This is a genomic window from Gracilibacillus salinarum, from assembly GCF_022919575.1.
Lineage (GTDB): Bacteria > Bacillota > Bacilli > Bacillales > Amphibacillaceae > Gracilibacillus > Gracilibacillus salinarum.
Genome location: NZ_CP095071.1, coordinates 173,015 through 288,357, shown reverse-complemented (window position 1 = coordinate 288,357; position 115,343 = coordinate 173,015). Strand labels below are relative to the sequence as shown.

Below are 115,343 nucleotides of genomic sequence, written 5' to 3'. Positions count from 1 at the left end.
TGTCAATACCGTCGAGATCATCTTCATCAATACCAGGACTCATTGCTAAATAATGATCCAGAAGCAATTCTCCTCTAGTTACTTCATTTCCTTTAATTTTCAAACGGTATTCATTTGGATTTAACTGAATATTATCCCTTATTCGAACAACCGGAATGACAAGACCTAATTCAATTGCTAGCTGACGGCGGATCATAACAACCCGGTCTAATAAATCACCGCCTTGATTTGAATCAGCTAATGGAATGAGCCCATAACCGAACTCAAATTCAATCGGATCCATATTGATCAAACCAACGACATTCTCTGGTGAACGCATTTCCTCTGAATCGGACTCATCGATTTGTTCTTGAGTTGGTTCTGCTTCTTCCTGCGATTTCCTTGACAATGTATACGCACTAACTATCAATACAGCAGCTATCACTGTCGTTAACAGAAAGTTTATCGGGGTCAAACCTAATAAAAAGATTGTCCCCCCTGCAATATAAAGTAAGGTTGGATAACGTAATAACTGTTTGCTGACATCTGCACTTAAATTACCATCTGAAGCAACCCTTGTCACGACAATACCTGTCGCAGTAGATATTAAAAGGGCTGGTATTTGACTTACAAGTCCATCCCCTACTGTCAATCGCATATAGACATCAATTGCTTCATTGAAACTTAACCCTAGTTGCGCCACTCCAATAATTAAGCCAAATATAATGTTAATTAACACAATAATAATTCCCGCAATAGCGTCCCCTTTTACAAACTTACTGGCACCGTCCATGGCCCCATAAAAATCAGCTTCATGCTCAATTTTCTCTCTTCGCTCTTTCGCCTGCTGTTCATTAATCATACCTGCATTCAAATCTGCATCAATACTCATTTGTTTCCCTGGCATTGCGTCTAATGTAAAGCGGGCTGCGACTTCAGATACACGTTCACTACCTTTGGTAATAACCAGAAATTGAATGATAATTAAAATAACAAACACTACAAAACCGACAAGCGGATTATTACCAATGACGAACGTCCCGAAAGTTTCCACTACCCCACCTGCATTAGCTTCTGACAAAATCGACCTCGTAGTCGAGACGTTCAAACCAAGCCTAAACAACGTAAGCAGCAGTAATAATGAAGGAAATACGGAAAATTGCAATGGCTCTGTCGTATTCATCGAAACTAGTATCACGATTAATGCTAGAGATATATTGATAAGAATTAAGATACTTAATAACCACCCTGGAAGTGGAATGACTAACATGATAATAATAGAAATAACGCCGAGTAAAACAGAGAAATCTCTAGCCTTCATCTTGACAACTCCTTTTAAGAAAAACTAAAAAAATCCGATCCTTACTTGCTAATTAGATGGACATATACGGATTAAGTCAACTAACTGCTTAGAATAAAACAAAATTAACACATAGTCATAGAGATTTAGTTGACATACTCCGTATTATAAGAAGCCTTACTAACACTTTATTTTGGTGATGCTGTTCATTTATTTTCTGGCTTATAAATAACACGAGCCAATGATTGTTATACTTTTTTCTGGATACGATAGACATAGGCTAAGATTTCGGCTACTGCCTGGAAGAATTCTTCTCCGATTATTTCACCGATCTCGACTTGATCATATAATGCTCTTGCTAAAGGTCGATTTTCTACTGTGACTACATCATGATGCCGCGCGATATCTTTGATTCGTTGGGCGACGAAATCGACTCCTTTCGCAACAACATATGGAGCATCTGCTTTTGCCTCATCATACTTAATAACAATCGCATAATGGGTTGGGTTCGTAATCACAACGTCTGCATTCGGCACTTCGCTCATCATTCTCTGCATCGCCATCTGACGCTGCCTTTCTTTCATTTTCGATTTAATGAGAGGATCCCCTTCGATGTTTTTGTACTCATCTTTGATATCGTTTTTGGACATTTTGTTTTGTTTTTCAAAGTCATATCTCTGATAAGCATAATCAATGACCGAAATGATCAGAAGGCCTATTGCCGCTGCGATCCCCATTTCAATCGTCATTTCACCAAAAAACACTAACGAATTATTAATTTCTTTATCCGCAAGCATCATCATTTCGTCACGATTCATCCAAATGATCGAAAAGGTAATGACACCGACCACTACAATTTTCAATAGTGATTTAACCAATTCAACTAACGCCCTGGCTGAAAAAATCCGTTTTGCACCTTGAATCGGATCAATTTTATTTAATTTCATTTTCAATGGTTCTGTTGTAAACAAAAAGCCAAATTGCAAAAAATTCGATGCTAAGCCAGCCACTATTGCAATTAGCATAATGGGCGCAATTGCCAGACTGATTTCCATTAATACATCTTGCAGCATACTGAATACTTCCACCTCTGTGACTTCATGATGAATGTATTCGTTAAAGAATTTCTCATACATACCAGTCATTGATTCTTTAAGACTGCTTCCTGTAACAAATAGAATAATGAATACAAAAAAGAGTAAAATGGCAGTATTCACATCTTGACTCTTTGCCACCTGCCCTTTTTTTCTTGCATCCTGCCTTTTTTTCGGAGTCGCTTTTTCTGTTTTTTCACCGGCGAAATATTGCAGATCCAACCGTAATTTCATTAATTAAGCACCTCCGAACATCTGTATAAGACTTTGCATGGTTTGTAATGTAAACTGAAATAATTGTTTACAAATTGCAATATAGAAAGGGATAAAAACGAACAGTGCTGCAAAGGACACGAGTATTTTCAGTGGCAGGCCGACAACAAACACATTTAACTGTGGTACGGTTCTCGCAATGATCCCGAGCGCAACATCTACTAAAAACAGACAGCCTACTATCGGCAACGCTAATTGAAAGGCCATAAGAAACATTTTACTAAACGTCTGTAAAATCAATTCAATATTGCCGAACTGCATCATCTGATCCAGTGGTAACTCTTCATAGCTGTACATGAGGCCATTTAATAGTAAATGATGTCCATTCACAGTCAACAAAAATAATATCGCGATTGTATAGAAATATTGACCAATTAGCGGGCTTTGTGCACCAGTTTGCGGATCAACGACATTGGCGATAGCAAATCCCATTTGGAAATCGATAAATCCACCCGCTATCTGAATCGCCGACATAATGATATATGCCAATAATCCCATCAGCAATCCAACAATTGCTTCTTTCATCACCAACAGCAAAAAAACCCCATCAAAGCTTAAGTCAGGAATGTCCAATGTATAAAACATCATCCAGGCAATAAAAAAGCCGATTCCAATTTTGAACTGTGTCGGTATATTCCGGTACGAAAAAATCGGAATTGTTGATAGAAACGTCAAAACTCTTACTAAAATTAAAATAAATGCCGGAAAACGATTAATATCTATTAATTCAAACATAACTTATCCTATAAATTGATTGATATTTTGAAATAAATTTGCTGTATACTCGACCATCGTAGCTAGCATCCATGGACCAAAAACCAGAATCCCAAGCAATACAGCAACAATCTTAGGGATAAAAGCCAAGGTTTGTTCCTGAATTTGCGTGGTTGCCTGGAATATACTTACAAGCAGCCCAACAACAAGGGCCAATATCAGCAGTGGTCCTGTTACCATTAGAATCGTATAAATCCCCTGTTTCGCCAGTGAAATGACAAATTCTCCGCTCATTAAGCCTTTCTCCTCTCTCCTAGGATGGAATATAGCCATCCAATAATGCATGTGTGATCAAGTACCATCCATCCACCAGTACAAACAATAATATTTTAAATGGTAAAGATATCATCACGGGAGGTAACATCATCATCCCCATCGACATCAAAACACTGGCAACGGCCATATCGATCACCAGGAAAGGGACAAATATCATAAATCCCATTTGAAAAGCAGTTTTCAGTTCACTGATCGCAAATGCAGGTACCAACGATGTTAATGGAATGTCCTCAATCGATTCCGGTCTTTCGATTTCCGCATAATTCATAAACAACGCTAAGTCCTTCTCTCTAGTGTACTTTGCCATAAACTCTTTAAATGGCACACTAGCTGTAGTGTATGCCTCTTCCAATGTTATTTCTTCTTCAAATAGTGGCTGCAATGCTTCCTCGTTTACTTCTTGGAACGTCGGTGCCATAATAAAAAACGACATAAACAACGCAAGGCCGATCAACACTTGGTTAGGAGGCATCTGCTGGGTGGCCAGTGATGTCCGCACGAAAGAAAGTACGATTAAAATTCTGGTGAAACAGGTCATTAAAATTAAAATACTCGGAGCTAAAGACAGAACTGTTAACAGCAATAATAATCGTACGGAAGTCGAAATACTTTCGGAATCCGCACCAGAAAAAACATCAATCAGCTGAATCGTCATTATTCTTTTTTCCTTCTTTAAGTTTGTGCAATAATTTCTGTCTGCCTTCTTTCATCGTGTTTAGCTCCTTATGAAACATAGAAGAAAAGGTTTGATCCGTTGACGTTTCCTTCTTTGCTTCTGGTGATTTGTTTCTCCACTTTAATGCCATGCTTTTTAAAGAATCTGTCATCTCGTCTTGCTGTGTTTCTAGTTGTGCAATCGTGGCATCATCGGTAATTTCCATCAACAGCTCGATATTATCTGCTACCCCTATCACATAATAACGATTGCCTATTTTTACCGTTTGGATCGATTTATTGGCTCCTACTGTAATTCCACCATAATTTTCAATTACATTATGTTTCTTTAGAAATCCTTTTTTCTTCTGGATAAATTTTGAGATAAAGATGATTAGTCCAACTACAAGCGCTAAAGCTAACAGCAACTGTACAAAACTTCCAAATAAGCTCGGCGCCTCTACTTCAGAACTTCCACTCTCTTGTGCTTTTTCACTGCTGTTATCTTGCTGTTCTTGCGATTGATCTCCCTGTTGTTCAAACAAGTCATCCACCATCGTATCTGCCTCTATTGATACCGGTAAACTACTAAAAAAGATGCATATACAAAAGATGCTAACGAGCCATTTAAGGTTAATGCCAATCACCCCATTAACCTAGCACTTTAGAAATTGCTTCGATTACTCGATCAGCCTGAAATGGTTTAACGATAAAGTCTTTCGCTCCAGCCTGAATAGCATCAATAACCATTGCTTGCTGTCCCATAGCGGAACACATAATAATTTTTGCATCTTCGTCACTGGCTCTAATTTCTTTAAGCGCTGCAATACCATCCATTTCTGGCATCGTAATGTCCATCGTGACCAGATTTGGCTTTAATTCTTTATATTTCTCTACAGCTTCTTGGCCATCCTGTGCTTCTCCTACTACGTCATAACCGTTTTTCGTTAATATATCTTTAATCATCATTCGCATAAATGCTGCATCATCTACTATTAATACTGAGTGAGCCATTATGTTCATCCTTCCATTTGTCTATTTTAGTTGTTTTAGTCTATCTTTCTTGCTTACAATATCTGTCACACGCACACCAAAGTTTTCATCTATGACAACTACTTCGCCTTTGGCAATCAATTTCTGGTTAACTAAAATATCTACCGGTTCTCCTGCCAATTTATCTAATTCGACGATAGAACCTGAAGATAGTTCAAGTATTTCTTTCACTGTTCGTTTGGTTCTGCCTAGTTCCACCGTTACTTGTAAAGGGATATCCATTAACAGATCCAAATTTCGTTGTTCCGTAGCCTGAAGCGGTGTGTCATCAAAATTAGAAAACGATGCAGATTGCACTTCACTGTGACTGCTAGTTGTTTGTCCGCCTAATTGTCGCGGCTGATGCTGATACTGCTGCGGTTGTTGTTGACGCTCCACCTCATGTTGATTCGGTGCTGATTGCTGGTACTGATTACTTTCTTCTTGTCCAGAGTTCACTTCTGACGGAGCTGATGTCACTGTCTCCGCTTCATTCGGTGTGTTAAATAGTTGATCTACCAAATCTTTCGCAAATGTTACAGGTAATAATTGCATTATTTTAGAATCGATTAAATTTCCTACTTTTAGCTGAAAAGAAACTTTAATGAGAATATCATCATCAGGTGTTAATGATTTCGTTTCTTCTGCAGTAACATCCATAATAGACGTAGTTGGCGGGGAGATATCAATTTTTTTATTAAATACGGTAGACATACTCGTTGCAGCTGTTCCCATCATTTGATTCATTGCTTCCTGGACAGCACTTAAATGAATATCGTTAAGTTCAGTCGTCTCTGGATTTCCTGAACCCCCTAACATAAGATCTGCAATCACTGCAGCATCCTTAGATTCTAAAACAAATAAATTAGCACCAGTAAATCCTTCGGTATATTTCACTTCCACCCCGACGTACGGTCTGGGAAATTCTTCTCTTAAGTCTCCTTTATCAATTACACTGATCGTCGGAGTTGTAATTTCTACTTTTTGATTCAGTATCGTGGATAATGTGGTTGCTGAACTGCCAAACGAAATATTTCCAATTTCACCCAAAGCATCTTCTTCAATTGATGATAAATAGTCACCAGCAGAAGTACTAGTTATTTGGCTTTCCGCCTCTGTATCGTTTGATCCGTTGAGTAATGCATCAATCTCATCTTGAGATAACATGCCATCATTCATCATCCGAATCCCCTCCCTTAATGTCGTCTAAAACTTGTACGGCTAATTTATGCTTTCGTTTACCAGGCTGAACATGGAATTTCGGTTCCTGATCAACGTGTAATTGCAGTGGCTGATCAATAGAATTATTGAGCACAATGGTATCATCGTGATCAAGGAACAAAAACTCTTCCAAAGTAATCGATGTCTCACCTAATACGACCGATAAATCCAAGCTAGTTTGTTTAATATTATGTGAAATAGATTCATATTCTTCTGGCTTACGTTCTTTGGACGTTTCATTTTGCATCCAATAATGAACCGATAATTTCGGAATGATAGGCTCCAGAACAACATGAGGGATACAAATATTAATCATGCCACTGCTGTCACCAATGGTCGTATCCAACGAAACGACAACGACGGTTTCATTAGGTGAAACCAGTTGTAGAAATTGTGGGTTCACCTCGAAATCTTCGAGAATCGGATCAATATCCGCCACACTGCCCCACGCCTCTTGTAAATTGTCTAATGCTTTCTCAAACAATTGTGACATGAGTGTTGTTTCAATCTCTGTTAAACTATCAATTTTGTTAATGCTTCTTCCTCTTCCACCTAGCATTCTGTCTAGCATTGCATAGGCAATATTAGGATTAAATTCAAAAATAATTCTGCCATCCAACGGCTCCACACTGTACACATTTAAAATCGTCTTGGTTGGAATAGATCGAATGAATTCTTCATAGGGAATTTGATCAACAGACGCCACAGCGATATGTACATATGTCCTTAACTGTGCTGAGAAATAAGTAGATAACAACCGTGCAAAATTATCATGAATTCTAGATATACTTCTTATCTGATCTTTCGAAAAACGAAGTGCCCGTTTAAAATCATACACTTTTACTTTTTTGTCTTTTTCTTCTTCTTTTAGCTGATTTGCGTCCATCTCACCCGAAGACAAAGCGGATAATAATGCGTCAATTTCATTTTGTGAAAGAACTTCATCTGCCATAACTTCACCTCCATTTCGGAGTTACGATTACTGAATTACTTTACTAACAATCAATACATCAATGATTTGACCTTGAGTCATTTGATCATTCATTGCATTTTTCATATTATCTTCTAACCCCGTCAAGTTCTCTTTAAAATCATTTGCAGTCAGGTCTACTGACAATTTAATAAATTGATTTTTGATCTGAAATTCTCTTTTTTGGACCTCCTCTAGTGCATCAGAGCTGTTGGTGATAAATTGGAATTGAATAAGAACAAAATTTCCATCATCCAGGTCGGTACGAATCTCTTCCGTTGTATAGGAGTATTTCACCATGTCATCGATTGACATTTCTTCACCTTCTGCGGTAGATTGATTCATCAGAAAGTAAAGAACACCTGCACCGATAACGGTAATGACTACTAGGATGGAGACAAGAATTCTTATTAATCTAGGATTCATTTTGTTGTTCACCTACTTCTCGTTGCAGTTGATATAAACCAATCTGCTTATAAAATTCTGTGATTTTTTGTTTCACCACAATTTCCTGTTCTTTCACAAATAATTTCTTCTGATTAATTAGGGTGATCGTTGTATCAGGAAATGATTCCACTCGTTCGACGAACACCGCATTGACGGTTATCTGATCACCATTTAGTTTTGTTAATGTAATCATAGATGAAGAGAGTTAAGGGTTACATGCTGCCTTAACTCTCAGCCTCCCTTTTTATCGTTTTAGATTTACTAATTCTTGTAATATTTCATCAGAAGTCGTAATAATTCGAGTATTTGCCTGAAAACCACGCTGTGCAGTAATCATTTCAGTAAATTCTTCTGACAAATCCACGTTAGACATTTCCAGCGCACCAGATACGATGGAGGCTGTACCGTCAGATTCCGGTTCAAAAAGGAAATTCCCTTCAGCATCTTCCATTCTTCCAGCGTTCACCGAATTTTGGAACATGTTAGAACCTGATTTATTTAAACCGCCTGGGTTAGAAAACTTTGCAACAAGAATTTGACCAGCCTCTTGTGTCTCACCATTCTCAATGTAGTTGACTACACCGTTACTTTGAATACTGAAGCTCTCTGCCGTATCAGGAATTTTGATTCTGGAGTTACCTTCAATCGGATTACCATCTGCATCTGTTCCATTTTGACCTAGTAAATATTGACCATTTGCATTTACGATGTAACCTTCGTTATCAAGATATAGATTTCCGGCTCTTGAATAACTAATATCCATTTCCTCTGTGTTAGCACCATCCACGTTCTCACCGGTTGCAAAAACGAACATTCCGTCACCTTCAAGCTGTAAATCTAATGGACGGCCCGTTGTCTGGCGGTTACCTTGTGTATGCACATTGTCAATTGACCCTAGCTGCACCCCTGTCCCTACTTGGGATGGGTTGATCCCACCTCTTATATTTGTCGGACCGCTTGCACCTGATACCGATTGACTCATCATATCCTGAAACGTAACACGACCTTTCTTATAACCAGTTGTGTTCACATTCGCGATGTTATTACCGATAACATCCAGTTTTGTTTGGAAACCTTTTAAACCTGAAATGCCTGAATACATTGATCTTAGCATGATAAAACTCCTTTTTAATGTTTAGTTGACGTCACTTCTGTCGGTCCGCGACGATTAAGCCTCTCTTCATTGAGTCCAGCTTATTCCATTATGATCGTGCCGTTTATATTCGTAAAAATCTTGCTTTTCAACTCTGCTTTTTCCATAGCAGTGATCACTGTCTTGTTACTCGCATTGACTACAAAAGCTGCCTCATCCGTGATGACGAGCGATTCTTTTACACCTTTTTGGTTTGCTTCTTGTAACTTACTTTCGATTTTGGTCCATTGTTCATTTGAGACTTCAATATTTCGTGCGTGCATGCGATCACGAGCATGCTTGCTAATTTGCATCGAATGCTGTTGGGACAAAACATCCTTAAATGAAACCGTTGCAGGTGTGGTTGGCGTATTTTTCTTACTTCCAGGTAAAATCGTGGGATGAAATGCATGAATCCTGTTGACCATAGAATCCCTCCCTACACTTCGGTCTGATCAGTATCGGTTTCATCTTCTGTATCAGTATCAGTTTCCGTATCACTGTCATTTTCTGTGCCAGCCTGTGAAATACGTAGAATTTCATCTGTATAAATTTTCTGGCCATTATCAAGCTCTATTACGGCAAAACCTTGTTGTTCTGAAATTGCCACGACTTGACTAGTTACGATTTCTTTCGGCTCTGCTATTTCTCCTGTTTCTTCATCTATACGGTAATACTCCACTTCTTCTCCAATTAAATGGCTATATTGAATCACAGGTGAAACAGATTGATTTATCACCAAAGACTCTATTGCACTAGACATATTCATCATTTGCTCCAACGAAGAAAAAGTAGCCATTTGCGATATAAACTCCTTATCTTCCATTGGATTTAGCGGATCCTGATTTTGCAGCTGTGTCATTAAAATTCTCAAGAATTCATCTTTTCCCAAACTGGAACTCGTGGTTCGTGTTTGTGTCTGGTTAGATAAATAATAATTGGAATCAATATTTGTCATTTTTTCACCTACACTTTCGCATCCATTAATAAATCCTTAAAATTGAGTGAATCTCGTTCATCATTTTCATGGGACTCCTGATTCTGACTGTTAGTATCTTGCTCTTGACCATCTTCATTTGACTGTTCCTGTTCTTGTGACCATGTAGACTCAGTGCTTGATGTCACCGTATCCTGTCGTTCGATGACAACCTGATTAGGTGAAAACATGTGACGCAATTGGTGCAAGTTCCCTTCAAGCAAGTCTTTGGCACTTTGAGACGCTACGATCATTTTGACTACCATTTCACCATTTACTTGTGTGAGTCGAACCGTTACATCCCCCAATGATTCAGGTTGCAGTCTCAGCATCAATTGATTCGTACCATTGGGCAGTTTCATAAAATTACTTTTCTGAATAGCTTGCTGAAATTGATCGAGTAATTGCTTCTGTGCTACTTGCTGATCATCACCTGTTTGCTGCACATGAATGACATATTGCTGTACCTTGGAACTAACCATTGGAGATGAAGCTTGCAAATCCACTCTGGTTGTTGACACTTCTTGTTTCATTGTGCCTTCATACTGCTCGATTGCATTTTGTATCCATTTCGCAAGATCATGCTGTGTCACCTGTTGAACTTGCCCATAATGTTTGTTTATCCCTTGACGATTCTGAAAATTTTTCAACAGTTTGTCCCAAACTTGAACAGACTCGCTCGATTCGTCTTTTTTTAGCATGGCTGTCAGGTTACTTTGGGTCGATTGATCCTGATTTGACCATTGTTTTAACAAATCGCTTAGCTGTCTATAATCTTGACTTGTTAATGATTGTTTTTGTAATTGAGCCAACATTTGTTCGGTAGATTTTACAATACTCTCTAAGCGCGCTTGGTGATCTGGGCTTTGCAGCAACTGAGAAACCGAATATGGTATGGATGTTTCTGCTGTTCCCGTCATTTTCCCTTCAGATGGCATCGATTGAATCAGCTGCTCCATTGTTTGCAAGAGTGCTAGATTTTCTGTTGCAACTTCCCCTTTATCGATTTGTTGCATGAGTTTATTCAACAGTTCTTCCAGCTCAGCCTGATCGAATGTCGACGGATTGTCTACATCATCCAAAAGATTATCTGGTAATACTTCTTGATCGTTTAATTGTTGAAGTAAATCCAGTAATGGTTGATTGAGATTTTGTCCCGTCTCTGACAATGATTCCGAATCATACTGAGCACCGGTTAGTAACTTTCGAAAATCCCCTGATTCCTGCAGCTTGTTTGTGGCGGGGGCTGATACAACAGTTTGTTGCAATGGAGCCTTTAGAATTTGCGAGACATTCAATTTTTCACCTCCCTTCAATTCGATCCGGAGAAATTACTGTGCAAGAAGTTCCGCTGAGTAAGCTGCTGCCGTCTCAGCTTCCATTTCAGAAAGTATTTCCGCTCGAACTTCCGCATCTAGCTGCTCCAATATCGGAATAACAGTTGCTTGCTCCATATTTGCTAAAATGTCAGCTGCATTCTTCGATTTCATTTCCTCAAACGTGACGGACATTTCCTGGAAAGCTTGATTATCATTATCTTCTGTTTCATTTTCATCGCTTGTTTGACTGAGCTGTTCATTTAACGAACTAACGGTTGCTTCTAACTCCTCTATCGTATCCGTCTTTGTCTGGACCTCTGCTTCAAGCCCTTCCATCTGTTCTTCTAACTGGGTGATGGTATCATCTTTAGCCGATAGTTGATTTTGGTGTAGCTCTTCTTGATCTGTAGTTACGGTGTCTTCCATGAAAGGAATTTTATTGACTGTATCTTTCGTGAATTTTGCGACGTTGACATCCATCGCGAACAGAATGACGAAAGTAACGATTACAGCAAAAAGTAAGGATACTACAATGACAATTAACCATTGAAACAGCCCTGGTTTTTTTTCTTTCGTTTTCATTGGATTAGTGGCCATCTTTTCACCTGCCCCTACTTTCTGTATACTGACGGATGGAGATTTCATCCATCATCATTGCTTCCTTGTGCTGTTCGAATTGTTGAAATTCCAATTGCTTATGCTCGATCAAATGATCCATCTTTTTCACTTCCATGTAGCGTACAGTTACTTGCTCCTGCTGTTCATTCATTTCCTTTCTCGCCTTATCCACCTTACGTTGCACCGATAAAATATTAGGAGCTAAAAAGTCCAGGTATTGCTGATAAGATTGTAACTGATCAATTTGAGATCGATCTGAGAGTGATGTTACGTATTGTGCTTCGATTCTTTCTTTCTTCTGTAATAATTCATATAATAGTTCTGCTTGTTTTTCGAAAGCTGCGACCGCTTCTTGTAATTTCTTCTGAGCTTCTTGTTTCTCGTTTTCTCTCAGCATTTTTATCTTTTCGTAACCCACATGTTGTTTCATTAGGAATGGCTCCTTCTGGCAATCTCTTCTAATTGCGTAATAGCAGTCTCATCATCACATTTATCATCCATATCCTGTTTCAATATGTTTAATATGCTAGGTTGTAACTGAATCGCTTGATCGACAACCGGATTCGATCCCCTTTTGTAGGCACCAATCTGAATCAGCTCTTCGTTGTCTTCATACCTGGCAAGAAGTGTGCGAATTTTTTGGACTACATCCAGTCTTTCTTTGGGAATGATTTGCGGCATGACTCTGCTGACAGATTTAAGTACATTGATCGCAGGGAATTGCCCTTTTTCAGCTAGACTTCGATCCAGTATAAAGTGACCGTCTAAAATCCCTCTCGTCGTATCTGCGATTGGTTCATTAAAATCATCTCCGTCTACCAGCACGGTATAAAAAGCTGTAATAGACCCGTTCATACTCGTACCTGTGCGTTCTAATAATGAAGGTAACATAGCAAATACCGAGGGTGTGTATCCTTTTGTGGTAGGCGGTTCACCAATCGCCAGTCCAATCTCTCGTTGAGCCATGGCTACCCTTGTTACCGAATCCATCATTAAATTCACTTCATAGCCTAAATCACGAAAATATTCACTAATAGCAGTTGCCGTATAAGCTCCTTTAATTCGCATTAGTGCCGATTGATCAGAGGTGGCCACAACTACTATCGATTTTTTTAAACCCTCTGGACCTAAATCTCGCTCAATAAATTCTTTCACTTCTCTCCCACGTTCACCGATCAGCGCAATTACATTAATATCTGCACTACTGTTACGGGCAATCATACCGAGCAATGTACTCTTTCCAACGCCACTTCCTGCGAAAATGCCGACCCGTTGTCCTTTGCCGACAGTCAACATGGCATCAATTGCTTTGACCCCAATTTGTAACGGAGATTTGATTCTCGGACGTTGAAGGGGATTGGGCGGCGCTTGTTCCGTCGGGAATAATTTCAACCCTTTGGGCAGATGCGACCCATCTAACATATGACCAGTTGAATCAAGAACTTTGCCAATCAGACCTCTGCCTATTTTAATCTGCAATGCATTTTTCGTTGCTTCTACCAAACAGCCTGCACCAATATTGTGAAGGGATGAATAAGGCATTAGCAAAACCTTCTCATCGTAGAATCCAATAACCTCTGCCTTAATTTTTTCGTCTTTTTTCTTGGTATGGATATAGCATACTTCACCAATTCTTGCTTCTGGACCTTTCGATTCGATAAGGAGTCCAACCACACGATCGACTTTTCCATATCGTTTATACGGATCCAAATGTTGAATTTCATTCAATATCATTTGTGTATTCACGTGTGATCTCCTCCACAACATACGAAAGCTGATTTCTTATTTCTTCCAGTTGGGTATCTACAGAAGCGTCTATTTTGCCGAAAGGTGTCTCAATCATGATTTGTTCACCAGCTAATATAGAAGATGGATAAATCATAAACTCGATATCTTTAATCAAAATAGCATTTAATTCTTCTTTGTATTCTTGTATGACAGGATAATATTGTGCAGAGACAAATAATGTCACAGCAGGATGCTCTTTGACCTGATCCATTAGCGACTTTGCGATTCCAACGAATTTCGCACGGTCTTCTTCCAGAGATTGTTGAATCACTTTCTCTGCTACTGCCAGCGACAAATGCAAAATGGTCTCATCACTTTCTGCAACAATTTTATGATATTCCTTATTAGCAGTCCGCAATACATCTTCCGCCTGATTAATTAGGGACTGAAATTGCGTCGTACTATCCTGTTTTCCTTGCTGAAACCCTTGTTGATACCCTTCTTGTTGCGCCTGTTCTATGTACTGTTGACGTTCTTCTTCCCAGTCGTTTCGGAGTTTGTCGATTTCTTGCTGTGCTGTCAGCTTTAGCCGTTCCGTGTGCTGTAATGTATCATTCAACTGGTGTTTTGCATCTGCTATTTGTTGAGTGATCGTTTCTTTTTCAGTCATAACCTCTTTTTGTTCTGAACGTGCAGCTGGTGACTCGACTTTACGCAGCTGGATTTGTCTCTTCGGCAAAGAATAATTAGACAATAATATCATCTCCTCCACCTCTGGCAATGACAATTTCGCCAACTTCCTCCAGTCGTCTGATCACTGCAACAATTCGTGATTGTGCTTCTTCTACATCACGTAATCGTACAGGTCCCATGAATTCCATCTCTTCTTTAAACGTCTCTACCATTCGAGTGGACATATTATTAAAGACAATTTCTTTCACTTCGTCACTTGCCACTTTAAGCGATAATCGCAGATCATCATTCTCGACTTCCCGGATAACCCGCTGAATCGCTCTGTTATCTAATGTCACGATATCTTCAAATACAAACATCCGTTTCTTAATCTCATCTGCTAACTCAGGATCATCAATTTCCAACGTATCCAGGATTGTTCGTTCAGTACTTCGATCGACACCATTCAGTACTTCCACTACAGATTGAATACCACCAGTCTGTGTATAATCCTGTGATACAGTAGTAGACAGCTTTCGTTCCAATATCTGTTCGACTTCTGCTATAATTTCGGGCGAGGTTGAGTCCATAACTGCAATTCGTTTTGCAATATCTGCCTGCATCTCTTGCGGTAATTCTGATAAAATTTGTGCAGATTGTTCCGAATCCAGATAAGATAAGACAAGCGCAATCGTTTGCGGGTGCTCGTTTTGAATAAAATTAATGATTTGTCCTGGCTCAGCTTTTCTGGCAAAATCAAATGGTTTCACTTGCAAGGAAGAGGTTAATCGCTTAATAATATCATCTGCTTTTTCCTCTCCTAATGCTTTTTCTAAAACAGTCTTTGCGTAACTGATTCCTCCTTGAGAAATATAATCCTGCGCCATTGCGATTTCGTGAAATTGTTCGAGTATTTCTTCCTTTTGATTGCCATCCACTTTCTTTACAGACGAAATTTCCAACGTTAACTTTTCAATTTCTTCCGGCGTCAGATGTTTATATACTTGAGCAGAAACATCAGGACCTAGAGAGATTAATAAAATAGCTGCTTTCTGTTTACCTGTTAATATTTGTCTTTTTGCCATTGTTACTAACCCCCTTTAATCCTCTGAAATCCAACTGCGCAACAGTTTGGCAAATTCTTCAGGTTTATCTGCTGCGTATTTCTCTAATTGCTTCCGTCTTACGGTATTATCGGAATCCTCAGCTTGCATAATTGGCGGGATCTCCTGCTCTTCATAACTCGTCGTTTCCATTTCTTCTATAATATCCTCTTCTGTTCGATTTCTTCGAAGCATCCAAATAAGTACGATAATCGCTAAGATTAACAAACCACCCACTATGTACACCCACATCGGTATTGCTGGCGTAACAGCAGGAGTGGAAATCGTATCCGTTCCCTCAAATGGTTGAAAAACGATAGAGACTTTTTCATTTGGCGTTACTTCACCATAAGATTTATCTATCGAAGTTGCGATAATAGAATCCAATATAGAAGCGACACTTTCTTCAACGTTCGCCTGCTCCTGTGCAGAAAGCAATTCTGTTTCACCATTTTCATTCAGCCTTGAATTATCGATCGCTACTTGAATACCTAGATCTCTAACTTTATAAGGACTTTCAACGATATCTTTCTTAATCCGGTTAAATTCATTATTTACTGATTCCTTCACCAATTCATAATCGCCGACATTTCCTTCTGTATCAGCTGGATAATTGGCAATTTCACCATCTTCTACACCAGCAGCACTGTCTTCAGGCTGTGCACCAGTGAACGATTCCGTAATCGTTTCGACACTGACAGGTAAGGAGTCATTTTCTTCATCAACTGGTTCCACAATTTCTTCTACTCTTTGCTCTTGTGTGAAATCAATATCCGTCGTAACAGATATAGCTACTTTGTTCATTCCGATCATCGATCCGAGCATTTTCTTTACATTACGCTCAATATCCGATTCAATATTTGTTTTGATTTGCTGTTGCGATGTATATGTATTGCTATTATCAAATGAATTTTCATTATTTAAATCAAAATACTCAAAATGTTGGTTCATAATGACGATATTATCATTAGAGAGATTCGGTACTGATTTTGATACTAAATTATATAATGCATTAATCTCACTTGGTTCGAATTGATAGCCAGCAGCTGTCTGTATGACAATAGATGCAGAAGAAGCCTCTTGTTGATCGCTGATAAACACCGGATCTTCCGGAATGTTCAACTTCACTTCTGCCCCATCTATTCCTTCTATCTGTGTGATTAAATTAGCTAATTCCGTTTGCATAGCGTCAAGTTTCATTACTTCGAATTCATTATCCGTCACACCGAACGAACTATTTTCTGCAAAAAATGAATAGTCTATGCTGCCACTATCAGGTATTCCTTGAGCAGCAAGGTCCACTAGCAGTGAATCTGCTGCAGACTCAGGCACTTTCACACCTGTTCCGGATTCTGTAATCTCGTAATTTACACTACGCGCATCCAATTCTTCGGTAATTTGACCGACTTCTTGCAGTGACAAATCACTGTATAACGATACCATGCCATTTTGAGAAGAAGTCCAGAACGTTGCTAATATGACAGCCGCTAACAACAAACCGATTACACCAAAAAGTAGCCCTTTTTGTTTTTTGGATATGGAACTGTAAAAGCTAACCGCTTTTTCCTTGTATTGTTTCAATTTCTCGTTCATTTTTTGCCCCCAAAAATCATTACTTGCATACTACTTCTTGTTACACTTGCATTCTCATCACTTCGTTGTATGCATCGACTACTTTTTTCTGAACTTGCACACCTGTTTGCAACATAATACTTGCTTTTTGTGCTGTAATCATTACATCATGCAAATCATCAATTTCACCACTTGCCAGCGCTTGTGTCTTTTCGTCAGATTCTACCTGTGCCTGATTAATACTTTCGACTGCTTGTTTTAAATTATCTGCAAAATTTTGATGTGACTGACCAACTGTTTGCGTTGACTGTTTTGATGTTTGAATAGCGTTAGATTGGATATTTTCTAATGAATAGATATTCAAGCGATTTCACTCCTACACGATATTATTTACCTATTTCCAGTGCCTTCATCAGCATCGTTTTGGATGCATTAAGTGCTGTGACATTAGCTTCATAGGACCTGGTTGCACTCATCATATCAACCATTTCCTGCAAAGGATCCACATTAGGCACTTCAACGTAGCCATCATCATTCGCATCAGGATGATTCGGATTATACACTAGCTGAAAAGGCTCATCATCTTCTTCAATGTCTGATACTTTCACCCCACTACCCGTGTTACTCGAACCTGCCGTAGCCTGGTTGAGGACAGAAGAAAAGCTTTGCCCTTTGGAACTAAAGACCGTCATCTTTCTTCGATATGGTTCATATTCACCATTCTCATTTACGGTAGCTCGTGTTGTATCTGCGTTAGCAATATTAGAGGAAATCGTGTCCATTCGAAGACGTTGGGCTGTTAAACCACTGCCACTTGTATTAATCGCATTAAAAATTGACATCGTTAATTTCCTCCTCTAATAACACTTTGTAAACTGGAAAATTTTCCATTAATCCGATCAACTAGTGCCTGATAGTAAATTTGATTCTTAGCCAAGTCTGTCATCTCTTTATCTACATCAACATTGTTGCCATTGTGGTTATATGTGGAACCCGTATTTGTTGTGACACGAACAGCTGATGATTCTGTCGAAAAATCAAGGTGTCTCGCATCCGTCCTGGTCGTTTTAAACCCTTTAGACAACTCTTCGTTAAGTACATTGTTGAATTGTACACTTTTAGCTTTATAGTTTGGAGTATCGACGTTAGCGATATTATTGGCTATCGTCTGGTTTTTGACTGAAGCATATTGCAACGAATTCTCTAATGATTGGATAGTTCCTCCAAATAAAGACATAAAAAAATCCTCCACTTTTTTAATATAAACCGTCATAAAAATGAATTTCCTATCGAATATTGTAAAATAATTTAGGTGAAGTGTCTATGACTTATCGTCATATTCTGACTAAAGTAGTGTAATATTTTTTCAAAAATAGTTCAAAAGAATCACTTTTATTTTGATTCCACAGTATAATAATCACCAATCGTGACTATCGAATTATTGGTTATTAGTAATAAAATAACAGAAAATTCACATAAAAAAAGTTCCTCACAATCAAATGTGAGGAACTTTTTACTTATTAATTTACATAGAATTAACATAGATCTCCTAAATTGATTACAAAAGAACTACATCTTCTTACATTTATCACCAATAATGGATTTAGCTTAGATATGATAATGCTTTAACTCACGTAAGAATTTATCATTCAATACCTTAATATAAGTACCCTTCATCCCTAACGATCTTGATTCAATTACACCAGCACTCTCCAGCTTCCGAAGTGCGTTGACAATAACAGATCGTGTAATACCGACTCTGTCCGCGATCTTACTAGCCACAAGTAGTCCTTCGATACCATTTAACTCTTCAAAGATATGCTCAATTGCTTCTAATTCACTATATGAAAGCGAGCTGATTGCCATTTGTACGACAGCTTTACTACGGGCCTCTTCTTCAATTTCTTCTGTTTTTTCATGAAGGATTTCCATGCCGACTACCGTTGCACCATATTCTGCTAAAATCAAATCATCATCATTGAAACTATCTGACAAGCGACTTAGGATCAATGTACCTAAACGTTGTCCGCCACCGATGATTGGCACAATCGTTGTTAAACCACTCTGAAATAACTCATAGTTCTCTACTGGAAATGCGGTGTATTCACTTTCGATATCCAGATTTGTAGTTGTAGCGGTGATATTAAATAAATTATCGGTATATGTTTCCGGAAATTGCCGTTCTTCCAGCATTTTCTTCATTCGTTCATTTTCGATTTGCTGATTAATCGCAAATCCTAATAATTTCCCTTTTCTGCTGACAATAAAAATATTGGCTCCGATCACGTCACGTAATGTTTTGGACATGTCAGTAAAGTCAACGGATTTCCCCTTTGTCTTTTGGAGCATGGCATTAATTTTTCTTGTTTTATCTAATAGTTCCATCTTTATTTCACCATCCATTTGTTATAGAATAAATTGACTTAAGTCTTTGTTCGTCGCAATCGATTTTAATTTCTCATTTACATAGTTTTCTGTAATTTCTACATTTCCTATTCCTATGTCTGAGGCTTCGTAGGATAATTCCTCTAATAGCTTCTCTAAAATAGTGTGTAATCTCCTCGCACCGATATTATCCGTTTCCTGATTAACCTGATAAGCTATTTCTGCTAACCGGTTGATTGCTTCCTCTGTGAAGGTAATCGAAATGCCTTCTGTCTCGAGCAATGCTTTATATTGCTTGATTAAAGCATTGGACGGTTCTTCCAATATTCGTTTGAAATCTGCTACAGTCAATTTATCGAATTCAACCCGAATGGGGAAACGTCCCTGTAACTCCGGAATCAAATCAGAAGGCTTTGCCATGTGAAAAGCACCTGCTGCAATGAAAAGCATATGATCAGTTTTGACCGGACCGTACTTGGTCACAATCGATGAACCTTCTACGATTGGCAGAATGTCACGTTGTACCCCTTCGCGTGAGACATTGGCTGATTGCTCTTGCTTCACTGCAATCTTGTCCATTTCATCGATGAATATAATACCAGTTTGTTCCGCTCGTTCGACTGCTTGCTGTGTGACGTAATCCATATCTATTAATTTCTGTGCTTCTTGTTGTGTTAGTACTTTTCTAGCATCTTTTACTGCCAATGTACGTTTCTTCTTCTTTTTCGGAAATAGCTGTCCAAAAGCATCTTGCATGTTCATGCCCATTTGTTCCATTCCTGAACCTTGAAGCATATCAAACATATTAGCCGATTGTTCTTCGACTTCAATGGTTACCATGCGATCTTCTAATTCTCCTAATTCCAGCATTTTTTTCGTTTGTTGCCGTTGTTGCCTAATACTGTCGGATTCCGAGTAGCTATCACTTGCTTCTTGTTGCTCTTCATTTTGATTCGCATTCATAAAGAAGTCAAATGGATTTTTTGAATTATTTGATTTCTTTTTCGACGGAACCAGCAATTCTACTATTCGTTTATTAGCTTGTTTTTCCGCTTTATCCTGCACCTCTGCCATTGCTTCTTCCTTTACCATTCGAACAGCCGTTTCAACAAGATCCCGTACCATTGATTCGACATCACGACCAACGTAACCGACCTCTGTATATTTCGTAGCTTCAATTTTAATAAAAGGGGCACCAACTAATTTAGCTAACCTCCTGGCAACCTCTGTCTTCCCAACTCCAGTTGGACCAATCATCAAAATATTTTTCGGTACAATTTCATGACGTAATGCCTCCGGAAGCTGCATTCGTCGATATCGATTCCGCAAAGCGACTGCTACTGCTTTTTTGGCATCTGTCTGACCAATTATGTATTCATTTAATTTTTCTACAATTTGTTTTGGTGTAAAGTCGATAGACATGTCCTTCACCCTTCCTTATACAAGTTCTTCGAGAATTAACTGATCGTTGGTAAACACACAAATCTCACCTGCAATTTCCAAAGATGCTCTTGCAATATCTTTCGCTTCCATTTCTGAGGCATGGCGTTTCAAAGCTCTTCCGGCACTAAGTGCATAATGTCCGCCCGAACCAATCGCAAGGATTCCATCGTCAGGTTCGATGACTTCACCTGTACCTGATACTAGTAATAATTCATCCTTATTCATTACTATCAGCATCGCTTCTAACTTCCGTAAGTATTTATCATTTCGCCAGTCTTTCGCCAATTCTACGGCTGCTCTTGATAAATTTCCATCATGTGTTTCTAATTTGGTCTCGAAGCTCTCAAAAAGCGTAAATGCGTCAGCAACTGATCCAGCAAAACCTGCTAATACCTGGTCACGATATAACCGTCTTACTTTCTTTGCTGTGTGCTTCATAACTACCTGATTGCCGAATGTCACCTGACCGTCACCACACATCGCAGACTTACCATTGTGCTGTATAGCAAATATCGTTGTTGCATGAAAAGTACTCATTCTCATTCCTCCTATCGTTTTGCTCGTGGATGGGTACCCCTGTATACGTGATTTAAGCGGTCCTTTGAGACGTGTGTATAGATTTGCGTAGAAGATAGGTGAGCATGTCCTAACAGCTCTTGTACCGCCCTTAAATCCGCTCCATTATCAAGTAAATGAGTAGCGAAGCTATGTCTCAACTTATGGGGGTGAATATGTAACGTCATGGCGGAGTCTTCCACCAGGCTATTTATAATCATCCGGATACCTCTTGTTGTTAACGGATTACCACGCGCATTTAGAAAAAGATAATTTCCCGACTGACTCTTTTGTGATATAAGTTGATGTCGACTTTCTAATAAGTAGGTTTGAATAGCTCGTATCGCGAAACCTCCTAAAGGAACATATCTTTCCTTATTCCCTTTTCCTTGTACAAAAATCGTCTGTAATTCAAAATCAATATCTTCTACCCTAATCTTTACACATTCACTGACTCGGATACCTGTACCGTATAGCAATTCCAGGATCGCCATATTCCGTTGTCCTAACGCAGTCGATGTATCGATCGATTCAAACAAAACATCGATTTCTTCGAGATACATAAACTCAGGAATAGTATAGTCACCTTTAGGTAATTGTAAATGTACAAATGGATTCTCCTTAACGATATGCTCTCTTACTAAAAATTTATAAAAGGAGCGCAAGGAAGAAATATACCTGTTAACTGACCTTTTTGATAAATCACGTGAGTATAATGTAGTTAAAAAAGTACGAATCACACCATAATCTACATCAAGCAAAGAACTAAGACTTTGTTCTTTTAAAAATGTAAAAAAGACGGATATATCCTGTTCATAAGCTTCTATCGTTAATTTTGTTGCATTTTTTTCGATTTTTAAATAATCAACATACAATAACCAGCTTTTATAAAAATTCATAGATCACCTCTAAATGCGTTAAAATATTAACACAATAGCATAGAGTCTGCAATTATGTTTGCAAAATTGTCACTACTTTCTTCAATATTACATTGTTTCCCTTGTTGACAGTGCTTTAAACCATCCCATAGTGACCCTTTCTTTCATCTTAACATTAATTGCTTCCTTATAGAAAAGAAAAAGTGAAGCCTACTGTGTTTCAAGCAAGCTCCACTCCTGTCAGCCTTGTTCTTCTTCTTTATAATCACATGATGAACATTGGACCTGAACCTTTTTCTTCGATCTCTTCTCGACTAGCATTTGATCACATTTTGGACAACTTCTGCCTACTGGCTTATCCCAAGAAAGAAAGTCACAATCGGGATAGTTATCACAGCCATAGAAGATTCTTCTTTTCTTTGATTTTCTTTCAACGATGTTTCCATCTTTACATTTCGGACAATTAACACCAATTTCTTTTAAGATTGGCTTCGTATTACGGCAGTCAGGAAAGTTCGAGCAAGCAAGGAATTTTCCGTATCTTCCCATTTTATAAACCATTTCATGACCACATTTCTCGCAATCAATTCCCGCTGGTTCATCACGAATCTCGACTTTTTCCATTTCTTCATCCGCTGTTTCAAGGCGTTTTTTAAAGCCTTGATAAAATTGATCGATGATGTTTACCCATTTAGTTTTTCCATCTTCGATCGCATCCAAATCGCCTTCCATCTTCACCGTAAATGCTACATCAATAATCTCAGGGAAGAACTCTTCCATAATCGTATTGACCATCTCACCAAGTTCAGTCGGAACAAAGCGTCGGCTATCCAAAGCTACATAACCGCGTCGTTGTATCGTATCCAATGTCGGGGCATAAGTTGATGGACGACCAATACCTTCCTCTTCCATTGTTTTGACCAATCTTGCTTCTGTATAACGGGGTGGCGGCTGGGTAAAATGCTGTTGCGGCTTCATTTCTTCAGAATTAACTGTTTCGCCTTCTTTTAATTCGGGCAGCCATTTATCCTTTTGCTTATTAGGATCATCAGAGCTCTCCGTATATACTTTCATAAACCCTTTAAATTTTATTTTTGAGCCATTTGCTCTGAACTCCACTCCCTGGTTGGTTAAATGGACAGTCATGGTATCCATTACAGCAGGTGCCATTTGGCTTGCTATAAATCGTTCCCAGATTAATTTATAGAGCTTAAATTGATCCCTTGACAGAATGGTTTTCAAGGATTCCGGATCACGCATTGCATTGGTTGGGCGAATTGCTTCATGGGCATCCTGTGCTCCTTCTGCATTTTTAGATTTAGCGCTGTATCCATTAAATTCCTTCCCATAATTACTGGTAATAAAATCCTTGGCCTGGGCTTTTGCCGTATCCGAAATTCGCGTCGAATCTGTACGCATATAGGTAATTAAACCGGTAATACCGCCTTCACGTTTACCCAAGTCAATTCCTTCATATAATTGCTGAGCAACCATCATTGTCTTTCGAGCTCTAAAATTTAATTTTCTTGCAGCTTCCTGCTGTAAACTGGAAGTAGTAAATGACGGAGATGGATTCCGTTTTCTTTCTCGTTTATTTACTTTATCAACAAGAAAATCTTTTCCCTTCATCGTATTTAAAATCGCATCGACATCTTCTCTCGAATGCAGTGCTTGCTTTTTGCCACCTTGGCCATAAAAGCTGCCTTCGAATTTTTGTCTGCCTTTTTTAAAGCTAGATTCAATACTCCAATACTCTTCAGGCTTAAAGTTTTTAATTTCGTTCTCGCGGTCAATGATCATTTTAACAGCCACAGACTGCACACGACCCGCACTTAAACCTTTTTTGACTTTTTGCCATAATAACGGACTAATATTATAACCAACTAATCTATCTAAAATTCTTCTCGCTTGTTGCGCATCTACCAAATCCATGTTTATGGTTCTCGGATGCTTAAATGAATCTTTTACTGCATCTTTAGTGATTTCATTAAATACTACGCGGCATTTGGAGTCCAGTTCAATGTTTAAACTATGTGCTAAATGCCAGGCAATCGCTTCCCCTTCGCGATCCGGATCGGCTGCCAGAAATACTTGATCTGCTTTTTTGGCAGCTGTTTTTAATTCTTTTAAGACGGGACCTTTCCCTCTAATTGTAATGTATTTGGGTTCAAAGTTATCTTCCTCATGTACGCCCATTTGACTTTTAGGTAAATCACGAACATGGCCCATTGATGCTCTTACTTTATATTTTTTTCCCAGATATCTTTCTATAGTTTTGGCTTTTGCCGGTGATTCAACGATTACTAGATATTGTGCCATTATTGTTACACCCTCCCGAGAGGCAAAATCAATTCAAATTATTTCATTCAATATTTTTTCTTTATAGAGCGTGTTCAAAAAGCGCATTATCCAAAACTCCACGTCATTTGCATGTATACGTATAAAAGAAACAGCATGCTTTGTGGAAGCTCAAGGACATTATTCCCGCATTTTTTGAACATCGTCTTTCAGATATGATAAATCTTCCCTATTATTAAATACTTTGTTAGGGTTTGTCAATCAAAGCAGTAGAAAAAATGTATAAATTTAGTTTATTTATGTCTGAACAGCGAGTTGATTAGCATGCCATTCCTCTAGAATATCTTCACTTTTTTGAACTAATTTGGCGCCGTCTTTGATCAGCTGATGGCAGCCTGCACTTGTGTCAGAAAGAATATTTCCCGGAACAGCAAACACCTCTTTTCCTTGTTCTAATGCCTGATCGACTGTTATCAGACTTCCACTCTTTTCTTTTGCTTCGATTACTAGCGTTCCGAAACTAAGCCCGCTAATAATGCGGTTCCGTTCTGGAAAATGATATTTTTTTGGCGGTTTGTCTGGCGGATATTCCGTCATTACTAGGTTATCTTGAATAATTTGTTGATATAAATGTTGATGTTGAGATGGATATATGTGATAAAATCCACTTCCTAATACCGCAATGGTTCGACAACGATTTGCCAAGGCGATTTCATGTGCATAGCCATCTATACCTAGTGCCATACCGCTTGTAAATAGGAAATTTTCTTGTAACAGTGGGGGCAAAATAGTGTTCATTACCGATCGGGCTGTTTGGGAAGGAAAACGTGTACCTATGACACTGAGATTGGGGGAATAACTTAAAATATCTAGATTTCCTTGTAAGTACAAGACAAATGGAGGATCAGGAATCTTTAATAAATGAGCAGGATAACGTTCGTTTAAAATGGTCAGGATATGATATTCCTCTGAAAATTGGACAATCTTTCGCTTCACAGCTTCAAGATGCAATGAATCGACAATAATTGAAGCTTTTTTATCGGTTAGATTGAATAAAGATTTCCAATCTTGTTTGTCCCAATCATAGAGTTGTGTTAATTCAGGATCATGCTGCATCACGCGTGCAAGGAGCCTCCGGTTCGAACCGACGATATAGTGCAAATGAATCAGGCGCCATTCTTTTTTATCCATATACATCCATCCTTTAGATAGTAAATAAGCTGAGACTTACATCTCAGCTTATTTAACTTATTTAGTGTGTTTTACATTTGTCATATAGACCTTTATCTGTTAAAACTTTAATTAACGTTTCACCCATAACAGATGGTGTCTCCGCCACTTCAATACCACATGCATTCAATGTTTTGATTTTTTCTTCTGCTGTCCCTTTTCCACCAGAAATAATCGCACCGGCATGGCCCATACGTTTTCCTGGAGGTGCAGTTGCACCGCCAATAAAGCCTACAACAGGTTTCGTCATATTTGCTTTTACCCATTCAGCAGCTTCTTCTTCCGCAGTACCACCGATTTCACCAATCATCATAACAGCTTCTGTATCCGGATCTTCGTTAAACGCTTTTAACGAATCAATGAAATTCGTTCCGTTAACTGGGTCACCACCAATACCAACTGCTGTAGATTGGCCAAAACCTTTTTCAGACAACTGATGAACAGCTTCATATGTTAAGGTACCAGAGCGGGAAACAACACCAATATGACCTTTCTTATGAATGTAACCTGGCATAATACCAATCTTACATTCTTCTGGAGTAATAACACCTGGACAGTTCGGTCCTACTAATCTTGTTTTCTTACCTTCCATATAACGTTTTACTTTTACCATATCCATTACAGGAATATGCTCTGTGATACAAATTACAAGGTCCAACTCAGCATCTACTGCTTCGAAGATTGCATCTGCAGCAAATGGAGCAGGTACATAAATGACGGATGCATTCGCACCTGTCTGATCAACAGCTTCTGCAACTGTATTAAATACAGGTACACCTTCCACTTCTGTACCGCCTTTTTTCGGTGTTACCCCACCAACAATTTTTGTACCATATTCAATCATTTGTTTCGTATGGAAAAGTGCTGTTGAACCAGTAATACCTTGAACAAGCACTTTTGTATCTTTATTGATAAAAACACTCATGTGAATGGATCCTCCCTTTTCCGCTAGATTTAAAGTTACCCTTTATTAACGAGTGCAACAATTTTCTCGGCACCATCTGCCATTGACTCTGCTGGTGTAATATTCAGTCCGGAATCCGCTAAGATTCGCTTACCAGCATCAACGTTCGTACCTTCTAAACGTACAACTAAAGGAATGGTTAAACCAACTTCCTTCGTCGCTGTCACGACACCTTCTGCAATAACATCACATTTCATGATTCCACCGAAAATGTTGACAAAAATACCTTTTACATTCTGATCGGATAAAATAATTTTGAATGCTTCTGTTACTTTTTCAGCTGTTGCACCGCCCCCAACATCAAGGAAGTTTGCGGGATCACCATTGTAATGTTTAATGATATCCATGGTTGCCATCGCAAGACCTGCACCATTAACCATACAGCCAATGTTGCCGTCTAAGGCAATATAACTTAAATCATATTTAGATGCTTCAATTTCTTTCTCATCTTCTTCATCTAAATCACGAAACTCTACAATATCTTTCTGACGGAACAGTGCATTATCATCGAAGTTTAACTTCGCATCTAATGCTAATACATCTCCGTCTCCAGTTGTTACTAACGGATTAATTTCAGCAATCGAACAATCTTTTTCGACAAATACCTGATATAATCCCATCATAAATTTAACCGCTTTCGACAAATACTCTGCTGGAATATTAATATTGAAAGCTAGTCTTCTTGCTTGATAAGGTAATAGCCCACTTACAGGGTCAATCACTTCTTTAAAGATTTTTTCAGGTGTTTCAGCGGCTACTTCTTCAATCTCTGTACCGCCTTCCTCAGAAGCCATCATCGTTACACATGAAGTTGCTCTGTCCAGTACAAGACCGATATAATATTCTTTTTTAATATCGCATCCTTCTTCAATCAGTAAACGCTTTACTTCTTTACCTTCTGGACCTGTTTGATGTGTTACTAATGTTTTACCTAGAATTTCATCAGCATATGTACGGACTTCTTCGATATTCTTCGCTACTTTCACGCCGCCTGCTTTTCCTCTTCCCCCAGCGTGAATTTGCGCTTTCACTACCGAAACTGCTGAACCAAGTTCTTCCGCAGCCTTCACAGCTTCATCTACTGAATATGCTACTTTACCATTTGGTACAGCAACACCGTAACTACGCAATATCTCTTTGCCTTGATACTCGTGAATATTCATCTTTCATCCTCCCATCAATTAATCACTGCATTCTCATTGTATAAAACATTGCCTTTGATTGTCTAGAAAATACTATGAATTCGTCTATCTTTTTTCTATGAATCTAGAAAAACCGCGAATAAATCGCCCGGTCCTAATAGAAATAAACTATATACAATACCTATAATATGGATTATGTTAACACAAAAGCTGTATGGCTGAATGGTGATTTTGAGGTAATTTATCTTCTTCGCAAAGCTCCGGAAATTGGCTCAGGGAAGTGCTACAATGTATGATTACACTGTAACTGCACTTTTTCTTTGCTTACTGGAAAAATGATAAGCAGGAAGTGATTATTTGGCTTTTTGCGAGGGGGGTTGCTGGTTGATGAAACCTTTTATTCCTAACAACTAAGCCTATATCCTTACAGACTAGGTAAATACAACTTAGTCGTAATTATGAAATGAATCATGTACTACGACATTGTGCAGACTCTGGCTGAATTCTTTTCCCACAGGACTTGGAGCATATTATTGTAATTTGGCTATACACAACAGAATTGTCTAAATTACCACATCACATCCAGAGTTAACATAACCCGTATTATCAGCAGTCAGACTACTGTTTCTATCTTATGTGGCTGAAGAAATGTTAGTTGCTGCCTGCCTTTTTATCTACCTGGTATATGTATGCGAAAACTTCTGCTACGACGTGATATAATTCTTCTGGAATTTGCTCATTAATATTTAATTCTGACAGCAGCGCGACTAGGGACGGGTCTGATTGTACAGGAATGTTGTTCGCTCTTGCCCGTTCAATAATTTCTTCTGCTACATATCCTTTTCCTGATGCTGTTAATTTTGGTGCCTGATCACTGTTACTGTCATATTGTAAGGCAGCTGCTCTTTTGCGATAGTTTTCATTGGATGTCATATACGAAAATCAATCCCTTCTGATACTGGCTGTGCTGTATTAGTGATAGCATGTCTCACGCTTTTTTCTTGAATATGTTCCTCTGTGAGGCTTTTTTGACTTACAGAAGATAGCTGGTAATCCAGATCTGCTAACTTTTGCTTTAGAGCAGGTTTCATCCCTTCGAGCAACGGCTTCACCATTTCTCGATCAGTATAGACCGTAAGATTGATGACCCTTTTTTGGATAGACATTGTTATTAACGTTTCACCCAGTGTATGTAAATCTAGGTGAAATAAGATCCTGCAATAATCCGGGTCAATTTCGTCACTGTTTTGTTTCTTTTTTCCTTCAAATTGCAAACGGATATCTTCTGCTAAACCGAATCGTTCTCCTGGAATTTGAAAACTTTGCTGAAGGATGGATGGGTCCTGCTGTATCATATTGAGCTGCATCCCTGTTAAAGTCTGTAGCAATCGCTGAATGCGTTCTGCGCCAGTCGTTAGATCTCCTTGCTGATTCGCAATCTGCAAATTCTGTTTGATGGACAAATCACTATCTCTTGAAAATTGCTGATTTTGCGAACTTGTTAACTCTTGTGCCAGCATTGCTTCATCCTGTAGTCCACTAGTTAGTATAAACTGTTTCAACAAATGGAAAAATTGATCTTTGACCGATAACGCTGATTGGTCAGCATTTGTAAGCTGTAAGAGCAGAGATCGTGCCAGGTTTTGTTCAGGCTGCGTTAATTGCTGGTCATATACGTGTTGATATACCGACCTCACCTGCTGCTTCAACGATATGGATGGCATCGGGTCCTGCAACCAGCTTTGGACTACTTGTTGTGCTTGATTTGGCGCTTGCTGGATCATTTTCTGCAAGACAGGCTGTTGCTCGACGATTGTTTTGATATGGCCGGAAGAACCTTGAATGGTACTGTTTTGCGATAAACGTTGCAGAAATGCTTGGATCAGCTGGTGATCATTCGGCTTGATCATCACCTGCTGATTCATCAGCCTTTGCAGACCAGTCACAAATGATTGCACCGCGGCAGCAGGAGGTGTCTTACCATTCGCTATCTGAGTAATAATTTCGGATGAATCAAATAAGCTAGGCGTCTGCGCTTGTCCACCGCTTGTTGCTGCGACCTTACTTAACAACTGATCAACCATAGCAGCATTCTTTGTTAGAATTCGCGCGAGGGACTGTCCTCCTGCTATATCCGCAGTAAATGCACGTAGCTGTTGCTGTAAATCTTGTATTACCTGGGTATTCTGGGTATTCCCCTTCACAGCCAATAGTTGAAGCAATGGGTTGATTTGTTCCCCTAGTGACGTTGATTGAAATGTTCGAACACTGGAAAAAACTTGCTCCGTCAAAGGTAAGTTTTGCTGCATCATAGTATGTAATACATTGCGATTTGTTTGATTTGCCCCGAATTGGTCGAATAATTGGGCGAGTACATGTACATTTTTCGCTGTAAACGGGATTTGCCGCTGTATCAGTTCAGTCAGCAATGCTTTTAATTCCTTTTGGTTCGCCACTCCTAACTGTTGCAGCAGTTGGTCGCTGATCATATTTCTGTGTTGTGTTGGTGTTTCCGTTATTTTTTTTAGTTGGGTCAACTGCCCCACGGCTGTAACTTGAAAAAGGTAACTCTGTTTTGAAGATAGCGAAGTTTCTAACTGTGCAATTATTTGTTTTCCACCTAACTGAATGGCAGCCCGTTGGCCAGGATATAATTCAAGTACTTTACCATTCAGAATTTGACCTGTTCTTAATGGATGCTGCTTAGATATGGCCCCACTCGCCATTGTATTCTCAATCAGCTTTGCGGAAATATTCACCATCTCCTTCACCTCCTGTTACCGTGATTTTAAGAAACTTCTGCGATGGATCGGAGTCATACCAAATTGGTCTAACGCATGCAGATGATCCTTTGTTCCGTAACCACTATTTCGGTTAAATGCATATGCCGGATACTCGTTATGTAAATCATCCATCAACTGATCACGAGTAACCTTAGCAATGATACTTGCCGCTGCAATCGAAATACTTTTCTGATCCCCTTTAATAATAGCTTCTTGTGGAATTGATAAATTCTCCAGCATCACCGCATCAATTAAGGCATAATCTACCTGATTTAATTGCTCTATTGCTTGTGACATCGCATGTTTGGATGCCTGCAGTATATTAATCCGATCAATCTCATCTGCTTCAACAATTCCAATCTTGTAATCAATCGCATGCTTGGTAATATATTGATAAAATAATTCTCTTTGTTTTTTTGACAGCTTCTTGGAATCGTTTATACCGAGTAATTGAAAGTCTTCCGGCAATATGACCGCGGCAGCAACAACCGGACCTGCTAACGGACCACGCCCGACTTCATCGACTCCAGCGATATAACGATACTTATTTTGCCATAACGACTGTTCAAACTTACTCATCATAACAAATTGGTCTTTTTCTTGCTGCTCTTTAACTTGTTTATTCTCGTGCTGTTTTAATAGCGTCTGAACCCCTTTACGTTCATCCTGATAGAATGATCGCATCACTTCTTCAGAAGGCTTTTCATTCAGTAAATATTCTTTAATCTGTCGAATTGTCCATTTCTCTTTCATTTCAAAAAACCTCATTTCTTACCATATCGGTTATTTCTCAAAAAAGTAAAGGAGCTGGCCTCAAAAGTCAGCTCCTTTACACTCAATTGTTATTCTCTTCCATTTCTGGCTGTTCCAACGTGATTGGGCCAAATCTTGCCGAACGAAGATCCTGCAATATGATATCTGCTGTCTTCTCGAAATTGACCCGTCCTCCAGATTCTAAACAGCCACGCTGCCTGCCGATATGTTCAAATATTTCACTCATGTCTTCCTGATCCGGTTCAAGACGAAATCTTTCCTGTAAGACTGCAGGATAGTTTTGTTTTAAATAGTTCATCACAAACGCCGCGACATCCTCAATTGGTAACAGTTGATCTTTTATCGTACCTACCGCAGCCAAGCGATAACCGATAATCTCTTCTTCGAATTTTGGCCAAAGAATTCCCGGTGTATCAAGCAGTTCAAATTCTTTTTTTACTTTGATCCATTGTTGGCTCTTGGTTACACCGGGTTTGTCCCCTGTTTTTGCAATTTTCTTATTGACTAACCGGTTTATCAAAGTGGATTTTCCAACATTCGGAATACCTACTATCATCGCTCTTGCCGGTCTCGGGCGAACGCCTTTCTTACGTAACCGTTCCATCTTGTCACTAGCCATATCTTTCGCTGTCTGTACGACATGCTGAATATCTTTACGTTCATTAACATCTACTGCAATAGCAACATGATCCTGGGCTCTAAAGTAATCAATCCATTTCGCAGTTATTGCAGTGTCTGCCAAGTCTTTCTTCATTAATACTATCATTTTTGGTTTTTGATTCAAAACTTCGTGTAAAAGTGGATTTTGAGACGAGAGAGGGGCTCTTGCATCTACCAGTTCAATTACAAAGTCAACTAATTTCAGCTTCTCCTGTACCTCTCTTTTTGCTTTTGCCATATGTCCTGGAAACCATTGTATTGTCATGTTTGCATACCTCTTTCTTTGACGCTAGTTGACCTTACCGAATTCATTCAACGGCCAGTATGTCCAACTCGCAATGCCAACTATATCATCGATCGGAATGACACCTAAATGTCTGCTGTCGGTAGAATTGGGACGATTATCGCCTAATACAAATACATGTCCTTCTGGTACAGTTTCCATATTTCCCGGAATATCTTCTAAGGAGAAATTAGTGGTGTACTTCGATTCGTCATTAGCGATTTGTTCATCGATAAACGATTCGGCTACAGCCTTTCCATTCACGTATAATTGATCATCTTTGTAAGCAATCTTATCACCCGGCAAACCGATCACCCTTTTTATGTAATCCCTTTTGGCGGTGGCATGGAAAACAACGACATCAAAACGGTCTGGTTCACCAATCAATAAACGGAATTTATTAACGATCAAACGATCATTGTTCTCAAGTGTTGGGAGCATGGACGGACCATCTACGACGATCGGTACCGCAATAAACAAACGGATGAAGATGACGATCAAGACAGTAATTATTATTGTTTTTAGCCAATCCACCCAGTCCTTCTTTTTTTCTTTCATGTAAAAGATCCCTTCCCTACAACATCACGAGTCCTTTTTCTATTATTATATAGAAGAAAAAGGAGCCTGACAACGCAAGCTCCTTTTTTTACATTATTACATTCATTAGCGAATTTCTTTAATACGAGCTGCTTTACCACGTAAGTTACGTAGGTAATATAGCTTCGCACGACGAACTTTACCACGACGAGTTACTTCAATCTTATCAACTCGTGGTGAATGCACAGGGAATGTACGTTCAACCCCTACACCGTAAGAAATTTTACGAACTGTAAATGTTTCACTAATTCCACCGTTTTGGCGTTTAATGACAACACCTTCAAATACCTGAATACGTTCACGGTTACCCTCGACAACCTTCACGTGTACCTTTACTGTATCACCAGCACGGAACTCAGGTAAATCAGTACGCAATTGATCCTTTGTAATTTCTTCGATTAATTTCTGCATTCTGTTACACTCCTTCCAAACCAACGCTCATATCGTTATACGCAGCGGAACATCGTTTATTAACCTTAAGCGTTCACTTAAGCACAACTATCAATATAGCATATCATCACAAGGATTTCAACTATTTTCTTCTTCTGATCCCCATTCTTTTATCCATTTCTGTTCTTCCTCTGTTAAATCCATTCCCACCAATAGATCTCTTCTCCGAAGAAATGTTCGTTTTAACGCTTCTTTTCTGCGCCACTGATCAATATGAGCATGATTACCAGACAATAAAACATCCGGCACTGTTAAACCTCGGAAATCCGCAGGTCGTGTATAATGAGGGTGCTCGAGCAATCCAGTTGAGAAGGAATCCTGCACAGCTGAATCATCGTTGCCTAATACATTCGGTAATAGACGAACCACACTGTCAATAACAACCATTGCGCCTAGTTCTCCACCTGTTAATACATAGTCGCCGATCGAAATTTCATCGGTCACTAACTCTGTTCTTATTCGCTCATCATACCCTTCATAGTGCCCACAGATAAAGATCAAGTGGTCTTCCTTAGCTAACTCTTCTGCTTTCTTTTGGGTGTATGGCTTGCCCTGAGGGCACATCAAAATAACGCGCGGTGAAGACTTGGCATCCTGTTGCACAGCTTCTACCGCATCAAATATCGGCTGAGGTTTCAATACCATTCCGGCGCCGCCTCCATAAGGATAATCGTCTACTTTGTTATGTTTGTTGTCCGTATAGTCACGAAAGTTAACAAAATTGTATTGAAAAGCACCTGCTTCATGTGCTTTACTCAATATGGATGATTGAAACACGCCTTGAAACATCTCCGGAAACAAGGATAATACATCAATTTTCATCAGTCTAATAACCCTTCCATTGGTTCAATTATAATTCGTTGTTTGTCGATATCTACTTCTTTCACGATGTCTTCAATATAAGGAATTAAGTATTCCTTCCCTTTTTGTTTTACTACCCAGACGTCATTTGCACCTGGTGACAGGATTTCACTAACTTTACCTAACACCTCGCCGCTAACCGTCTCTACTTCACAGCCAATTATTTCATGATAATAAAACTCGTTCTCTTCCAGTTCTGTCAACTGCTCTGTTCGAATAAGCAAGGTGGAATCCTTAAATTTTTCTACATCGTTAATATTCTCATAACCTTGAAAATGTAATAAATCAAAATTTTTATGGACACGATGTCCATCAATAGTAACTGGGGTCAATGTATCTGAAGCCTTTGATTTAATGTATAAGGTTGTCCCTGCTTCAAATCGTTCCTCGAAATCCGTGATTCGAATCACACGCACTTCTCCTCTTATCCCGTGAGTATTTACTATTTTGCCTACCTTTAAATGTTCCATGTTTCGTTAACCACCTATTATGTAATTTTAGTAATCGTTCCATCTTGAATGATGATCGATCTTTGACTGGTTATATCATCCCAATTCATTCCTTCTTCGACATCAATGATCGCATCCACTTCTCCTTCGCTCATTTCACTGCCAACCGGGAGAATTTCCAGTTGCTCCAATTTGTATTTATACCATTTAATTTGATCTTTACGATTGGATATTTCTTTTTTAAAACGTGTTGCGATATCTGCTTTTTTGTTTGAAGAGCGCTGCTCCAATTTTTTTTGTTCAAATTTCAATTGCTCGCATTCCTGCTCCAACTTAAAAATCTTAAATTGATATTCTTCCCTTAGCTCTGCTTTGCTTTGATCGGTTACAATTTTTTTGATAGCAACTTTTTTTATTATCTTCATTATTTCATCCTCTTTCAATCCTATTCAAGAGTACGATCTATTAATAAAAGAATAGCATGCACAGATTCGAAAGCGCAAGTCTCTGTTTACAGAACACCATTAATAAAGCGTGAAACACCGTGGATTATAAAATCAGAATAAAAAACATGCCATTAGTTGATGGCACGTTTTTTTAAAATTCATCAAGAAAAAACATTGAAATTGCAAAAAATATTAACATAAAAACAAATATGCAGAATATACCACTGTATTTTAGTATACTTGTTTCGCTTTTTCTAAAAGCTAATATCATCGGGATAAAAGACAGAAGAATTAATATACCACTAGTCTGCAAAAATAAAAATTTAGACTGGTTTTTCCTAAAGAATCAAAATACCAAAATAAAGAAAATAGAATCACAGAAAACAAGGTAATTATAAAAGTGATCTTTGAATATTTATTTTTCATAAGAAGTCACCTCAATTTTAAGTATAAAGATACCTTACATTATATTGCAGATAAAACAAAAAAAGGAATGAAAAACGCAACCCAATCGTCCGTTATTTCGTTTTTATTGGCTGTTTTTTGCTTTTAGTTGCAGCTTGTCTTAATCGTCCTGCTATCTGATATAGACCTTGTACATTTAAAAAGCGAGAGAAATCGCTGTCCAGATACACGATCGGAAGCAAATTGTCATCGCCAAATTCCGATATCGGCGTGAGAACCCCAACCACTTGCTAAGTTAGGAGCTGGATTCCTCAAACGAGCAGCACTTCCTCCTTCCACGCGAGAAGCCCTTGCCGTTGTAATATTCTCTTCTGCATGAGCTGTATCTGCTGTTGCTTCAGTATCAAACCCTTCCGTATGAGAAACGTTCCCCGGAAGTGGTATCAAAAATGACTAATGCTGCTTTTACCATGATGTTTGTTTGTGGAATGGGTTACAAATGCCATGATGCTTTCCTAGATTGTTCTAGCAGATCCAGACCATCACCAGGCGAGTACCATAATAGCAGGAATTATTACTGCAAAAGTGGCATCCGGTTGCATTATTGTTTTTTTCCCTTTTAACTGCAAAAGACATTTTCCTCAATTCTCATATTTATTAACCACCTGATTGAACACCAAACCAAGCATCTTCAAAATAGAATGAGAAAAAAACATTAAAAACGTCAATGTGACACTTGAAATTAGATAGAAGTAACTTCGCCAAGAGTAACTTTTATTATTTTCCTCCATAACGAAATGGCCTCCTTCCATTTAATTGGTTTATTATTGGTAGCGACTATACTGTACTTTAATCCAGAATACCTAAGAATGGATCAGGGAACAATATAAGCATTAAACACGCCATGAAACCTAAACCTAAAATTAACATCGTATACCTTTTTACGTTTTTGCTCAATGAATGAATTGTATAACTGTATAGAAAAGGTAATAACGCTGTCCCCACAATGGAAGAAAATAAAACCCCAAAACCTATTATGCCATATGTCATTCCATCCCAACCGTTGTCTGTGCTCATTAAACCATAAACGGTGCAAGCAATTGCTAACAAAAAGACGACAATTGGCGGAATAAAAAGGAATTTCGTTTTATTAATTTTAATATAACTATAGTAGAAAACATTCAATCCCAGAAATAAACCAAATAAAATATAAACAAATAGCACTCAAGGAACCCCCCTCAATAAAATCAACTATTTTTCTTAGAATTGTATCGATTTATGCTTAAAATTAAAATATGTTAAAACATAACTTACAGAATAAATAATGGAAGTTAAAATATAGTAATATTTGCTTGTAAGACTTCCTCAAATAAATCAGGAGTACTTCCAAAAGAATTCGCGAAAAATATAAAATAAGAATAACAAGCCTAACAAATTACCAAAAATATTAATAATCCTATATATAGTCTTCTTAAATTTTTTAAAGGTGCGATATGGGTATTGTTCGAATTGTTATCAATAGCTGGTATTTCGGTCTTTTTAATATCTACATATAAACGGCTGTATTCATTGCAAGTAAGTATATGTTCATGAATAACATCCTTTACATCATTGTCTAACTCTTCAACTTTCATTTCTCCACCTCGGAAGCACGCAAACGAAAATACCAAAACGACATGGACATTTTTGGAGAACGGAACAGTTACTCGAAGACCGATCATGATGCCAACTTTAATGCGAATGAAAAATGATTATAGGGAGAACGATCAACTAAAAACAGGATACAATGTGCAATTAGCGATGGAAGGACAATATGCGTTAGCTTATGATGTATTCCCAAACCCGACGGTCACGCGAACATTCATCCCTTTCCCTGATAACATTGAGGAGATTTCTTCGATCTACTTGCCTATATCGTTGCGGATGCAAGCTATGGTAGTGAACAAAATTATGAAGATGTGACGAACCATCGTAAGCGAACGCCATTCATTAACTATAATCAATATCGAAAAGAGAAGAAAAAGAAGTATGCGGAAGACCAAATGGAAAATGTTGACGTTTACCTACACCTCCAATCGAACCAATAAGTAGGGGCTACTCGAACATTTAAGGTCTATGAATGCGAGGACTGTTCTGTTTGTCCAATACGTACCCAATGCACGAAAGCTAAGGAAGGGAATAACCGAAAAGTGTACTATAATGAAAAATGGGAACGACGAAAAGAATACATTAGACAAAAGTTTTCAAGCGAGAAAACTGGCGAGATTTACAGCAAGCGTAAATTAGATGTGGAACCAGTTTTTTGGATTTTTAAAGGCTAATTTGTGTTTTGCTCGCCTGTCGGTGAGAAGCCAAAAGAAAGTAACAAATGAATTAGGGTTCGCCTTCATGGCGGTGAACTTGAAAAAGTACACCGCAACGATGATCGTAAACTTTTTTCGTTATTTTTGGCTAGTTATGTCCCAGCCTCTTTTTTAATTCAATTTTATCGATTTAGTAAATGAAACAATTGAGAAAATCAATATTGTAATACCTACAATAGCATATGAAGCACCTTCGAAACCTCGGACGTCAAAACTAACGACTAATAGAATAACAACACCTATCATAGCTATTACAGAAGGAAGTTTATGGTAAAAAGCGCTTTTATTTCTTAGTAATTTCGTTAAAAATAGTACAATAACGCCAATCACAGCACCAATAGCAATCGGAATAAACAAGAACAAGCAAACACCTCCTGTTTCAACAATTAACGGGTCACATTTTTATTTACATCATTTTGTTTAAATTACATCATTTAACTATATATGTCAATGGAACACAAAAACCTATAATCTAAATATGTGCTGCGATCCGATGAAGTGCTTGGCCTTACCCCCGGAAGCATGAAAAGGAGTTTCTTTTATAAGAAGGCAAAAATAAGAACCCACGCCGTTATTAGTTCGACGTGGGTTCTTATTTTACTTTAACTATATGGTTGGAGGTTGAAATATTGAAATACCAGAAAGCATCTCTGACACAGAAACAGGATAGTGTTCATTAGCAGGCTGACCTGATGCTCTACACTCATGAGCTTCTGCAAATTTTTTAGCTTCATTCGATACAATAGAATTCGTCATTAATTTATCAATACATCCGTTACCGTTATGGGGAACTGAGAATACATATCTAGCACTTGCTGATGAGGTTGCTGAATCCGCCGCAGATTTCACCCTCGTACAATCAATTGGATTTAATGCGCATACGTTAGCTTTTTTTCCCTTCATACCACCCAAAGTAATAAGTCTAAACCTGGTTTTCATTAACCTTCGCCATATATTCTCGATATACGAGATCTTTTAATTCTTCCTTGGATAAGCCAGGGTTTTCTTCTGCTAGATATAAGGTATCTTCTGCCACATCTGACCACTCTGCAACTGTTAAATCACTAATACTTCCAACCACCTTATCTTTCATATAAATTTACTCATATGGTATAATTTAGTGGTGTACGCGTTATAAAGTATAGCACACAAATCTCAAATAAAAGGGAGTTTTTATGAAAATGTTGAAATTTTTAAAAAAACAAATAATTTTAACGATTCTAGTCTCTACTGCTTTGGTTCTAAGCGCATGTCAATCAGAAAAATATCAAGAAGAGTTTGTCGAGTGGGCAGATACAATAAATAGTGATCTGTTAATAGAAAGATTAGAAGATAATGATATACCTTATAAAATTGAAAATGATAAAATACTTATACCTGATGACGCTAAAGATGATGCCGTCGATTGTTGTTCTTAAAAGCTCCAGCTGGTAATAAGTTTATTACAAATTTTTGAACCCTAAAAGCATTGACTTTTAGGGATTATAGGATTATTAATCTATTTCGTTTAAAATAGTCTGGGTATTATATAACTTTTACTAATCACACAAATATCCATTAAGATTAACAATCTTTAACATATATACAAATAAAAAATGAACATAGAAAAAGAGGGGGCTTTGGAAGCCTCCCTCTTTACATGATATCTAAATAAATTCTTTTATTAGATTTCATCCCAGCTGCATAAACAACTGTTCGAATTGATTTGGCAATGCGACCATTTTTGCCGATCACTTTTCCGACATCATTCTCATGAACATGAAGATGAAAAATGTGTTTATTATCCTCTTCTTTTTCCGTGACAACAATTTCTTCAGGATGATCTACTAATGGTTCTACGATTGTTTCAATCAATGATTTCATCGAATCACATCACTTTATTATTGATTTTTTGATTCGTGGAATTTAGTCATGACGCCTTCTTTAGAGAATAAGTTGCGTACCGTATCACTTGGTTTCGCACCTTTAGTCATCCAATCTAGCGCTTTGTCTTCATCTAATGACACTTCAACCGGGTTTACTACCGGATTATATGTTCCAATTTGTTCAATGATACGTCCGTCACGTGGTGAACGAGAATCCGCCACTACAATACGGTAAAATGGATTTCTTTTAGAACCCATACGTTTTAAACGAATTTTAACTGCCATTTTGCTACACCTCCAAATTAATATCTCACAAGAAAGAATTGTATCAGATTTATTTTAGTCTGTAAAGTGTTTTTACCTTACATGAACGGAAAATTTAATCCTTTTTGTTTTTTACGCTTTTTCCCTTTCTTTCCTTGCTGCATATTTGTCATTTGTTTCATCATTTTTTTCATTTCTTCAAATTGCTTTAACAAACGGTTCACTTCCGATACTGAACGACCTGAACCTTTAGCAATCCGTTTTCGGCGACCTGCATTGATAACACTTGGATCTTGACGCTCCTGTGCTGTCATCGATTGAATGATCGCTTCAACATGTGTAATCTGCTTTTCATCAAAGTCTACGTTCTTAAGACCTTTCATCTTATTGGCACCCGGTATCATATCAATCAATTCATCAAGTGGTCCCATATTTTTAACTTGACCCATCTGTTCAAGAAAATCATCGAAGGTAAATGAAGCAGATCTCATTTTTTCTTCTAATTCTTTCGCTCGTTTCTCGTCAACATTCTCCTGGGCTTTTTCAATTAAAGATAGCACATCGCCCATTCCCAGAATACGTGATGCCATACGTTCTGGATGGAAGACTTCCAATTGATCAAGCTTTTCTCCCATACCAGCAAACTTAATCGGTTTATCTGTAACAGCTTTAATCGATAATGCTGCCCCACCACGAGTGTCACCGTCAAGTTTTGTTAAAACGACACCAGTAACATCCAATTGTTCATTAAAGCTTTCAGCCACATTTACAGCATCCTGCCCTGTCATGGAATCAACTACAAGGAATACTTCATCAGGATTGACATTTGCTTTAATTTGAATTAATTCGTCCATTAACTCATTATCAACGTGTAGTCGCCCCGCTGTATCAATAAGGACATAGTCAAGGTGTTCTTCCTTTGCTTTCTCCATGGCATTGTTAACAATGTCTACCGGATTAGCGTCTGTACCTTCTGCATATACCGGAATATTTAACTGTTTTCCTAGTGTTTCCAATTGATCAATTGCCGCTGGACGATATACGTCACCTGCTACAAGCAACGGGTTCCGGTTATATTTCTTTCGTAATAAATTAGCTAATTTTCCTGTTGTGGTTGTTTTACCTGCACCCTGTAAACCGACCATCATAATCACTGTCGGCGGACGATCAGCTACTGCAATCTTGCTCTCATCTCCGCCCATCAAGGCTGTTAATTCTTCCTTCACCACTTTAATAACCTGCTGTCCAGGCGTAAGACTTTCCATTACTTCCTGACCAACTGCACGTTCTTTCACTTTTTTCACAAAATCTTTTACTACTTTAAAGTTTACATCTGCCTCTAATAAAGCTAAGCGGACCTCACGAGTCATTTCTTTTACGTCTTGCTCGCTTACTTTACCTTTTCCTTTAATCTTTTGAATGGTATTCTGCAGGCGGTCGGCTAAACCTTCAAATGCCATACTATTCGCCCCCTATTCGATTTCAATAATTGCTTCTATCTTCATCTTTAATTGTTCATCATTTCTTTCATCAGCAATCTCACTTATTTCTTTCAGAAGTGATTGCCGCACAAGAAATTTCTGATATAATCCAAGCTTTTGCTCATATTCCTCGAGCATTTGTTCCGTTCTTCGAATATTATCATAGATCGCTTGCCTAGATACATTCGATGTCTCGGAAATTTCACCTAGTGAAAAATCTTCTAAATAGTACATTTCCATATAACTGCGCTGTTTCTCTGTTAATAGTTCTTGATAAAAATCATACAGTGCATTAATCCTTGTCGTTCTATCTAACATAAAAAGGACTCCTCGTTAAGTAAAATGCCTTTACATTTTAGTCTACTCATCCTGAAGAACAACTGTCAAGTTTTTCAGGCTTACTCTTCTTCGATCATATCTGCAAATAGTCCATAGACAAATGCCTGAGGATCAAAAGTTTGCAGGTCGGTCACCTTCTCACCTAAACCGACGAGTTTAACCGGGATCCCCAGTTCATTACGAATAGCAAGCACAATACCACCTTTTGCCGTACCATCTAGTTTCGTTAAGACGATTCCTGACACCTCGGTTGATTGAGAGAATGTTTTCGCTTGGCTTAGTGCATTCTGTCCTGTAGTTGCATCTAGTACTAATAACACTTCATGTGGTGCGTTTGGTACTTCGCGTTCAATGACACGTTTCACTTTGGCTAGTTCATTCATCAGGTTGACTTTATTTTGCAGACGTCCTGCTGTATCACATAATAAAACATCGGCATTCCGTGATTTCGCAGCCTGAATCCCATCATAGATAACTGCTGCCGGATCACTTCCTTCGCTATGCTTGATAACATCAACACCGACACGGTTCCCCCATTCATTTAATTGCTGAATAGCACCGGCACGGAACGTATCACCAGCAGTAAGCAGAACTTGTTTTCCTTCTGTTTTTAATTGGTGCGCCAGTTTTCCGATGGTTGTTGTTTTTCCAACTCCGTTGACACCTACAAACAAAATAACAGTCAACTCATCTTGTTGCATATTTAAGGAGGTATCTTCTGTTTCATTATCTTCTCCCTGGTAAATCTCTACAAGCTTTTCTGAAATCACTTCTTTAACTTCTTTTGTATCTTTAATGTTACGACGTTTCACTTCCATTTCCAGCTCTTCAATTAATTCCATAACAGTTGTAACACCAACATCTGCAGCTATCAATACTTCTTCCAAGTCTTCGAAGAATTCTTCATCTACTTTTCGATAGCGGGCAACTAGGTCGTTAATTTTTTCTGAAAAGGATTTTCTTGTCTTACTCAGACCATCTTTATATTTGTCTGTAACTTCCTCTTGTTCTTGATTATTGGATTGGAATTTATCTTTTAATTTTTTTAGGAAACTCACATTAATAACCTCCTCAGCTTATGCTTCTAACAATTCCGGCGCTTCTTCCAGCTTCACAGACACTAATCGGGAAACACCTGATTCTTGCATGGTCACACCATATAATACATCAGCTTCTTCCATTGTACCTTTACGATGTGTAATGACAATAAATTGCGTATGTTTACTATAATGTTTTAAATATTGGGCAAATCTCGCTACATTCGCTTCATCAAGTGCTGCTTCCACTTCATCAAGCACACAGAACGGCACCGGACGAACGCGAAGTATCGCAAACAGTAGTGCAATGGCTGTTAAGGCACGTTCACCACCTGAAAGCAAGCCTAATTGCTGTAACTTCTTACCTGGAGGCTGGGCAATAATATCAACGCCCGTCTCCAATAACTGATCCGGATCGGTTAATTTCAGTTCTGCATGCCCTCCACCAAATAATCGTTGGAAGACAACTGTGAATTCTTCTTTGATTTGTGAGAAGGTTTCATCGAACCGTCGCGTCATCTCCTCATCCATTTCAGCAATAATTTCGTATAAGGTCCGTTTGGCTTCGACGAGATCTGTTTGCTGGCTTGTCAGAAATTCATACCGTTCTTTAATCCGGTCATATTCCTCAATTGCCCCAATATTCACAGTACCAAGTTCTTCAATTGATTTTTTAATCAGTTTTACTTGCTCTTTGGCATTCTCTAAATTATCTGGTGCAGGAAAATCTGCCTTTGCTTTTTCGAAGGTCATGCTGTACTCATTCTCCAGCAGTTGCAGCCTGTTATCCAAATCGAGATCTAAGCGATTTCGACTAATTTCTATTGCTTGAATGTTTTGCTGCAAATCATATTCTTCTTTTTGTGCAAGTCTGATTGATTCATCAAGTGTGTTCACGTTTTGCTGACTTGCAGAACGAGTATCTCTTAGTTCTTGCAACGATTCCTGGCTACTTTGTTTTTGCTGTTTTTTATCTTCAATTTGTTGCTCAATCTCATCTTCCGTCTGTTGACTATTTTTCACATCAATCAGTTGCTGCAATTGTTTTTCTTTCGAGTTTTGCACTTCCTGATATTCTGCCATTTCCGATTCTGTTTTTGCAACTTTTTCTTTTTGGTTAGTTAACTGACTTTTTACTTCAGCCTGCTGTACTTGTAATCGTTGAAGATTGTGCTTCAATTCCTCTTCTTTCGCCTCAAAGTTTTGAAGCTGGTCTGTTAAGGTTTCAATCTTCTGATCAAGGGTAGTTAAGCGCTCGTCCAGCGATTCTAAATCAGCATCAATCTTGGTTTGTTGTTCTTCTAACAGTTTCCTGTCCTGTTCCTGTTGCATCTTATCCTGATCATAAATAGATAGCTGATCATTCAAATGTTCAAGTGATAATTTAGACTCTTTATACTCACTTTGATGCTTTTGATGACTCATACGTAATTCATCCAGCTTTTGGTACAGAGTGTCTTTTTGCGCACGCAATTCTGTCAGTGATTCTTTTTGTGTTTGCAGTTGTTTTTCGTAATCGGTCACGCGTACCTGGTATTCCTTGTACTTTTTAGTTAATGTCTTTAGTTCACGATCTCTCGTAAATAATGACTGGTTATTCTTTTTCTTGGCACCACCAGACATGGAGCCTCCAGGGTTTACGACATCACCATCTAATGTGACAATCCGATACCTCCTGCCAGTCTGCTGGGCGAAACGGTTGGCACCTTCTAATGTTCTAGAAATGATAACATTTCCTAATAGTGCCCCCATTACGGTTTGATATGTAGAATCAAATTGAATTAAATCTACGGCTACCCCAACAAATTCATCATCTTGTTTGAGCATTTCAACGAAATTAGCCGGTATTTGTTTCGGTTTCATCGCATTAATAGGTAAGAAGGTTGCGCGCCCTTTATTTGTTTTTTTTAGCCATTGAATGGCTTCACGTGCTGATTTTTCTGTATCGACAACGACATGCTGAGCTTGTGCACCCAATGCTGTCTCCATCGCTTCAACCAGCTGATCATCAAATTCAATAAGCTCAGGTATTGCACCATGGATACCTGATAATTCACGCTGTTCACGAGCCTTCAACACTTCTTTGACTCCAAAATAAAAGCCTTGGAAATCTTCTTTCAAGTCTTCGAGCATTTCTTTCTTAGATTTCAAATTCTCGAGCATTTGATATCCTTTATATAATTTCTGTTGCATATCGTCGAGCATTTTATCTTCTGCAGATACCTTTCGCTCGGTTTGCTGATACGATTCTTGTACTTCTTGTAACGCTTTGCTCTCCTGGTTTACTACAGCTTCTGTTCGCTCGACTGCTTGGACAAGTTCACTGCGTTCCTCATATAAATGTTGCCATTTACTGGATTGAACATTCTTTTTGCCTTCCATTTTTCTAATTGCTGCTGAATCGAATTTTTTTCATTACGTTTCGCTGCCTGCTCATTTAACAGTTCAATATAATCACTCTTCAGTGTTTCAATATCTTCTTCGATTGTATTTTTACCTTTTTCTAATTGTTCATTTATCGTATTAATCTGTTTCGTTAAGGAATGGTTCTCTTGTTTATACTGATCTAAAATCTGTTGTTCTTGCTGCAACTGTTCCACAAGTGCTTCTTTCTTTTCACGTGTTTCGATGATATCCCGTTCTAAATTCGTTTTATTTTCTTGAAAATGCTGAAGTCTTTCATGAAAGATCTTCTTGTTACCTTCAAGATTCTCTAACTCTTGTGTTGCAACTAATAAGGTTTCCTGTAATTTTGTAATTTGTTCATCTGCTTGCTGGACTTCCTGCTTCAATTGCATACTCTTTTGTTCGTGAGACTGAATCCATTGCTGCTTGCCATTTAAATCAGCACGCTTCTTGGTTAAATCCTGCTCAGAGGCTTCCCACTGATTATTCAACTGTTCAATTTCTTTTGCCAGTAAGCCGACTTCTACATTCGTCAGTCGTTCTTTTTGGGACAGATACTCTTTTGCGATCGATGCTTGCTGTGCCAATGGCTCCAATTGCCCATCGATTTCATAAATAATATCTTCTACACGGTTCAAATTTTCTTGTGTTTCTGCTAGTTTATACTCTGCCTGTTTCTTTCTGTTTTTATATTTCAATACACCTGCTGCTTCTTCGAAAATTACTCGTCGTTCTTCTGATTTAGAGCTTAGGATCTCTTCCACTTTCCCTTGGCTTATTATGGAGAAAGCTTCTCTTCCTAATCCCGAATCCATAAAAAGTTCCGTAATATCTTTTAAGCGACATGGCTGTTTATTCATTAAAAATTCACTTTCGCCTGAACGGTACACTCTTCTTGTAACACTTACTTCCTGATAGTCAACGGGAAGCCGGTTATCTGAGTTATCCAATACCAACGTTACTTCGGCAACATTTAGGGCTCTGCGCGATTCACTTCCCTGGAAGATTATATCTTCCATTTTGGCACCACGAAGAGATCTAGCTGATTGTTCTCCGAGTACCCAGCGAATTGCATCGGTAATATTACTCTTTCCACTTCCATTCGGGCCTACTACGGCCGTAACACCAGGTACAAATTCGACTTTAATTCGCTCAGCGAAAGATTTAAAACCAATTGTATCTAATTGTTTTAAATACATTTATAAAACTCCTATTTATATCATTTCATCGCGGAAAATCAAGATTGGATTATAATTAATCCTTTGCTTTTCAACTTATTTATTTTATCATAAAGACTAGAGTAAGAGAAGGAAGATCCTATAAAATACATATTAGGAGTGAATAGAATTGCATTTAGAAGAAAAAACAGAAGAAAATTTAGCTTATATCATTCAGGAAATGGGAAGAATGCTGCAAGTCGTCAATGATTCGATTATGAATCCGGACGATTATGATATGAAGCATTATGATGAGCTTAAAGAACTCTATGATTTACTTAAACAAAAAGGCGGCTTAACCGTAGCAGAAACACAAGCCTTTATCACTGAATTACGACAATACCGAAAATAAAACCTATCGCAAAAACTCGGATGCCTCCATAAGGACATCCGAGTTTTTATTAACATATCTTATTACGGTTTATGTCTAGCTGCTTAGCGGCAATTTTGAAATGGTTGATGTGCTGTGATACCAATCTGGCCAACCACTTTGCATCCAGCGAGGCACGGCTGAAGCCGTTCCCATAGGAGGTAGAGCAATTTTTTGGAGCTTTGCTAAGCAAATACAACCTATCAATTTCCAGATTTTGATACAATTCCACTTTATATTTTCTGTATTAAACAAACCTACTTTTTTTATTGGCATAAAAAATTCTACTATCAATTAGCCACTAAGCGTTTCATTGATAATAGAATTTATGTGCTTATTGTGGAAGTGCATCGAGGGCTTGTTTGGCTGCGCGTTGTTCTGCTTCCTTTTTGGTTCTGCCAACACCTTTTCCAGCAGTCTGTCCGTTGATAGTGACAACAGCGAAAAATTCCCGATCATGTGCAGGTCCTTTTTCATCAACAATACTATACTCCACTAATCTATTTTTATGCTGTTGTACAGTTTCTTGCAATTGACTTTTATAATCCATCGTATGAGAAAAAACACCGGTTGTAATCTCAGGATAGACATATTTCTTCAAGAAATGAATCACCTGATCATACCCTTGATCCAAGTATAAAGCACCTATAAATGCTTCAAAAACATCTGCCAGAAGAGCGGGACGATTACGGCCACCTGTCATTTCTTCACCTTTGCCCAATAATACGTATTTACTAAAGTCTAACGTTTCCGCGAATGTGACGAGTGCTGGTTCACATACAATGGATGCTCGAAGTTTCGTTAAATCCCCTTCAGCAAAATGACCGAATTCTCGGTAAAGGTATTGAGAAACACCTAATTCCAATACAGCATCACCTAAAAATTCCAATCTCTCATTATCAAGCAGATTCTTTTTCCGGTGCTCATTCACATAAGATGAATGAGTAAAAGCTTGTCTTAATAGTTTTTCATCTTTAAACCAAATATTCAGTTCCTTCTGAAGCAATTTCAAATCTGACACTTTCTTCACCTACCAACATGATTTCAATCATTGACACTATTATAAAGGAAATATGGCGATACGCCAACCTTTTCTGTAAAGGTTTCCCACTAGAGGAAATGACGATTGCCAGTCTTTAAGTCGACAGCAGAAGTGTTTGTTCTTTTTCTCGTTCATCACTGCCTTGAGTTATCCGCTGTTGATCAATTATATTTAAGGTAATTAAATACTAAGAAAGTCTTACTACGGTAAGACTTTCTTAGATGGTTACATATTATTGGTTGCTGTCTATGTATTTTACAGCATCACCTACTGTAGCGATTTTTTCTGCATCTTCATCAGCAATTTCAAGGTCAAACTCGTCTTCAAGTTCCATCACAAGTTCCACTACATCTAATGAATCTGCTTCTAAATCATCTTTAAAAGATGCTTCTAGTGTTACTTTCTCTTCGTCTACGTCAAGACGGTCAACAACGATTTGCTTTACTTTGTCAAAAGTTTCGGACATTCTCGTCACCTCCTTTCAAAGATCAAGTCCATTCTATTACATGATCATACCACCATCAACTTGAATGGTTTGACCTGTAATATAGTTGGATTGTTCAGAAGCCAAAAACAGAGCTACGTTCGCTACATCTTCCGCTTTACCTAATTTGTTTAAAGGGATTAAAGAAAGCATTTGTTCTTTCTGTTCTTCCGTTAATTTATCAGTCATATCTGTTGCAATAAAACCAGGTGCAATGGCATTGACTAATATATTACGAGCAGCAAATTCCTTAGCTGTCGACTTAGTTAATCCTATGACACCGGCTTTTGCAGAAACATAGTTGGCCTGTCCCGGATTACCGCTGATGCCAACAACAGAGGATACATTAATAATTCGACCTTGCCGCTGTTTCATCATTTGACGGGAAACCGCCTTGGTAGTCAGGAAGACACCTTTGAGATTGATATCTATTACATCTTCAAAGTCTGCTTCACTCATTCGCATTAGCAAATTATCTTTCGTGATACCTGCATTATTCACGAGGATATCAAGACTCCCGAACGCTTGGATTGTCTCTTTCACCATAGCTTTCACATCAGCTTCGTCACTGACATTCGCCTGAAGTTTAATCGCTTCTCCACCATTCTCTATGATCTCGTTAACCACAGCTTGCGCTTTTTCTTCACTACCAGAGTAGTTTACCACTACTTTTGCACCGTTTCTAGCAAAAGTTAACGCAATCTCTCGACCGATTCCACGTGATGCACCTGTAACAAGTGCAACTTGATCTTTTAACATCATCTGTTAATCCTCCTTTATCCATTCGATAAATGCTTGTAAGGAAGCATCATCCTGTACGGCAAAGGTAGTCATTCTACGATTCACTTTCTTTACCAGTCCCGTTAATACTTTACCGCTGCCTACTTCAACAATGGCATCAAGCGATTCATCCAACAACTGCTCAATTATTTCTTCAAATCTGACTGGAGAATATAACTGTTCTACCAGTAACTGCTTAATTTGTTCCTGGCTGGTTACTTTGTCCGCTGTTACATTTGCATATACTGGAATCGTCGTATCCGTCCAATTCACATTCTGAACAAGTTCACTAAATTGTTCAGCTGCAGGTTTCATTAGACTCGAATGAAACGGACCACTTACAGCTAGTGGTAATACTCGCTTAGCTCCCGCTTCCTTCAGTTGTTCGACCGCGACATCAACAGCCTTCTGTGAACCTGACACAACTATTTGACCAGGGCAATTAATATTTGCTATTTCAATCACTTCATCTGTTTGCTCGTGAATATGTGTTAATGTTTCTTGCAGCGTCGTCTTATCGAGCCCAAGCACAGCTGCCATTGCACCTTTTCCAGCTGGATACGCATTCTCCATCAGCTTCCCACGTTGGTGTACAAGTTCAACTGCCTCGGTTACTGGTAAAGCATTCGCTGCCACAAGTGCACTGTATTCTCCCAAACTGTGACCACCTGTTACGGAAGGATGAATACCTTGTTCCTTTAGTAATTGCGTAATTGCTGCACTTACTAATAAAAGTGCTGGCTGCGTATTTTCTGTTTTCGTAAGAGTTTCCTTAGGACCTTCAAACATAATATCAGTCAGATTAAAACCCAGAACTTCATTCGCCTGATCAAATAATTCTCTAACCTGCTGATAATTATCATATAAATCTTGTCCCATGCCTACTGCTTGCGAGCCTTGGCCAGGATAAATGAATGCTACTTTTTTCACGACTTATTCCTCCCCGTTACTAGCTTGAAGCTGCTGAACTTCCGCTTCAATTTTCGTAATAACTTCTTTCTCTACTATTTGAACAGTCTGCTGAATTGCACTAAAAATCGCTTGCTGGTTGGAAGAACCATGTGCCTTAACTACTGGTGCTGCAAGACCGAACAATGCAGCTCCGCCATATTCAGAATAATCAAGCTTGTTCTTTAAGCCCTTCATATCATTTTTTGCCAGCAGTGCCGCAATTTTCGTTTTGGTATTTGTCGTAAATACTTCTTTAATCATGGAAAACATTGTTAGAGCAGTACCTTCAACGGTTTTCAACGCGATATTACCACTAAATCCATCTGTTACCACGACATCTGCGACACCATTTAATAAGTCGCGTGCTTCTACATTACCAACGAAATGAATCGGCAGTTCCTGCATTAAGTCAAATGCTTTTTTGGTAAGATCATTGCCTTTACCTTTTTCTGTACCGACATTTAGAAGTCCTACACGTGGCTTTTCCATTTGGCGGACTTTCTCCATATAGATTGATCCCATCAGAGCGTATTGCTGAAGGTGCTGCGGCTTTGCTTCCACATTGGCGCCTACATCTAGCAGGAGGAATCCATCTCCATTTACGGTTGGAAGTGTGGGGCTTAGCGCAGGACGATCAATCCCTTTAATTCGCCCAACGATAAACAACCCAGCACTCATAAGCGCACCTGTGTTACCTGCAGATATACAAGCATCAGCACGACCCGCTTTCACTTCATTTGCCATTAATACCATCGAGGCATTCTTTTTGCGACGAACTGCTTTTACCGGCTCATCTTCACTTGTTATTTTTTCAGTCGTATGTATAATGTCAACTCGGTCATTACTTTTCAGATAGGGCTTCATCGCATTTTCATCACCTATAAGTGTTAAGTGAAGCTGATCAAAATGTTCGATGGCTTTCATCGCACCAAGGACAATTTCCTTTGGTGCATGGTCACCACCCATCGCATCTATTGCAATTCTCATGATTGTTCCCCTTCCTTATTATCATTCGATCGAAACATTTCAAAGAGTCCCGTAAAGACTGTTTCATTATCGACGTAACTTTGGATTTCTACAGCAGTACGGTTAGAAGAAGTTACTTCTTTCACTCTTGCTTTTGCGATCACTCTCTCTCCCTGCACCACTTGTCTGGTAAATTTAATATCAGCATTTGCTGTCAATGCTAATTCGTCGTTGATAACGGCAACTGCAAGTGAATTAGCCTGAGCAAATAAATGGTGACCTCGGGCAATTTTGTTCCGTGAGAAAACATGCTCTGCGGTAATATCCAAAATAGAAATAGCTCTTTCATCTAACTCAAGATCTATAATTTCACCGATCACTTCATCTATCGGCAACGCTTTAACTGTTTCATTCCAATTGTTGGTTGCAACAGATTTAATACGTTCTCTCAGTTCAGGAATATTTAATTCCATGCGATCTAATCGTATTGTCTGGATACTGACCGCAAACATTTTCGCTAACGTTTCATCGGTAATAAACGGTTTTTCTTCTATTGTATCCTTTAGCAATAACTGCCGTTCCTTTTTGTTCCGTTTCATGTACTCCACCGTCCATTTACATGTCATCCGCTTTTCAAAAAATTATGACTAGGTACTAATAGTAATATATAATACCATAGCCATTTATGCAAGTGTCTGCTTATCTAAATCTAATTCTTTCTGCAAATAATCAAACAAACTTTGATAATCAGCATCTTTCCAAAATTGATGTTCTACCAGTTCGATTGCGTCTGTACGAGCTGTTTCCAATGCACGGTAATCGTGGACAAGATCGGCTAATTTAAACTCTGGAAGACCACTTTGCTTTACACCAAAAAGATCACCGGGACCTCTTAATTCAAGATCTCGTTCAGCTAATTCGAATCCATCCGTCGTTTCCGTCATGATCCGCATCCGTTCTTTGCCTGTTTCGCCTTTAGGATCAGCTACTAATATACAGTAGCTCTGTTTCTCGCCTCTCCCGACACGTCCTCTCAATTGATGGAGCTGTGACAAACCGAAACGGTCAGCATCCTGTATCATCATCACTGTCGCATTCGGAACATTGACACCTACTTCTACAACAGTTGTAGAGACTAAAATTTGGACATTGTTGGAAGCAAAATCTAGCATTACTTGTTCTTTTTCTTCTGTTGACAATCTGCCATGCATTAATCCAACGGTAGCTTTTCCTTGTAACACTTCCTGTAATTGAACAAATAGGTCCAAAGCATTTTGGATATCTAACTTATCCGACTCCTCAATTAATGGACAAATAATATAAGCCTGTGAACCTTTTTTTATTTCTTTATAAATGAAATTGACTGTTCGTTCAAACATATTTTGTTTTACCCAATATGTTTCAACTGGTTTTCTCCCCTTAGGCATTTCGTCAATTTTGGATACGTCCATATCACCAAATGCAGTAATGGATAACGTGCGAGGAATCGGTGTAGCGGTCATATAAAGCATATCGGCGAGAATACCTTTTTCCCTTAAGGTGTTTCGTTGATGGACACCAAATCGGTGCTGTTCATCAATGATGACGTATGCTAAATCGTCAAAATGCACATCATCTTGAATCAGAGCATGAGTACCGATCACTACTTGACAACTTCCATCTTCTATATCAGACAGAATCTGTTGTCTTTTCTTACCCTTGATCGAGCCAGTTAATCGGTGGATTTTCACTTCATTCGGTAATAGTTCTTTCAGTGATACTTCATGCTGTTCTGCAAGAATTTCTGTTGGAACCATAAATGCTACCTGTTTGCCAGCAGTTACTGTTCCATATAAACTGATCACCGCCACCGCTGTCTTCCCTGAACCTACATCGCCCTGCAATAATCGATTCATCCGGTAGGGAGAATGCAAATCCCGAAAAATATCAGCAAGTGATTTTTTTTGAGCTTCTGTAAGGGCAAAAGGAAACTGCTGTATTAAATGTTTTACTTGCTCCATATTAATAACTTGCGCATTTCCTTGAGTTGCTTCACGATTTCGTTTTCGATAGAGCTGCATTTTTATTTGAAATAACAATAATTCTTCATAGATAAATCGTCGTTTCGCATGTTTAAGCTGCTGAAAGGAACTTGGAAAATGCATTTCTGAAAAACCGGTGAATCGATCTGGCAGCTTGTACTTTGTTAGGAACGGGGTTGGCATAAACTCGCTAATTTCCTCTTGATAATCTTGAATTATTTGCTTGATTATTTTTTGGAATTGCGCATTCTTTATGTCGCCTTTAGAAGAATATATCGGAGAAATCGGATTACTTGCATCCATACTTCCTTTCTTATATTGATCGATGGTAATTTGCAGCCTGTGCTGATCCCATTTCCCATTTACAGAAATCGTTTCGCCGGGCACAAAGTGTTTCTTGGCAAATGCCCGATTAAACATAACACCTTTGACTACCGCTCCATCGACACGAATATTGACTGTCAGACGTGATTTCTTTCGACCGTAGAACGTGACCATAGGCTCCTGCAATACCTCGCCTACAATGGTTACTTTTTCATTATGAATTAATTCATGAAGTGGTTTCTGTTCATAATGATCATAACGGTTAGGAAAATAATACAAAAGGTCTTCCACTGTATGAATATTAATCTGTTCCAAAGTTTCGGCCAATTTTGGTCCGACACCTTTTATTTGTTGTACGGATAGTTGATTCATGGTATTCACACTCTCTTACTCCCAGTAGAATTTGGATAAACATCGTATCTTTGAAAAATAAAAATGGCTGTCCAAAAGGTTTCATGCTGTACTGTCAACACTGCGGACTCCATCAAGGGAGCTTGTCCTTCTAACTTTTTCTAAAGAGCCAGTATTCAGCAGCCTCCCTTATTACAGGGAATGATGCAACTGAAAATCGCTTTGTGTGTTATCAGCATTCGCTTGCCCAAAACCTTCCTAGACAGCCTGAATTCTATTTATTCTATTGAAAAAATATAAGAATAAATCGGTTGGTCTCCTTGATGTACTTCAACCTCAACATCTTCAAATTCAGTTTCAATAAATGCAATAATTGCCTGTTCCTCTTCTTCAGAAGACTCTTGCCCGCTTATAACGGTAACAATTTCGTCTTCTTCAGGATCGATCAGCTCTCTTAATAATGATTGAATAACCGTTAGCTGATCCGCATCAGTTACTTTGATTTTCCCATCAGCCAATCCCATATAGTGTCCGTTCTCAATGGTCATTCCATCGATTTGCGTATCTCTAACCGCATACGTTATTTGACCTGTCTTCACGTGACTGCTTGCTTCAGCCATTGCCTCTTGATTCTCTGCCAGTGAATTCTCCGGATTATAGGATAGCATCGCAGCCATTCCTTGCGGGATCGTTTTAGTCGGTACCACAGCAACATTAACCTCTGCCAATTCTGCTGCTTGTTCAGCGGCCATCACAATATTTTTATTGTTAGGCAAAACAATTACTTGCTCAGCATTAGCTTCCGTAATAGCATTAGCAATATCCTGTGTACTCGGGTTCATCGTCTGACCACCCTGGATCACTACTGTAGCTCCCAAGCTCTTCAGCAATTCCGTTAATCCTGTTCCCATCGCAACGGTTACAACGCCAAACGGTTGCTTCGCTTTCGGCTTTTCCTGTTTTGGTTCTACAATTTTCGAATGCTGTTCACGCATATTCTCTACTTTTAGATTAATAAAGCTCCCAAAACGTTGGCCCAAATTAAACACATCACCTGGATATTCTGCATGGATATGCACTTTGACGATTTCATCATCTGATACAACTAACAAGGAATCGCCATGTTCGCTAAGTTCTTCTCTGAACTTTGCTTCGTCATAAGGATGTTCGCTTAATTTATCATCCTCAAACCGCACCATGAATTCGGTACAATAGCCAAATTCTATGTCATCTGTACTCATGTAATCTTGCGCCAGCTTATGATGCTCAGCGTTGACAAGGTCGTCTAAGTCCATTGTTTCATCATGTGACTGCGGGACTTCTTCCCCTTTCAAGCCAGCCAAAAATCCCTCATAAATAACGACCAAACCTTGTCCACCACTATCAACTACGCCTACCTCTTTCAAAACGGGCAATAATTCAGGAGTGCGTTTCAATGATTTCTTGGCAGCCTGGACTACTTTTTCTAAAAACGATTCAATGTCTTCCTCTTGTTTGGCAATTTCTTTTGCATCATGAGCTGTATCTTTGGCGACAGTGAGAATTGTACCTTCCACAGGTTTCATAACTGCTTTATAAGCCGTATTCACACCGCTCTCAAGAGCCGTAACAAAGCTGTCTATATCTAATTCTTCTTTTCCTTCCAAGCCCTTGGCAAAACCTCTGAAAATCTGAGACAGAATTACACCAGAATTACCTCTGGCCCCCATTAACAATCCTTTTGCAAAAGCATTGGCCACCTCTAATACACTATCCTTATTCGCCTTCTTTACTTCATTCGCTCCAGAAGTTATCGATAAATTCATATTTGTTCCAGTATCGCCATCCGGTACTGGAAAAACATTTAATGCATCAATTTTATCGGCATTATTTGACAAATGCGTTGCGCCTGTTATGACCATATTGGCAAATAATGCTGCGTCAATTTTATTATGCGTCACTTGCATGTTCCTCCCTCTGCTCCATTTCCATTATATAACCTACTTCGCAGGAATTGTTCTCACAAAAGTTCTTAATCCTGAATCACACGTACACCCTGAATATAAATATTAATAGAACTTATTTTTAAACCAAGCGTTTTTTCAAGGTTATATTTTACCTGTGATTGAACATTATGTGCAACTTCCGAAATTTTCGTGCCATAGCTGACAATGATATACATGTCAATGTGCACGGCCTCCCCTTCTTGCCGAACAATCACACCTCTTGAAAAATTCTCTTTTCTTAATATTTCTGCGATTCCGTCTCGCAATTGCTTCTTCGATGCCATTCCAACAATTCCATAGCATTCAATAGCAGCGCCTCCTGCTATCGTTGCAATTACCTCATTTGTAATGGTCACATGACCATCTGCAGTAGTTAATTCGATAGACATCCTTCATCCTCCTCTATGTATAGATAAAAGAAAAGTGCTTTGAGATTTTCAAGCTTTATATAGTTAATGGCTGTTTCTAATTACAAGAGAAATAAGGGTATTCCATTATAGAATGTATGAAAATCACCTTCATGTCAAGCAATCTCATTATATTTTCCTATAGTTGTTTGTTCCTGCCACAGTTTAGAGTTTTGTTGGGAATTTTATCGTATATTTGATAAATCAAATTGCAAAAAGAACCATTATATGATAAATTAGATAAGTATGAATTGAGTTAGTGCAGTAGGAGGGAACAAAATTATGGGACGTAAATGTGTCGTAACTGGTCGTAAAACGACTTCAGGAAATAAACGTTCACACGCTATGAATGCAAATAAGCGTAATTGGAAAGCAAACGTACAGAAAGTTAGAATCATGGTTGACGGTAAACCTCAACGTGTATATGTTTCTGCTCGTGCGCTTAAATCTGGCAAAGTAGAACGCGTATAATTTTATGAATAACTTGTAAAAAGGCTCCTGTTCAGCAGGGGCTTTTTTTCATTGGTCAAGAAAGCATAAACATGCAGTCACAACCGAACATGAAGCTGAGTTTCTATAATATGGATTATGTAAACTATCAGCTTAGTGGTGATTGTGACACGTTTTGCCGAACTCATTGACATACCTGGATACATTTGTTTCATAGTTAAGGAAAAGACCGGGCGATCGCCCGGTCTTTTCTTATCTAGCTACGTAAACAAACTCTTTGATAAGTATACAATAATAGCACGCAACTTCCACTGACTGGCATTGCTCAACAAGCCGGACATCTGTAATGAGAGTGGACTTACAGATGTCAATCTTTACTGCCAAACAAAAACTTGCTTATTTTTTGCCAGATCCCAACAATGCTCGGATGAATCCTCCAAGAAAACGTGGGAGTTTAATCGTATAGAATTTCATCATACCCCTCCTCTTCACTCCAGAAGACATAAACACTTTTTTTGATCAGTTGTAAATCGGTTCTTATACAGCTTATGAGGAGACACGCCTAAATTTGCATAGGTTTCAATATTTATTGAATAATTTACGTAGGTTCCTCCTCCGTACTCTTTATCATTATTAATATGCCATCATTAAATAAAAAAGTACCTTGAGATCCAATTATTTTATTAGAGATACATCGAGTACTTCCCCACGTTAACGTGTAATCTTCCAAAGGGTATGCGAAATCACGTAATGTTAATCCTTCTACATGTTTAGAGAGAGGGACAAAAGAAATCAGTTCTGAAGCATTTGCCTCGATTTTGTAAGTCCCTGGTTTATAAATAGAAATAGCGTTATCTTGATCAAACAGCATTGCTTTAATATTTTTTTCTAATAACAAGTACAGTAACTGCAGATTGGCCATTTCATGATCTAACCGTTTGCCTGTAGCACCGAAGATTGAAATGGCTTCAGGTTCAAGATGAAGTGCATGAGAAACAGCTAATTCCAGATCCGTTTCATTTTTTGCTGATGGATATTCTTGATACCTGGCAGCATATTGTTGTACCAATTTCTTCTCATCAGGGGTAATGGAATCAAAATCACCAATTGCCATATCGAGCGGAAGTTCGTTTCTAACTATGTATAAGGCACCTTTATCAGCACCTATCCAATAGTCAACAGTTGATTGAAAAGTGGTTAATTGGCTTAACGTTTGTTCAGGACCGCCTGCTACAATACCGATGTGCATAATGAACAGCCTTTCTACACGAATTACTCATGATTTCGTATTTTATCTATAGCACCTTGACGATCTTGTTCATTAAAAATGGCACTACCTGCAACTAATACATCTACTCCGGCATCGATACACTGCTTGGCCGTCATTTCGTTCACACCACCATCGACCTCGATTTCGAAAGCTAAACCTAATTCTTCTCTCCACTTTACCGCTTGTTGTACCTTTTCTAACACTTCTGGAATAAAGACTTGTCCACCAAATCCCGGATTGACTGTCATAAACAACACAAGCTCTACATCTTTCAAAATTGGTTTAATCATTTCGACTGGTGTGGCTGGATTCATTACAACACCTGGTTTCACACCAGCTTCCTTAATCAAATGAATGGTACGATGTAAGTGCCTGCATGCCTCCACATGTACGGTGATTATATCTGCGCCAGCATCAGCAAATTCTTGAATATAGCGATCAGGCTCCTCAATCATAAGATGGACATCTAGTGTAGCATCTGTCAGCGGACGAATGGATGATAAAACCACTGGTCCAAACGTAATATTAGGTACAAAATGACCATCCATGACATCTATGTGGATATAATCTGCGCCTCCTTGAATGACATCTTCAATTTCCTCTTTTAAAATAGAAAAATTCGCAGATAATATCGATGGTGCGATTTTCGTGCTCATATTAATACCTCGGCTTTCTATTTTTGATTTCTTCGACGAATTGTAAATAATTCTGATAGCGATCCTCTAAGATTTCTCCTCTATCTAATGCTGCCTTCACCGCACATTTTGGCTCCTTAACATGCATACAGCCTCTGAACTTGCATTGATTTTGAAGTTCAACAAATTCCGGGAAGCATTCAGGTAAAACTTCTAAGTCAATTTCTTTGAAGTCAAGCGCACTAAACCCAGGGGTATCTGCGACTAATCCTTCTTCAAAAGTAATTAACTCGACATGCCTGGTCGTATGTTTCCCCCTGCCTAAACTTTCCGAGATGTTATCTGTTTCCAACTGCAAATCCGGTATAATTGTGTTTAATAATGATGTTTTGCCGACTCCAGATTGGCCAGCAAAAACAGAAACCTTTTGATTTAGATGAACGGAAAGTTGATGGTTCAGCTCCCGATCTTTTGTTGAGAGAAATTCTACCTCATAACCAATCGTTTGATAATAGGCAAGTTTCTCTCTAACAATACTCTCTTCCTCTTCTTCAAGTAAGTCCATTTTTGTAAAAAATAATAATGGTTGGATTGATTTAGATTCGACTAAAACTAAAAACTTATCTAATAGATTAAGGCTAAGATCAGGCTGCTTCACTGATGTCACAATGATAGCCTGATCTACATTAGCGATTGGTGGTCTGGTTAATTGGTTTTCTCTTTCCGAAATCGCCATAATGTATCCTTCTTTTTTATCATGGTATTCAAACTCGACATAATCACCCACAAGTGGTGTTATCTTTTTTTGACGAAAATTCCCTCTACCACGGCATTGAACAAGACCACCTTCATACTGCACATAATAAAATCCGCTAAGAGCCTTGACAATTTTACCTCTCGGCATTTACTCACCCTCTACATCATCATATTGTATTGTTTTCTCCATAATCAGTTCATCATCTCTAAGTACTTTATAAGTTGCTTCATCATCGGGAGCAATGGTCAAGTCGATATCAAATGACGTATCTTCCTTAATCATTTTCACTTCCTGATACAATTCCGTAATATCATTATTCATATCTTCCACGTAAATACTAATTTCCTGCGGGGCTTTCTCCCCTGTTTCCTCATCGGTTTGTCCTGTATACGGGATCGTAATCGATTCGGTATGTGTGACTTGCTGTTTCGGTTCAGGTCCTTTCGATACAGTAAGTTCAACCGTATCACCTTTTTCGAGTTTTTCGTTGGCTGCAGGGTTTTGCTCCAATATAATACCTTCTTCTTCCTCTTCGCTATGGACTTCCTTAATTTCGGCATTTAATTCATTATCCTCGATATAGGTAGTTGCTTCATCAACCTGTAATCCAACTAGTCTGTTTAAGGTAATTTGTTCTGGTCCTTTACTTACCTCAAAAATAACATTCGTATCACGAGGGACTACTTCACTCCCTGCAGATGGTTGATATTGCGCGATAATTTCCCCTGCGGGACGATCTGAAAATTCTTCATAGAATTTCACATCTTTAAAGCCTGCATCAAGTAATATCGACTCAATTCTATCGTAATCATTACCTACATAATCATCTATTTCAAATGTCTCCGGTCCAGAACTTACATAAACCGTAACCTCTTCGCCTTCTTTAATTTGTTTGTTAGCAGCAGGTGACGTTTCAATCACATGGTTATTTTCAACCTCTTCATCAGAAGTTTCTTCCTTCGCTACCGTTAGTTTTAAATCTGTTAATTGCTGCTCAGCATCCTCATAGCTTAGACCTGTTACATCAGGAACTGCTACATCCTTTGGTTGGAATAATCCAGGCAACACAAATAATGCAATTAAAATAGCACCGAACAGAACGACGAACAAGCTTGTTACCCAAACGAACGTTTTTTTTCGTTTGGATTTTTTCTTTTCTGTTGGAGCTACTGCCTGCTCTGTTTTATCAGATGGTGTACTGACAATTGTAGCTGTTTCATCTAGCTTCTGATCTGCAAGATGATCCCCTTCTTTAATAATTGGGACTGCCTTTGTAATCGTGTCTTCTGATTCAGGTGGCTGAAATTTCGCTTCATTCATCTTATCAGGATCTAATGAATGAATTAATTGCTCTTCCATTTCATATACCGTTTGATATCGGTAGAACGGATCTTTCGTAGTTGATTTCAAAACAATATTCTCGACAGACTGAGGTACACGTGGATTAAATTCCCGAATCGATGGTGTCTCAGACTGTAAATGTTTTAAAGCAATCGATACTGCCGATTGTCCCGAAAAAGGGAGTTGTCCCGTCAATAATTCGAATAATAGTATCCCAAGCGAATATATATCTGATTTCCGATTTGCTTTACCACCTCGAGCTTGTTCAGGTGATAAATAATGGACAGATCCAAGTACAGAATTCGTTTGTGTTAGAGCAGTAGCACTCAATGCTACAGCAATTCCAAAGTCGGTTACTTTCACTTGACCATAAGGATTAATCAAGATATTCTGTGGCTTAATATCACGGTGGATTAAGCCGTTCTCATGTGCTTGAGCAATAGCTGCGGTGATTTGTGTCATGATATCAATGACTTCTTCCACTTCAATTGGCGCATGCAGCTGTATGTATTGTTTTAGTGTCATGCCATCAACATATTCCATGACCATATAATAAATCTGGTCTTCTTCACCTACATCATAAATACTGACGATATTCGGATGAGACAAACTGGTCGCCGCCTGTGCTTCCCGGTGAAATCTCGTGATAAACTCCTGGTCGTTCGCATATTCAAGGCGTAGTACTTTAATAGCCACTTCCCGTTCAAGGATCCTGTCATTTCCTAAATAAACATTGGCCATCCCGCCTCCGCCGATCAGTTTTATGATCTCATATCGTTCATTTAACACTTTACCTTCTAACATCAAGCGTCACCAACTTCATTATGTGAATCAACGATAGCCAATGTAATATTATCTTCGCCACCACGTTCATTCGCTAAATCGACTAACGTCTGGCCAAGATTGTCCAGGGAATCCTCACTAATGACTTCATGTAACTCCTGATCGGTAACTTTGTTTGTTAACCCATCTGAACAAATAAGAAGTCGATTAAACTCTTTCCAGTCAGATTGGAACATATCAGGTTCTAAATCAGGTTCTGTACCTAAAGCTTTTAATATAACATTTCTTCTCGGATGGAGCTGAGCATCTTCTTTGGATAGCTGTCCACTTCTAACTAGTTCCCCAACTAACGAGTGGTCTTCGGTAACTTGCTTCCAATCTGCATTACTAATTAAATAAGCACGGCTATCTCCTATATGGCCGATGATTATATCATTTTCAGTACACACAGCTGCCACAATCGTCGTACCCATCCCTTGATAAGAGGAATCAGATTGCGCCTTTTGGTACACTACATTATTCACTTCCTTGATAGAAGCTGCCAGCCATTTTTTCAAATCTAGATTATGCATATCAGAATCTGTCCACAATTTCTCTAATTGTTCAATCGTTAATTTACTGGCAATATCACCAGCCTGATGACCTCCCATGCCATCAGCCACAACTGCTAGCAATGCTTCTTGTTTGGGAATCACTGTCACAGCATCCTCATTCAATTGTCTGATCTTACCTTTGTCCGATTGATACACATATTTCATTCTTTCCACCTCTAATCCCCATCAACTATTTCGCAATAGTCTCGTAATAAAAAAGCCATCACTGTTAAAATCTTGAGGAAATATTTGCATACCATATTCACTTGATCCACTAGTATTCTGCAATGCTTCTGGTATCTCATTGAAGAACTCCTGGTCTACTTGATATTCAGGATGCTGTTGAAGAAATGATTTGATGACGTAGTCGTTCTCTTCTTTATCTACCGTACAAGTACTATAAGTCAACTTACCATTTACTCGCAATAAAGGTGCTACATGATCTAGTATTTCATGTTGGATGTGAGACAATTGGGTAATGTCATCTTCACTTTTATTATATTTTATATCAGGCTTGCTTCGCAGTACACCTAAGCCAGTACACGGTGCATCTATTAATATTCGGTCAAACGTGGAAGGTTGATGCTTTTCTTGTAATTTTCGTGCATCAGCCTGACCTGTCTGAATCGACGTTAACGCTAGTGATTTTGCTTTATCCGCTACTAACTTAGCTTTCTTTCCGTGTAAATCATACGCATACACTGTACCATTATCCTGCATTTTTTCAGCAATGTGCGTCGTTTTTCCACCAGGTGCACTGCAAGCATCCAATACGGTCATACCTGAATCTAAGTCCATCAATTCCGCTACTAACATCGAGCTTTCATCCTGCACCGTAAACATCGAGTTCGTGAAAGATTCATGCTTTAATACATTACCTTTTTCAATGATAATACCTTGATCTGAAACATCAGAAGCTCTTGCCTTGATCCCATCCGCTTCTAATTGTTCTATTAACTGAGATCTTGTCGTTTTTAATGGCTGAACACGAACGGTCATTTGTTTGTGAAGCAGGTTCGTTTCACACATTTTCTCCGTTACTTTCAACCCGTATTGCTCGATCCATCGTTCCACGAGCCACTCTGGATGACTTGTTTTCACACTGATTCGCTTCACTTCATTATCAATCTCACTATAGTCCGTAAAGCCTTCCCGTTGTGCTGCACGCAGAATGCCATTCACAAAACTAGCAATCCCTTTATGACCTCGCTTTTTCGCAATTTCGACGGCGACATGGATAACTGCATGGTCCGGCACTTTATCTAAATGTTTCATTTGATACATTGACAAATATAACAGCCATTTTACCCATTGATTCATTTTTTTCTTCTTGTTAATAAAACGATCAAGATCATATGCTAATGTCATTTTTCTTTGCAAGGTTCCGTATACGATTTCTGTTAGCAATGCGCCATCTCTTGTTTCCAACTGATGCTTATTTAATGCCTGGTCAATTACCAAGTGACTGTAACCACCTTGGTCACCTATTCGAAGTAATATATCCAAGGCGATTTCCCGTATGTTATTGTTTGCTGTTGTCATTCGCCTAATTTCTCTCCTACTTTCAGATTACTGCCGACACCACGAAGAAATTCTGCAGCTGTCATTTTCTTTTTCCCTGCAGGTTGTACTGTCGTTAACCGCACAGCCTTTTTGTCTCCAGTTGCTACGGTAATTCCTTCTTCACTCGTATTAATGATGGTTCCAGCTGGCTGGCTATTAGCTTGCATTGCTTTTTCGGCCTGATAAACTTTAAAGATTTTACCTTGCCATAATGTAAAAGCAACAGGCCATGGGTGAAGTCCTCTGATCTTGTTATAGACTGATTGTTGAGACAAGTTCCAGTCAATTTTCTCTTGATCACGCGTAATATTTGGGGCGAAAGTTGCCAACGAATCATCTTGTCTTTCACGATTGGCTTCCCCTGAAAATATCGAAGGGATCGTATTACTTAATAAATCCGCTCCTATAGTAGCTAATTTATCATGCAATGATCCAACATCGTCAGATTCTTCAATCGTTAACGCATGTTGACTGATGATATCACCGGCATCCAGCTTCTCTGCCATATACATAATTGTAATTCCTGTCTTCTCATGCCCTTCCAAAATGGAATAATGAATGGGCGCACCCCCACGTAAAGCAGGTAGAAGCGATGCATGGACATTTATACAACCATATGCAGGAATTTCTAATAACCCTTTGGGCAGTAGTTGGCCAAATGCTGCTGTTACAATTAAATCTGGCTTAAGATCTGCAATTGGCTGAAAATTATCTTTGATTTTCTCTGGCTGAAAAACCGGAATTTGATGTTTCTCAGCAGCTTCTTTTACTGGTGGTGGGGTCATGACTCTTTTCCGGCCCCGTGGACGATCAGGCTGTGTTACCACAAGATCCACCTGATATCCTTCTGCGATGATTCTTTCCAGCACAGGTACTGCAAAATCCGGAGTACCCATAAAAATAATTTTGTTCATAAGAAAAACTCCTCTTACATTAATGAATATGGTTCAAAATCTACTTGTATTGTTAAATCATGACGATGAATGTCATCACGATAGTGTGTTTGTATTTTACGTATAATTTCTTTTTGGTTTGGCTCATCCTTATATTTTACCATGCACTGGTACCGATATCTATTATTTATGCGAACCATCGGTGATGGCGTAGGCCCCAAAATAGTCGCTTGGTCTGATAAATGTTTGTACAATAATTTACAGATCGTTTTCGTTACCTCTTGTACCTTTATCTGATTTGGATGAGATACCGTGATCAGGGTGAGAAAATAATAAGGTGGGTAATGAAAGCTTCTTCGCATAGTCATTTCCTGCATGAAATACTGCTGGTAATCATATTGGCTAGCTAATTGAATACTGTAATGCTCTGGTGTGTAAGTTTGGATGATTACTTCGCCAGGTAACTGATGCCTTCCAGCCCTGCCGCTGACTTGTGTTAAAAGTTGAAATGTTTTTTCCGATGAACGGAAATCTGGTAAGTGCAACATCGCATCTACGGCTAATACGCCTACTAATGTAACATTCTCGAAGTCTAATCCTTTGGCAATCATTTGCGTACCTAGCAAAATATTCGCCTTTCCACTACCGAACTGATCGAGCAGTTTTTTGTGAGAGCCTTTGCGCCTGGTTGTATCCACATCCATTCGAATAATATCAGCTTCTGGAATCTGCTCTTTTAAAGCTTCTTCTACTTTTTGAGTTCCAGTACCGAAATAGCGGATTGTTTTACTGCTGCACGTAGGACACTCATTCACCATTGGAATTTGATAGTCACAATAATGGCATTTCAATTGGTGAGAACTTTTATGAAACGTCAGTGCAATGTCACAGTTAGGGCATTTCATAACATCTCCGCACTCACGACACATAACAAAAGTAGAATAACCTCTTCTATTTAAAAATAACACAACCTGCTGTTGTTTTTCTAACCTGGAACGAATAGCGTCTAATAATTTCACAGAGAACATGGTACGATTACCAGCGTATAATTCTTCACGCATATCAACGATTTCTACTGGTGGCATCGTTGCCTCATTCATTCTGTCTGGCATCTCCAGTAAGTGATAGACACCTTTCGTCGCTCGAGCATATGATTCCAGCATGGGTGTAGCACTGCCTAGTACAACCGGGCATTGATGGTAACTCCCTCGCTGTTTCGCTACTTCCCGAGCATGATACCTAGGTTGTTCATCCTGTTTATAGCTTGTTTCATGCTCTTCATCAATAATGATAATACCGATATTCTCAAATGGAGCGAAAATAGCGGAACGGGCCCCTACAACAACTTTTACTTCTTTATTATGAATCTTAGTCCATTCATCAAATTTTTCTCCAGCTGACAAAGCACTGTGTAAAACAGCTACTTCTGAACCAAATCTTCCTTTAAAGCGATTGACCATTTGCGGGGTAAGGGCGATTTCAGGAACTAATACGATCGCTTCTTTCCCTTTATTCAACACTTTCTCTATCGCTTGTAAATATACTTCAGTCTTACCACTTCCCGTTACACCATGCAACAGAAACACTTGATTCTGATCTGTATCAGTTGCATTCCAGATCGGCTCAATAGCCGTTCGTTGCTGACCGCTGAGAGGAAGCGGCTTAGTCTCTTTAAATTCACTATCCTGGTAAGGATCCCGGTACACTTTCTTATCGATTTTCTTTAAAATATTACGTTCAATTAACTGGTTGACTGTTTGCATCGTAGTCTTAAGTTTCCCTAATAAATGCTTCTGAGTAATTGGTTCTGGATGTTCGATAAAGAATTCGACAATTTGCTTTTGCTTCTTCGCTTGATTCGGTATATCTTCTAATACTTCCTGTAATAAGTATGCCTCTTTATCTGGTGCGATAAACCGCTGAACCTTGTTCGTCTCTTTCGACTTCACCTGATAATTAATTTGAACATGTCCATTTCGTACTTCCTTTAATAACAAAGCATGGTTACCCTGTCTTTCCGTAAATTCTTCATAAGCCATAACCCGTCTTCCAGCAAATAGTTTTTGCAATTCTTCAGGCAGCTCTTCCTCTGTCAAAGCTTCGATTTCTTTTTTATATTTTGCCTTTAGAATTTGCGGAAGCATTGCCTGGAATGTTTGAATATAAAAACTTACCGTCTGCTCGCTAATCCACTGACCTAATTGCAGCAACTCTTCCGTCAATACGGGCGTCAGATCCATGACTTCATCAATTGCTTTTAATTTATCGAATTCCGAATGATTATCGATATTGAGAACAAAGCCCATCACTTTTCTCGGACCGAACGGAACAGAAACGCGCATCCCTCTTTGAATAAGATCTTCTAAGTTCTCTGGTATTAGATAATCAAACGTACGATTCGTCTGATTTGTCGGTACATCAACTATAACTTTTGCAACTTGCATGTTTCGTTCTACCTCAATTCCTTATCAATAAGTTGAATAATTGCTTTGGCAATGTCTTTCTTACTTGACTGTGGAAGAGATTGCTCTTTACCGTCTTTTGTTAAAACAACTACTTCATTTTGATCCGAGGCAAAGCCGATTTCTTTGTTGCCGACATCATTCATCACAATGGCATCCAAGTTTTTCTTAGTTAGTTTGCTCTTCGCGTAATCCATCACATTATCTGTCTCAGCTGCAAATCCGACTAAATATTGGTGGGTCTTCTCTTCACCCAAAAATTGAAGGATATCCGTTGTTCTCTCCATTTCAATGGTCATCGAACTTCCCTGTTTTTTTAGCTTTTGGTTATGAACGATTGCTGGCGTATAATCAGCAACTGCAGCTGATTTGATAATGACATCCATGTCTTGGTAATATTGCTTTACTTTGTCAAACATGTCGGCTGCACTGTTTACCTTTACAAATTGTACACGTTGCGGAGGGCTTAGATGGACAGGACCTGATATTAACGTCACGTCTGCCCCTTGCTCCATAGCAGCTTGCGCAAGTGCATAACCCATTTTCCCTGATGAATAATTAGTGAAATAGCGGACTGGATCTAATGCTTCACGTGTTGGTCCTGCAGTGATCAGTACTTTTTTTCCTTGCCAGCCACTACAACGATTTGTTTCACTCTCAAGAAGTTCGACCATCTTCTCTGGTTCTTCCAATCGACCCTTTCCAACATAGCCACAAGCTAAATAACCTTCTCCTGGCTCAATAAATCGATATCCCCATGCATCTAATGACTGCATATTTTGGATGACTGCGGGGTGCTGGTACATATGAACATTCATAGCTGGAGCGATGTATACCGGCGCCTGCGTTGCCAATAATGTCGTTGTCAACATATCGTCTGCTATTCCGCCTGCTATTTTTCCAATCACATTTGCAGTAGCTGGTGCTATTATTACCATATCTGCCCAATCTGCCAAATCAATATGGGCAATTTTTTTGGAATCTTTCTCGTCAAAGGTATCGGTATAGACAGGATTTCTTGATATCGCCTGAAAGGTTAATGGTGTAACGAACTCCTGTGCATGACTTGTCATCAGCACCTTCACTTCTGCTCCGGCTTGTGTCAATTTACTAGTTAATGCAACTGCTTTATATACAGCAATGCCACCAGAGACACCTAAAAGTATTTTTTTTCCTTTTAACACATAGACACCCCATCTCTGATATAGAAGAAACCCTCGCAGCGCGACGCAATGCGAGGGACGATATTTAAATATTAATCATGTATGATTTCCTGATCTGGATCAACCGTTAATTTTTCTTCTAGAATTTCTTCTAATGCTAAACCTACGAAAGTTGCTGCTCGCGGGTTTTCTACTTGATGCATTTTCGTATTTTGAATTTGGCGTGCACGCTTTGCCGCTAACGTCACAAGCGTATATTTCGAATTGATTTTTGTTTGTAATTTATCAATTGACGGTTCTAATATCATTTTTCATCTACCTCCAGCAATGCTTTAAATTGTTTTGCTACTCTTTCCCTTTTACAATGTTCACTCTTCACAATCGCTTGCACTTTATTTACCGCTTCATCCACGTTATCATTTACCACAACATAATCATATTTATCCATCATTTCGATCTCATTACTTGCTTCTTTTAAGCGATTAATAATCAGATCTTCTGTTTCTGTTCCACGGTCAATGATGCGGTTTTTTAATTCTTCCAGACTTGGTGGAATTAAAAAGATAAAAACACCTTGAGGAAAATTCTCTTTTACTTGCAGAGCACCTTGCACTTCAATTTCAAGAAATACATCATGACCTCTTTCAATCGTCTCCTCCACATATTCTTTAGGTGTACCATAATAGTTGCCGACATATTCAGCATATTCAAGCATACGTCGATCTTCAATCATTTGTTCAAATTGCTCACGCGTACGGTAAAAGTAATCTACACCTTCCTGTTCCCCTTCGCGCATGGCCCTCGTTGTCATCGAAATCGAATATTTTAAATTGGTATCTTGCTCGAATAACGCCTTTCTTACTGTCCCTTTCCCTACTCCAGATGGACCAGATAAAATAAACAGTATTCCTTTCTCTTTTATCAAAATAGTTCCTCCCTATTATTCTTCATTTATTTCATCGTGGCTGATGACTCGTTGTCCAACTGTTTCCGGTTGAACGGCTGAAAGTACTACATGATCACTATCTGTAACGATGACAGCTCTTGTTCTTCTTCCGTATGTAGCGTCTACTAGTTTATTATTTTCCCTAGCGACCGTTATAATACGCTTAATTGGAGCGGACTCCGGTGATACAATTGATATGATCCTGTTGGCAGAAACCACATTTCCAAAACCGATATTAATTAACTTTAAACTCATCTCGAGCTCCCCCTTAAATCTAAGAACAACTTACTCTACATTCTGTATTTGCTCTTTCATTTTTTCTGATTCGCTTTTTAAAGATACTATTTGCTCACTTATCCATGTGTCATTTGACTTAGAACCGATCGTATTTAACTCTCTGTTTAGTTCCTGAACAATAAAGTCCAATCTTCTCCCTATCGGTTCCGTCTCTTTCAACAGTTGCTGAAATTGCATGATATGACTATGTATTCTTGTCAGTTCTTCTGTTATGTCGCCTTTTTCGGCTAGAAGCGCGATTTCTTGAAACAACCTGGATTCGTCGTAAACAGAAGTATTTTCGAGATAACTGTTTATACGTTCTTTTATTCGCTCCTGATACTCTATTATAACAATTTTTCGCCTCTCACCCAACTGTTTTATTTTATTTTGTATAATTTCTGTTCGTAATTGAAGATCTTTCCCAAGTTCAGTGCCTTCTTTTAGTCGCATAGCATGAAGGTTTTCAACTGCTTTTTCTAAAGTAAGCAGAACTTTCATATCCGTATCTGTCTTACTTTCTTCTCGTTGCTCCACCTCAAATATGTCTGGAAATTGGCCTAGCATGTCCAATGTTACCTCACCATCAAGCTGATAGGTCTGTTTAATTTGCTGAAACTGTTTTATGTATTGTTCCACTAAATCCCAATTTGTGATTATTTTTTTAGAACTCGTTCCGACTCCACTCACATCGATTGTCACACTGACTTTTCCTCGATTAACGCGCTGCTGGATTATCTTCTTTAACTGATCTTCAATTGGAACTAAAAACTTTGGCATTTGGAAAGCTATATCCAAATAGCGATGGTTTACCGTTTTAACTTCAGCTATGATGTACATTTCAGCCAATTGCAATTCCTGTCTGCCGAATCCTGTCATGCTTTTCATTCATACATCACTTCCATCTTTTATTATAAACATAATCTGGCTATCATAATCATCATATCAGACTTTTCAAATGATAGACAAATGATTCTGGGCAGTTTTTTGCTTAAAGAAATGTTATAATAATTAGATGAGGTGATTTACATGGTATTTGATGGAATAGTTACACGTGCTGTTGGAAACGAGCTTGATCAAGAGTTGGTTTCTGGACGCGTTTTAAAAATATATCAGCCAACAGAAACAGAATTAGTCATGACGATTCGCAAACATGGAGAAAATAAGCAATTATTAGTTAGTGCTCATCCTAGCTATGCAAGAATTCACATTTCAAATGATACATACGATAACCCAAAGGAACCGTCGATGTATTGTATGATGTTGCGCAAATATTTAAGTGGAAGTTTTGTTGAATCGGTTAAACAGATAGAAAATGAACGAATTATTCATATTCATTTCCAGACAAGAAATGAAATTGGCGATCCAAGTGTCAAAACACTCGTCGTCGAAGTGATGGGAAAACACAGTAATATCATCTTAATCGATCAGGAAAGACAGGTTATTCTGGATAGCATCAAGCATATCTCCAGTTTACAAAACCGTCATCGTTCGATTTTGCCAGGCAGTACTTATGTACAGCCACCGAGCCATCAGAAGGTTGATCCCTTCTGCCTTGATGGTGATCAGTTAATAAGGAAATTGGATTTTAATGCTGGTAAATTGGATCAGCAACTGGTCAATACATTAATGGGTGTGTCTCCGATGTTAGCTAAAGAAATTGTGACAAGAGCAGGTTTAGGTGACCTTCAAACCTATAAGGATGCTTTTGAACAAGTTCAACTGCAATTGGCAAAGCACCAGTATCAACCTAACGTTATGCATGGCAAAAAAGAGCGTTTCTATGTTATCCATTTAACAAATGCAATGGAAAATCGAGAAGATTTCTCTAGTGTTAGTAAAATGCTTGATCATTTCTATTCCGGTAAGGCAGAACGTGACAGAGTTAAGCAAAGAGCAGGTGATTTGCTCCGTTTTCTAACCAATGAACAAAAGAAAAATAAGCGGAAGTTAGGTAAGCTCGATCAAACACTGGAGGATGCAAAGGATGCGGATCGTTATCAGCGTGATGGCGAATTATTAACAGCGCATATGCATTTAGTTCGCCATGGGGATAAAGAGGTCGAGGTAATTAACTATTATGACCCTGATCAATCCAAACGAATTATTTCACTTAACCCGAACAAATCTCCAAGCGAGAATGCACAATCCCTGTTTAAAAAGTATCACAAACTGAAAAAATCTAAAGAAATGGTAGAAGAAGAAAAGAAAAAAACCTATGAGGAAATGAAATATCTCGATGAAATTATTGAGCAAATTGATTCTGCACGTGAACAGGATATTGAGGAGATTCGAGAAGAGTTACAAGAGCAAGGTTATTTAAAGAAAAGACAATCCCAGTCAAAACAAAAGAAAAAGCCAGCAAAACCAGCGCCTGAGATTTTTCATGCAACAGACGGTACGGAAATTTTAGTAGGTAAAAACAATAAGCAAAACGAATATGTAACAAATCGACTTGCTAGAAAAGATGAAATCTGGCTGCATACGAAAGATATACCAGGTTCACACGTCGTAATTCGTACACATGATCCAAGCGAAGACACGCTACTGGAAGCCGCACAACTAGCAGCGAATTTCAGTAAATCAAAACATTCCTCCTCTGTACCAGTAGACTATACGCTGATTAGACATGTCAAGAAACCCAACGGCGCAAAACCTGGTTTTGTCACTTATGATAATCAAAAGACATTGTTTGTAACGCCTGATCAGCAATTGATTGAACGATTACGGAAGAAAAGCTAAGCTAACGAACACACCACTGCTTCTGAGATGAAATTGACAGTATAAATCGGTTGTATAGAAAAGCCCCGTCAACTCCAAGACGGGGCTTTTTAATAACAAAGAAAGTTCAGTCAGAGAACTAATCACGATAAATAGGAAGGTTGGTTCTTATAATATGGATTATGTTAACTAGCCATCGCTAGCCAAGCATCCATATTGAGATATTTAATGTGCTAGGATACCCACTCCGCGTCCTGCGGAGCCTATTTCCGGAGCTTTGCTAAGCACATACTTCATATCAAAATTACCACATTTACATACAATTCTACTTTACATAATCCATATTATAGGTAGTTTTATATTATGTTGTTAGTTAGGGCCAGGTGGACTAGCTCAACAAGTAATACAACAGATCGAAATTCAAGGCTGGCTATCCGTACATATATATGATTAATTAATACTGCGGTTAATAATTGCGGCTAATTTTCGTTTGCATGCTTTTGTAGTTCGTCTATTGTAACAAAGCGGTAGTTTTGTTCTGTTAGTTCTTTTAAGATTGTTTCCATCACTTGTAATTCCTCTCCGTCATCATACATTGGATGGAGCAAGATAATGGATCCTTTTTCTATGTTATCGAGTACATATTTCACTTTTTCTTCTACTGAGCTCGCATATGTATCCGGTTCAATATTCCACATGATTGTTTCCCTCTTCTGATTGTTCAGCATCCATGGCAAAACGACAAGTTTTTTACCAAATGGCGGACGAAAATCAATGTCACCTTCGTATCCGGCGTCTCTAATTAAATCATCTGTTAAGGATAATTCCTTCTTTACAAACGCTGGGGATTTGACTACCATTCTGGTATGCGTATAGCTATGATTTCCGATCTGATGTCCAGCATCAACAATAGCCTTGGCCATTTCAGGATATTTCGCTATATCTTGTCCAATCAGAAAAAAAGTTGCCTTAGCCTGATATTCATCCAATAACGATAAAATTCCTGGAACGTTCTCAGACGGTCCATCATCAAAAGTTAGAGCAACAATCTTTTCATCAGTTTCCACTTTAGCTGTTAATTCACCGAATAATTGAAATTCCCGCGCATTCATTAGTTTATATCCACCTATAGCTAGGAACATTAAACAGCATATAGCCAAACCGCTCCAAAGTAATTTCTTTTTCATCAAAAAATACCTGCTTTCTTAATTAATAAGCTTACTAAATTCTATCATAGTCATACTCGCCCTGTTTCACAACACCTAATATGTTCGCTTTTGAGTATCACTGAAATGATCATCTGTGATTTTCTCAGGAAAAACAGAAAAACCAACACAGCATATCAAAATCAAGTAAATATTAAAATTCCTATAATATGGATTATGCTAGCAAAGAATTCATTTTGACAAGTTTTTAGTGGTGTGATACCGCTCCGTCCAACCACTCCGCGTCCTGCGGGTCCTATTTCCGGAGCTTTGCTAAGCAGATACTTTACATAATCCATATTATAAGAACCGGATACTGCTCACACTTCGAGACAAATAAATCGTTCACATAAAAAAACAGATTACAGAAATGATAGATCTGTAATCTGTTAGATGACTATTGTTCCTGTTTTGCCGTCGAATGATAGCGAAACAAACTGCATTTTGCGGTTGCCCAGGAAATATTATATTAGTTATTTCCTAATTCATTCCGCCATTGTAATAAATCTGTTTTTTCTGCTTCGGTGATTTTGTCATTTTCAACTAGTGTATCTGCAAGTACATCGAAATTGCTGATTGTTGCAAATGGAATACCAGCAGCATTAAATTGATTATCAGCCTTTTGCAAACCATAACTAAAAATAGCTAAAACACTTAATACCTTGGCCCCTGCTTCCTTTAATACCACAGCACTATCTAATGAAGATCCTCCAGTTGAGATCAAGTCTTCAATGACAATTACCTTATCACCTTCAGAAATTTTTCCTTCAATCTGGTTTTGTTTACCATGTCCTTTAGGTTTTGATCTTACATAAACCATTGGTAAATCTAGATATGAAGCTAACCAAGCGGCATGTGGAATGCCTGCTGTTGCGCAACCAGCGATAACATCAGGTTTTTCATCCATCTGTTCGATCATTTGCGCAAACTGTTCAACGATTTGCTGTCTTATTTCCGGATAAGACATGGTTAAGCGATTGTCACAATATATAGGTGACTGAATTCCTGATGTCCAGACGAAAGAACGATCAGGACGTATTTGAATGGCATCAATATCATACAAAGCATATGCCAACTCTTTTGATTTAAGCATGGTCCCACTCCTCTAGTACACGTTGATAATTCGCTTTCGGGCTATTCGCCTGTGTAATGCTTCTGCCAATCACCAAATAATCGGCTCCGTTTTGTTTTGCGAGTGCTGGTGTGGCTACTCGTTTTTGATCATTGTTATGAACATCTGCTAGCCTTATACCAGGCGTTACCGTCAAGAAGTCTTTACCACATACTTCTTTTATAGCCGGTACTTCATGTGCTGAACAAACTACACCGTCAGCTCCACTTTCTTTTGTTAATAAAGCGAGACGCTGAACCGCTTCTTCTACTGATTGGTTGACATACAATTCCTTTTGCAATATATCTTCATCCATAGACGTAAGTACGGTAACGGCAATTAGTTTTGGTACTTTTCCATTTGCTCCAGCTTCTAAGCCTCTTCTGGCTGCTTTAATCATCTCTGAACCACCAGCAGCATGCACGTTGACAATATCCACTCCTAAATCAGCAAGGTTGTACATTGCTTTTTCGACAGTTGTTGGAATATCGTGTAATTTCAAGTCTAAAAAGATCGAATGATTCCGTTCGTTTAGCCAAGAAATAATGGCTGGTCCTTCTCGATAAAATAGTTCCATTCCCACTTTTACCGGGGCTTCTGCTAAATCATTCGATTGCAAGAAGTCTTTCACTTCATCCCCAGTCCTGAAATCCAAAGCTAGAAAAAATGGTTTATTCACGCTTCATGCCCCTTTCCAATTGCATCTTCAACAGAATTAAATCCATATTTATTCAACACATCTGGCAATGCCTGAATAATTTCTGGACAGGCTAACGGATTTTGGAAATTAGCTGTTCCTACCGCTACTGCATTTGCACCCGCCAAAAGATATTCTACCACATCTTCAGCATTCATGATGCCTCCAATACCGATAATCGGCAAATCTAGTGCTTGACGTACTTCATAAATCATGCGAATTGCAATTGGTTTTACAGCAGGTCCTGATAAGCCTCCTGTTTTATTTGCTATGATAGGCTTGCGCTGTTTCAAGTTCATTTGCATACCTGTCAACGTATTAATCATAGAAATACCATCCGCTCCACCATCTGCCACTGCCTTAGCCATACCTACAATATTTGCTACATTCGGAGATAGCTTCACATAAACTGGAAAATTACTCGCTTGCTTTACAGCATATGTCACTTCTTTAGCTAATTCAGGGTCAGTACCAAATTGCACGCCTCCTTCTTTCACATTGGGACATGAAATATTCAGTTCTAAGGCAGATACATCTTGCGAACGATTTAATGCTTTCGTTACGTACTCGTATTCTTCCACTGTACTACCCGCAACATTAGCTATAACAGGTGTATCGAATTGTCGTAAGAAAGGTAATTCTTTATCGATGATCTTTTCAACGCCTGGATTTTGTAAACCAATCGCATTTAACATACCGCTCGCTGTTTCTGCAACACGAGGAGTCGGATTCCCATAGCGCGCCTCTCTAGTAGCAGCTTTTACAATAATCGCACCCAGTTCGTTCAAGTCAAAAAACTGGCTGTACTCTTTTCCAAATCCGAAACAACCAGATGCTGGCATGACCGGATTCTTTAAATTCAGTCCTGGCATTTTAGTCGATAAACTCATGTTAATAACACCTCATTTGCCGCAAAGACAGGACCATCCTTACAAATTTTTTTCGACTTGGCTGGATCTGTTTTAGATGGTACCACACATGCATAGCATGTCCCCACACCACAACCCATTCGTTCTTCTAATGAAATATAACCGTTGTGAGCTTCTAATTGATTAGTTACAGCTTTCAACATTGGGGTAGGACCGCACGAGAAATAATAATCAAATGGATCAGAAAGTCCGGAAATAATATCTGTAACAAATCCTTTTGAACCATAGCTGCCATCATTAGTAGCAATGTAGGTATCACCTAGCATTCGAAATTTCTCTTCATAAAAAACCTGATTTTTATTCTGAAAACCTAATACACTTGTTACCTTTACACCTTTTTCCTTTAAAGTTTTTGCCAGGTAGTAGAGAGGAGGAACGCCGATTCCTCCACCTACTATTAAGGCATGGTCAAGCTCTAAATTATCAACAGGATAGAAACTGCCACAAGGTAGAATCACATCTAATTCATCCCCAGCTTTACATTGACTTAACGCACGTGTCCCTTCGCCAAAAATTTTAAAGATAATAGTGAAATTATTTTTTTCTTTATCAATCCCAGCTACAGAAACTGGTCTTCTAAGCATATGATTTTTTAAGGCAATATGCACAAACTGTCCTGGCTTTAGTTCTTTTGCTAAAGAAGATTGTAAGACAACTTCGAACGTATCTTCCGCAATTTGGACATGACTTAAAATCTGCAGTAATTGTTTGGTTATCAAAATATTATTGCCTTCCCTTCAACTGCTGGTTTTGCAGTAAACGTAGTGGAGTCAATCACATTCACAATTGCTTCTGCTGTATCAAGGCTTGTTAAACATGGCACACCATGTTCTACTGCTTCACGACGAATTCTAAAGCCGTCTGAACGAGGTTTCTTACCAGATGTTAACGAGTTGACTACAAGCTGTACTTCCCCTTGCTCAATAACGGAGATCACGTTTTTGTCCTCTGCCCCTACTTTTCCTACTTCTATTACTGGCAAATTCATTTCTCTAAGCGTGTTCGCAGTACCTTCTGTCGCATACATAGTAAAACCAAGCTCAAAGAATCGCTGCGCCAATTGACACGCTTCTTCTTTATCTTTATCAGCAACTGTAATGAGAACAGCACCTTCCATTGGGATCTTCAATCCGGAAGCTGTTAATCCTTTATAAAGTGCTTTTTCCAACGTTCTGTCGCGGCCAATGGCTTCACCGGTCGATTTCATTTCTGGCCCGAGCATGGTATCCACACTGCGTAGTTTTTCAAAGGAGAATACCGGTACTTTGACTGATACTGTTTCTGGTTCTGGTAAAAGTCCTTTTTCATACCCCATATTAGCTAAAGATTCACCAATGATACAACGAGTTGCAATATTTGCCATGGTGACACCCGTAATCTTACTCAAGAACGGAATAGTACGACTAGCTCTCGGATTTACTTCCAGTACATATACTTCATTTTTGTGAACGACAAACTGAATATTGATTAAGCCGCGCACACCTAATTTTTCCGCAATATTAATCGTAATATCTACACATTTGTGTTTAATTTCTTCGGATAGTCGCTGTGTCGGATATACGGCGATTGAATCTCCTGAGTGTACACCAGCGCGCTCAATGTGTTCCATCACACCTGGTATAATAGTTGTTTCACCATCACTGATTGCATCGACTTCCACTTCTATCCCTGTTAAATATTTGTCAATCAATACAGGGTGCTTATGTTTAATATGATTAGTCTTCGCTAAATAGCTTTCCAACTCTTCTTGATTATAAACAATTTCCATCTGGCTCCCACCGATAACATACGATGGACGTACTAACACCGGGTAGCCAATCTCAGCTGCAGCTTCTTTAGCCTGATCAAGCTGACGAACACTTTTACCTTGAGGTTGTGGAATATTTAACTCTTGTAATAACTGTTCAAATTTGTCGCGATCTTCTGCCGCATCAATTGCAGTAAGAGGTGTTCCTAGTATTTGCACTCCACGTCGTTCTAATCCTTCTGCAAGATTGATCGCTGTTTGACCACCGAATTGAACGATCACACCTTCAGGTTTTTCCAATTCAACGACATGCATGACATCTTCTAATGTTAACGGCTCAAAATATAGTTTGTCCGAAACACTGAAATCAGTAGACACTGTTTCTGGATTGCTATTCATGATGATCGCTTCATAACCCGCTTCTTTTAATGCTAATACAGAATGAACTGTTGCATAGTCAAATTCTATCCCTTGCCCGATTCGGATCGGACCGGAGCCGATTACTAAAACTTTCTTACGATCTGTTACTTCAGATTCGTTTTCTTCTTCATACGCACTGTAGAAGTATGGTGTAGCTGATTCAAATTCTGCTGCACAAGTATCTACCATTTTATACACTGGTAAGATGTTCTCCGCGATACGCAGTTGGTACACTTCATCTACATCAACATTCCAGACACGAGCGATTTGAGTATCAGATAATCCTAGTGTTTTTGCTTCTTTTAATAAATCGATATTTTGAGGAATATCAGCTAATTTACGTTCAAAATCAATGATTTTCTTAATTTTATCTAAGAAGAAGCGATCAATTTTCGTTAAGTTGAAAATTTCTTCAACTGAGAGCCCTTTACGTAAAGCTTCGGCTAGTACGTAAATACGTTCATCATCCGCCTTTGCTAAGCGCTCTTTTAACACTTCCATTGATTCTTCAGCAATTCTAGGTAAATAGAAATCTTCACCGCTGATATCCAATGACCGGATACCTTTTAACAATGATTCTTCAAAATTACGTCCGATTGCCATGACTTCGCCAGTTGCCTTCATTTGTGTACCTAGCGTACGATTCCCTAATACAAATTTATCAAATGGGAAGCGAGGGAATTTCGTTACGATATAATCTAGTGCTGGCTCATAACATGCATACGTTGTTTCAGTGATCGGGTTCATGATTTCATCCAGTGTCATACCGATCGCTATTTTAGCAGCAATCTTTGCAATTGGATAACCTGTCGCCTTCGATGCTAACGCAGAAGATCGACTTACCCGCGGGTTTACTTCAATAATGTAATACTGGAAACTGTAAGGGTCGATTGCTAACTGAACGTTACAGCCACCTTCTATTTCCAGAGCACGGATAATCTTCAGCGATGCTGAACGAAGCATCTGATATTCTCTGTCACTCAACGTTTGAGAAGGGGCTACTACAATAGAATCACCGGTATGTATACCGACGGGATCAATATTTTCCATATTACAAACAACGATAGCCTGATCGTTTTTATCACGCATTACTTCATATTCAATTTCTTTGAATCCAGCAATATTTCGCTCAATTAAACATTGATTTACCGGAGAAAGCGACAATCCATTGCGGGTAATATCTCTTAAATCTGTTTCGTCGTAGCACATTCCACCGCCAGTTCCCCCTAATGTATAAGCAGGACGAACAATTAATGGATAACCAATTTCATCAGCAAAATCTAACGCTTGTTCAACAGTATTCACAATTTGACTTTCTGGTACTGGTTCGTTTATTTCATTCATTAATGTACGGAATTTTTCACGGTCTTCTGCATTTTGAATCGCGTCTAGTTTCGTTCCTAACAGTTCTACATTATATTCGTGCAAAATGCCTGACTCATCCAATGCAACAGCCAAATTCAAGCCCGTTTGCCCCCCAAGTGTCGGTAATACCGCGTCAGGGCGTTCTTTACGGATGATTTTAGAAAGAAATTCAACACTTAAAGGTTCCATATAAACAGTATCTGCTATCGTATGGTCTGTCATGATAGTAGCTGGATTGGAATTAGCCAAAATAACGGTATAACCTTCTTCTTTTAACGATTGACAAGCTTGTGTTCCAGAATAATCAAACTCTGCAGCTTGTCCGATGACAATTGGTCCTGATCCGATCACTAAAATTTTGTTAATATCTGTTCTTTTTGGCATTAGACTTCCTCCTTGTTTGCACTTTGATAGCTTTCGATCGTTTGCATGAATTTATCAAATAAGTAGTTTGTATCGTCTGGTCCTGGTGAGCTTTCCGGATGGTATTGTACGGAAAAAGCCGGATAGACAGCATGTTTGACTCCCTCTACTGTTTTATCATTTAAGGCAATCTGGGTTAGTTCTAGCTCAGTCTCTTCTAACGACTCCGCAGTTACCGCATAGCCATGATTTTGTGAAGTCAAATACGTACGTTTTGTTTCATAATCATATACCGGATGGTTGGAACCACGGTGACCAAACTTTAATTTATCCGTATCAGCTCCGCAAGCTAATGAAAGCAATTGATGACCTAAGCAAATACCAAAGGTCGGAACCGTTGGAATAACATCTTTAATCATTTCGATCGCTTCTGGTACTTTTTTCGGATCTCCCGGTCCATTCGTAAGCATGATACCATCTGGCTTTAAGCGGAGAATATTCTCTGCACTATAGTTATATGGCACCACTGTTACATTACAGTTCCGCTTCGTCAATTCACGAAGGATACCATGCTTCATGCCAAAATCGACAAGCACAATACGATAACCTCTACCCGGCGATACGTAAGGTTTAATGGTTGAAACTTGTGCAACCTGATCGTGCATTGGTGTTGACTGAGCAAGCTTCTCTTCTGCACGTTCATCTTCTGCGCCAGCCTCTGTCAGGATACCACGCATCGTACCATGTTTACGCAAAATTTTGGTCAGCTTTCTCGTGTCAATTCCTGCGATACCAGGAATATTATTTGCTTTTAGAAACTCGTCCAAATTCTCATCACTGCGAAAATTAGATGGTGACTGGCAATATTCTTTGACTACAAAACCAAAAATGGAAGGATTAATTGTTTCGAAGTCATCACGATTAATACCATAATTTCCGATTAACGGATAGGTCATGGTAACAATCTGCCCACAATATGATGGATCAGATAATGTTTCCTGATAACCAGTCATCCCTGTGTTAAAGACTACTTCCCCAATACTTTCATTCAAGGAACCAAATGCTTCCCCGTTAAATACCGTACCATCCTCTAAAATTAGCTGTCTTCTCATCGTATTGCCTCCTCATATACTGTCTCACCTTGATAAATGGTCATCACTGGTTTGCCTTTCACTTCCCATTGATCAAATGGTGTGTTCTGCCCTTTAGATAGAAATGTAGATTTGTCGATAACTTCTTGATTGTTTAAGTCAATCAATGTCAGGTCTGCGCTTGCACCAAGCTCGATCCGACCGTATGGCAGACCGAATGTCTCAGCTGGTTTGATTGTCAACCAATCTATCAGCTGCTTCAACGTGAAAATCCCTTTTTCAACAAAATGGGTATGAAGTAAGGCAAAAGCTGTCTCAAAACCGACAATTCCAAATGGTGCTTCTGTCATACCATTTGCCTTCTCCTCAGCGGTATGCGGTGCATGATCGGTTGCAATAAAATCGATTGTCCCATCCAGCAAACCATTAATTAAAGCTTGGTGATCTTCATTTGCACGCAATGGCGGGTTCATTTTGAAATTAGCATCATCTGCCTTAATACTATTTTCATTAATTAATAGATGATGTGGTGTAACTTCTGCTGTCACTTTAATACCTGCTCGTTTCGCATCACGAATCACTCGAACCGATTCTTTTGTACTAACATGACAGACGTGATAATGACAATCTGCAGCTTCTGCTAAAAGTACGTCTCTGGCAATTTGGACAGATTCACAAATCGATGGAATGCCAGGTAAACCTAGCTGTTCACTGATTTGCCCGTCATGCATCACACCGTTATGGATTAATGTATTCTCTTCACAATGTGCCACAATCGGCATGTCGATCGATGCAGCTTGTTGCATAGCCTTCAGCATCATGTCAGCTGACTGAACACCGACTCCATCATCAGTATAAGCAAAGGCACCAGCTTCTTTTAATGCTTTCATATCTGTTAATTTATTTCCTACTAAACGTTCTGTAATAGAAGCATAAGGTAATACTCTAATTTGTGCCGTTTCTGTGATTTTTGCCTGAATCATGTCTAAAACTTCTACAGAATCTGGAGTTGGCTGTGTGTTTGGCATAGCACACACCGTCGTATAACCGCCACGCGCTGCCGCAGCTGTACCAGTTGCAATTGTCTCCTTTGCTTCTCCGCCCGGTTCGCGAAGGTGGACATGAACATCGACAAAACCCGGCGTTACCAGATGACCATGTCCATCAATTATTTCGGCACCTTCTGCGGCAAGCTCAGTACCAATAGCTGTAATCGTTCCATTTTCAATTAAAAGTTCGCACGATTGTGTAGAACCGTTATCCAATAATTGCTTGACGTTTGTTAGTAGTCTTTTCATGAAAAGTTCCCCCTTGATTTAACAGTGTATCGATGACAGCCATTCTTGCAGCCACACCATTTTGCATTTGTTTAAATATTCTGGAACGTTCGCATTCTACAAGGCGAGTATCAATCTCTACTCCCCGATTCACAGGGGCAGGATGCATAATGATCGCATCACGTTTCATTTTCGCTTCCCTCGCCAATGTGAGTCCGTATTGCTCTAAGTAACTTTCCTGTTGAAAGGATACATGATCCTGATGTCTTTCATGCTGAATCCTTAACAGCATGAAGACATCTGCTATCTCTGTAGCTTCATCAATCGGTAGATATGGGTAAGGTAATGTATCATCCTGCCATTCTTCCATACCTGTTAAGTAGACATCCGCACCTAACGTTGAGAGCGCATATGCATTGGATCGCGCTACCCGACTATGCTTGATATCACCGGCTATCACCACTTTAACTCCTTTGAATTGTTGGAATTCCTGATAGATCGTGACTAAATCAAGCAGAGACTGTGTCGGATGTTCTCCCGTCCCATCTCCTGCATTAATGACAGGGATGGAAATGGAGTCAGCTAGTTGGCTAGCGATATTTTCTTGCTGATGGCGCAGGACAATGACGTTCGCACCGATCGATTCAAATGTTCTTGCTGTATCGTAAATACTTTCACCCTTCGTTACACTAGAGGAATCCGCGGCGAAATCTAAAGGTTCAATACCTAGTTTTCGTTCCGCTACAACAAAACTCATTTTGGTTCTTGTACTTGGTTCAAAGAAAAGATTTGCAGCAAAAAATGGAGACTGAAATGGTACGGCGCCATGCTTACTAATACAATCTGCCTTTATTACCAGTTGAAGAATATCTGCTTCGCTTTGATCCTTCATTGTCACAAAATGTTTCATTTTACATTCCTCCCTATAATTTTCATAACGGCGCTAACCGTCTGTAAGACTCCCACTTCAAGCTTCGAGTATCACAAAGAAAGTCTCACTTTATTATTTATTGATCATCTTCAGGTGAAGAGAACATACTGCCATTGCCATATCCTGTTTCTTTTCCTGGCAGGATTAAATTTAAAATTAATCCAATAAACGCAGACAGTGCCATACCAGCAATCGTAACTACCTGGCCATTTCCGATTGGTATATTGACATATGCTCCACCAATCCCAATTACTAAGATTACCGAAGAAATGACTAAATTACGCTTGATCCCAAGATCCACCTGATTGTCAATTAACATCCGCAGACCACTTGAAGCGATAATACCAAACAACAGTATTGACACGCCTCCCATTACAGGGGTTGGGATCGAACTAATGACTTCGGTAATAATTCTGATAAATCCAAACAGTATAGCCAGAATTGCAGCTCCTCCAATGACAAAGACACTGAATACTCGAGTAATGGCCAATACGCCGATATTTTCGCCATACGTCGTGTTCGGCGGCCCTCCAAGGAATGATGCAATCATTGTGGCGACCCCATCCCCCATTATCGAACGGTGAAGACCTGGCTTCTTGATAAAGTTTTTACCAGCAACTTTTGAAAGAACCATCTGGTCGCCTATATGTTCTGCTACTGTCACAACAGCGATCGGAACCATCAATAATACTACGGAGAGATTCAATACTTCAAATGGCTGATAATCCACAAACGGAATCACGAAATCTGGTACAAGAAAAAGCGATTGGAAGAATTCTCCGACCGAATTACTCGATATAATTTGTGTCCAAGCTGCTCGTACACCAGATGTATCTAACACGGCAATACCCGTAATCGCTGTAATCACTAAGGAATACGTATATCCTCCAATAATCCCGATTAATATCGGTATAAGACCAAATATTCCTTTAAAAAGTAGTGATGCAAGAATGGTAATCAGTAAAGTGACAGCTGCTGCACTGAAATGCACGCCACTGTATTCACCATTTACGTTCATTGCCATATCCACAGCAGTTGGAGCTAAGCCTAAACCAATCACAATAATGACAGGTCCTACTACGACTGGGGGTAATACTTTGATAATCCAATCAGTCCCAAATGCCGCGATCAAAAGTGACAAAATTCCATAAACAATCCCCGCTAGAAAACTCCCAACCATAACGCCTCCGGTTCCACCTATTGCCATTGCACTGGTAATCGGCGTAATGAAAGCAAAACTGGATCCTAAATAGGCTGGGATTTGCCCTTTGGTAATAAAAATATAAGCTAACGTACCTAATCCACTTGACACTAAGGCAACAGCTGTTGAAAGGTCTGTCAAATAAGGTACCAGAATGGTTGATCCAAACATTGCAAATAAATGCTGTATACTAAAGATTAGCCATTTTGAAATTTTGGGTACTTCTTGTACATCTAAAACTACATTTTTGTCTGTCATTGTTGTAACTCCCTCTTGTGTTTTAAAGAAAAATTTTGTCGCTATCTCAAATGATAAAGACCTTATTACTTATACTTTGTCATTTCAATGAAGAATATATAATATAATTGCTTCTGTATATGAACAAAGGCGCAAGCGCCCGTTTAGAGACGTAGCGAGTGGAGCGAATCAACTGAGATAAAGGAATCACGGTGAGCTTGCGAATCGATGATGACTTATCGTAGGGCGATTTCGCGAAGTCGCCTAGTCTCTGGGCGCTGGAGCCGGACGTGACCGTTTCTGTCAGCGAACATCCTATAGCCTAAAATTTATACTTTCTTGACTTATTAAAAAAACCTCTTTGCTAGGTCGCAAAGAGGCAGACGTGTTCTTAAAAATGATACACGTATCTCAAAAATGCAACCTTTTAAGCATCTCTGTACTTTTTTAAAGGTCCTTATTCTATTTTCTCAAATATACTAACGCTGTCTGACTGATCAATTTCAGCTAATTCTACGGTTATTATCTCACCCTGTGAGGTTGGAATGTTTTTCCCAATAAAATCTGCTCTAATTGGTAATTCACGATGTCCTCTGTCTACGAGCACTGCCAACTGAACCTGTGATGGTCTTCCCTGATCCATGATCGCATCCATCGCAGCCCTTACTGTTCTTCCTGTGTAAAGAACATCATCGACTAAAATCACTTTTTTACCTGATACTTGCTCATGTAAATTCGTTTCATTGAGTTGTGGCTCCTGATGTTCAGCAACTGGTGATAAATCATCTCGATAAAGGGTGATGTCCAATTCACCAATTGGCACTTCTACTCCTTCAATATCCTTGATTCTCTCTTGCAGTCGTCTGGCAATTGGGACTCCCCGTGTTTTAATCCCAACAAGCATTAGTCCGTCTACACCTTTATTACGTTCTAATATTTCGTGGGCAATTCTGGTCAGTGCTCTTCTCATTGCCGAAGCATCCAGTACATTCGCTTTTTTATTCATCATAAAAACCTCTCTTTAATTCCTGTATTCTTACTTAGACCATTTGAAATCACACATGATAAAAAAATCCTTATTCTCCGTGAGAGAATAAGGATTCTGGGCATAGGTATAGCTATGCCAACCGTCTTCCTTTTCAGCCTCACGGGACTGTTTTAAAAGGTCTTTATGAACTGTTTATAGTATGACAAATCCGACTAACAAAGTCAATAGCTTTTACGAATGTTTTCTAAAACTTGCTCGAATTTCGTCGGTAACGGGGCTTCAAATTCCATTTGCTCTTCAGTGACCGGATGAACGAACTTTAATTGGTAGGCATGTAATGCTTGTCCTTCTACATCTATCGTCTTTCGCTGTCCATATTTAGGATCTCCTACTAAAGGATAACCAATATATTTCATATGTACCCGAATCTGATGTGTTCTTCCGGTTTCTAACATACACTTCACAAACGTGAATTTACCATGTAATCGTTCGATAACTTCAAAATTCGTCACGGCATCCTTCCCTTTTTCAGTTACCGCCATCAGTTGCCGATTTTTTTCACTACGGCCAACAGGAGCATCAATCGTCCCGTAATCATGCGGTATATCACCATGCACAATTGCTTTATAAGACCGTTTCATCGACTTGTCTTTTAACTGTTCTGCCAGTCGTTCATGTGCTTTGTCATGCTTCGCAACAACTAATAAACCACTAGTATCCTTGTCAATTCGATGCACAATACCTGGTCGTTTCACACCATTTATCCCCGATAAATCATCGCAATGATACAGCAAAGCATTCACTAACGTGTCTTCATAATGCCCTGCAGCAGGATGAACAACCATTCCACTCTGCTTATTAATCACCAGAATATCTTGGTCTTCATAAACAATATCAATTGGGATATTGTTCGGCTCCACACCCAGTGGCTCGATAACAGGAATCCGCCATTCGATTGTATCGCCATCCTGGCATTTATAATTTTGTTTTACAGCTTTATCATTCACAGACACTAGATCTTTATCAAACCATGTTTTTATTTGTGATCTGGAGTAGTCCTCCACTAAATTCACCAATAATTTATCAATTCTTGTGCCTGCTTCTTCATTTGTTACTAGATAAGAAAACTCACTCATTTTTTCGTGTTACTCCTTTTTTGATTCCGTTCATCAAAGAATGTGTAAATAAATATAAAAATGACACCAACTACTAAGGCTGAATCAGCGATATTAAATATCGGGTAATCGTAACTTCCAATATAAACATCGAAAAAGTCGACTACTTCTTTCCGGAACAAACGGTCAATGAAATTACCAATTGCTCCACCTAGTACGAATGCCAAGGCAATCCCTAGCCATTTGCTATCTTTTGCAAATTTCTGGATGTAGAAAATGATAAAGCCAATGACTATGATCGTTATAATATAAAAGAATCCCATTTGTCCTTGCAGAATTCCCCATGCTGCTCCTGAATTCCGGTGAGAAGTTATGTAAAAAAAGGATTCAATTACTGTTAATCGATCGCCAATTTCCATGTTTGCGACAACCAGATATTTGGTGACCTGATCAACTAGGATAACTGTTATTGCTATAAGATATATTCGCCACATAATGTACCTCCGCTTATTCTCTTACATACCTTTCACATTATACCACTAATAGCTCAAATGAAAAAGCAGATGCGACAGAACAGAATTCGTATCTAAAAATCGAGGATGTAAAGAGTCACTGTGTTAGTTACAATTATTTAGTAGTAGAAACAAACTGCGAAGTAATCCATTCGTTTAACCTTGAGATCATTTTGACATACATTATGTGCTGGGATACCGCTCCGTCCAACCACTCCGCGTCCTGCGGGGCACGGCTGGAGCTAACTTTGTGAAGAAGAGCGCTTCACAAAGTGGATCTCCAGCACCTGCACAATCCCGCGGGAGTCTCCGTGGTTGGCCTACGCTATATTTTGTACTCTACAACGGATACCGGAGCTAGTATACAGAGTGCTATCCTCAAGTTTTCTTTCTTATTTTTATGATAAAAGATGCCTAGCACCACTACTTTTAGCTGTTCCATACGTTGTAGAACTTCTTTTAAGCGTAGGAAATAGGCGGAGACTCCTCATGCCTCAGCGCGAGCTAAAGATCCACTTCATTTGTGCCTGTGTCTGCAAGTAACGCTTTGAAGTGAGCTTCCTCGGCACAAGGCAACAAAGAAGTAGTTCAAGTAGTAGCCTAGCTGAAGCCGTGCCCACAGGACGCGGAGCCTATTTCCGGAGCTTTGCCAAGCACATTAAAAATATCAAAATGACCAAATCGAAATAAAATGTTTTTCCTATTCATCTGATTCACACTTTTTCTAGATCTGTTTTAGAACTTACTTCACAGTATATCCATACAATTCATTAAAAAAGCCGAACATTTCACGAATGTATTCTAACAACATTTCGTGTGATGTTCGGCTATAATTTGGCTGAAACACTGTAGTTCCAGCCTCCTGGCAGATGGTTACTCTGCTAAATCCTGATAATTTTCTTTGACAACTTGTGCACAGCGCTGGCACAGTGTTGGGTGGTCTGGATCTTCGCCTACTGTATCCGCAACAACCCAGCAACGTTCACACGTTTCGCCATCATGCTTATTAATATGAACAGAGACATGATCGTATTGCTTACCATCTTCCAGTTGATCAACCACTTCAACATGGGAAACGATCAATAACTGATGTAAATAAGGAATTTCCTGCAATAACGTCGCAATCTCCTGGTTATTAGCTTTTATCGTTACCCTTGCCTCTAACGATTTACCAATTGTTTTCTCTGCACGAGCTTCTTCTAATGCTTTGAGAATATCATCTCGTACTTCCATGAATTGAGACCATTTAGCAGCTAACGCCTCTTGGCCAGGTAATTCTTTTGGTGCTGGCATATCTGTTAACTGTGGTGAAGCTGCTTCTACTCCAGGAATGTATTGCCACACTTCTTCCATTGTATGAGTTAGAATCGGCGTCAACAGCTGAACAAGTGACGTAATGATTTCATGATATACCGTTTGAATGCTACGTCGTCTATGATCATTTTCTGCTTCAATATATAAAATATCTTTTGCAAAATCTAAATAGAAAGAGCTTAGATCGATTGTACAGAAATGATGGATCGTTTGATAAACGGTTGAGAAATCATACGCATCATATGCATTACGCGCTTTTTCGATCACTTGTTGCAAACGGTATAGCATATAACGATCGATTTCTTCTAATTGTTCGTCAGACACTTTATCTTCTAAGTTAAAATCAGCTAAATTACCTAGCAGGAAGCGGAACGTATTTCGAATTTTTCGATAGCCTTCTGCAGATTGTTTAATAATTTCATCAGAAATACGAACGTCTGCCTGATAATCAACAGATGCCACCCATAAACGAAGGATGTCCGCACCATATTGTTTCATAATTTTTGAAGGGACAACGACATTACCTACCGATTTACTCATCTTGCGCCCTTGACCATCTAGTGCAAAACCGTGACTAATAACAGTTTCATACGGTGATTTGCCTGTTACAGCTACAGCTGTTGAGATCGATGAATTAAACCAGCCACGATATTGGTCTGATCCTTCCAGATAGACATCAGCAGGTCGCTGTAATTCTTTCCTTGATTCAAGTACACCTTGATGGGAGCTACCGGAGTCGAACCAAACGTCCATAATATCTGTTTCTTTGGTGAATTCACCATTCGGGCTATGTTCTGAACTGAAGGCTTCTGGAAGTAAATCTTTCGCATCCCAGTCAAACCAGATATTGGAACCATGCTCTTCAAATAATGCTGCTACATGCTCAATGGTCTGATCATTTATAATTGGTGTTTTATCTTCACCATAAAAAACAGGAATAGGTACACCCCAAGTTCTCTGTCTCGAAATACACCAATCTTCACGATCACGAACCATGTTAAATAATCTTGTTTCGCCCCATCCCGGCAACCAGTTAATTCGCTTGATTTCCGAAAGAATATCTTCACGGAAATCTTTAATCGATGCAAACCACTGACTAGTTGCGCGGAAAATGGTCGGTTTCTTCGTACGCCAATCATGAGGATAGGAATGAGTTATGAAATTCATCTTCAACAATGCGTTTGCTTCCTCAAGTTTCTCTGTTACTACTTTATTTGCCGCATCGTAGAACTGACCTTCAAAACCTGGCGCTTCATCCGTAAAGTTACCTTTTTCATCTACCGGACAAAGTACATCCAATCCGTATTTTTTCCCGATGATAAAGTCATCTTCACCATGTCCGGGAGCAGTGTGGACAAGTCCTGTACCACTATCTGTCGTAACATGCTCGCCTAAAATAACTAATGATTCACGATCATAGAATGGATGCTGTGCTACAACATATTCTGCATCCTGCCCTTTAAAGGTTTTGACTTCTTCTGCTTGCTGCCATTCTAATTGCTCTTTTACTTCTTCCAGTAAATCATGGGCAACAATATACTTAGAGCCTGCTTCCTTTACTACTGCATAGTCTAAATTCGGGTGAACAGAGATGGCTAGGTTCGCCGGAATCGTCCAAGGCGTTGTCGTCCAGATAATGAACTTCTCGTCACCATCCAGTAACTGTTTACCATCTTTGACATCGAACGCGACATAGATAGATGCAGATCGTTTATCCTGATATTCAATTTCGGCTTCAGCTAATGCAGACTCGGAAGATGGAGACCAGTATACAGGCTTACGACCTTTATAAATATAGCCTTTTTTAGCCATCTCACCGAAAACTTTAATCTGAGACGCTTCATATGCTTTATCCAGTGTGATATATGGATTTTCCCAATCCCCTCTTACACCAAGCTGTTTAAATTGCGTACGTTGGTTATCAACTTGTTTCAACGCATACTCCGCACATTTCTGTCTGAATTCAGACACCGTCATTTTCTTACGGTTTACTTTTTTCTTAGCTAATGCCTGTTCGATTGGTAAACCATGAGTATCCCAGCCTGGAACATATGGTGCGTGAAAGCCAGCCATCGATTTATATTTCACGATGAAGTCTTTTAATACTTTATTTAATGCATGCCCCATATGAATATCACCATTAGCATAAGGAGGGCCATCATGGAGAATGAACAATGGTCTTCCTTCTGTACGTTGCTGTACTTGCTGATAGAGATGTTCGCTATCCCATTTTTCTTGCAGTTTCGGTTCTTTGTTCGGCAAATTACCGCGCATTGGAAAATCTGTCTGCGGCATTTTTAATGTTTTTTTGTATTCCAAATTGCATCCTCCTATTTAATTTCTGTTGATAATTATCATTCACCTGAATAAAATAGTGGCATGATTCTCTTTGGTCCATTTCCATAATCTAACAGACCATAAAAAAACTCCTCATCCCAAAAGGGACGAGGAGTTCTCGCGGTACCACCCTTATAGACAGCAAAAATTTTCCTACTGCCCACTCAGCAATTCGTAACGTGAATGATTCGTTTACACTTACTATATTTCAGTGTAACTACTCATGGGTGATCTTCTATTAACGTACTAAATTAGGCTTCCACTATCCCTAAATCGCTATATTAGCATCCATTAATATACTGTCCCAATCCTAGTATTTAACTAACATCATCAAAAGTTTGTAATAAGAATTATATGTAATAATTCTTATTTCGTCAAGGCTTAATAATGTGTCGATTCTTCTTGTTCTTTTTCATCTTCTTCCTGATCAAAATCCATATCGAAGAGTCCATCCCAATCCTTATTATCCAAAAGATCAAGCTGAGCTTCTACTAACATTTTCAATCTCGTGCGGAAGACCTTGGCTTGTTTCTTTAATTCTTCCACTTCCAACGCAATAGATCTTGATTTATGTAGTGCCTCATTGATAATTCGATCGGCATTTTTCTCTGCTTCTTTTATAATTAATTTTGATTCTTTTTTGGCATTTTCTTTTACTTCTTCTGCTGTTTCTTGTGCAACCAGAATGGATTTATTCAAGGTTGATTCGATATTTGAGAAATGACTCAGTTTCTCATTTAAATGTTCGACCTTTTCGTTCAGTTCCTTTTTTTCACGGATTATTGTTTCATAATCTTTAATGACTTGATCAAGGAACTCATTTACATCATCTTCATCATAACCGCGAAATCCTCTGGCGAATTCCTTGTTATGAATATCGAGCGGTGTTAAAGGCACATTGGCCACCTCCTAATAGATGTCTTACTTTTATACATTATCTTATCATACTTTTTAGACAAGTCAGCAAAATTTTCGCAAAAATTATAATAATTTCTCGTAATTAATTCTATATTTATCTTTTTTTGTCATTCCTTGTAATTCCGAAATTCGTGATCTGCCTTTCCCTCTTACCGAAACCATATCCGCTTCTTCCAAAGTAAAAGCAGGCTGCTCAATCGTTTGAAAATTGACTTTAACAAAGCCTTTTTTTATAAGTATTAAAGCTTGTTGTCTGGACATCTGATACATTTCTTTTATTAACAAATCTAAACGTAAGGATGCACATGTAGCAGTACGTGATTGCCACTGATCCTGACTAATTAAACGCTCTGATAATGCCGTTCTCTCAAACTGAATACCAGCCTTCTTAATACCGGTAATGTTCGCAATGAGATAAGCTGATATATCTTCAGTAACAAGAATCTGTATCACATTATCATGGATCACAATGTCACCGATTTTTTTTCGTTTAATACCAGCAGATAAAAAAGCACCCAGTACATCCCGATGTTCGATAGACACGAATTTGTCTGGAAAAGTCGCTTGCAGCAGCTCTAATTCAAAATCTGAATCGGCGATTTCTTCATAGTACGGTGCCAGGATCGCTCTTTGACGCTCTGCATGGTCCCAGCCTCCGTCAAACGAAAGTGATAATTCTTCATCATTTCCAATAATAGATCGGAGTATTCGTTGTTCACGAGGGTGCAAAAAATCGATGAGTTTGCGTTGGTAACGAGTTGTAACTTCCTCCCGCCAAGATAAAACCTGATCAATAAACGGGTATTCTTCTTTTCTAAAGTGTTGATAAAGGTCCATCTGATCACCTGTCGTCTATGTAATACTGGATTTATAGCAGATTAAAAAACAAAAATCCTAATCCACGCATTGCAAATTGTAAAACAAATAATGCCACGATTGGCGAAATATCAATCATGCCACCAATAGGAGGAATGATTTTACGGAACGGCTCTAGATATGGCTCAACGATGGAGCCAAGGAAATTGCCGATCGAGGATTCTCGTGCCCCTGGAAACCATGACATTAAAATATAAATAATGATCGCATACGTATAAGCTTGCATAGCATAATATAATATCTCATATAACATATACATTGAATCGTTTACCACCTTTGCTCTGGATCAACTTCCTCCATTATTTCTGTAATACTGCCTGATATTTCGATATTTTCAGGTGTACACAAGAAGGTCTGTGAACCTAATTTTTTTATTTGACCAGATACAGCATATACTGTACCACTCATAAAATCAATAATTTGTCGTGCCTGCTGATTATCTACTCGCTGCAAGTTAATGACAACAGAACGGCGGTTGACAATATGATCGGCTATGTCCTGTACTTCATTATAAGTTCTAGGTTCGCATAATACCATTTTTGTATTCTTTTGTACGGAAGATAAGCTGACTACATTTGTTTTATCCTCTTTACGCTGACTTCTCCTCATTGGTTCTGGTTCAGCTGAAGATTCCTGTTCGAGCTCTTCTTCTACTATTTCATATTCTTCATCTTCGAGTCCGAAAAGATTGCGGAATTTTCCTTTCATACTCATCGTTCATTCACCTCTATTCTTCATATGGTCCTACAAGGCTTGAACCAATACGTATATGGGTTGCCCCCTCTTCAATGGCAATCTGATAATCATTGCTCATGCCCATCGAAAGATACATGCATGGTGCATGACTAAGTTCTTTTTGCTGCAATTGATCTCGGAGCTTTCTTAACGAACGAAATATTTCTCTTAATTGATTATCGTCACCCATATACGGTGCCATTGTCATCAAACCGACTACTCTAATATTAGAATACCCTTCTAATGATTCGATAAACGGCTCAACCTCATCAGGTGAAAGTCCGTGTTTTGACCCTTCCCCACTGACGTTTACCTGAACAAAGCAATCAACAGGCTTGTCTGCCCGCTTGTTAATTTCCTTTGCTAAAGACTTTCGATCTAATGAGTGAATAAAATCTACTTTATCGATCACTTCTTTTACTTTCCGCGATTGAAGCGTACCAATGAAATGCCAATTCACTTTACTGCCGATTTGCTCATATTTGTTTAATAGTCCTTCGATTCGATTTTCACCAAAATGACTGATCGTTGCTTCCAATGCTTCTTGAGCCCGGTCAACGGATACATATTTCGTCACCCCTATAATCGTGATGTCTTCTGGATGACGTCCAGTCTTCTCACATGCTTGGTTAATTTGTTGGTTGATTGCGGCTAAGTTCTGTGCTACAGACATGTTCATACTCCTTCCTCACTTTTAGGCCAAACCAATGAATCCGATCATACGGCCTGTCGGATGCTTGTCACGTCGATGAGAAAAAAACAAGTTATCATGTGACGTGCAATACGATGTTGTGTGTATATGAGCTGGTAATACGCCTGCTTCGATCAGGATCTGCTGGTTCAATTGTTTTAAATCCAACTGGTATTGACCATCTGCACCCTCATAACATTCCTGATAGTCAGGTGCAATATGCTGAATGACCTGATCATTCACTTCATAGCAGGACGAACAGATGCTTGGACCTATTACTACTTCTATATCAGCTGGATCAGCAGACAGTTTTGTCATTGATTTAATCGTTTGCTGCGCGATTTTATTTACGGTACCTTTCCAGCCCGCATGCGAAATCGCTATAATCCCTTTTTTCCTGTCTGCAAAAAATAACGGCACGCAGTCAGCAAATAGAGCAGCACAGATCAAATCTTTCTCCATCGTAACCAGGCCATCTGCATCTGGTATAGCCGTATCCATAGAGTGACTTCCCTTGCCATTGTCATTTTGTTCTGCTATGTGCACCTTGCTTCCATGCACTTGTTCCGCCAATACCCAACGATCTAATGGTGCAGAAATAGCCTCTGCAAGTAACTGTCGATTGTTCAAAACGTGCATAGGATTGTCTTCAACATGAAATCCTAGGTTGTTGCTATCATAAGGGGGTAAACTGACCCCTCCTTCTTTTGTCGTAAAACCTGCTATGATCTTTCTATCACCATTCATCCATGGTTCTATCCAAACTATTGATTCCTGTTCATGTCGTACAAAGGGTTCTGTCATCATACCCCTCCCTATTTTACCTCATTTTATCACATATTGTGCGATCATAACAGCGACAATGTCGTTTATTGCGAATATGCGGAAGAATCGTCTTCTTTTGGCAGAGCCGGTATCGTAGAAAAACTGCCATTCTTTTTTACCAGGATGACATCATGGCCAATTTTCATTACATGCTCCCAGGGGATAATTACTTCTCGTGACTCTCCAAATACGCCAAACATCTTTGTTTTAGTGGCGACAACCAAGTTTGAAATTCGCCCTAAATCGATATTAATTTCAATATCAGTTAAATTGCCAAGCTTTGTACCATCTTCAATATAGACAATATCTTTTAACTGCAGTGACGATAATGTGATCATAAATACATTACCTCCTTTATATCAATATATGTCTACTTACAAAAAATATGGTGTTTATGGCAATAAAAATAGGTTATCTTCTCTGTTGAAATGCGCAACCTAATATAGTATTCGTAAACGAAAGGATGATAAAAGTGGGTAGAGATGAACATAAGAAGAAAGCGGGTAAAAATCGTTTGGCCCAAACACCTAAGCAGGAAAAAACAGATGGTATTGATGTAGAATTCTCCTCAGAATTAGCAGATGCAGAAGACTTAGAAGCACAAATGCGTAGTAAACAAGCGGATAAGCGAGCGAAGTCATAAAATAAACTTGGCTAGTGTTCTGCCTGTTGTTACATTAATTATTTATCGTATAAGAAAAGCGCAAGCGCCCGTTTAGGAACGTAGCGACTGGACGGCATCAACTGAGATAAAGGAATCACGGTGAGCTTGCGAATCGATGTTGACTTATCGTAGGGCGATTTCGCGAAGTCGCCTAGTCTCTGGGCGCTGGAGCCGGACGTGGCCGTTTCTGTCAGCGAACATCATATAGCCCAAAATTTATACTTTCTTGACTTATAAGAAAAACCGGGCATAAACCGCCCGGTCCTAATTGAATTAATTAATATAATACTTCCTATAATATGGATTATGTCAAGTAGCCATCGCTGCCAAGCATCCACCATATTGAGATATTTAATGTGCTGGAATACCGCTTCGGCCAACCACTCCGCGTCCTGCGGGGCACGGCTGAAGCTAACTTTGTGAAGAAGAGCGCTTCACAAAGTTAGCTTCAGCGCCTGCATAATCCCGCGGGAGTCTCCGTGGTTGGCCTACGCTAAAATTGGGACTTTACAAATTTTGTAAGATCTAACATATTGATCGTATGCATATATAATAGCTATTGAAAAATCCTTAGAACCACTGCTTTTAGATGTTCCATACGTTGTAGCACTTTCTTCTAGCGCAAGAAATAGGCGGAGACTCCTCATGCCTCAGCGCGAGCTGATGATCCACTTCACTTGTGCCTGTGTCTGCAAAAATTGCTTCTAAGCAAGCTTCCTCGGCACAAGGCAGCACAGATGCTGTTCAAGTAGTAGCCTAGCTGGGACGCGGAGCCTATTTCCGGAGCTTTGCAACGCAGATAAAATATTTCAAAATGACCGTTTTGCCATCCAGCCTTAACATAATCCATATTATAGGAACTGAACTTCATGTTCAGTATGATTACTAGACTGCACTTTTATGCTTTCTTGACCATTAGAAAAACTTGTTACTCGCCTGGTCTATTAGCGAGTATCGAAGCTTTTATTGGTACATATATTTTCACTGCCTCTTCATTGCTAACATTTTCGCTTTCCTACCGTAAAAAAACAGGAAAGCCCACTCGGTCGTAACTACCAAATTGAAAAGCCGAATTTAACATGATGATTTTACTGCCATCGTGTTAAATTCGGCTTTTTTGTCACTATACCTTGTCCTCTAGACTTTCACTACTTACTCAAACATTTCTTTGTTCATTTCTTTAATTGCGGCTTTTTCCAAACGTGAGACTTGTGCTTGTGAAATACCAATCTCTTCTGCGACTTCCATCTGTGTTTTTCCTTGGAAGAAACGTTTATTTAAGATCATTTTCTCACGTTTGTTCAGTCGATGCATTCCTTCTTTGATAGATAAGTTATTAATCCAATCGTTATCTTTAATGGAATCATCACCAACCTGATCCATTACATAAATAGGATCTCCTCCATCATTGAAAATCGGTTCAAATAATGAAACAGGGTCTTGAATAGCATCCAATGCAAATATAACGTCTGTCACTGGCACATCTAATTCATTTGCAATTTCCAGAGGAGAAGGATCCTTTGATGTCTTATTCAAAAGCTTTTCTCTAGCATGAAGTGCTTTATAAGCGATATCGCGCAATGACCTGGAAACCCTGATCGGGTTATTGTCACGGAGATATCGTCTAATTTCACCTATAATCATTGGAACAGCGTAGGTGGAAAATTTCACATTTTGACTTAAATCAAAGTTATCAATGGATTTTAATAAGCCGATACATCCTACTTGAAACAGATCATCACCGTACTCTCCACGATTATGAAAGCGCTGAATAACACTAAGTACTAATCTTAGATTGCCATTGACCAATTTTTCACGTGCTGATTGATCTCCATTTTGCATGGCTTTAAATAAAATTCTCATTTCTTCGTTCTTTAGAACTGGTAATGTAGCTGTGTCTACCCCACATATTTCTACTTTGTGTCTTGTCATATCGTACCCTCCCAATTGGAGATCCTTCTCAAAAATCAGTATCACCAATCAGGAGGTTTTTATGCATCATCCATCATTTACCATGAAGAGAATTTCAGACCATTTTATTAAACTCTTTTTGCAATCTTTTGATGATTTTTTTCTCTAATCTGGAAATGTAGGACTGTGAGATTCCAAGCATATCCGCTACATCTTTCTGCGTCATTTCTTCTTCTTTGTCCACTAGCCCGAAACGCAATTCCATAATTTGCCGTTCACGACCATTTAATTGATCTAATGCTTTTCGCAATAAAGATTTATCTATACTCTGTTCTAAGTCTTTAAATGTCACATCTTCATCCGTACCAAGTACGTCTGATAACAGCAATTCATTGCCGTCCCAGTCAACGTTCAAAGGTTCATCAAAAGAAACCTCTGTTTTTATTTTATTATTTTTTCTGAGGTACATCAGAATCTCATTTTCAATACATCTTGATGCGTATGTTGCCAGCTTGATCTTTTTCTCAGGATTAAATGTATTGATTGCTTTTATTAAACCGATTGTTCCAATACTGATGAGATCCTCAATATTGATACCGGTATTTTCAAACTTTCTGGCAATATAAACAACAAGACGTAAGTTTCGTTCAATCAGCATTGCTCGGGCAGCTTTGTCACCTACCGGAAGCCGATTAATTAACTCAAATTCTTCTTCTTTCGACAATGGTGGCGGTAATGCTTCGCTTCCCCCGATATAATAAATTTCGTCAACTTTAAACCCTAGCTTCTTTAAAATTTTGTAAAAAATCATTTTATATTTTTGTTGTACGATTTGCATTCCTTCCACTCCTTATCGATATAATGTCACCCTGTCTGTTGAAATAATTTAGGGTGTAATAAACAATGATAACTGTCATCTGATACCAAATTGCCAAATTGTATTCCTATTAGCACCTTTTTACTAGTCAGTTGAAGATCCTTCATATGTATGTTCAAAAGGTCTGGTTTAAAGGCCAGCATAAAATCCTGGCTTCCACTGACACCTTGAAATGGTAATAGTCTAAATCCTTCATTTTGAAATTCATTACTTTCACCTCCTAGCAATTGTTGATAGGAAGTCCGAAGCTGTGCAATTTGCGCCTCTGTATACCAATGTCGTAAGATTGTCTCATCCACAATGATCACTGGTGTTTGGGTAAAGGGATCAACTAAATGGTTTCCACTGTCCAAATAACCGGTCGTTTCTACAATTTTTTGTTTCCAGTCAATTGAGACAGTATAATAAAACTCCTGTTCAAACTGTTGCATTTTGTGCTTGTCCATTCGGAGCTTTGTAAAAAACAACACAATAGGAAAACCAATTAATACAAATAACGCATGTATTTGACCTGCCTCCACTCCTTGACTAGTCAGATTTCCTTCTTGATAAAATAAAAAATGAATGGCAAATAAGCCACCGCCTATCGAAAAAGTCATAAAATAAAAGGTACATAATAACTTTAAATAGACAGCGACATTTCGAAATCCAAACGCTACACAAACCATTAGCATAGAATGCATGACTTTGAAATACCAGGCGTCTATCGGGAATGTTGGTGCGATGAAAGATAACGGTACAATAATGGATCCAAATAAGCTCGCTAATAAAAGACGATACCATTTGGTCATGTGTCTGGTAATGGACTGGGTAAGCAAAAGGATCATCCAGTCAATCATAATATTGATAAGCCAAATGACTTCGATATAAACTGTCACCATGTCCTCCCTTTCCCAACAAACTTAACAAGCATTTCTTGTCTACTAAGTATAAAGAAAGAAAGGAAAGAAGTCTGTCACAGTTTGTATGCAAAAATCATCTAGTTTTAAGAAAATTTGATTGATATTGTTGAAAGTGAGAAATAGCAGGAAGGCAGTTAGTTGTCATCATTGTGAAAACAAGGCTTCATGTACGGAACAGGTTCGCGTAAAAAGTATGTCGATGCTATATGAGGAAACTTTTAACAAAGTTAACAGCAGAGATTACATAATTCTATGTCAAGTGGAACTGTTTAACAATATGGCTACTTTGAAATGTATTTCGTGCGTAGCAAAGCTCCGGAAATAGGCTGTGGGCACGGATTCTGCTAGGCTACTACTTGAATAGCAACTGTGCTAACTTGTGTAGAGGAAGTTTACATCGAAGCGAAACTAGAAGACACAGGAACAGACCAAGTGGATCTTCAGCTCGCGCTGAGGCATGAGGAGTCTCCGCCTATTTCCTACGCTTAAGGGAGTGCTACAACGCTCGAAATAGCTATAAGTAGTGGTGTTGGCATTATAAATCATCGAAATGGTGGCTATTCTATGCAGATAGCGGTTCATATCCTTCTTACTACATCAGTTGTAGAGCAAACATCCTAGCGTAGGCCAACCACGTAGACTCCCGCGGGACAGCCGTGCCCCGCAGGACGCGAAGTGATTGGACGGAGCGGTACCCAAGCAGTTTAAACATTTCAAAATTACCGTACTGCTAAGCAGTTAACATAATCCATATTATAGAAACTCAATTTCATGTTCCATAAATTACTGCTGTGACTGCACTTTTATACTTTTCTTTTCTTGACTGCTAAAAAAACTGCCAATAGATGGCAGTTTTTTAGATTATCTTCTTCTGTTACGATTTCTTAGGAATGTTGGGATATCCAACGTGTCTTCTTCTTGTTTTGGTCTTGATGCAGAAGACGTTGGTGCTGGTTCTTGTTGTGGTTTTTCTGGTTGTTGTTGTTTAGGTTGTTGCTTTTCTCTTTTTTGCGGACCTGACTGTAAGCCGGATCTTGGTTTGTTTTGAGCATTTTTAATTTGTGTTTCATCAAATCCAGTTGCAATAACCGTTACTACAATTTCGTCTTTTAAGTCTTCATTAATCACAGAACCAAAAATAACATTTACTTCCTGGTCTGCTGCAGATGTCACGATATCCGCTGCCTCTTGTACTTCATAAAGGCTTAAATTAGCTCCACCTGTAATATTCATCAGAACGCCATGCGCCCCATCAATTGATGTTTCAAGCAATGGAGAAGAGATGGCCTTCTTCGCAGCTTCAGCGGCTCGGCTTTCACCTGTTGCGATACCGATACCCATTAATGCTGAACCTTTATCAGCCATAATGGTCTTCACATCGGCAAAGTCGACGTTAATTAAACCAGGTGTTGCAATTAAATCAGAGATACCCTGTACACCTTGACGCAAGACATTATCCGCTTCACGGAACGCTTCTAACATCGGTGTGTTTTTATCAATAATTTCTAACAATCGATCATTCGGAATAACGATCAATGTATCTACACTGCTTTTTAATCCATCAATTCCTGACACTGCCTGCGTAGCACGCTTTCTACCTTCGAAGGTAAACGGGCGTGTAACAACGCCAACGGTTAAGGCACCCAGCTCTTTTGCAACAGAAGCGATAACTGGAGCAGCACCAGTTCCGGTACCTCCGCCCATACCAGCAGTAACAAATACCATATCTGAACCTTTTAGAATTTCTTCAATCTGTTCTTTGCTCTCTTCCGCTGCTTTTCTACCTACTTCTGGATTGGCGCCTGCGCCTAATCCTCTAGTTAATTTCGTTCCAATTTGCATTTTTACTTCAGCTTTTGACAAGTTCAGTGCCTGTGCGTCGGTGTTTACAGCTATAAATTCCACACCTTGTACACCATGTTCTATCATTCGGTTTACAGCGTTGCTTCCGCCACCGCCGACACCGATTACTTTTATCGTAGCTAGCTGATCCATATTCGTATCAAAGTCTAACATGCCATTTCCTCCTATTTTGCAAGATTAATAGTCTGTATGTTTCCACGTGTGAAAAGATAGTCCTTCTTAATCAAAGAAATATTTGAAAAAGTTTGCTATTTTAGGCTCTTTCTTCTCTTTTGGCTGTCGTTGTTTCTGAGGTTTTGCCTGCGCCCGGTTCGGTTTTTCTTTTTGAACAGGCTTTTCTTCCATTTCTTGTTCTGTTACTGCATTTGAAAACTGTTTCCCTTGTATTTTCGCATTCTTGTAGGCAAATTTCAAGATACCAATTCCTGCAGTGAATTGAGGCTCACGAACCCCAATATAATCAGGTATCGCAATTCTTACATTACTTTGATAAATATCCTGCGCTAATTCAGCTGTACCAGGCATACTCATTGATCCGCCAGTAAGTACTAAACCTCCTGGGATCTCATCATATCCCATTTTTTGAATTTCTCTAGCACTGTAAACCAGAATCTCTTCTAGTCTAGCTTCAATAATTTCAGCTAAATCTACTTGATTAAATGTTTGTCTTTGATTACTGCCAATGATATTGACATCAAAGATTTCTTCATCATTCGCATCTTGGAAAAATGCATGACCATGATCAAGTTTAATATCTTCAGCTTCTTCTGAGGTTGTCCGTAACCCAATGGATAGATCCTTCGTAATATTGTATCCGCCAAGAGGTATAACACTTGTAGCCGCTAATCCATCGTCTTCAAATACAGATACTGTTGTACTTCCTCCGCCGATATCCAGTAAGGCGACTCCTAGACTTTTTTCGTCTTGTGATAATGCAACTTCACCAGTTGCCAAAGGCTGCAAGCAAATATCCATAATTTTTAATCCGGCTTTTTCTACACACTTCAAAATATTATGCAACATGGTTTTGGAGCAAGTAATGATAGTACCTTCCATTTCTAAGCGAACACCAATCATTCCTCTAGGATCACGGATCTCGTCAAGCCCGTCCACAATAAATTGTTTCGGAATAACATCGACAATTTCGCGCTCTGGCGGAATAGACATAACCTGTGCCGCATCCATAACCCGATGAATATCTTCTTCTGCAATTTCTTTACTATCACTGGAGACCGCAACTACACCATGGCATCTTTGTAATTGCACATGATTGCCGTTAATACCTACAATTACTTGATCAATATGTATATCTACCATACGTTCCGCCTGTTCGACGGCTGTACGGATCGAATGTACAGTTTCGTCTATGTCTACTATAGCTCCTTTTTTCATACCTAGTGACTTGGCTGTTCCTACACCAATTACATTAAGTGAATCTCCTACTATTTCGCCGATAATCACTTTTATTTTTGATGTACCTATATCCAAGCTGACTAGAATTTCACCGTTATCCATAAGGCACCTCCTAATTCTATGCATTAAACTACGTATCTCTTCATATAATAAACTGTATTAAACACTATTATAATAAAAAAAACAACAATTTTACACGTATAAGTGAAAATTTAGCAGAAAAATTTCATTTCTGGTCTTTTGCATGTTTTTTTTGCTGTTTGTATTCATCATATTTGCTAAGTAACAACCGGCGAATGATGGCCAAATTTTGAAACAAGCGGACACCAAATGCAAATATAGCTGCCAGATAAAGATCAATTCCCAACTGAACACCTATAAAAGCAAGTAAGGCTGCCAACGAGACATTAAAGAAAAATCCGGTAATGAATACTTGCTGATCAAATTTTCGATCCAATTGCGCTCTGATTCCACCAAATAATGTATCTAACGCAGCCAATACAGCAATGGATAAATAATTTGAATAGGCTTGAGGTATGGACACATTAGTCATAAAGCCCAATACTAAGCCAATTATTAAAAACAGTCCCGGTAGCCACATTACTTTTCATCCTCTTTCGTTACATCCGTGTCCTTCAGTTCGTCAACGTTTAATGGACCATCGTATTTTGTGATCGTAATCGAATCTTTTTCTATCATATTGATTGTAACATTTTCTAAAGCAAAATAGTCTGCAATTTCACTAACTTCAATATGATTAATCACACGGTCTGGTTCATTTGCCAATAATTTGATTTGTACAGGCAAATCTCCAATTGAAGTATTGTTTACATAGACATTGCCATTGACGTCCCGGATCGGCGTTAAGCTGATAATCCGCTGATCATCAATAGCTATTTCTTTTACACCAGCTGCATTCAGTTCATTAATCAACAATTGAATCAATTCCGCGTTTAATTTTGGGTATTCCTGATATTCTTCATCTAAGAACATTGGCTCTAATGTAATCTGAACCCCTTTACCTTCCACTTCTGTTAAACCAGCTTTCTTGCGCAAATCATTGATTGATTCTTTCAATGATTCAATCTGTTGAAGCTGTGTTTGATCTTCATAATCACTTAGCATATTTTGTGCTTCTGCAATTTCCTGATAGAGGTTTTGTTGCGTTATTTGTTCTTCTTGTATGGCTGTTCGAATTTCCCAACTGTCTCTTGTATCACGCTCTGCTGGTTGCTGATGGGTATTGAACAGTATGGCAACCATAAAACCGATAAGCAAACAAATAAAACTGATGGTTACATATTGTTTGGAAATTAACTTTTTCATCATGTTCATATATCCTTCGCTTGCATTTCTATATCAGATTTTTTTTCAATCGTCACTTCGATATTATCTTGCACGAGTTGATCTATTACACCGTTTTTCAGGTTTAAGCTGACATCCAAAATGTCCTGATCACCTATAGCCGAAATAACGAATGGAGCGGGATAAGCATTACCATCAACAGAAATCACCGGTCCAATACACGTAATATAACTGTTGCGGTATATCCGCTGACCATTTATGGCTACAGCTTTTGCACCAGCACTAAACAGTTCGTTTACTGTCTGGTGAATATGTCTGTCATGTACAATATATTGGTTCGCATGATCTTCACTTGGAATATAGCTGGCGTCCTTTAATGTCACCATAATACCATCCCCTGTGACAGCTAACTCACCAGTTAGTTTTTGCAGGGTGGTTTTCGTTTCAACCAGTTGTTTCAAGTCATCCGTACCTTCCCCTATTTCCTGCTCCATTTCCTTGACTGCCTGCCTTGTTTGATACAACTCAGTACGAAGCTGTTTGTTCGATTCTTCCATTTCAATTAATTGCTTACGATAATAATAATCTCTTTCCCAATCCTGATCATTCACTTGAACAATCTCTGCGGATGACTTCGTTTGCTGATAACTAAATGTAATCAGAAATCCTAATACTAAAAAGACGAATGCAAATATTACTGGATTACTCTTCATTACCCTCTATTTCTTCCTCCTCTTTCTTATCGACCTCATAAGGTGTAAATACGGCCCCACTCTGGTCAATCTTAATCACGCCTTCCTTCTCTGGGTCCAGCTGACTGACAATCGATGGATAACTTTCTAAATTAGAGGATAAATTTCGGATAGAAGACTCCACCTCCTGACCATCTGTCATATAAAGTTTAATTTTGTATGGATTAGAATCAGAAGGTACCCAAGTTACTTCAGAAATTAACACCGCTACATAAGGTGACGTACTAGCCAGCTCTTCCGATAATTCCTGAAGATAGTGATCGTCCGAAAATCCTTTTAGAACCGGTACATCACCTTTAATATCAGACCAGTTAACCGAATCTAACAAATCCCCGTTCTCTAACAAAGGATAAAGGTTGTCCTCCATTTGTGCATAAGCCACATGGTTTAATTCATTCACATTCATCACAATGGTATTAGGAAAGGACTTCGACACATCCACCGATTTTATTTGTGGGTGTGTTATAATATTTTCTTCTAAATCTTTTGTATGTACGCCCCAAAAATTAGCATTGTCCTCGATACCACTCTGATTAATAATTACATCGTCATCAATCCATTGAGCCCCTTCAACCGAAATATGCTTCACATTACTCATAGGAGATTGCAGATAAATGACGATAAAGATTAATAGAAAAAAGATAAGCAAATAAAAAATCAATTTTCTATTTGCTTTTTTTCGACGATCTTGTTTCAATTTTGGAATACGATCTTCAATCGAAACGACTCTTTTCTGTCCCATATATATACTTCCTTTACTTTTAAATCAATATACTGCCAAAAATATACTCGCTTTGTTCTAGTATATCACACTCTAACCTATTCGAGCATCATCCAAATAGCCCATGTTTACTGGCGATATTTACTAATGTTAATTAATATGCCAACTGAACATAGTGTTAGTGTTAAAGATGATCCTCCATAGCTTAAGAAGGGCAATGTAATCCCAGTTACTGGAATGAGGCCAATAACAACACTAATGTTAATCATCACCTGAATGGCAATCATCCCTACTATACCTATAGCAAGCAATCTTGCAAATAAATCAGGGGCATGAATCGCAACTAGTATTCCACGCCAGATAAACAGAAAGAACAATAAAATAACAAAACTAGCTCCAAGAAAACCTAATTCTTCTGCAATAACAGCAAATATAAAATCATTGTGCGGTTCTGGTAAATAAAAATATTTTTGCAGGCTGTTACCAAAACCTACTCCTAGTAATCCTCCTGGTCCAATCGCATAGAGTGATTGAATTATTTGAAATCCGGTTCCTAACGGGTCTTCCCACGGATCAAGAAAGGCAGTAATTCGATTAATCCGATACGGTGCCGAAATGATCAGCAGCATAAATCCGATAAAACCAAATCCCGCTAAGAATACAAAATGGATGATCCTAGCTCCTGCTACAAAGATTAACAGAAAACATGTCAGGAGAAAAACCATACCTGTCCCAAGGTCTGGCTGCAGCATAATAAATAGAAAAACAAGCATAGTTAATGCTAATGGCGGTACAAATCCTTTTTTAAACTCCGTAATCTTGTCCTGATGATTAACGAGATAACCACTTAAAAACATGATCATACCAAGTTTGATGAATTCCGCCGGTTGAATACTGAATGCTCCTACTCCTATCCAGCTTCTCGCTCCCCCTCTAACCAATCCGACCCCTGGAATCAGTACAGCAACCAAGAGAATAAAACAGCCTATAAAAATCCATTTGCGGTATTTAATCCATTGAAAATAAGGAATCTGAGAGACAAACCACATCGCAGCAATACCTACTCCCGCAAATAACAGCTGCCGTTTCAAAAAATAATATGTGTCACCAAATTTATACTCCGCCCATATAGACGAGGCACTATATACCATAATAGTCCCCACAGTAAGTATCAACAGAATAAAGAAGATTAATAGATAATCTGGTTTTCGATGTTTTACCATTGCTTCCACAAAAAAACCCCCAAATTCGTTTAGAATTAGGGGCTGTTGCGTGATACGTGCTGGTTATAATAGACAAGCCCCTATTATAACTTATGCACAGAATCGATAAACATGTTGCCTCTTTCTTCAAAGGTTTTATATTGATCCCAGCTCGCACAAGCGGGGGACAACAAAATGATGTCACCTTTTTCCGATAGCTGATAGGCTTGTTGAACGGCTTCTTCCATCGTTGTCACAATTTGAATTTGTTCTACATCTGCCGCCTTACCTGCGCGAGTTAACTTCTCACTTGTCTCTCCAAACAAGACCATTCCCTTGACATTGGACATATGTGGAATTAACTCATCAAATTCATTTCCACGATCAAGGCCACCCGCTAATAGAATCACAGGTTGGCTAAATGCGTTTAAAGCTTTCGAAGTAGCTAATATATTGGTAGCTTTCGAATCATTATAACAAAGCCTGCCATTAACTTCTTCAACAAATTGCAAGCGATGGGACACGCCGGTAAAACTACCAAGCACTGCTTGTATGGTAAGATTAGAAATCCCTTCAATCTTTGCTACGGCAACTGCAGCCAGAATATTTTCGAGGTTGTGTGCCCCTACCAATGCAATTGCATCGATATCCATGACTTTTTCTTGCTTGAAATAAATCGCACCATCTTTACAATATGCGCCAGTCGTGAGCTGGGCTTCACGGCTAAAAGGCACAAGTGTAGAAGCTGCAGGTTTGACCATCTGCTTAATGCGGGGATCATCAGCATTATAGACGAGATAGTCCTGTTCCGTTTGATTTTTAAAAATAGTTGCTTTCGCATTTTGATAATGTTCGATTGTATGGTGATAATCGAGATGTGCTTCAAAAAGATTTAGTAAAACAGCAATCCTTGGTTTGAAACGGTCAACGCCTAATAACTGAAAAGATGATAACTCAATGATCATCTTTTCATTTTCCTCCATGCCTTCTGCTACTTCTGAAGCAACATGGCCTATATTCCCTGCAAGACTTGCTGGAAGTTCCGCCCGTTTAAACATCTCATAAATTAATGTTGTAGTGGTTGTTTTTCCGTTAGATCCGGTGATACCCACTACTTGATCAATTCCGAAATAAGCAATTAATTCAATTTCCGTCAATATCGGCAAGTCTTTGTGCAACGCTTCTTTGATCAGAACATTCTCATAAGGAATACCCGGGTTTTTGATCACAGCATCTACATCATCTAATACAGACAGTGGGTGTTCTCCTACGATAACTCCTATACCAAGATCTCTAATTTGACGGACATTATCATCATCTTCCGGCGTTTTTAAATCATTGACGATAACACCAATTCCATTGCGATGTAATAATTTCGCTACTGCTGTTCCACTTTTTGCCAGACCTAATATTAACACTCTTTGATAAGGAAATGCTTTTAACTCATTCATGTTGACAACACCTCAATGTAAATGCCTAATATCGCGAACAATATACCCACAGCCCAGAACGTTGTGACGACACGCCATTCTGACCAGCCTTTTAATTCATAATGATGATGAAGTGGACTCATCAGGAAGATCCGCTTCCCTCTTGTTTTAAATGATATAACCTGAATAATAACGGATAATGTTTCTAAAACAAAGACACCACCAATAATCACTAGCAGGATTTCCATTTTCAATAAGATAGCGATCGCTGCAATAGCACCACCTAATGCTAAGGAGCCAGTATCACCCATAAATACCTTAGCGGGATGCGCGTTAAAGACAAGAAAACCTAAAAGTGCACCAACTACGGCAAGACTGAATAGGGTGATCGTTAAATCAGGAATTCCGTACCAAGCTAAAATAGCAAATGCGCCAAAAGCTATTGCAGCTGTCCCTGCTAACAAACCGTCTAGTCCATCAGTCAAGTTAACAGCATTAGATGATCCTACCAGCATGACTACAATAAAAATCGGATAAAACCAGCCGAGCTCGAGCGCCATATCCGTTCCTGGTAACGATATTGTAGTGGCAAAGTCCTCTCTCAATAATACGATATAAAAAATAACCGAAATAACAAGCTGACCGAGCAGTTTTTGCTTGGATGTTAATCCTAAATTCCGTTTCAAAACGACTTTAATAAAATCATCGAGGAAACCTAACAGACCAAATCCGATTAATACTAATAATAATAGAAAAATTTCGTAGCCGAGCACACCATTATTCACACGAAGTACAACGAAAATAGTCGTAATCGTAATACTTAAAATAATCATTACGCCCCCCATTGTTGGCGTTCCTGACTTCTTCTGGTGTGATTTCGGCCCTTCTTCTCTGATACTTTGACCAAATTTCAATCTCCTCAGAAAAGGAATCAATATCGGGGATAGCAGAACAGTGATCAAAAATGCGATCGCTACTGTAATTAAAAATGTATATTCATTCATCCATGTTCTCTCCAATCTTCTATCCAGCTGTTACGTTTATTACTCGCTTAAATATTTTTTTGCAACTTGTTCGTCGTCAAAATCTAACACTTGATCACCGACGATCTGATAAGTCTCATGACCTTTACCCGCGATGAGGACGACATCTTTATCATTAGCTTGTTCGATCGCCTGTTTAATTGCTGTTTCTCTGTCTGGAACAATTTGATAATTAGTATAAGTTAGATTATCAATCATATCATCAAGAATTGCCTGAGGTGCTTCAGAGCGCGGATTATCCGCAGTAAAAATGGCATTATCAGCATACTTACATGCCACTTCAGCCATTAATGGTCTCTTTCTTCTGTCGCGGTCCCCACCACATCCAACTACTACATAAATGGTTCCTTCGCAAAAACGCTTAATGGTAGTTAATACATTCTCAAGTGAATCTGGAGTATGAGCATAATCGACAATCACACCGAAGTCTCCACTGTGTTCCACTGGTTGAAAACGTCCTTTAACACCTGAAGTAGCATGTAACACTTCTTGTATTGTAACTAAATCAATACCTGCTGCGTAACTCGCCGCTGCTGCAGCTAATAAATTATACACACTGAACATCCCCATCAGCTTGCTTTCGACTTGCACGTCACCTTCCGGGGTTTTCATAGTAAAAGAAACACCACTAGCCATCAATTTTACATTGACAGCTTGAAAAGTGGTATTATTCTTAACTCCATACGTTAATACCGATTGAGCTGTTGCATTCTTCAAGAACGTAGCATTGGCATCATCTTCATTGATGATAGCATATTTTGGCTGCTTTTCATCAAATGTATTACCCAACTGTGAAAATAATAAACTTTTGGCATGCAGATAGCTTTCCATTGATTCGTGATAATCAAGGTGATCCTGACTTAAATTAGTAAAAACAGCAATATTAAAATCTACGCCGTGAACTCTTCCTAAGTCCAGTGCATGCGACGAAACTTCCATCGTACAAACATCGATGGCTTGATCGACCATTTTCTGAAAACTGTCTTGCAAGAATAACGCATCTGGCGTCGTATTTTTCACTTCATATTCCATCTTATCAATGGTCATCTTAATTGTACCAATCAGCGCTGTTTTCTTAGCAGCCCGTTGCTGAATTTCATCAATGATATGGGTTACCGATGTTTTTCCATTTGTTCCTGTTACACCGATGACGTTCATACGCTTAGATGGATGCTGATAGAAAGCATTCGCTAATTGAGCAAGTGCTCTGGATGTATCCGGTACAATCACTACAGGTACGGAAACATTTAATTGTCTTTCTGCTACAATCAGCTTTGCTCCACTTTCTACAGCTGCTTCAGCATACTCATGTCCATCTTGGGTATAGCCTTTAATACATACAAATAATGCGTCCGTTGTGATTCGTCTGTTGTCCATTTCCAATTGTTTGATTTCAATTGATTCTATATTGTTCGTGCAAGTATAGTCTGGTAAGACGTTGATTAATTGTTTGGCATTCATTGTGTCACCTTTTCTTTTTACTTATTATCATTTTCAACTATATTATTATAGCAGAGAGACAAGTTCTTTACGATCAATCTTTTTAACTATTTATTTCCTAAAACGATGCGAATCTTACTTCCTTCTTCTACTTTTTCTCCTGCTTCAGGTGATTGATCAATAATATAGTCCCCTTCACCGACGGCATCAACTTCAAGAGAAAGTAAATATTCTTGCAATTCACTTTTCTTTAACCCGACTAAATCAGGAATTTCTACGGGGGATGATTCCGGCCATTGGTACTCTTTTTCGATACCATCTTCTTGTTTCTCAACACCTAATGCACGTAAGCTGTCATCGATAATCGTTCCAACTATCGGTGCCGCTACTACACCACCGAATTGAACAGTATCCTTAGGGTTATCGACTGCTACATATACGACTATTTCCGGATCATTCGCTGGTGCAAAGCCTATGAAAGAAACGATATGGTTATTTTCCATATACTGACCATTTTCACCAACTTTTTGTGCTGTACCTGTCTTTCCTCCGACACGATATCCATCCACATAAGCACTGCGCCCAGTACCTTGAGCTACAACTGATTCGAGTGCTTCTCTCACTTCTTTAGACGTCTCAGATGAGATAACACGATTCTTCAACACCGGTTCCGATTCTTTTACCGCCTCACCAGTTATCGGATCTAGAAACGCCTTCGCTACATATGGTTCATATAAATAGCCACCATTTACAGCAGCAGAGACTGCCATTACTTGCTGAATCGGCGTTACCGAAACCCCTTGCCCAAAAGCTGTGGTTGCTAATTCAACCGGCCCTACATTATCGACATCAAATAAAATACCGGATGCCTCTCCCTGTAGATCTATCCCTGTTTTTTCCCCAAAGCCGAATTGATCAATATAGGAAAATAATCGTTCTTTTCCTAGTTTCTGACCCATCACAATAAATCCTGGGTTACAAGAGTTCTGCACTACTTCTAAAAATGTTTGCTCACCATGACCACCGCTTTTCCAACAGTGAAGATGGGTACCCCCTACTTCAATATCACCATCATCATGATAATGGTCATTTTCCAAATCAACAAGCTTTTCTTCCAGTGCCGCTGCTAATGTAATTATCTTAAAGGTCGATCCAGGCTCATACGTACTCCAAATTGGCAAATTGCGATTATAAACTTCTGCACTAATTTCCTGATAATTTGCCGGGTCAAAGGTTGGTCTTGAAGACATGCCTAAAATACTGCCATCTTTTGGATTTACAGCAATTGCAATTGCCCCATCTGGATTATATTTTTCCTCTGCAATATCCAGCTCCCGTTCGATAATTGTTTGCACGCGGCTGTCTATCGTTAATTGCAGGTCATAACCATCCGTAGGTGGCGTATATTTATCGGCCATTTTTGTCATTCTTTTTCCCTTTGCATCACTATAGAAAGAAAGACTGCCTTCTGTTCCGCTTAACATATCATCATAGGTTAACTCTAATCCAGTTAATCCCTGATTATCAATACCACTAAACCCTAATACATGTGATAAATAAGCACCATTGGGATAATGCCTGACCGAATCTTCAGCCACATATACCCCTTCTAAATCCAATGTCTGAACGGCGGTTGCTTTTTCTTCTGATATTTTTCGTCCTTCTGGCTTTAAAATGACAATTCGTTCATTCTGTTGGACAGCAGCTAGTACATCTTCACTGGACATGCCGAGTACTTTTGCCAATGCTTGTGCTGTACGGTCAGGATCTGTTATTTGTCTTGGTACAAGCATGACAGTCGGAGCTGAAACATTTTCGGCCAACACTTCTTCATTTCGATCGACAATTTTTCCCCGTTCCGGTTCAAATACGATATCTCTGCTCCATAACTCATCAGCCTGAGCAATTAAAAAATCAGACCAGATAAATTGTACATACCCCAATCTGCCAAGGATAATCCCCATCACCACAAAAACAATAAGAAACACAGCGACTATTCGACGTTGTACCATAATATTGGTTACCCGTTTCATGACATTACTCCTTTATACGCAAGAAACTGTTTGTCCCAATATATGTTTTTAAACGGATGAATAGAACACTGTGTCTGTTGTTACTCTTCTTCGTTTGTCTCTTCCGGTTGGCTGGATCCTTGTGGCTGTTCAAGTTCCACCATCACATAATCCCCTTCATTTAAGGCAGCACCTTTTTCAATACTTTGCTTGGTGACATAGCCGTCGCCAACCCACTCCACATCTAAATTCAGAAAGTCTCTAAACGCTAATACTTCTCTGAATGCCCAATCTGTCATATCTGGCATAGTTAAGTTATCCGTAGCAACAAAAACGGTCTGTCTCGAAGTTAGTTTCGTTCCTGGTTCCAGGTTGACTTTTGCTACCTTGTCGCCATCTCCAATGACTATTGGATCGATTCCTAACTCTTTCAGTTTAGACACATAGTTTTCTGTACTGCTTCCTTCCCACTCAGGGATTTCTACTACTTTAACTGGTTCAGATGCCTTTTTATCCGGGGCAATGTTTAAGTATTTTAAACTGTTTTCCATCACGTTTTTAAAAACGAAGGAAACAGGTGCTGAACCTGACTCTGTATCTTTCAGCTTCGGTTCTTTGACCGAAACATACATGATCAGTTCTGGATCATCTGCGGGAGCCATTCCTAAGAATGAAAAGATATAGCCATCTCTTCCTGTTTTATATTTACCAGTCTCTGAATCTACGAAGTTAGCAGTCCCTGTTTTACCAGCAACTGTATAATCACTTAGATTATAAATATTGTGTCCAGTCCCTTTCTCAGAAGTAATGACTGTTTCCAATACGTCCAAAGTCTGTTGGGCTGTATCTGCTGAGATAGGCTGCCCTACCACTTCCGGTTCATTCTGAGAAATTACTTCTTTGGTATCATGGTCAACGGTCCTATCAATGATATATGGCTTGAGCATTTTACCATCATTGGCAATAGCTGTAGCTGCCTTCATTAGTTGGATTGGTGTAAACGTAGAACCTTGACCATATGATACTGATACTTGTTCACTCGGATAATCATAAACTAAACGACCAATTGCCTCTCCTGGTAAGTCAATACCCGTTTTCTTATCAAAATCAAAGGCCTGCAGATCCTCCAGGAATTTTCCCGGTCCGATTTTCTCAAAAGCTAGTTTCGCTGCCGCAACATTAGATGACCGTTGGATTCCTTCTAAATAAGTAATCTCGCCCCAACCTCGGTCACCATTGTGATCACCAATTACTTTATCAGAACCTTCTGCTTTATAGGTACCGGATTTATACTTTTCTTTTGGATTCCATACCCCTTCTTCAATAGCCGATGCTAGTGTGAAAACTTTCATCGTAGACCCTGGTTCAATAGGTGTGGCAATCACATCATTATACCAGTTACCCACTTCACCTAGATCATTCGGGTTATATGTTGGTCTGTTACTCATTGCCATCACTTCACCGGTTTTTGCATTCATCACAACGGCTGTCATGCGTGATGGTTCATATTCTTCCTCTACTTGGGACATAGCGTCCTCGAGCAACGTTTGTACTTTCTGATCAAGTGTTAAATAGACATCATCACCATTTTCAGGCTGATTAATGACTTCTTTTGGGTTTAATAGTTTCATATTGAAATTATCTCGTTGATAGGAAATCGATCCTGCTTTTCCTGTTAAACGATCATTCATTAACCCTTCGATACCATTTATCCCTACAATCTGGTCTTCCTTCTTATCCGTCAATCCAATCGTGTGTGAAGCAAATACACCATTTGGATAATAGCGGATCGGCTCCTCAATAAAATTAAGCCCCGGGAGCTTTAATGCTTCAATTTCTTCTTTTTGCTCTTGATTAAGTTCTCTTGATTGCTGACCAAATTCCACTTGAAACTTGTCATTTTCTACACCGCTGTTTAATCGATCTTTAATATCCTGCTTATCCATGTCTAAGATTGATGCAAGCTTTTCGGCAGTTTTATCAATATCCTTGACATGTTTAGGAGTTGCTGGATTTGTAGTATAGCTTTCATCGACAATTGCATATAACCGGTAAACAACATGTTCCTGTGCCAGTGCCATGCCATTTCGGTCATAGATTGTACCACGTGTCGCCGGAATACTGTATTGATTGGTCCTTTTTTCATCAGCAAGTTCCTGTATCGACACGCCACTTACTTCACCAGCAATTTCGATATATAAGAATCTACCTGCAATAATGAGAAACAGCAACGAAAAAATGATCATCCATACGGTTGGCATGAGTTTTGTTGTTTTACTTTTCATTTACAAACACCTAATCTGTCACTTCACTAGCTTGTTTTACTTGTGTGTTTCCTACTTTCAAACCATGTTCTTTTGCATTTGCGATGATGCGTTGTGGTTGACTTAACTCTTTCACTTTATAGGTTAAATTGGCATTATGTACGCTTTGCTCTTCGATCTGTGTATTGAGCGTATCAATATTTCGATTTAATTGATCAAGAGAAGAACTATAAGTAACAATGTAAGTAGAGAAGCTAAGAGTGATGGCTGCAAACAGAATATACATAAACTTTTCTCCACGTGTTACCCAACGCTTTTGTACTTTTACCTTTTTTCTTACAACATTCGGTTGATGAACCGGATGTTGTACTTGTTCTTGCGAATGAAAGACTCTTGCGTGTTGACTACTC

At 38.9% G+C, this 115,343-nt stretch carries 117 protein-coding genes, 2 pseudogenes and 1 other annotated feature (2 of these 120 running past the window's edge); of the genes and pseudogenes, 6 read left to right on the top strand and 113 right to left on the bottom strand.

Going from position 1 to position 115,343, the window contains the following annotated elements; genetic code table 11:
- From flhA to MUN87_RS01200, 43 genes are all read right to left on the bottom strand, one after another.
- Window positions 1-1,300 carry the 5' portion of a flagellar biosynthesis protein FlhA gene (gene flhA / locus MUN87_RS01410; protein ID WP_244745645.1) on the bottom strand. Its footprint begins 734 nt before the window's first position, so the window shows 1,300 of its 2,034 coding nt (coding positions 1-1,300); it begins with the start codon at window positions 1,298-1,300; its stop codon lies beyond the left edge, outside the window.
- Between the two features lie 227 nt (window positions 1,301-1,527).
- Window positions 1,528-2,607 carry a flagellar biosynthesis protein FlhB gene (gene flhB, locus MUN87_RS01405; protein ID WP_244745643.1) on the bottom strand — a complete coding sequence of 360 codons (1,080 nt, stop codon included), beginning with the start codon at window positions 2,605-2,607 and terminating at the stop codon, window positions 1,528-1,530.
- A gap of 3 nt (window positions 2,608-2,610) precedes the next feature.
- On the bottom strand, window positions 2,611-3,381 hold the full coding sequence (gene fliR / locus MUN87_RS01400; protein ID WP_244745641.1) for a flagellar biosynthetic protein FliR: 771 nt from the start codon (window positions 3,379-3,381) through the stop codon (window positions 2,611-2,613).
- Between the two features lie 3 nt (window positions 3,382-3,384).
- A complete protein-coding gene (gene fliQ, locus MUN87_RS01395) occupies window positions 3,385-3,654 on the bottom strand; it encodes a flagellar biosynthesis protein FliQ (protein WP_244745639.1) in 270 nt (89 codons plus the stop codon).
- 19 nt (window positions 3,655-3,673) lie between these two features.
- Complete coding sequence (gene fliP / locus MUN87_RS01390; RefSeq protein ID WP_244745637.1) at window positions 3,674-4,351, bottom strand: flagellar type III secretion system pore protein FliP; 678 nt, start codon at window positions 4,349-4,351, stop codon at window positions 3,674-3,676.
- Window positions 4,332-4,907 carry a flagellar biosynthetic protein FliO gene (locus MUN87_RS01385; RefSeq protein ID WP_244745628.1) on the bottom strand — a complete coding sequence of 192 codons (576 nt, stop codon included), beginning with the start codon at window positions 4,905-4,907 and terminating at the stop codon, window positions 4,332-4,334. The genes fliP and MUN87_RS01385 overlap by 20 nt, the downstream gene beginning before the upstream one ends.
- Before the next feature lie 94 nt (window positions 4,908-5,001).
- Window positions 5,002-5,364, bottom strand: a complete 363-nt coding sequence (locus MUN87_RS01380; RefSeq protein WP_244745620.1) for a response regulator — start codon at window positions 5,362-5,364, stop codon at window positions 5,002-5,004.
- A gap of 21 nt (window positions 5,365-5,385) precedes the next feature.
- Window positions 5,386-6,564 carry a flagellar motor switch phosphatase FliY gene (gene fliY / locus MUN87_RS01375; RefSeq protein WP_244745612.1) on the bottom strand — a complete coding sequence of 393 codons (1,179 nt, stop codon included), beginning with the start codon at window positions 6,562-6,564 and terminating at the stop codon, window positions 5,386-5,388.
- Window positions 6,554-7,555 (bottom strand): flagellar motor switch protein FliM, encoded by a 1,002-nt coding sequence (gene fliM / locus MUN87_RS01370; RefSeq protein ID WP_244745602.1) that lies wholly within the window; start codon window positions 7,553-7,555, stop codon window positions 6,554-6,556. The genes fliY and fliM overlap by 11 nt, the downstream gene beginning before the upstream one ends.
- 27 nt (window positions 7,556-7,582) lie before the next feature.
- Window positions 7,583-7,999: a flagellar basal body-associated FliL family protein gene (locus MUN87_RS01365; RefSeq protein WP_244745600.1), complete on the bottom strand. Its 417-nt coding sequence runs from the start codon at window positions 7,997-7,999 to the stop codon at window positions 7,583-7,585.
- Window positions 7,989-8,213 (bottom strand): flagellar FlbD family protein, encoded by a 225-nt coding sequence (locus MUN87_RS01360; RefSeq protein ID WP_244745598.1) that lies wholly within the window; start codon window positions 8,211-8,213, stop codon window positions 7,989-7,991. The genes MUN87_RS01365 and MUN87_RS01360 overlap by 11 nt, the downstream gene beginning before the upstream one ends.
- Before the next feature lie 51 nt (window positions 8,214-8,264).
- Window positions 8,265-9,134, bottom strand: coding sequence for a flagellar basal body rod protein FlgG (gene flgG / locus MUN87_RS01355; protein WP_244745596.1), 870 nt, complete (start codon window positions 9,132-9,134; stop codon window positions 8,265-8,267).
- An 80-nt stretch (window positions 9,135-9,214) separates the two neighbouring features.
- Window positions 9,215-9,580, bottom strand: coding sequence for a TIGR02530 family flagellar biosynthesis protein (locus MUN87_RS01350; RefSeq protein WP_244745594.1), 366 nt, complete (start codon window positions 9,578-9,580; stop codon window positions 9,215-9,217).
- Window positions 9,581-9,591: 11 nt separating this feature from the next.
- Window positions 9,592-10,110: a flagellar hook assembly protein FlgD gene (gene flgD, locus MUN87_RS01345; protein ID WP_244745592.1), complete on the bottom strand. Its 519-nt coding sequence runs from the start codon at window positions 10,108-10,110 to the stop codon at window positions 9,592-9,594.
- An 8-nt stretch (window positions 10,111-10,118) separates the two neighbouring features.
- Window positions 10,119-11,426, bottom strand: coding sequence for a flagellar hook-length control protein FliK (locus tag MUN87_RS01340; RefSeq protein ID WP_244745584.1), 1,308 nt, complete (start codon window positions 11,424-11,426; stop codon window positions 10,119-10,121).
- Window positions 11,427-11,459: 33 nt separating this feature from the next.
- Window positions 11,460-12,092 carry a MotE family protein gene (locus tag MUN87_RS01335; RefSeq protein ID WP_244745571.1) on the bottom strand — a complete coding sequence of 211 codons (633 nt, stop codon included), beginning with the start codon at window positions 12,090-12,092 and terminating at the stop codon, window positions 11,460-11,462.
- Entirely contained in the window at window positions 12,049-12,495 is a 447-nt protein-coding gene (gene fliJ / locus MUN87_RS01330; protein WP_244745569.1) for a flagellar export protein FliJ, read from the bottom strand. Before fliJ ends, MUN87_RS01335 begins: the two co-directional genes overlap by 44 nt.
- Window positions 12,495-13,811, bottom strand: a complete 1,317-nt coding sequence (gene fliI, locus MUN87_RS01325) for a flagellar protein export ATPase FliI (protein ID WP_244745552.1) — start codon at window positions 13,809-13,811, stop codon at window positions 12,495-12,497. Before fliI ends, fliJ begins: the two co-directional genes overlap by 1 nt.
- Entirely contained in the window at window positions 13,786-14,547 is a 762-nt protein-coding gene (gene fliH / locus MUN87_RS01320) for a flagellar assembly protein FliH (protein WP_244745544.1), read from the bottom strand. Before fliH ends, fliI begins: the two co-directional genes overlap by 26 nt.
- Entirely contained in the window at window positions 14,540-15,550 is a 1,011-nt protein-coding gene (gene fliG / locus MUN87_RS01315; protein ID WP_244745542.1) for a flagellar motor switch protein FliG, read from the bottom strand. Before fliG ends, fliH begins: the two co-directional genes overlap by 8 nt.
- Before the next feature lie 15 nt (window positions 15,551-15,565).
- Complete coding sequence (fliF, locus tag MUN87_RS01310) at window positions 15,566-17,161, bottom strand: flagellar basal-body MS-ring/collar protein FliF (protein WP_244745524.1); 1,596 nt, start codon at window positions 17,159-17,161, stop codon at window positions 15,566-15,568.
- A gap of 40 nt (window positions 17,162-17,201) precedes the next feature.
- On the bottom strand, window positions 17,202-17,504 hold the full coding sequence (gene fliE / locus MUN87_RS01305) for a flagellar hook-basal body complex protein FliE (RefSeq protein WP_244745522.1): 303 nt from the start codon (window positions 17,502-17,504) through the stop codon (window positions 17,202-17,204).
- Window positions 17,505-17,526: 22 nt separating this feature from the next.
- Window positions 17,527-17,982 carry a flagellar basal body rod protein FlgC gene (gene flgC / locus MUN87_RS01300; protein ID WP_244745521.1) on the bottom strand — a complete coding sequence of 152 codons (456 nt, stop codon included), beginning with the start codon at window positions 17,980-17,982 and terminating at the stop codon, window positions 17,527-17,529.
- A gap of 2 nt (window positions 17,983-17,984) precedes the next feature.
- The gene (gene flgB / locus MUN87_RS01295; RefSeq protein ID WP_244745513.1) at window positions 17,985-18,377 is read right to left on the bottom strand and encodes a flagellar basal body rod protein FlgB; all 393 of its coding nucleotides are present in this window, start codon (window positions 18,375-18,377) and stop codon (window positions 17,985-17,987) included.
- A 371-nt stretch (window positions 18,378-18,748) separates the two neighbouring features.
- A complete protein-coding gene (codY, locus tag MUN87_RS01290) occupies window positions 18,749-19,525 on the bottom strand; it encodes a GTP-sensing pleiotropic transcriptional regulator CodY (protein ID WP_244745512.1) in 777 nt (258 codons plus the stop codon).
- A 21-nt stretch (window positions 19,526-19,546) separates the two neighbouring features.
- The gene (gene hslU / locus MUN87_RS01285) at window positions 19,547-20,947 is read right to left on the bottom strand and encodes an ATP-dependent protease ATPase subunit HslU (RefSeq protein WP_244745498.1); all 1,401 of its coding nucleotides are present in this window, start codon (window positions 20,945-20,947) and stop codon (window positions 19,547-19,549) included.
- Window positions 20,948-20,962: 15 nt separating this feature from the next.
- Window positions 20,963-21,505 (bottom strand): ATP-dependent protease subunit HslV, encoded by a 543-nt coding sequence (gene hslV / locus MUN87_RS01280; protein ID WP_244745490.1) that lies wholly within the window; start codon window positions 21,503-21,505, stop codon window positions 20,963-20,965.
- 11 nt (window positions 21,506-21,516) lie between these two features.
- The gene (xerC, locus tag MUN87_RS01275; protein WP_244745488.1) at window positions 21,517-22,422 is read right to left on the bottom strand and encodes a tyrosine recombinase XerC; all 906 of its coding nucleotides are present in this window, start codon (window positions 22,420-22,422) and stop codon (window positions 21,517-21,519) included.
- Between the two features lie 219 nt (window positions 22,423-22,641).
- Window positions 22,642-24,720 (bottom strand): type I DNA topoisomerase, encoded by a 2,079-nt coding sequence (gene topA / locus MUN87_RS01270; protein ID WP_244745480.1) that lies wholly within the window; start codon window positions 24,718-24,720, stop codon window positions 22,642-22,644.
- A gap of 276 nt (window positions 24,721-24,996) precedes the next feature.
- Window positions 24,997-25,890 carry a DNA-processing protein DprA gene (gene dprA / locus MUN87_RS01265; protein WP_244745471.1) on the bottom strand — a complete coding sequence of 298 codons (894 nt, stop codon included), beginning with the start codon at window positions 25,888-25,890 and terminating at the stop codon, window positions 24,997-24,999.
- A 61-nt stretch (window positions 25,891-25,951) separates the two neighbouring features.
- Entirely contained in the window at window positions 25,952-26,854 is a 903-nt protein-coding gene (gene sucD / locus MUN87_RS01260) for a succinate--CoA ligase subunit alpha (protein ID WP_244745459.1), read from the bottom strand.
- Window positions 26,855-26,889: 35 nt separating this feature from the next.
- On the bottom strand, window positions 26,890-28,056 hold the full coding sequence (gene sucC / locus MUN87_RS01255) for an ADP-forming succinate--CoA ligase subunit beta (protein WP_244745457.1): 1,167 nt from the start codon (window positions 28,054-28,056) through the stop codon (window positions 26,890-26,892).
- Between the two features lie 630 nt (window positions 28,057-28,686).
- The gene (locus tag MUN87_RS01250) at window positions 28,687-28,968 is read right to left on the bottom strand and encodes an EscU/YscU/HrcU family type III secretion system export apparatus switch protein (protein ID WP_244745455.1); all 282 of its coding nucleotides are present in this window, start codon (window positions 28,966-28,968) and stop codon (window positions 28,687-28,689) included.
- On the bottom strand, window positions 28,965-30,797 hold the full coding sequence (locus tag MUN87_RS01245; protein WP_244745453.1) for a TP0910 N-terminal domain-containing protein: 1,833 nt from the start codon (window positions 30,795-30,797) through the stop codon (window positions 28,965-28,967). The genes MUN87_RS01250 and MUN87_RS01245 overlap by 4 nt, the downstream gene beginning before the upstream one ends.
- Window positions 30,798-30,812: 15 nt before the next feature.
- Window positions 30,813-31,571, bottom strand: coding sequence for a ribonuclease HII (rnhB, locus tag MUN87_RS01240; protein ID WP_244745451.1), 759 nt, complete (start codon window positions 31,569-31,571; stop codon window positions 30,813-30,815).
- Between the two features lie 82 nt (window positions 31,572-31,653).
- On the bottom strand, window positions 31,654-32,517 hold the full coding sequence (ylqF, locus tag MUN87_RS01235; RefSeq protein WP_244745449.1) for a ribosome biogenesis GTPase YlqF: 864 nt from the start codon (window positions 32,515-32,517) through the stop codon (window positions 31,654-31,656).
- A gap of 24 nt (window positions 32,518-32,541) precedes the next feature.
- Window positions 32,542-33,093, bottom strand: coding sequence for a signal peptidase I (lepB, locus tag MUN87_RS01230; RefSeq protein WP_244745428.1), 552 nt, complete (start codon window positions 33,091-33,093; stop codon window positions 32,542-32,544).
- A 105-nt stretch (window positions 33,094-33,198) separates the two neighbouring features.
- Window positions 33,199-33,543 carry a 50S ribosomal protein L19 gene (rplS, locus tag MUN87_RS01225; RefSeq protein WP_244717584.1) on the bottom strand — a complete coding sequence of 115 codons (345 nt, stop codon included), beginning with the start codon at window positions 33,541-33,543 and terminating at the stop codon, window positions 33,199-33,201.
- Window positions 33,544-33,660: 117 nt separating this feature from the next.
- Window positions 33,661-34,404, bottom strand: coding sequence for a tRNA (guanosine(37)-N1)-methyltransferase TrmD (trmD, locus tag MUN87_RS01220; protein WP_244745425.1), 744 nt, complete (start codon window positions 34,402-34,404; stop codon window positions 33,661-33,663).
- The gene (gene rimM / locus MUN87_RS01215) at window positions 34,404-34,913 is read right to left on the bottom strand and encodes a ribosome maturation factor RimM (RefSeq protein WP_244745408.1); all 510 of its coding nucleotides are present in this window, start codon (window positions 34,911-34,913) and stop codon (window positions 34,404-34,406) included. Before rimM ends, trmD begins: the two co-directional genes overlap by 1 nt.
- Window positions 34,914-34,930: 17 nt before the next feature.
- Entirely contained in the window at window positions 34,931-35,317 is a 387-nt protein-coding gene (locus tag MUN87_RS01210; RefSeq protein ID WP_244745376.1) for a YlqD family protein, read from the bottom strand.
- Between the two features lie 672 nt (window positions 35,318-35,989).
- Window positions 35,990-36,190: a hypothetical protein gene (locus MUN87_RS01205; RefSeq protein ID WP_244745373.1), complete on the bottom strand. Its 201-nt coding sequence runs from the start codon at window positions 36,188-36,190 to the stop codon at window positions 35,990-35,992.
- 402 nt (window positions 36,191-36,592) lie between these two features.
- The gene (locus MUN87_RS01200) at window positions 36,593-36,967 is read right to left on the bottom strand and encodes a YesK family protein (protein ID WP_244745371.1); all 375 of its coding nucleotides are present in this window, start codon (window positions 36,965-36,967) and stop codon (window positions 36,593-36,595) included.
- A 425-nt stretch (window positions 36,968-37,392) separates the two neighbouring features.
- Here MUN87_RS01200 and MUN87_RS01195 point away from each other — a divergent pair.
- A pseudogene (locus MUN87_RS01195) lies at window positions 37,393-38,221 on the top strand (transposase); the annotation flags it as partial.
- Here the strand turns inward: MUN87_RS01195 and MUN87_RS01190 are convergent.
- The 3 genes from MUN87_RS01190 to MUN87_RS01180 form a co-directional block, all read right to left on the bottom strand.
- On the bottom strand, window positions 38,218-38,469 hold the full coding sequence (locus tag MUN87_RS01190) for a YesK family protein (protein WP_244745366.1): 252 nt from the start codon (window positions 38,467-38,469) through the stop codon (window positions 38,218-38,220). The pseudogene MUN87_RS01195 and the gene MUN87_RS01190 sit on opposite strands and share 4 nt — an antisense overlap.
- 243 nt (window positions 38,470-38,712) lie before the next feature.
- Window positions 38,713-39,009, bottom strand: coding sequence for a hypothetical protein (locus MUN87_RS01185; RefSeq protein ID WP_244745363.1), 297 nt, complete (start codon window positions 39,007-39,009; stop codon window positions 38,713-38,715).
- A 19-nt stretch (window positions 39,010-39,028) separates the two neighbouring features.
- A complete protein-coding gene (locus tag MUN87_RS01180; protein ID WP_244745359.1) occupies window positions 39,029-39,199 on the bottom strand; it encodes a hypothetical protein in 171 nt (56 codons plus the stop codon).
- 88 nt (window positions 39,200-39,287) lie between these two features.
- On the opposite strand from MUN87_RS01180, the gene MUN87_RS01175 reads away from it, so the two are divergent.
- Window positions 39,288-39,524 carry a hypothetical protein gene (locus MUN87_RS01175; protein ID WP_244745356.1) on the top strand — a complete coding sequence of 79 codons (237 nt, stop codon included), beginning with the start codon at window positions 39,288-39,290 and terminating at the stop codon, window positions 39,522-39,524.
- A 217-nt stretch (window positions 39,525-39,741) separates the two neighbouring features.
- On the opposite strand, the gene MUN87_RS01170 is transcribed toward MUN87_RS01175, so the two are convergent.
- The 7 genes and pseudogenes from MUN87_RS01170 to MUN87_RS22490 all read right to left on the bottom strand — a co-directional run.
- Window positions 39,742-39,969, bottom strand: coding sequence for a KH domain-containing protein (locus tag MUN87_RS01170; protein ID WP_244745354.1), 228 nt, complete (start codon window positions 39,967-39,969; stop codon window positions 39,742-39,744).
- A 17-nt stretch (window positions 39,970-39,986) separates the two neighbouring features.
- Complete coding sequence (rpsP, locus tag MUN87_RS01165; RefSeq protein WP_244745349.1) at window positions 39,987-40,256, bottom strand: 30S ribosomal protein S16; 270 nt, start codon at window positions 40,254-40,256, stop codon at window positions 39,987-39,989.
- Window positions 40,257-40,333: 77 nt separating this feature from the next.
- Complete coding sequence (gene ffh, locus MUN87_RS01160) at window positions 40,334-41,695, bottom strand: signal recognition particle protein (protein WP_244745314.1); 1,362 nt, start codon at window positions 41,693-41,695, stop codon at window positions 40,334-40,336.
- A 12-nt stretch (window positions 41,696-41,707) separates the two neighbouring features.
- The gene (locus tag MUN87_RS01155; RefSeq protein WP_244745299.1) at window positions 41,708-42,034 is read right to left on the bottom strand and encodes a putative DNA-binding protein; all 327 of its coding nucleotides are present in this window, start codon (window positions 42,032-42,034) and stop codon (window positions 41,708-41,710) included.
- Between the two features lie 80 nt (window positions 42,035-42,114).
- Window positions 42,115-43,113 carry a signal recognition particle-docking protein FtsY gene (ftsY, locus tag MUN87_RS01150; protein WP_244745267.1) on the bottom strand — a complete coding sequence of 333 codons (999 nt, stop codon included), beginning with the start codon at window positions 43,111-43,113 and terminating at the stop codon, window positions 42,115-42,117.
- A gap of 18 nt (window positions 43,114-43,131) precedes the next feature.
- A complete protein-coding gene (gene smc / locus MUN87_RS01145; protein WP_439649642.1) occupies window positions 43,132-45,474 on the bottom strand; it encodes a chromosome segregation protein SMC in 2,343 nt (780 codons plus the stop codon).
- 122 nt (window positions 45,475-45,596) lie between these two features.
- Window positions 45,597-46,697 (bottom strand): annotated as a pseudogene (locus MUN87_RS22490) (chromosome segregation SMC family protein); the annotation flags it as partial.
- 148 nt (window positions 46,698-46,845) lie between these two features.
- Between MUN87_RS22490 and MUN87_RS01140 the strand changes: the two are divergent.
- Window positions 46,846-47,067, top strand: a complete 222-nt coding sequence (locus MUN87_RS01140; RefSeq protein WP_244745253.1) for a DUF1128 domain-containing protein — start codon at window positions 46,846-46,848, stop codon at window positions 47,065-47,067.
- Between the two features lie 352 nt (window positions 47,068-47,419).
- On the opposite strand, the gene rnc is transcribed toward MUN87_RS01140, so the two are convergent.
- The 9 genes from rnc to MUN87_RS01095 form a co-directional block, all read right to left on the bottom strand.
- Entirely contained in the window at window positions 47,420-48,106 is a 687-nt protein-coding gene (rnc, locus tag MUN87_RS01135; protein ID WP_244745228.1) for a ribonuclease III, read from the bottom strand.
- A 253-nt stretch (window positions 48,107-48,359) separates the two neighbouring features.
- Window positions 48,360-48,593, bottom strand: coding sequence for an acyl carrier protein (locus tag MUN87_RS01130; RefSeq protein ID WP_244745204.1), 234 nt, complete (start codon window positions 48,591-48,593; stop codon window positions 48,360-48,362).
- A gap of 36 nt (window positions 48,594-48,629) precedes the next feature.
- Window positions 48,630-49,370 (bottom strand): 3-oxoacyl-[acyl-carrier-protein] reductase, encoded by a 741-nt coding sequence (gene fabG / locus MUN87_RS01125; protein ID WP_244747843.1) that lies wholly within the window; start codon window positions 49,368-49,370, stop codon window positions 48,630-48,632.
- A 6-nt stretch (window positions 49,371-49,376) separates the two neighbouring features.
- Window positions 49,377-50,321, bottom strand: coding sequence for an ACP S-malonyltransferase (gene fabD, locus MUN87_RS01120; protein WP_244745202.1), 945 nt, complete (start codon window positions 50,319-50,321; stop codon window positions 49,377-49,379).
- 3 nt (window positions 50,322-50,324) lie between these two features.
- The gene (plsX, locus tag MUN87_RS01115; protein WP_244745191.1) at window positions 50,325-51,329 is read right to left on the bottom strand and encodes a phosphate acyltransferase PlsX; all 1,005 of its coding nucleotides are present in this window, start codon (window positions 51,327-51,329) and stop codon (window positions 50,325-50,327) included.
- Window positions 51,326-51,907 (bottom strand): transcription factor FapR, encoded by a 582-nt coding sequence (fapR, locus tag MUN87_RS01110; protein ID WP_244745177.1) that lies wholly within the window; start codon window positions 51,905-51,907, stop codon window positions 51,326-51,328. Before fapR ends, plsX begins: the two co-directional genes overlap by 4 nt.
- 84 nt (window positions 51,908-51,991) lie before the next feature.
- Window positions 51,992-54,025 (bottom strand): ATP-dependent DNA helicase RecG, encoded by a 2,034-nt coding sequence (gene recG, locus MUN87_RS01105; protein WP_244747842.1) that lies wholly within the window; start codon window positions 54,023-54,025, stop codon window positions 51,992-51,994.
- Window positions 54,026-54,282: 257 nt separating this feature from the next.
- A complete protein-coding gene (locus MUN87_RS01100) occupies window positions 54,283-55,944 on the bottom strand; it encodes a DAK2 domain-containing protein (protein ID WP_439649641.1) in 1,662 nt (553 codons plus the stop codon).
- Window positions 55,945-56,015: 71 nt separating this feature from the next.
- A complete protein-coding gene (locus tag MUN87_RS01095; protein ID WP_244745144.1) occupies window positions 56,016-56,378 on the bottom strand; it encodes an Asp23/Gls24 family envelope stress response protein in 363 nt (120 codons plus the stop codon).
- A 300-nt stretch (window positions 56,379-56,678) separates the two neighbouring features.
- Here MUN87_RS01095 and rpmB point away from each other — a divergent pair, with 300 nt between their 5' ends.
- Window positions 56,679-56,867, top strand: a complete 189-nt coding sequence (gene rpmB, locus MUN87_RS01090; RefSeq protein WP_244717640.1) for a 50S ribosomal protein L28 — start codon at window positions 56,679-56,681, stop codon at window positions 56,865-56,867.
- Between the two features lie 375 nt (window positions 56,868-57,242).
- On the opposite strand, the gene spoVM is transcribed toward rpmB, so the two are convergent.
- The 14 genes from spoVM to MUN87_RS01020 all read right to left on the bottom strand — a co-directional run bounded on the left by spoVM (window position 57,243) and on the right by MUN87_RS01020 (window position 70,416).
- On the bottom strand, window positions 57,243-57,320 hold the full coding sequence (gene spoVM, locus MUN87_RS01085; protein ID WP_139251824.1) for a stage V sporulation protein SpoVM: 78 nt from the start codon (window positions 57,318-57,320) through the stop codon (window positions 57,243-57,245).
- Window positions 57,321-57,444: 124 nt separating this feature from the next.
- Window positions 57,445-58,095, bottom strand: a complete 651-nt coding sequence (locus MUN87_RS01080; protein WP_244745141.1) for a thiamine diphosphokinase — start codon at window positions 58,093-58,095, stop codon at window positions 57,445-57,447.
- A gap of 23 nt (window positions 58,096-58,118) precedes the next feature.
- Window positions 58,119-58,772 (bottom strand): ribulose-phosphate 3-epimerase, encoded by a 654-nt coding sequence (rpe, locus tag MUN87_RS01075; protein WP_244745116.1) that lies wholly within the window; start codon window positions 58,770-58,772, stop codon window positions 58,119-58,121.
- 1 nt (window position 58,773) lies between these two features.
- Window positions 58,774-59,655, bottom strand: coding sequence for a ribosome small subunit-dependent GTPase A (rsgA, locus tag MUN87_RS01070; RefSeq protein ID WP_244745104.1), 882 nt, complete (start codon window positions 59,653-59,655; stop codon window positions 58,774-58,776).
- Entirely contained in the window at window positions 59,656-61,653 is a 1,998-nt protein-coding gene (gene pknB, locus MUN87_RS01065) for a Stk1 family PASTA domain-containing Ser/Thr kinase (RefSeq protein ID WP_244745097.1), read from the bottom strand. It abuts the gene before it with no gap.
- Window positions 61,653-62,390, bottom strand: coding sequence for a Stp1/IreP family PP2C-type Ser/Thr phosphatase (locus MUN87_RS01060; RefSeq protein WP_244745095.1), 738 nt, complete (start codon window positions 62,388-62,390; stop codon window positions 61,653-61,655). The genes pknB and MUN87_RS01060 overlap by 1 nt, the downstream gene beginning before the upstream one ends.
- A gap of 21 nt (window positions 62,391-62,411) precedes the next feature.
- The gene (gene rsmB / locus MUN87_RS01055) at window positions 62,412-63,767 is read right to left on the bottom strand and encodes a 16S rRNA (cytosine(967)-C(5))-methyltransferase RsmB (RefSeq protein ID WP_244745088.1); all 1,356 of its coding nucleotides are present in this window, start codon (window positions 63,765-63,767) and stop codon (window positions 62,412-62,414) included.
- A complete protein-coding gene (fmt, locus tag MUN87_RS01050; protein WP_244745078.1) occupies window positions 63,764-64,702 on the bottom strand; it encodes a methionyl-tRNA formyltransferase in 939 nt (312 codons plus the stop codon). Before fmt ends, rsmB begins: the two co-directional genes overlap by 4 nt.
- 14 nt (window positions 64,703-64,716) lie before the next feature.
- Window positions 64,717-67,125 carry a primosomal protein N' gene (gene priA, locus MUN87_RS01045; protein WP_244745076.1) on the bottom strand — a complete coding sequence of 803 codons (2,409 nt, stop codon included), beginning with the start codon at window positions 67,123-67,125 and terminating at the stop codon, window positions 64,717-64,719.
- Window positions 67,126-67,133: 8 nt separating this feature from the next.
- Window positions 67,134-68,327, bottom strand: coding sequence for a bifunctional phosphopantothenoylcysteine decarboxylase/phosphopantothenate--cysteine ligase CoaBC (gene coaBC, locus MUN87_RS01040; RefSeq protein WP_244745069.1), 1,194 nt, complete (start codon window positions 68,325-68,327; stop codon window positions 67,134-67,136).
- Window positions 68,328-68,398: 71 nt separating this feature from the next.
- Window positions 68,399-68,614, bottom strand: coding sequence for a DNA-directed RNA polymerase subunit omega (gene rpoZ / locus MUN87_RS01035; protein WP_305037427.1), 216 nt, complete (start codon window positions 68,612-68,614; stop codon window positions 68,399-68,401).
- Window positions 68,611-69,231 (bottom strand): guanylate kinase, encoded by a 621-nt coding sequence (gmk, locus tag MUN87_RS01030; RefSeq protein WP_244745057.1) that lies wholly within the window; start codon window positions 69,229-69,231, stop codon window positions 68,611-68,613. The genes rpoZ and gmk overlap by 4 nt, the downstream gene beginning before the upstream one ends.
- Before the next feature lie 15 nt (window positions 69,232-69,246).
- Window positions 69,247-69,507 carry an extracellular matrix/biofilm regulator RemA gene (remA, locus tag MUN87_RS01025; protein WP_244745055.1) on the bottom strand — a complete coding sequence of 87 codons (261 nt, stop codon included), beginning with the start codon at window positions 69,505-69,507 and terminating at the stop codon, window positions 69,247-69,249.
- Between the two features lie 30 nt (window positions 69,508-69,537).
- Window positions 69,538-70,416 (bottom strand): YicC/YloC family endoribonuclease, encoded by an 879-nt coding sequence (locus MUN87_RS01020; protein ID WP_244745052.1) that lies wholly within the window; start codon window positions 70,414-70,416, stop codon window positions 69,538-69,540.
- A 141-nt stretch (window positions 70,417-70,557) separates the two neighbouring features.
- On the opposite strand from MUN87_RS01020, the gene MUN87_RS01015 reads away from it, so the two are divergent.
- Window positions 70,558-72,270 (top strand): Rqc2 family fibronectin-binding protein, encoded by a 1,713-nt coding sequence (locus MUN87_RS01015; protein WP_244745051.1) that lies wholly within the window; start codon window positions 70,558-70,560, stop codon window positions 72,268-72,270.
- A gap of 458 nt (window positions 72,271-72,728) precedes the next feature.
- Here MUN87_RS01015 and MUN87_RS01010 read toward each other — a convergent pair whose 3' ends face one another.
- From MUN87_RS01010 to MUN87_RS00910, 21 genes are all read right to left on the bottom strand, one after another.
- Window positions 72,729-73,436 carry a polysaccharide deacetylase family protein gene (locus tag MUN87_RS01010; protein ID WP_244745050.1) on the bottom strand — a complete coding sequence of 236 codons (708 nt, stop codon included), beginning with the start codon at window positions 73,434-73,436 and terminating at the stop codon, window positions 72,729-72,731.
- A gap of 487 nt (window positions 73,437-73,923) precedes the next feature.
- On the bottom strand, window positions 73,924-74,547 hold the full coding sequence (gene pyrE / locus MUN87_RS01005) for an orotate phosphoribosyltransferase (RefSeq protein WP_244745047.1): 624 nt from the start codon (window positions 74,545-74,547) through the stop codon (window positions 73,924-73,926).
- Window positions 74,540-75,244, bottom strand: a complete 705-nt coding sequence (gene pyrF, locus MUN87_RS01000; RefSeq protein ID WP_244745043.1) for an orotidine-5'-phosphate decarboxylase — start codon at window positions 75,242-75,244, stop codon at window positions 74,540-74,542. The genes pyrE and pyrF overlap by 8 nt, the downstream gene beginning before the upstream one ends.
- Window positions 75,241-76,152: a dihydroorotate dehydrogenase gene (locus MUN87_RS00995; protein WP_244745041.1), complete on the bottom strand. Its 912-nt coding sequence runs from the start codon at window positions 76,150-76,152 to the stop codon at window positions 75,241-75,243. The genes pyrF and MUN87_RS00995 overlap by 4 nt, the downstream gene beginning before the upstream one ends.
- The gene (locus MUN87_RS00990; protein WP_244745027.1) at window positions 76,149-76,910 is read right to left on the bottom strand and encodes a dihydroorotate dehydrogenase electron transfer subunit; all 762 of its coding nucleotides are present in this window, start codon (window positions 76,908-76,910) and stop codon (window positions 76,149-76,151) included. Before MUN87_RS00990 ends, MUN87_RS00995 begins: the two co-directional genes overlap by 4 nt.
- Window positions 76,907-80,107 (bottom strand): carbamoyl-phosphate synthase large subunit, encoded by a 3,201-nt coding sequence (gene carB / locus MUN87_RS00985; RefSeq protein WP_244745016.1) that lies wholly within the window; start codon window positions 80,105-80,107, stop codon window positions 76,907-76,909. The genes MUN87_RS00990 and carB overlap by 4 nt, the downstream gene beginning before the upstream one ends.
- The gene (locus MUN87_RS00980; RefSeq protein WP_244745004.1) at window positions 80,107-81,198 is read right to left on the bottom strand and encodes a carbamoyl phosphate synthase small subunit; all 1,092 of its coding nucleotides are present in this window, start codon (window positions 81,196-81,198) and stop codon (window positions 80,107-80,109) included. The genes carB and MUN87_RS00980 overlap by 1 nt, the downstream gene beginning before the upstream one ends.
- The gene (gene pyrC, locus MUN87_RS00975; RefSeq protein WP_244744995.1) at window positions 81,195-82,475 is read right to left on the bottom strand and encodes a dihydroorotase; all 1,281 of its coding nucleotides are present in this window, start codon (window positions 82,473-82,475) and stop codon (window positions 81,195-81,197) included. Before pyrC ends, MUN87_RS00980 begins: the two co-directional genes overlap by 4 nt.
- A complete protein-coding gene (locus MUN87_RS00970; protein WP_244744993.1) occupies window positions 82,435-83,364 on the bottom strand; it encodes an aspartate carbamoyltransferase catalytic subunit in 930 nt (309 codons plus the stop codon). The genes pyrC and MUN87_RS00970 overlap by 41 nt, the downstream gene beginning before the upstream one ends.
- A gap of 97 nt (window positions 83,365-83,461) precedes the next feature.
- Window positions 83,462-84,844 carry a solute carrier family 23 protein gene (locus tag MUN87_RS00965; protein WP_244744985.1) on the bottom strand — a complete coding sequence of 461 codons (1,383 nt, stop codon included), beginning with the start codon at window positions 84,842-84,844 and terminating at the stop codon, window positions 83,462-83,464.
- Between the two features lie 436 nt (window positions 84,845-85,280).
- Window positions 85,281-85,829 (bottom strand): bifunctional pyr operon transcriptional regulator/uracil phosphoribosyltransferase PyrR, encoded by a 549-nt coding sequence (pyrR, locus tag MUN87_RS00960; RefSeq protein WP_244747840.1) that lies wholly within the window; start codon window positions 85,827-85,829, stop codon window positions 85,281-85,283.
- A gap of 203 nt (window positions 85,830-86,032) precedes the next feature.
- Window positions 86,033-86,947, bottom strand: coding sequence for an RluA family pseudouridine synthase (locus tag MUN87_RS00955; RefSeq protein WP_244744972.1), 915 nt, complete (start codon window positions 86,945-86,947; stop codon window positions 86,033-86,035).
- Entirely contained in the window at window positions 86,944-87,420 is a 477-nt protein-coding gene (gene lspA / locus MUN87_RS00950; RefSeq protein ID WP_244744970.1) for a signal peptidase II, read from the bottom strand. Before lspA ends, MUN87_RS00955 begins: the two co-directional genes overlap by 4 nt.
- An 891-nt stretch (window positions 87,421-88,311) precedes the next feature.
- Window positions 88,312-91,071, bottom strand: a complete 2,760-nt coding sequence (gene ileS / locus MUN87_RS00945) for an isoleucine--tRNA ligase (RefSeq protein ID WP_244744963.1) — start codon at window positions 91,069-91,071, stop codon at window positions 88,312-88,314.
- A 118-nt stretch (window positions 91,072-91,189) separates the two neighbouring features.
- Window positions 91,190-91,410 (bottom strand) — a binding site (T-box leader).
- 60 nt (window positions 91,411-91,470) lie between these two features.
- Complete coding sequence (locus tag MUN87_RS00940) at window positions 91,471-91,986, bottom strand: DivIVA domain-containing protein (protein ID WP_244744954.1); 516 nt, start codon at window positions 91,984-91,986, stop codon at window positions 91,471-91,473.
- 84 nt (window positions 91,987-92,070) lie between these two features.
- Window positions 92,071-92,844 carry a YlmH family RNA-binding protein gene (locus MUN87_RS00935; RefSeq protein WP_244744939.1) on the bottom strand — a complete coding sequence of 258 codons (774 nt, stop codon included), beginning with the start codon at window positions 92,842-92,844 and terminating at the stop codon, window positions 92,071-92,073.
- Window positions 92,845-92,875: 31 nt separating this feature from the next.
- A complete protein-coding gene (locus MUN87_RS00930) occupies window positions 92,876-93,142 on the bottom strand; it encodes a YggT family protein (RefSeq protein ID WP_244744924.1) in 267 nt (88 codons plus the stop codon).
- An 8-nt stretch (window positions 93,143-93,150) separates the two neighbouring features.
- Window positions 93,151-93,597 (bottom strand): cell division protein SepF, encoded by a 447-nt coding sequence (locus tag MUN87_RS00925; protein ID WP_244744922.1) that lies wholly within the window; start codon window positions 93,595-93,597, stop codon window positions 93,151-93,153.
- 13 nt (window positions 93,598-93,610) lie between these two features.
- The gene (locus MUN87_RS00920; protein ID WP_244744920.1) at window positions 93,611-94,291 is read right to left on the bottom strand and encodes a YggS family pyridoxal phosphate-dependent enzyme; all 681 of its coding nucleotides are present in this window, start codon (window positions 94,289-94,291) and stop codon (window positions 93,611-93,613) included.
- A 21-nt stretch (window positions 94,292-94,312) separates the two neighbouring features.
- On the bottom strand, window positions 94,313-95,113 hold the full coding sequence (gene pgeF, locus MUN87_RS00915) for a peptidoglycan editing factor PgeF (RefSeq protein ID WP_244744910.1): 801 nt from the start codon (window positions 95,111-95,113) through the stop codon (window positions 94,313-94,315).
- Between the two features lie 65 nt (window positions 95,114-95,178).
- The gene (locus MUN87_RS00910; RefSeq protein WP_244744901.1) at window positions 95,179-95,472 is read right to left on the bottom strand and encodes a YlmC/YmxH family sporulation protein; all 294 of its coding nucleotides are present in this window, start codon (window positions 95,470-95,472) and stop codon (window positions 95,179-95,181) included.
- Between the two features lie 134 nt (window positions 95,473-95,606).
- Here MUN87_RS00910 and MUN87_RS00905 point away from each other — a divergent pair, with 134 nt between their 5' ends.
- Entirely contained in the window at window positions 95,607-95,777 is a 171-nt protein-coding gene (locus MUN87_RS00905) for a YfhD family protein (RefSeq protein ID WP_244744892.1), read from the top strand.
- A 1,173-nt stretch (window positions 95,778-96,950) separates the two neighbouring features.
- Here the strand turns inward: MUN87_RS00905 and sigG are convergent.
- The 16 genes from sigG to ftsL form a co-directional block, all read right to left on the bottom strand.
- The gene (gene sigG / locus MUN87_RS00900) at window positions 96,951-97,730 is read right to left on the bottom strand and encodes an RNA polymerase sporulation sigma factor SigG (protein WP_244717744.1); all 780 of its coding nucleotides are present in this window, start codon (window positions 97,728-97,730) and stop codon (window positions 96,951-96,953) included.
- 94 nt (window positions 97,731-97,824) lie between these two features.
- Entirely contained in the window at window positions 97,825-98,547 is a 723-nt protein-coding gene (sigE, locus tag MUN87_RS00895; RefSeq protein WP_244744886.1) for an RNA polymerase sporulation sigma factor SigE, read from the bottom strand.
- A 26-nt stretch (window positions 98,548-98,573) separates the two neighbouring features.
- Window positions 98,574-99,467: a sigma-E processing peptidase SpoIIGA gene (gene spoIIGA / locus MUN87_RS00890; RefSeq protein ID WP_244744873.1), complete on the bottom strand. Its 894-nt coding sequence runs from the start codon at window positions 99,465-99,467 to the stop codon at window positions 98,574-98,576.
- Window positions 99,468-100,349: 882 nt separating this feature from the next.
- The gene (ftsZ, locus tag MUN87_RS00885; RefSeq protein ID WP_244744864.1) at window positions 100,350-101,504 is read right to left on the bottom strand and encodes a cell division protein FtsZ; all 1,155 of its coding nucleotides are present in this window, start codon (window positions 101,502-101,504) and stop codon (window positions 100,350-100,352) included.
- Window positions 101,505-101,570: 66 nt separating this feature from the next.
- Window positions 101,571-102,866, bottom strand: a complete 1,296-nt coding sequence (gene ftsA, locus MUN87_RS00880) for a cell division protein FtsA (RefSeq protein ID WP_244744848.1) — start codon at window positions 102,864-102,866, stop codon at window positions 101,571-101,573.
- 124 nt (window positions 102,867-102,990) lie between these two features.
- Window positions 102,991-103,365 carry a small basic family protein gene (locus MUN87_RS00875; protein ID WP_244744846.1) on the bottom strand — a complete coding sequence of 125 codons (375 nt, stop codon included), beginning with the start codon at window positions 103,363-103,365 and terminating at the stop codon, window positions 102,991-102,993.
- Window positions 103,365-104,093, bottom strand: a complete 729-nt coding sequence (locus MUN87_RS00870; protein WP_244744844.1) for a DUF881 domain-containing protein — start codon at window positions 104,091-104,093, stop codon at window positions 103,365-103,367. The genes MUN87_RS00875 and MUN87_RS00870 overlap by 1 nt, the downstream gene beginning before the upstream one ends.
- Before the next feature lie 2 nt (window positions 104,094-104,095).
- Entirely contained in the window at window positions 104,096-104,782 is a 687-nt protein-coding gene (locus tag MUN87_RS00865; RefSeq protein WP_244744842.1) for a DUF881 domain-containing protein, read from the bottom strand.
- Window positions 104,772-105,563, bottom strand: a complete 792-nt coding sequence (locus MUN87_RS00860) for a cell division protein FtsQ/DivIB (protein ID WP_244744840.1) — start codon at window positions 105,561-105,563, stop codon at window positions 104,772-104,774. The genes MUN87_RS00865 and MUN87_RS00860 overlap by 11 nt, the downstream gene beginning before the upstream one ends.
- A 107-nt stretch (window positions 105,564-105,670) precedes the next feature.
- On the bottom strand, window positions 105,671-106,765 hold the full coding sequence (gene spoVE, locus MUN87_RS00855; RefSeq protein WP_244748063.1) for a stage V sporulation protein E: 1,095 nt from the start codon (window positions 106,763-106,765) through the stop codon (window positions 105,671-105,673).
- A gap of 83 nt (window positions 106,766-106,848) precedes the next feature.
- The gene (murD, locus tag MUN87_RS00850; RefSeq protein WP_244744838.1) at window positions 106,849-108,195 is read right to left on the bottom strand and encodes a UDP-N-acetylmuramoyl-L-alanine--D-glutamate ligase; all 1,347 of its coding nucleotides are present in this window, start codon (window positions 108,193-108,195) and stop codon (window positions 106,849-106,851) included.
- Window positions 108,192-109,178 (bottom strand): phospho-N-acetylmuramoyl-pentapeptide-transferase, encoded by a 987-nt coding sequence (gene mraY / locus MUN87_RS00845; protein ID WP_244744821.1) that lies wholly within the window; start codon window positions 109,176-109,178, stop codon window positions 108,192-108,194. Before mraY ends, murD begins: the two co-directional genes overlap by 4 nt.
- Before the next feature lie 39 nt (window positions 109,179-109,217).
- On the bottom strand, window positions 109,218-110,678 hold the full coding sequence (locus MUN87_RS00840; protein ID WP_244744805.1) for a UDP-N-acetylmuramoyl-L-alanyl-D-glutamate--2,6-diaminopimelate ligase: 1,461 nt from the start codon (window positions 110,676-110,678) through the stop codon (window positions 109,218-109,220).
- An 86-nt stretch (window positions 110,679-110,764) separates the two neighbouring features.
- Window positions 110,765-112,690, bottom strand: coding sequence for a stage V sporulation protein D (locus MUN87_RS00835; protein WP_244744786.1), 1,926 nt, complete (start codon window positions 112,688-112,690; stop codon window positions 110,765-110,767).
- 80 nt (window positions 112,691-112,770) lie between these two features.
- Window positions 112,771-114,954, bottom strand: a complete 2,184-nt coding sequence (locus tag MUN87_RS00830; RefSeq protein ID WP_244744784.1) for a penicillin-binding protein — start codon at window positions 114,952-114,954, stop codon at window positions 112,771-112,773.
- A 10-nt stretch (window positions 114,955-114,964) separates the two neighbouring features.
- Window positions 114,965-115,343 carry the 3' portion of a cell division protein FtsL gene (gene ftsL / locus MUN87_RS00825; protein WP_244744782.1) on the bottom strand. The gene runs 2 nt beyond the window's last position, so only the last 379 of its 381 coding nucleotides appear in the window; only part of the start codon is in view: it crosses the right edge, with 1 base visible at window position 115,343; its stop codon occupies window positions 114,965-114,967.

What these genes read in the sequence shown, in the direction of transcription:
- MUN87_RS01060 (WP_244745095.1), bottom strand. Translation starts at nt 62,390, where the DNA reads ATGAAATATGTGTATCAATCGGACAAAGGTAAGATCAGACAATTGAAT.
- lepB (WP_244745428.1), bottom strand. Translation starts at nt 33,093, where the DNA reads ATGAAAGAAAAAAAGAAGGACTGGGTGGATTGGCTAAAAACAATAATA.
- rplS (WP_244717584.1), bottom strand. Translation starts at nt 33,543, where the DNA reads ATGCAGAAATTAATCGAAGAAATTACAAAGGATCAATTGCGTACTGAT.
- fliR (WP_244745641.1), bottom strand. Translation starts at nt 3,381, where the DNA reads ATGTTTGAATTAATAGATATTAATCGTTTTCCGGCATTTATTTTAATT.
- MUN87_RS01360 (WP_244745598.1), bottom strand. Translation starts at nt 8,213, where the DNA reads ATGATTACATTAACAAAACTAAATGGTGATCAGATAACCGTCAATGCG.
- MUN87_RS01210 (WP_244745376.1), bottom strand. Translation starts at nt 35,317, where the DNA reads ATGAAGATAATAAAAAAAGTTGCTATCAAAAAAATTGTAACCGATCAA.
- MUN87_RS01385 (WP_244745628.1), bottom strand. Translation starts at nt 4,907, where the DNA reads ATGGTGGATGACTTGTTTGAACAACAGGGAGATCAATCGCAAGAACAG.
- fapR (WP_244745177.1), bottom strand. Translation starts at nt 51,907, where the DNA reads ATGAAACGGAACAAAAAGGAACGGCAGTTATTGCTAAAGGATACAATA.
- fliQ (WP_244745639.1), bottom strand. Translation starts at nt 3,654, where the DNA reads ATGAGCGGAGAATTTGTCATTTCACTGGCGAAACAGGGGATTTATACG.
- pgeF (WP_244744910.1), bottom strand. Translation starts at nt 95,113, where the DNA reads ATGACAGAACCCTTTGTACGACATGAACAGGAATCAATAGTTTGGATA.
- fliP (WP_244745637.1), bottom strand. Translation starts at nt 4,351, where the DNA reads ATGACGATTCAGCTGATTGATGTTTTTTCTGGTGCGGATTCCGAAAGT.
- fliY (WP_244745612.1), bottom strand. Translation starts at nt 6,564, where the DNA reads ATGATGAATGATGGCATGTTATCTCAAGATGAGATTGATGCATTACTC.
- hslU (WP_244745498.1), bottom strand. Translation starts at nt 20,947, where the DNA reads ATGTCTATCGACTTTACACCAAAACAAATTGTAGAAAAATTAAATGAA.
- MUN87_RS00980 (WP_244745004.1), bottom strand. Translation starts at nt 81,198, where the DNA reads ATGAGAAGACAGCTAATTTTAGAGGATGGTACGGTATTTAACGGGGAA.
- ffh (WP_244745314.1), bottom strand. Translation starts at nt 41,695, where the DNA reads ATGGCATTTGAAGGTTTAGCCGACCGCCTGCAGAATACCATTCAAAAG.
- sigE (WP_244744886.1), bottom strand. Translation starts at nt 98,547, where the DNA reads ATGCAAATCGTACAACAAAAATATAAAATGATTTTTTACAAAATTTTA.
- pyrE (WP_244745047.1), bottom strand. Translation starts at nt 74,547, where the DNA reads ATGCTTAAATCAAAAGAGTTGGCATATGCTTTGTATGATATTGATGCC.
- MUN87_RS01015 (WP_244745051.1), top strand. Translation starts at nt 70,558, where the DNA reads ATGGTATTTGATGGAATAGTTACACGTGCTGTTGGAAACGAGCTTGAT.
- rsgA (WP_244745104.1), bottom strand. Translation starts at nt 59,655, where the DNA reads ATGCCGAGAGGTAAAATTGTCAAGGCTCTTAGCGGATTTTATTATGTG.
- pyrR (WP_244747840.1), bottom strand. Translation starts at nt 85,829, where the DNA reads ATGAATAAAAAAGCGAATGTACTGGATGCTTCGGCAATGAGAAGAGCA.
- MUN87_RS01245 (WP_244745453.1), bottom strand. Translation starts at nt 30,797, where the DNA reads ATGGTGAATATTTCCGCAAAGCTGATTGAGAATACAATGGCGAGTGGG.
- fliJ (WP_244745569.1), bottom strand. Translation starts at nt 12,495, where the DNA reads ATGAAACAACATGTGGGTTACGAAAAGATAAAAATGCTGAGAGAAAAC.
- rsmB (WP_244745088.1), bottom strand. Translation starts at nt 63,767, where the DNA reads ATGACAACAGCAAACAATAACATACGGGAAATCGCCTTGGATATATTA.
- dprA (WP_244745471.1), bottom strand. Translation starts at nt 25,890, where the DNA reads ATGGATAAAAAAGAATGGCGCCTGATTCATTTGCACTATATCGTCGGT.
- MUN87_RS01380 (WP_244745620.1), bottom strand. Translation starts at nt 5,364, where the DNA reads ATGGCTCACTCAGTATTAATAGTAGATGATGCAGCATTTATGCGAATG.
- MUN87_RS00925 (WP_244744922.1), bottom strand. Translation starts at nt 93,597, where the DNA reads ATGAGTATGAAAGGAAAATTCCGCAATCTTTTCGGACTCGAAGATGAA.
- MUN87_RS00910 (WP_244744901.1), bottom strand. Translation starts at nt 95,472, where the DNA reads ATGATCACATTATCGTCACTGCAGTTAAAAGATATTGTCTATATTGAA.
- rpoZ (WP_305037427.1), bottom strand. Translation starts at nt 68,614, where the DNA reads ATGATATTAGAACCGTCAATTGATAAATTACAAACAAAAATCAATTCG.
- MUN87_RS00835 (WP_244744786.1), bottom strand. Translation starts at nt 112,690, where the DNA reads ATGAAACGGGTAACCAATATTATGGTACAACGTCGAATAGTCGCTGTG.
- MUN87_RS01130 (WP_244745204.1), bottom strand. Translation starts at nt 48,593, where the DNA reads ATGTCCGAAACTTTTGACAAAGTAAAGCAAATCGTTGTTGACCGTCTT.
- ylqF (WP_244745449.1), bottom strand. Translation starts at nt 32,517, where the DNA reads ATGACAATACAATGGTTTCCAGGACATATGGCAAAAGCAAAAAGAGAG.
- MUN87_RS01185 (WP_244745363.1), bottom strand. Translation starts at nt 39,009, where the DNA reads ATGAAGGGAAAAAAAGCTAACGTATGCGCATTAAATCCAATTGATTGT.
- MUN87_RS00955 (WP_244744972.1), bottom strand. Translation starts at nt 86,947, where the DNA reads ATGAGTGAGTTTTCTTATCTAGTAACAAATGAAGAAGCAGGCACAAGA.
- sigG (WP_244717744.1), bottom strand. Translation starts at nt 97,730, where the DNA reads ATGACAAGACACAAAGTAGAAATATGTGGGGTAGACACAGCTACATTA.
- MUN87_RS00875 (WP_244744846.1), bottom strand. Translation starts at nt 103,365, where the DNA reads ATGTGGCTACCGGGACTGTTTTTAATAATTGGCTTAGTATTGGGCTTT.
- MUN87_RS01170 (WP_244745354.1), bottom strand. Translation starts at nt 39,969, where the DNA reads ATGAAATCATTGATTGAAACAATCGTAGAACCATTAGTAGATCATCCT.
- MUN87_RS01365 (WP_244745600.1), bottom strand. Translation starts at nt 7,999, where the DNA reads ATGAATCCTAGATTAATAAGAATTCTTGTCTCCATCCTAGTAGTCATT.
- lspA (WP_244744970.1), bottom strand. Translation starts at nt 87,420, where the DNA reads ATGTGGCGAATATATCTTATAGCAATAACAGTTATCCTAGTTGATCAG.
- mraY (WP_244744821.1), bottom strand. Translation starts at nt 109,178, where the DNA reads ATGAATGAATATACATTTTTAATTACAGTAGCGATCGCATTTTTGATC.
- flgG (WP_244745596.1), bottom strand. Translation starts at nt 9,134, where the DNA reads ATGCTAAGATCAATGTATTCAGGCATTTCAGGTTTAAAAGGTTTCCAA.
- hslV (WP_244745490.1), bottom strand. Translation starts at nt 21,505, where the DNA reads ATGAGTACTTTTCATGCAACAACGATATTTGCTATACAGCACAATGGT.
- MUN87_RS00930 (WP_244744924.1), bottom strand. Translation starts at nt 93,142, where the DNA reads ATGTATATGTTATATGAGATATTATATTATGCTATGCAAGCTTATACG.
- MUN87_RS01080 (WP_244745141.1), bottom strand. Translation starts at nt 58,095, where the DNA reads ATGCACATCGGTATTGTAGCAGGCGGTCCTGAACAAACGTTAAGCCAA.
- MUN87_RS01175 (WP_244745356.1), top strand. Translation starts at nt 39,288, where the DNA reads ATGTTGAAATTTTTAAAAAAACAAATAATTTTAACGATTCTAGTCTCT.
- MUN87_RS01335 (WP_244745571.1), bottom strand. Translation starts at nt 12,092, where the DNA reads ATGAAATCTCCATCCGTCAGTATACAGAAAGTAGGGGCAGGTGAAAAG.
- MUN87_RS01155 (WP_244745299.1), bottom strand. Translation starts at nt 42,034, where the DNA reads ATGTTAGATAGAACGACAAGGATTAATGCACTGTATGATTTTTATCAA.
- carB (WP_244745016.1), bottom strand. Translation starts at nt 80,107, where the DNA reads ATGCCAAAAAGAACAGATATTAACAAAATTTTAGTGATCGGATCAGGA.
- spoIIGA (WP_244744873.1), bottom strand. Translation starts at nt 99,467, where the DNA reads ATGGTGACAGTTTATATCGAAGTCATTTGGCTTATCAATATTATGATT.
- rimM (WP_244745408.1), bottom strand. Translation starts at nt 34,913, where the DNA reads ATGGAACATTTAAAGGTAGGCAAAATAGTAAATACTCACGGGATAAGA.
- topA (WP_244745480.1), bottom strand. Translation starts at nt 24,720, where the DNA reads ATGGCACAATATCTAGTAATCGTTGAATCACCGGCAAAAGCCAAAACT.
- MUN87_RS01180 (WP_244745359.1), bottom strand. Translation starts at nt 39,199, where the DNA reads ATGAAAGATAAGGTGGTTGGAAGTATTAGTGATTTAACAGTTGCAGAG.
- flgB (WP_244745513.1), bottom strand. Translation starts at nt 18,377, where the DNA reads ATGTCTTTATTTGGAGGAACTATCCAATCATTAGAGAATTCGTTGCAA.
- recG (WP_244747842.1), bottom strand. Translation starts at nt 54,025, where the DNA reads ATGAATCAACTATCCGTACAACAAATAAAAGGTGTCGGACCAAAATTG.
- pknB (WP_244745097.1), bottom strand. Translation starts at nt 61,653, where the DNA reads ATGTTAGAAGGTAAAGTGTTAAATGAACGATATGAGATCATAAAACTG.
- flhB (WP_244745643.1), bottom strand. Translation starts at nt 2,607, where the DNA reads ATGAAATTACGGTTGGATCTGCAATATTTCGCCGGTGAAAAAACAGAA.
- rnhB (WP_244745451.1), bottom strand. Translation starts at nt 31,571, where the DNA reads ATGAAAGAGAAATGGACAATTCGACAGATTAAAGAATATTTACTGAAT.
- trmD (WP_244745425.1), bottom strand. Translation starts at nt 34,404, where the DNA reads ATGAAAATTGATGTATTATCCTTGTTTCCGGAGATGTTTCAAGGCGTG.
- MUN87_RS00840 (WP_244744805.1), bottom strand. Translation starts at nt 110,678, where the DNA reads ATGAATGCCAAACAATTAATCAACGTCTTACCAGACTATACTTGCACG.
- flgC (WP_244745521.1), bottom strand. Translation starts at nt 17,982, where the DNA reads ATGTCAATTTTTAATGCGATTAATACAAGTGGCAGTGGTTTAACAGCC.
- spoVM (WP_139251824.1), bottom strand. Translation starts at nt 57,320, where the DNA reads ATGAAATTCTATACGATTAAACTCCCACGTTTTCTTGGAGGATTCATC.
- priA (WP_244745076.1), bottom strand. Translation starts at nt 67,125, where the DNA reads ATGCAAGTTGCAAAAGTTATAGTTGATGTACCGACAAATCAGACGAAT.
- MUN87_RS00965 (WP_244744985.1), bottom strand. Translation starts at nt 84,844, where the DNA reads ATGACAGACAAAAATGTAGTTTTAGATGTACAAGAAGTACCCAAAATT.
- rpe (WP_244745116.1), bottom strand. Translation starts at nt 58,772, where the DNA reads ATGAGCACGAAAATCGCACCATCGATATTATCTGCGAATTTTTCTATT.
- pyrC (WP_244744995.1), bottom strand. Translation starts at nt 82,475, where the DNA reads ATGAAAAGACTACTAACAAACGTCAAGCAATTATTGGATAACGGTTCT.
- MUN87_RS00995 (WP_244745041.1), bottom strand. Translation starts at nt 76,152, where the DNA reads ATGAGTTTATCGACTAAAATGCCAGGACTGAATTTAAAGAATCCGGTC.
- fliM (WP_244745602.1), bottom strand. Translation starts at nt 7,555, where the DNA reads ATGGCAGATGAAGTTCTTTCACAAAATGAAATTGACGCATTATTATCC.
- remA (WP_244745055.1), bottom strand. Translation starts at nt 69,507, where the DNA reads ATGAGTTTAAAGTTAATTAATATCGGTTTTGGAAATGTGGTTTCTGCC.
- flgD (WP_244745592.1), bottom strand. Translation starts at nt 10,110, where the DNA reads ATGACAAATATTGATTCCAATTATTATTTATCTAACCAGACACAAACA.
- MUN87_RS00870 (WP_244744844.1), bottom strand. Translation starts at nt 104,093, where the DNA reads ATGATGAAAAAGTTAATTTCCAAACAATATGTAACCATCAGTTTTATT.
- murD (WP_244744838.1), bottom strand. Translation starts at nt 108,195, where the DNA reads ATGAATGAGTTAAAAGCATTTCCTTATCAAAGAGTGTTAATATTAGGT.
- MUN87_RS01095 (WP_244745144.1), bottom strand. Translation starts at nt 56,378, where the DNA reads ATGTCTATCGAATTAACTACTGCAGATGGTCATGTGACCATTACAAAT.
- xerC (WP_244745488.1), bottom strand. Translation starts at nt 22,422, where the DNA reads ATGAATTTTTATAAAAGCTGGTTATTGTATGTTGATTATTTAAAAATC.
- ftsA (WP_244744848.1), bottom strand. Translation starts at nt 102,866, where the DNA reads ATGGATAACGGTGAAATTCTAGTCAGCTTGGATATAGGTACATCAAAA.
- sucD (WP_244745459.1), bottom strand. Translation starts at nt 26,854, where the DNA reads ATGAGTGTTTTTATCAATAAAGATACAAAAGTGCTTGTTCAAGGTATT.
- MUN87_RS00860 (WP_244744840.1), bottom strand. Translation starts at nt 105,563, where the DNA reads ATGGGACAGAAAAGAGTCGTTTCGATTGAAGATCGTATTCCAAAATTG.
- MUN87_RS01020 (WP_244745052.1), bottom strand. Translation starts at nt 70,416, where the DNA reads ATGAAAAGCATGACAGGATTCGGCAGACAGGAATTGCAATTGGCTGAA.
- MUN87_RS00920 (WP_244744920.1), bottom strand. Translation starts at nt 94,291, where the DNA reads ATGTCTGTAGCACAGAACTTAGCCGCAATCAACCAACAAATTAACCAA.
- plsX (WP_244745191.1), bottom strand. Translation starts at nt 51,329, where the DNA reads ATGAGAATTGCAATAGATGCGATGGGTGGTGACCATGCACCAAAGGAA.
- fabG (WP_244747843.1), bottom strand. Translation starts at nt 49,370, where the DNA reads ATGTTAAAAGATCAAGTTGCACTTGTTACAGGTGCATCACGTGGAATC.
- MUN87_RS01250 (WP_244745455.1), bottom strand. Translation starts at nt 28,968, where the DNA reads ATGACATCCAATGAAAACTATCGCAAAAGAGCAGCTGCCTTACAATAT.
- sucC (WP_244745457.1), bottom strand. Translation starts at nt 28,056, where the DNA reads ATGAATATTCACGAGTATCAAGGCAAAGAGATATTGCGTAGTTACGGT.
- MUN87_RS00830 (WP_244744784.1), bottom strand. Translation starts at nt 114,954, where the DNA reads ATGAAAAGTAAAACAACAAAACTCATGCCAACCGTATGGATGATCATT.
- MUN87_RS00865 (WP_244744842.1), bottom strand. Translation starts at nt 104,782, where the DNA reads ATGAAGAGTAATCCAGTAATATTTGCATTCGTCTTTTTAGTATTAGGA.
- MUN87_RS00935 (WP_244744939.1), bottom strand. Translation starts at nt 92,844, where the DNA reads ATGGACCTTTATCAACACTTTAGAAAAGAAGAATACCCGTTTATTGAT.
- fmt (WP_244745078.1), bottom strand. Translation starts at nt 64,702, where the DNA reads ATGAACAAAATTATTTTTATGGGTACTCCGGATTTTGCAGTACCTGTG.
- ftsZ (WP_244744864.1), bottom strand. Translation starts at nt 101,504, where the DNA reads ATGTTAGACTTTGATACGAATATGGATCAGCTAGCTACGATAAAAGTA.
- fliG (WP_244745542.1), bottom strand. Translation starts at nt 15,550, where the DNA reads ATGGCAAAAAGACAAATATTAACAGGTAAACAGAAAGCAGCTATTTTA.
- codY (WP_244745512.1), bottom strand. Translation starts at nt 19,525, where the DNA reads ATGGAACTATTAGATAAAACAAGAAAAATTAATGCCATGCTCCAAAAG.
- MUN87_RS01350 (WP_244745594.1), bottom strand. Translation starts at nt 9,580, where the DNA reads ATGGTCAACAGGATTCATGCATTTCATCCCACGATTTTACCTGGAAGT.
- spoVE (WP_244748063.1), bottom strand. Translation starts at nt 106,765, where the DNA reads ATGGTAAAACATCGAAAACCAGATTATCTATTAATCTTCTTTATTCTG.
- rpmB (WP_244717640.1), top strand. Translation starts at nt 56,679, where the DNA reads ATGGGACGTAAATGTGTCGTAACTGGTCGTAAAACGACTTCAGGAAAT.
- MUN87_RS01010 (WP_244745050.1), bottom strand. Translation starts at nt 73,436, where the DNA reads ATGAAAAAGAAATTACTTTGGAGCGGTTTGGCTATATGCTGTTTAATG.
- fliF (WP_244745524.1), bottom strand. Translation starts at nt 17,161, where the DNA reads ATGAACGAGAAATTGAAACAATACAAGGAAAAAGCGGTTAGCTTTTAC.
- smc (WP_439649642.1), bottom strand. Translation starts at nt 45,474, where the DNA reads ATGGAAGGCAAAAAGAATGTTCAATCCAGTAAATGGCAACATTTATAT.
- rpsP (WP_244745349.1), bottom strand. Translation starts at nt 40,256, where the DNA reads ATGGCAGTTAAAATTCGTTTAAAACGTATGGGTTCTAAAAGAAATCCA.
- MUN87_RS00970 (WP_244744993.1), bottom strand. Translation starts at nt 83,364, where the DNA reads ATGAAACATTTTGTGACAATGAAGGATCAAAGCGAAGCAGATATTCTT.